Raw genomic sequence first — 114,680 nt, 5'->3', positions numbered from 1 at the left:
GATCACCGGGCTGGGGGCCGTCCGCCGGGCCGCTCGGGTGCAGATGGGACAGACCGTCGCCGTGATCGGTTGCGGTGGTGTCGGATTGAACGTCATACAGGGAGCGAGGCTGGCGGGGGCGTCGCGAATCGTCGCGATCGACAGACTCCCGCAGAAGCTGGAGTTCGCGAAGGCATTCGGTGCCACCGACGTCGTCGACGCATCCGCCGTAGACCCCGTCGAGGCGGTGCGCGAACTCACCGGGGGCGGTGTCGATCACGCGATCGAAGTGGTCGGCATCGCCGCGACCGTCGAGCAGGCCTTCGCGATGCTCGACACCAAGGGGGTTGCCACCGTCGTCGGGGTGGCCCGGCCCGATACGCAGGTGCGGATCCGGGCCACCGACTTGCTGCTCGAGAAGCGGCTGCAGGGGACGAAGATGGGATCGACTCGCTTCCGCCTCGACATCCCGCTGTACTGTCGGCTCTACCTCGACGGGCGAATCGAATTGGATTCCCTGCTCAGCGATCTCATTGAACTCGACGCTGTCAACGATGCGTTGGACGGGCTGAGCAACTCGGTCGGTGCGCGTTCGGTGATCACGTTCCGTTAGTGGTCGCAGTCCAGCGCGGACAGGGTTGACAATAGACGAATGATTATCATTAATTAGAGAATCAGACGCACAGCGGTGGCGGCGCGCCATCCGACGGAGAGGCGAACATCATGACCATCCAAGACGAACGTTCGGCAGCCACGGGATCCGGTGGTGCGGAGGCCGAAAAGCAGTCCGGCTGCCCCTTCAATCACACCGACTACACGGCCGACGGGCCGATGCTGAGTCACTACGCAGTACTCGACGCAGACCGGGAAGCATCGCGGTTCCAGTTCAACGACACCACCGAGCGTGGATTCTGGATGCTCACTCGCTACAACGACGTTCTCGAGGCCTTTCAGCGCGCCGAAGAGTACACCACCAATGTCACCAGCGCCCTGAACCCGAGCCGGACCGTGGACCTGCTGCCGCAGCACCTGCACGGGGCTCCGCACGTGGCGCTGCGCAAGGTGATCAACCCCTTCTTCGCGCCCGCTGCGGTGCGCCGCCTCGAGCAGGCGGCCACCGACCGGTGCATCGAGCTGATCGAGGAACTGAAGCCGGCGGGGAAGTGCAACTTCGTTCAGCAGTTCGCGATCGAGTACCCCACGGACATGTTCCTGCACCTGCTCGGACTGCCCGTCAGCGACGGAAAGTTCTTCCTGCCCTGGGTGGATCAGGTCTTCGACGGATTCTTCGGCGGGCCGAAGGACGTCGCGCAGGCAGCCGGGCGTGAGATCATGGACTACTTCGACGTTGCGGTCGACGATCGGCGGAAAAATCCGAAGGATCCGAAGGAGGATCTCGTCAGCCGCCTGATCGAGGCGCGGATCGACGACGAGCCGATCTCCCACGAGGACATACTGACCATCTGCATGACGCTGATGCTCGCAGGCCTGGACACCACGCGCAGCGCGCTCGGGTATATGTTCGCGCACCTCGCTCGGTACGACGAGCACCGCCGTGAGCTCGTCGAGGATCTCTCGCTCGTCCCGGCGGCGGTCGAGGAATTTGTTCGACTCTACCCGCTGGTGTTCCAGGCGGGCCGAGAAACGTCACACGACAACGACTTCAACGGTCTATCGATGTCAGAAAAGGACGTGGTGTGGCTCGGTATCGGCTCGGCGAACCGGGATCCGCGCAAATTTCCGAACCCGGACGAGTACATCCTCGGACGCCAGGGCGTCAACCAGCACCTCGGGTTCGGCGCTGGTGCGCACCGGTGCCTCGGCATGCACCTGGCGCGTCTCGAGCTTCGGATCGTGCTGCGGGAGTGGCACGCGCGCATTCCGAACTACCACATTAGGCCCGGTGCGGAACTAGTCGAGCGGGGTGGTCAACTGTCGCTGATCGAACTCCCGCTCGAGTGGGATGTGTGACGACCGAACCGTAACGAGAAGCCCCGTGTGCGGCGCGACAGCGTCGCACACGGGGCTTCGTCGTCCGGTGACGTGTGTGTTACCCACGGACGGTTCCGTCCACGAGAAGAGGGGTGCAGGCCCGTGCAGGAACCTGCACCCCTCCGGAGATCGGATCAGCGACGCTGGTCGAAACTCCGGCCGAGTAGTTCGGAGACAATGCGGGTGCGCTGCATCGTGGGTGTTCCACCCGCCAGCGCCCAGCCGTGCGCATCACGGTGCAGGCGCTCGAGGCCGTACTCTTCGGTGTAGCCGTTGCCGCCGTGCAACTGCATCGCAAGATCGGTCACCCGCTTGGCCATTTCGTTGGCCGTGCACTTTGCGAGCGAGACGTCGAGGGTGTTCGGCAGCGTGCCCGGGAGGAAGTCCGCCGCCCGCTCCTGCAGTCTGCGCGCCGCCTCGACCTGGAGCACCATGTCCGCCAACGTCATCTGCACCGCCTGGAACTCGATCAGAGGCTTGCCGAACTGGGTACGCTGCTGCACGTACTCGACGGTGCGATCCAGCGCGGCCTGCCCGATCGCCAGGCTCATCGTGGTATTGCCCAGGCGTTCGATCGAGAACGCCGAGAACAGCGTGCGGAAGCCGCCGGGGCCGACGACCAGGTTCTCCTCGGGCACCTCGACATCATCGAAAATAACGTCGGCCGAGGGGATTCCGCGGAAGCCCATCAGCTTCTCCCGCGCACCGAAGCTGACGCCGGGCCGGTCTGCCTCCACGAGGATCGCGCCGAGGCCCTTGGCGCCTGGAGCGTCGCTCAGTCTGCAGTAGACCAGGTAGGTGTCGGCCTCACTGCCATTGGAGATCCATCGCTTGTTGCCCGTGATCCGGTACCCGCCGGGTACCTCGACGGCCTTGGTCGTCATGTCGGTGGCCGCGGATCCGGCGTCGGGCTCGGATATCGCCACGGCCATCGTGGCATCACCGGTCACGATGCTCGGCAGGAATCGTCGTTTCTGTTCCTCGGTCCCGTAGAGGGAGATGACGTGGGCGGGGCCGGTGTTGGATTCGAATACCTGGAAAGCCGCTGGACGGCAGTGCTTTGCGAGTTCCTCGATGACGACGAGGGCGTCGCGCAGGGGAGCGTTGGAGCCGCCGTACTCCTCGGGAAGGGCGATTCCCAATAGGCCGAGGGATCCGAGGCGGCGCCGCTCCTCGTGGGGGAAGGCCGTACGGTTCGCGTCCCATTCCGCAGCCAGCGGGGCGTAACGCTCACGGCCGAGGGTGGCGGCGAGCGCGCGTACTGCGTTGTGCTCGTCGGTGTCGGTGGTGGTATCGGCAGTCGTCGGAGTGGTCATCGGAGCATATCCCTTCATTAATGATATTGGTGAGCATAGATTAATGAGAGCGGCTGCGACTAGAGGGAATTCCCGGAAGGCTCTCGCCACCGCGGCATCGCCGCGGTATCGTATTCATGACAATGAATAGGAGAAATTATGGCTGAAGTCGTCATCGTCGACGCGGTTCGGTCGATCATGGGTAGAGGCAAGGCCGGCGGCGCGTTGTCCGTTCTTCATCCATCCGACCTTCTTGCTGGAGTATTCACCGGACTTGTCGACCGAACCGGAGTCGACCCCGCCCTGTTCGACGATGTGATCGTGGGATGCGTGAACCAAAGTGGTGAGCAGTCCGCGACCCCGGGACGTCAGGCCTGGCTCGCGGCAGGCTACCCCGACCACGTCCCCGGCGTCACCGTGGAACGCAAGTGCGGATCGGGCCAGCAAGCAGTCGATTTCGCCGCTTGGGGTATCGCGGCGGGTGCCTACGACATGGTGGTCGCCGGCGGTGTCGAATCGATGAGCCGCGTCCCCATGGGATCGGCCGCGATGGGGAAGGACCCCCACGGGCCCGGTGTCCGCGACCGGTACCCGGGCCTCGTGTCCCAGGGCGTCGCAGCAGAACTCGTCGCCGACCGGTGGAAGCTGTCCCGCGCCCGGCTCGACGAGTATGCGGCCTGCTCCCACCAGCGAGCCGCGGCGGTCGCCGACACCGGCGGCTTCGACGACGAGATCGTCCCCATCACAGTGGACTGGGTCGTCCAGGACTCGGACCAGAGCATCCGACGCGGAACCACGACGGCCAAGCTCGCATCGCTGGACGCCGTTTTCGACACCGATGAGAACCGCGCCCGCTTCCCCCACCTCGAGTGGAAGGTGACGGCAGGCAACTCCTCCCAGATCACGGACGGTGCGAGCGCACTGCTGCTGACGTCGGCGGAGCAGGCGCGCCGCCTCGGCCTGAGACCGCGAGCGCGAATCGTCGCGTCCGCCGTCGTCGGCTCCGATCCCGAACTGATGCTCACCGGACCGATCGCCGCAACACGGAAGGTGCTCACGAAGGCGGGTCTCGGCGTCGGCGACATCGACGTGTTCGAGGTCAACGAGGCCTTCGCATCGGTTCCGTTGATGTGGCAAAGCGAGTTCGGCGTCGACGTGGGCAAGCTCAATCCCGCGGGCGGAGCCATCGCCCTCGGTCATCCCCTCGGTGCCTCCGGCTGCCGGCTGATGACCACGATGATCAACCAACTCGAACAGCGGGGCGGCCGGTACGGGCTGCAAACCATGTGCGAAGCAGGCGGAATGGCGAACGCCACCGTCATCGAACTGATCCAGTGAACGACACCACGATCGACCGAAAGGTATCGGTGCACCGATGAAACTCGACAACTCTTCCGCCGTGGTCACGGGCGGTGCCTCCGGACTCGGACTCGCCACCGCGCGACGCTTCGTCGACCGGGGCGTCCCGGTGGTGCTGCTGGACCTGCCTCAGTCGCAGGGCAAGGCGGTCGCCGAGGAACTCGGCCCGCTCGCAACATTCGGGGCGGCCGACGTCACGGACCCGGAGGCCGTCGACGCGGCGCTCGATCTCGCGGCGGAGCGGGCGCCGATCCGGGCGCTCGTACACTGCGCAGGACGGGGCGGCACCGTGCGTCTCGTGAACCGGGACGGCACGTCCGGCGACCTGGAGCTCTACCGGACGTTGATCGACATCAATCTCGTCGGCACCTTCAATGTGCTGCGATTGGCCGCGACCAGGATGGCGGCGAACGAACCGGTCGACGGTGAACGCGGAGTCTGCGTGCTCACCGCGTCCGTCGCGGCCTGGGAAGGGCAGATCGGCCAGATCCCCTACGCCTCGGCGAAGGCCGGCGTCGTCGGCATGACCCTCGTCGCCGCTCGCGACCTCGCGACCAAGCTGATCCGGGTGTGCTCGATCGCGCCGGGCGTCTTCGACACCCCCATCCTCAGCCGGTTCTCCGACGAGATCAAGAACGGACTCGCGGCGCAGATCCCGCATCCGTCACGCCTCGGCGAACCCGACGAGTTCGCTTCCCTGGCACTGCAGATCGTCGACAACGCGATGCTCAACGGCGAGACGATCCGGATCGACGGCGCCATTCGCATGGCGCCGCGCTGACCCGTCACGAGAGGAAAATTCCATGACCGCAACCCAATTCGATTCCGACACCGCTGACGTCTCGGACGTGCCCGTCCTCGTCGAACAGATCGACGGCGTCCAGGTCGTCACCCTCAACCGTCCGCAGGCGCGGAACGCGATCAACCTGGCGACGGCGCAGGCCGTCGCGGCCGCCCTCGAGAAACTCGACTCCCGCGACGATCTCGTCGCCGGCGTCATCACCGGTGCAGGCGGCACCTTCTGCTCGGGCATGGACCTCAAGGGTTTCCTCGCAGGCGAGCGACCGTCACTACCCGACCGCGGGTTCGCGGGCATCGCCGAGCAGCCTCCGGCCAAGCCGATGATCGCGGCAGTCGAGGGATACGCACTCGCCGGTGGCTTCGAAATCGTGTTGGCGTGCGACCTGATCGTCGCCGCCGACAACGCGAAGTTCGGTCTGCCGGAGGTGAAGCGCGGTCTGGTCGCGGGAGCCGGTGGCCTGATGCGGCTGCCGCGACGCGCGCCGTACCACCTGGCGATGCAGTGGGCGCTGACCGGTGGATTCATCACCGCCGAGGACGCCTACCGTGCCGCGTTGGTCAACGTCGTGACCGAACCGGGTCGTGCGCTCGCGGAGGCACTGTCGATCGCGAAGGAGATCGCGTCGAACGGCCCGCTGGCGGTCGAGGCCACCAAACAGATCATCGTCGAGTCGGTGGACTGGCCGCTCGAGGAGCAGTTCGTGCGACAGCGTGAGATCAGTGAGCCCGTCCGGGCTTCCGCGGACGCGAAGGAAGGTGCGCGTGCCTTCACGGAGAAGCGCGCACCACGCTGGCAGGGAAGGTAGGGCGCTCCGCGCCTCGTGCGTGAATTCGGTAACTTCGACTACCGAATTCGCGCACGGGGCAGAAGTGGGCGGACAGCCCGCAGTCCACTCGCGCCGGTCACGGCTTCCCGGCGTGCGGGACGGTGACGCGCACGGCGAGCAGGCTCGCATCACGGGTGTGAGTGCGCTTGTGCTCCGACGACGACGGTGCCGCGCAGGCATAGAGGGTACGCCCGTCCGCCCCGCCGAGCATGCAGGCGAACACGCCGGTGTCGAAATGGATCTCGTCGACGATACCGATGTTCTCCCGGACCCGGACAAGACGTCGGTTCAGGGCATCTGCAACCCAGATGGCGCCGTCGGCGTCGAGGCAGATTCCGTCCGGGGCGACAGCGGATGCCGACATCGCGTCCCGCACGGATGTCGTCGGGACGTCATCCCCGAACGCCGCCCACGTGCGGCGGTTCACCAACTCGCCATCGGCGGCGAGACCGAAGGCGGTGAGCCGGTTACCCATGCTCTCGGCGATCACCAAGGTGCCCTCCGGGGTGACGACCGCGCCGTTCGGGAAGCGCAGACCCGTCGCGGCGACCGTGATGGTGCCGTCGGGGTCGACACGGATCAGATCTGCGGGTTCAACGGCCGAGGTGCTGCGGAACTCGAATCCGAAACTGCCCACCCATGCCCGGCCGGCATCGTCGACGACCATGTCGTTGATCTTGGTCGGGGACAGGACGGACAGGTCCGCGTGTTCGACGATCTCACCGGAATGTTCGCGGCGCAGGATCCTCCGGTCCAGCATCGAGGCGACGAGTAGGCGGCCGTCGGGTAGCCAGCCGAGACCGGAGGGCTGCCCGTCGAGTTCGATTTCGATTCGGACGTCACCATCCTCGCCGATGGACAGGACCTCGTGGGCGTAGAGGTCGGACACCCACAGTCGGCCGTCGTGCCATCGGGGGCATTCGAGGAACGCCCGGTCGGCGATGATCGCGCGGATGTCGGCGGGATCGAGGATCTGGGTCATGACTGCGTCCTTGTCATTACGGTCGGGTGATCGGGAGTGCCGTGGCCCTGGCGGTTCGGGGTGTTCACTGCGGATCGGGGAATCGTGGAGACCGCCTCTCGATGAAGGCGTTTGCGCCCTCGAGCATGTCGTCGCTGCCGATGGCCTGCACGAGCATGCCCAGTCCGGCCGAGAACGAGTCACGGGCGCTGTTCCACCACACGTTGGAGCTGATCTTGGTGATCTCGAGGTAGCGCGGACTCAGCGCGGCGATCTCCTCCGTCCAGCCGACGACGGTCTCCTCAAGGAGGTCGTCGTCGACGACCTCGTTGATCAGGCCCAACGTGAGCGCCTGATCGGCGGTGTAGCGGCGGCAGAGCATGGCCATCTCCTTACCGCGCTTCTCGCCGATCTGGACGCCGAGAACATTGGTCGCGCCCGTGACGGGTGAGCTCCCGACTCGGGGGCCGGTCTGGCCGAATGTCGCGGAGCGGGCGGCTACGGCGAGATCACACGCGACCACGAGTTCGTTCCCGCCGCCCGCGGCGGGGCCGTTCACGGCGGCGATCACCGGGCGGGGGCAGTTGCGGATCGCATCGAACAGTCGGAGGGATGCGCGGTACAGTCCGCGCATCTCGGTGACCGTCGGCGTGGCGAGCGCGCCGAGAGATCCGCCAGCGCAGAAGCTGCCCGGTACACCGGTGACGACCACCGAGCGGTAGCCGGACGCCGACTCGAGCGCGTCGGAGATCGACGCGGCCATCGCGCCGTCGTATGCGTTGCGCCGTTCGGGCCTGTTCAGTGTGATCCAGAGTGCGGAACCGCGTTCGGTGGTCTCGATGTCGCCCATGAGCTCCTCGTTCTCGTCGTTCGATGTGCTGCGATTCGGGATGAATAAATATTAATGGTGCATATGAATTAGATCACCGTCAAGGAGGTGGGCGCGGCTGGGGTGGTCGCTCCGTGCGACTCGGGTCTTACGGGATGGGCGCGAAGAAAATGATGCTATTGATGCGCATTGAATGTATGGTGAGCGTGGCGCGCATCACGTTCCGTCTGAAAGGGTACGAAATGTCTCACACCTCGGTCTCGTCGGCTGCGCGAGTTCACCCGGACCAACCCGACTGGGATGTCGTGGTGGTCGGAGCGGGATTCGCCGGTCTCTACGCACTGCACAGGCTGCGCGGTCAGGGACTGTCGGTGCGGGTGCTCGAGGCCGGTGACGGTGTCGGCGGGACATGGCACTGGAACCGCTATCCGGGTGCCCGTTGCGACGTGCAGTCGATGGAATACTCCTACTCGTTCGATCCTCAGATCGAGCAGGAATGGAACTGGACCGAGCGGTTCGCGACTCAACCCGAGATCCTGCGGTACATCGACCACGTTGCGGATCGGCTGGATCTACGCCGCGACATCGAGTTCGGGGTTCGCGTCATCAGCGCCCACTTCGACGAGACCCGATCGCGGTGGACGGTACGCACCGACGACGGTGTTACCCGCACAGCACGTTTCGTGATCATGGCCACCGGATGTCTTTCGTCCGCCCGGATTCCCGGCTTCGCTGGGCTCGATTCCTTCGATGGTGAGTGGTACCACTCCGGGGACTGGCCGCACGAGGGCGTCGACCTCACGGGCAAGCGGGTCGCGGTGATCGGCACCGGATCCTCCGGTGTCCAGTTGATTCCGCTTGTTGCCGCCCAGGCCGAACACACTACCGTGTTCCAGCGGACGCCGAACTTCGTGCTGCCGGCCCGGAACGCGCCCCTCGCCGACCGGTACGTGGCGGACTTCAAGTCCAACTATCGGATGCTGCGGGATCGGGCGCGCTACGCGCCCGGTGGCCTGCTCCGTGAGCTCAACGACATGTCGGCGCTCGACGAGACGCCCGAACAGCGCCGGAATCGGTACGAGAAGCACTGGAAGACAGGCGGATCCGACATCGCAGGTGCGTACGGAGACCTGCTGCGCAACCAGGAATCCAATGACACCCTTGCCGACTTCGTTCGCGGGAAGATCGCCGAGATCGTCCGCGACCCGGACGTCGCCGCGAAACTGAGCCCGCACTACGCAATCGGCGCGAAGCGGATCGCGCTGGGCACCGACTACTATGAAACCTACAACCGCGACGACGTCACCCTCGTCGACGTGTCGTCGGCGCCGATCGAGTCGATCACCCTGGCGGGTGTCCGGACCACCGAGGCGGAGTACGACTTCGACGTCATCATCTTCGCAACCGGGTTCGACGCGATGACCGGGGCACTGCTGAGCATGGACATTCGCGGCGAGAACGGCACGAGCCTCCAAGAGAAGTGGCATGCGGGACCGCGCACCCTGCTCGGTGTCGCCACCGCCGGATTCCCCAACCTGTTCACCGTCACCGGTCCCGGCAGTCCGTCGGTGATCAGCAACGTGCTGATGTCCGTCGAGCAGCACGTCGAGTGGATCACCGACTACATCGAGCGCCTCACGGAACTCGGTCACACCTACGCCGCCGCAACCGTCGAGGACGAGGAGGACTGGGGCCAGCAGGTGCAGGACGCAGCCGCGGGCACCCTCTACCTCACCGCGAACTCCTGGTACCTCGGCGCGAACGTACCCGGCAAGCCGCGCGTCTTCATGCCCTATGTGGGCGGCGTCGGCAACTTCCGGCGGCATTGCGAGAAGGTTGCCGCCAACGACTACGAGGGCTTCATCTCCCGCTGACAGCCAGACGCATCGACCACTACCGGATTCGTAACGAGGTGCTACGCAACATGACCAGGGTGTACGAGGATCTCGAACCCACCTTCACCGACCCGCACGACTGGGCGCTGCCCACGGTGCTGCGCCATCATGCGGCGCGCACCCCGGACGCCACCTTCCTCGTCGCTCCGGAGGAGTCGGCGCACTGGACGTACGCAGAGATGCTGCGCGAGAGCGAGATTGTCGCCGGGACGCTGCACCGGGGCGGCGCCGTCGCGGGGGATCGCGTCCTCATCATGGCAGGAAACTCGTCTCGCTTCGTGCGGACGTGGTTCGGCTCCGCTTTCGCGGGACTGGTCGAGGTGCCCATCAACACCGCGTACGAGGGTGAGTTCCTCCGGCACCAGATGGACACCACCGCACCGGAATGGGCGGTGATCGACGACGCGTTCGCCGAGCGTTTCGTCGCCGTCGCATCCAGTTCGGCTCGTGTGCAGCGATTCTGGGTGATCGACACGGGGACCGGTGCGCTCGGGTCCGCGCTCCGGGTGCTGCGCGAGCAGGGCTGGACCGCGGATCCGTGGGAGGCGCTGCTGGACGGCGAACCCGCCGTACTGCCGGCGCCCCGGCCCCAGGACATCGCGTCGATCCTGTTCACCTCCGGCACCACCGGCCCGTCGAAGGGGGTCGCGATGCCGCACGCGCAGATGTACTTCTTTGCCGAGGAGGTGGTGGCACTGACGCGGCTCACCGCGGCCGACACCTATCTGACGATGACGCCGCTGTTCCACGGCAATGCCCAGTTCATGGCCGTGTACCCGGCCCTGATCGCGGGCGCCCGACTGGTGGTCCGGCCCAAGTTCAGTGCCAGTCGATGGGTGGACTTCGTTCGGGAGAACCGGGTGACGGTGACCAACTTCCTCGGCGTGATGATGGACTTCGCATGGAAGCAGCCACGACGGCCCGACGACGCGGACAACTCCCTGCGCTGCATCTTCGCCGCTCCGACCGCGTCGATGGTCGACGAGTTCGCGGAGCGATTCGGGGTGGAGGCGTTCGTGGAGGTGTTCGGGCTCACCGAGACCTGCGCACCCATCCTCTCCCCGTACGGCGAGAAGCGCCCCGCGGGCGCCGCGGGGCTGGCGGTGTCGGAGTGGTTCGACGTTCGACTCGTCGACCCGGACACCGACGAGGAGGTACCCGTCGGCGAGGTCGGCGAACTGGTGGTGCGCCCGAAGCTGCCGTGGACGTGCAGCCAGGGGTACTACGCGATGCCCGACAAGACCGTCGAGGCGTGGCGGAACCTGTGGTTCCACACCGGAGACGCACTGCGCCGCGACGGAGACGGGTGGTACTACTTCGTCGACCGCTACAAGGACGCACTGCGCCGGCGCGGGGAGAACATCAGCTCCTACGAGGTGGAGCAGGCGATCCTGTCGATCGACGAGATCGTCGAGTGCGCAGTCATCGGGGTGCGGGCCGACGTGGACGGCGGCGAGGACGAGGTGCTCGCCGTCATCGTTACCCGGGAACCGATTGCCGCCGAGGAGATCTGGGCTCGGTGCGAGGGCCGGATCCCGGCGTTCGCGGTGCCTCGTTATGTCCGTTTCGTCGACGTTCTGCCGAAGACGCCGTCGGAGAAGGTGCGTAAGGCCGTGCTGCGTGACGAGGGCGTCACCGCAGACACTGCCGACCGCACGCTCGTCCCTGCTGGGTGAATGGAAATGTCGATGAAGCCGTACCGCACCCTGCTGTTCGTGCCGGGGCACAAGCCGGACTGGGCGTTCAAGGCACTGGGTTCCGGCGCCGACGCGATCGTGCTCGACCTCGAGGACTCCGTCCCGACCGCGGAGAAGGAGTCCGCGCGTAAGACCGTCGCAGAGACGGTGATCGCGATCCGGGAAGAGGACCCGCGCGTCGGACTGTTCGTCCGGCCGAACGGGCTCGGCACCCGACTCACCGGCGCGGACCTCGAGGCCGCGGTGGTGCCGGGCCTCACCGGGATCTTCGCGCCGAAGATCGAGACGGTGCACGACGTCGTCGCCTACGACGCGCTGCTCGACCATTTCGAACTGCGCGGTGGCGTTCAACGCCTTCGGCTGATCGTGCCGGTCGAAACGGTGCGGGCCATTCACAACTGTCGGGAGATCGCCCTTGCCTCGACACGCATCGGGGCGATGATCGGCCCGACCGCCGAACATGCGGACATAGCCCGTGAGGTCGGGTTCGAGTGGAGTCCCGAGGGTACCGAGACGCTGTACCTGCGCAGCCGGATCCTGTTGGCCTGTCGCGAAGCCCGCATTCACGCTCTCACCGGCCTGTGGGAGGAACTGAACGATCTGGACGGCCTCGCGACATTCGCGGACGACGGCCGCCGCCTCGGATTCCGTGGAATGGTCGTCATCCATCCCTCACACGTGCCGGTCGTCAACGCGGCCTTCACCCCGTCGGCCGCCGACGTCGACTTCTACCGAGGGTTGGCGAGCGCCTACGAGGACGGGGAACGCGCCGGGCACGGCGCCGTCCGCTATCGCGGGCTGCACATCGACCGAGCGCACTACGACAAGGCACTCGAGTGGCTCGCGGATGCCGCCGAGCTGACGGAAGGAGACACCGCATGACCGACTCGTCGACCGCACCCCTCCATGGCATCACCGTCCTGGAACTGGGCACGATGTACGCCGCCCCCACCGTCGGCCGGATGCTCCGCGACTTCGGCGCGCGGGTGATCAAGGTGGAAGATCCGCAGACCGGTGATTTTGCCCGGCACTGGACTCCGCAGAAGGACGGGCTGTCGCTGGGATTCACCCGGCTGAACGCGGGCAAGAGCTCGATCGGCGTCGACCTGCGCACCGATGCGGGTCGCGACCTGGTCCGTCGGCTCGCCGCCGAGGTCGACGTCGTCGTCGAGTCGTTCCGTCCGGGCCGCCTCGAGAAGTGGGGGCTCGGCTACGACGAACTCAGTGCGGCCAATCCTGGGCTGGTGCTGGTGCGGGTGTCCGGATTCGGTCAGACCGGACCCTATTCGGATCGCCCGGGATTCGGCACCGTCGCCGAGACGGCCAGCGGCTTCGCGCACGTCAACGGCTGGGCCGACAAGCCGCCCACGTCCCCGCCGTTCGGATTCGCGGATTCGATCGCGGGCATCTCCGCGGCGATGGGCGCGGCGATGGCGCTGTTGCGGCGGGAACGCACCGGCGTGGGGGAGGAGGTGGATGTCGCACTGTACGAGCCGCTGATGTTCATCCTCGGTGACATGGTCCTCAAGTACACCGCCACCGGGGAGATCCAGGACCGCGTGGGGAACGGCACGGGATCGGCATCCCCGCGCGGGATCTACCAGGCGTCGGACGGCAAGTGGCTGTCCATCGCGGCATCCAACCAGGGGATCGCCAAACGACTCTTCCACGCGATGGGTCAACCGGAGCTGCTCGACGATCCCCGCTTCGCGACGAACCCGGCGCGGATGGAGAATAACGACGCCATCCAGCAGAAGGTGATCGACTGGGTTGCAGGTAATCCACGGGAGACGGTACTTCACATCCTCGACAAGTGCGAGGTGGTGTGCGCTCCGGTCAACGATTCCAGCGACATCGTGGTCGACCCGCACTTCCTCGAACGCACCCTCGTCGAGGTCAAGGGTGTCGAGGTGTTGCAGTCGGTGCTGATGCCCGGCCCGATCCTGCACATGAGGGACAGCCCGCAACCGGAATACGACGGCGTGCCGCGGATCGGTCAGCACACCGATGCGCTGATCACGGAGTTGCTCGGGGAGCCGGTGGAATCACTTGCCGCGCTGCGAAGCAGCGGCGTCATCGGAGGGGCCGCTTGACGAGATCCGCGCGTCACGCCGCGGGCACGGTACCGGATCGGTGCCGGGCCCGCGGCGTCGATGTCATATCGCTCAGGGGTGTCCGCCGTCGACCGGGATGATCGCGCCCGTGGTGAAACTGGACATTTCGCTCGCGAGATACAGTGCGGTGCCGACGACCTCCTCGGGCCGGCCGCCGCGTTTCAGAGCGAAGCCCTGGGCCCGCCTGCCGAACGCCTCCATGTCCCACGACTTGCTGACGTCGGTGAGGAAGGTGCCGGCCATGATCGCGTTGCAGCGCACCGTCGGCCCGAGAGTGTGCGCCATCCCGACCGTCATCGCGTTCAGAGCAGCCTTGGCGGCGGCGTAGGGGACGACGCCAGCGCGAGGGTGGACTGCGCTGGCACTGCTGATGTTGATGATCGAGCCGCCGCCTGCCGCGGCCATCCGGCTGCCGATGTTCGCGGACAGTCGGAACGGTCCCTTGAAGTTCACCCCGACCACCTTGTCGAACAACTCCTCGGTGACCTCGTCGATCGAGTCGTAGAGCGGCGACATTCCGGCATTGTTCACCAGGACGTCGACCCTGCCGAACTCGTCGTAGGCGCGGTCGGCGAGGGCGTCGATGGCGGCCCAGCGGCCCACGTGCGCGCCGACGCCGAGTGCCCGGTGGCCCGTGCGCTCGGCGATCTCTGCCGCGTACTTCTCGCAGGCCTCGCCGTCCCGGCTCGCGATCACGACGTTGGCCCCCGCCGCGGCGAACCCGGCGACCATCGCGCGGCCGAGCCCGCGGCTGCCACCGGTGACCAGGGCGACCTTGCCGGTGAGGTTCGGGGTTGTCAGCGGATCGGTGTGTTCGGTGGGCATCGGCTTCCTTTCGAGGGGACGAATTCGGGCCCGGCCGGGCCGTGACATGAATCTCTTGATACGTATTGACGAGAGTTAGATCATAGATAATGATGATAAGAGATTTGGAGTCGGGCCGCCAGGCCCCGCCATCGACGAATTGAGCGCTGCACCCGTGTGAGCGCGAAACCAGGAGAAGGGACGCCATGTCCGTGGATCAGGACCCGCAGCCGTTCGAGCTTCCGGAGCGCTACCTCGAACTGCGTCACGAGGCGAGAGACCTTGCGCGGCGCGTCGCCCCCATCGCCGGCCGCGCCGACGAGTCCGAGGTCGTTGACGAGGAGGTGCGGGCACTGCTCACCGCGAGCGGTCTGACCCGCATCGTGGTTCCTGCCGCGTACGGCGGGCGCGACGAGAAGGTGGACTCGCTTGCCGTCACCGTCGTGCGAGAGGCGCTGGCGTACGAGTGCGCCCACCTCGACTCGCTGTTTGCTATGCAGGGCATCGGCAGCTTCGGTCTCTCCACCTCGGACAACGAGGACCTCAAGCAGCAGTGGCTGCCCCGGGTCGCGCGTCTCGAGTCCATCGCCGCGCTCGCGCTGACCGAGCCGCACGTCGGCTCCGACCTCAAGGCGCTGAGCACCACGGTCAAAACCGAGGGCGACACCATCGTCGTCAACGGTCACAAGTCCTTCATCACCAACGGCGGTGCGGCCGACTTCTATTCGGTGCTCGCCAAGGAGGACGACGGCTACTCGCTGGTCCTCGTACCAGCCGATGCGCCCGGGCTGTCGATTCGGACGCCGCATCAGGTCATCGCCCCTCATATCCTCGGCGACATCGTCTTCGACAGTGTCCGGGTGCCGGTGGCAAACCGGATCAGTGCTCCCGGTGAGGGTTTCGCGCGAGTGCTCGAAACTCTCGCGACCTTCCGGGTGTCCGTGGCCGGTGCCGCCGTCGGCCTCGCCCAAGCCGCACTGGACGAGGCGATCGCCCACACCGGCTCGCGGGAACAATTCGGGGTGCCACTCTCGCGGCTCGGCCCCATCCCGAACCAGCTCGCCGAGTCGTGGGTGGACGTCGAGTTCTCCCGCACCTTCGCCTACCGCGCCGCCGCGGCAGCCGCTCGTGACCCCAAGGCCAACCTGCACCTGTCGTCCCTCGCCAAGGCCGGTGCCACCGAGGCCGCGGGGCGCGTGGTCGACCGGTCCGTGCAGATGATGGGTCGATTCGGCCTCGTCCGCGGCAGCAAGATCGAGCGGCTGTACCGCGAGGCGCGGCCGATGCGGATCTACGAGGGTTCCACCGAAGTCATCAACGACTCCCTGGCAAAGAAGCTCGTCAAGGGCGGTCTGCAGTGACCACCGCGACCCGCGCCGACACCGCACCCACTCACGGCGGGCGCCTCTTCGTCGGCGGGCGCTGGACCGACTCCCGCGACGGCGGAACCGTCGACGTCCGCAATCCGACGGACGGAACCATGCTCGCCACGGTGCAACTCGCATCCACCGCGGACGTGGACGCCTCGGTGGACGCGGCCCGGACCACGTTCGACGCCCGCACGTGGGTCGAGGCTCCTGCCGACGAGCGGGCCGCGGTGCTCGAGCGTGCCGCCGACCACCTCGAGGCGGAACTCGGCCGCGCCGTGGACGTCCTCACCAGCGAGCTCGGGTGCCCGCGCAGCTTCAGCGAGCGCGCGCACGTACCGAATCCCATCCGCATGCTGCGCTACTACGCAGACCTGATCCGGCGCTACCCGTTCGACGAGATCCGCGGGGACGGTGACGGTTCGAACGACACGCTGCGCAGCCTTGTCACCCAGACCCCGGTCGGCGTCGTCGGCGCGATCACCCCCTGGAACGGCCCGCTGAGCAGCCCCGTCCTCAAGGTCGCTCCCGCACTCGCCGCCGGGTGCTCGGTCGTCCTCAAACCCGCACCCGAGACGCCGCTGTCCGCGCTGCTGCTGGCCGAGGCGTTCGACGCCGCCGGACTCCCCGAGGGTGTCCTCAGTGTGCTGCCCGCCGGTCGCGACGTCGGTGAGCACCTCGTTCGCCACCCCGAGGTCGACAAGGTCGCGTTCACCGGCAGCAGTGCCGCGGGTAAACGGATCATGGCCCTGTGCGCGGATCGGGTGGCCCGCGTGACGCTCGAGCTCGGCGGCAAGTCCGCGGCCATCGTCCTGGACGACGCCGACCTGGACGTTCTCGCTGCCCGGGTGGTGCCGATGGCGATGCTCGTGAACGGTCAGTTGTGCATCTCGCAGAGTCGAATCCTCGCCCCCCGAAAGCGATACGACGAGATCGTCGACCGGTTGGCGGATGCCGTGACGGGACTGCGGGTCGGCGACCCGTTCGGCCCCGAGACCGACATCGGGCCGCTGGTCAGCGCCGCCCAGCGCGATCGTGTCGAGGGCTACCTCGAGGTCGGGGCCCGAGAAGGGGCGACCGTCATCGGCGGTGGCCGCCCCGCGGACCTCGACGCCGGACACTTCGTGAACCCCGCCCTGCTCATCGGTGTCGACAACGGGATGCGGGTGGCGCGCGAGGAGATATTCGGGCCCGTCGTCGTGGTGATTCCCTACGAAGACGAGGCCGACGCGGTCCGCATCGCCAACGACTCCCCGTACGGGCTGTCGGGCTCGGTGTGGTCCTCCGACACCGAGCACGCCGTCACGGTGGCGCGCCGGATCCGAACCGGCATGGTCAGCATCAACGGCAACCCGCAGGCGCCAGGGACGCCGTTCGGCGGGTTCAAGCAGTCGGGAATCGGCCGAGAGATGGGGCCCGAGGGACTTGCTGCCTATCTCGAGAAGCAGTCGATCGCGATCGGCGGCGCCTGACGTCCTGTGCGCGGGGGTGGCAGCGGGCGCTACCACACCCACGCACAGCAGCAGAGAGGGAAAACGATGAAGTTCGGCTTGGCTATCATGAACGACTTCCCGCCCGGCACGCTGAACGCGACCCGGCTCGCGGAACTACACGAGCAGGTCGCACTCGCCCGCCGATCCGGATTCCGGTCCGTCTGGGCACTTCAGCACTACCTCGGCAACATGCCTACGCTGCAACCGGTTCCGTTGCTCGCTTCCATTGCCGGGCTGGCCGGGGGCATGGACGTCGGCACCAACATGTTCATCCTTCCGCTGCGCCATCCGGTAGCGGTGGCGGAGGAGTTTGCCACTCTCGACCATCTGACGGGCGGTCACGTGGTCGCGGGTTTCGGAATGGGATACCGGGACAACGAGTTCGAGTCGTTCGGCATCCCGCTCGACGAACGGGTGGCGCGATTCGAAGAAAGCGTGGAGATCATCCGAGAGCTGTGGAGTGGCCGCACCGTCACACACCGCGGCAACCACTTTCGTATCGAAGAGCAGCGGATCAGCCTCGAGCCCGTTCTGTCCGGCGGACCGCAGATCTGGATCGGCGCAGGCGCGCATCGGACCGGTGCCCGTCGCGCGGCCCGCCTCGGCGACGCCTGGATCGTGCCGCCCCACGTGACACCGGATCGTCTCGACGTCGTGTTGGGCCACTACCGCGCGGAACGGGACCGGCTGGGCAAGGATTCGGCCGCCGAGCTCGTCGTCCGCCGCGAGCTGGTGCTCCGCGAGGATCCGGCTCTTGCTCGCGAGATCGGTCTCCGGGCCCGTGGTGCGCTCACCGCTAAGTACTCGGCGTTCAACGCGCCGGACGCCTCCGGTGTGTACCGGCACCTCGATGGTGCTGGCGTCGCCGAGACGGTTGCGGACGAGTCGTACCTCTTCACCGATCCCGACACCGCGATCGAGAAGCTCAAGGCGCTTGAGAAACAGGGCATCACCTACGTGATCTTGCGGATGCAGTGGTATGACCTGCCGCAGGACCAGCTGCTCGAGACGATGGAGCTCTTCCGGGACCGGGTGATTCCCGAGTTCGATCAGGATACGGAGCCAATGAGATGAGCGGGATGCCGACGCCGCTGGACCGGCGGCTGCGTGAACTGCTCGACCGCGGGCAGGCCGCGGGCAACACGCCGATCCACCTCGGTACCGTCGAGGCCGCCCGGCAACGCGTCCGCGTCGGCAACGCCCTGTGCGCCGCGGGGCCGGCCGTCTCGCGGGTTGTGGAGTCCCGGCTCGGGACAACCGGATTGTTGTCGCGTCGCTACTTACCCGTCCGTCCGGATCCGCTTGGGGTGCTTGTGTACTTCCACGGCGGCGGCTGGGTCACCGGTGATCTAGACTACTCCGACAACGTGTGCCGCTACCTCGCAGCGCATGCCGGGGTAGAAGTGGTTAGCGTCGATTACCGGCTCGCACCGGAGGCCCGGTTCCCGATCCCGGTCGACGACGCCGTTGCTGCGGTGAAAACGGTGGCCGCGCTTGTGGGCCGAACGCCGGTCGGAGTCGGCGGGGACAGCGCGGGCGGCAACCTCGCCGCGGCCGCCGCTGCGGTCCTGCGATATGCTGTGGACCTCGCGGCGCAAGTGCTGATCTATCCGGTGCTCGACCACGACACGGAACGGGCATCCTATCGGCGATCGTCCAGCGCGGACGGAATCGGTACCGACGAGATGCGGTGGTTCATGGGCCACTACTGTCCGGATGTCCGGTCCCGCCGAGACCGCCGCTTCACCGCACTGTCCGATGACTTGTCGGATCTGCCGCCGACCGTGCTGCTGGTGGCCGGTCACGACCCGCTGCGCGACGAGGCCGTCGATCACGCCGGCCGTCTGCGGGCGGCAGGCGTCCCTGTCGAATTGATCGACCATCCGAGCATGAACCACGGCTTCTTCCGTTTCGAGGCCGTCCTCGGAGATTATGTCGCCACTGCCGCGTCTGAGCTGGCCTCCGCCGTCGCCACGACTTTCGAACCGCGTCTCTCCGGCGCCCGCTGAGAAAGAGCTGCCATGGATCTGCTGACCGCGATCAAGACCCGGCCGATGCGCCGGTACCAGTACGTATCGATGATCGCCTGTCTACTCGTGGTGACCGTCGACGGATTCGACGTCTTCGTCATGGGTTACGTATTGCCTCATCTCCCGGAGGGATTCTTCGCGAGCTCCGCGCAGAAGGGATATCTACTCAGCGCCGGGCTGGTGGGTATGGCCGCCGGATCGATCCTGCTGGCACCAGTCGCCGATCGAATCGGCCGCCGCACGCTCGTTCAGATCTGTCTTACGATCAGCCTCGTCGGCATGATCGCGAGCACCGTCTCTCCGAATGTCGAAACTCTCCTCGTGGCGCGTCTGGTCACCGGAATCGGAATCGGAGGCATGGCTGCCAGCCTCGTCGTCCTCGTGCAGGAGTACTGCTCCGATCGCCGCCGCAATCTGATCCTCGGTATCTACTCGATCGGGTTCCCCGTCGGGAGCCTCGTCGGCGGCGGCATCGGTGCGCTGCTGGTCGGAGCGCTCGGCGGTTCATGGCACGTGATGTTCGGCTTCGGTGTGGTCGTGACCCTGCTCGCCCTCATCATCGCGTCGCTGTTCATGCCTGAGTCGATCGACTTCCTGATCACCCGGGACACCCCGGAGGCGCAGGCGCAGCTCGACCGCATCGCGGAGAAGCTCGGCGACGCGGACATCGACCCGTTGGCCCGTCCCGCAGTGGTTGCCACGCAGATCGAGGTCGAGGAGGGTAATGTCCGCACACTGTTCCGCGGCGGGCTGACCGAGCGCACCCTGCTGAGCTGGCTCGCCTACTCCTGCCTGATGTGTGCGTTCTACTTCGCGAATACGTGGACGCCGGAGCTGGTGAAGATGGCCAGCGGGGACGCCTCCCTCGGGACGGCGGCGGGCCTGATCCTCAGCCTCGGTGGTCTGTTCGGTGCGCTGGCCTTCTCCGTGTGGACGCTCAAGACCTCCGCACCAAAGGTCCTGTGGATCTCGATGCTGAGCGCCGCGGTGTCGATCGTCGTCTTCGCTGCGTTCTTCAACCATGCCGTGGTCGCCATCACCATCACCATCGCGGTCGGTCTGTTCACCTATGTCGCGATCACCGCTAGCGCCGGCGTCGTCCCGCAGCTGTACCCGGCGCAGGCGCGAGCCACCGCGATGGGATGGATGCTCGGCGTCGGCCGGCTCGCGTCGATCTCGGCCCCAATCCTGGTGGGGTACGCGCTAGCTGTGGTGGCCCCGCAGACGATGTACTATTTCATGGCCATTCCGATGCTGGTCGGCGGCTGGGCCACCTACCGGTTATACCGGATCGGTCGCACCGATCGGACCGCCCGGCTGATGGCATCCCAGGTCGACGTCACAGCGTGACGTCCGTCGGGTCAGAGCGCCGACTCCCACGTCACCGGCTGCGCGAGGATGTCGGATGCACCCTTGCGCAGGTGGGAGGCCATCTCCTCCATATGGGTGCGCATAAGCGACTCGGCGCGGTCCGCGTCGTGTTCGCCGACCGCGTCCGCGACCTCGGTGTGCGCGAGCAGATCCTTCTTCCGGTGCGCCACCGAGTATGCAGTGAACTGGGGACCGCGAAATATCCCGTTGATCGCGTCGATCAGGTAGCCGAAAAGGGCGTTACCCGAGGCCCACGCCAGGATGTCGTGGAACTCCTTACTGGTCTCGTGGAAGACCTCGAGGTCCTTGATGTCTTCGCCCATCCTGGTCACGGTTCCGTATAGCGCGTCGAGCTGCTCGGCGGAGATGCGTTCGGCCGCCAGCCGGGCGTTCATCGGCTCGAGGCCGACTCGCGCCTCGAGGATCGCGTCGAGTGGTGCCTTCTCGAACTGCAGCAGCAACGCGATGCTGTCCATGAGATGCGAGGCGTCCGGCTTCTCGATGGTGGGCCCGCCCCCCGGACCTGGCTTGAGGGAGAGCGCACCCGACAGCTCCAGATAGCGCAATGACTCCCGCAAGGTGCCGCGGCCGACCTCATACTCGTCGAGCATGACCCGCTCGGAGGGAAGCCGGTCGCCGGGCTGCAAACCCCTTCTTGCGACCTCGGATACGATCCGGCGCGCCACGATCATAGCGGTTTTCTCAGGCCGATCGGCTCTGCCCGGCACAACGTCCTCCCGGTCGGATCAATGGGAAGCCAATCGTACAAGTCCAGCCGTACGAATGCGCGTTCGCCCCGCCGCGGCGCGCACGCGAGAGTAAACCCGGCAAAAGGGCCGCGCAACCAAGTGCGCCTGGTCGCCGACGTTGTTCCGGTGCTCGATGCGAGCCCCGCCACCGTGTTTCCACGCCGCGACCTGACTGAGCGCCCATACGTGCGGGACTTAGTCGGCGGACTCGTTTCACCGGATTGCCTTGGTGCACTGTACCTTCGATCGATCGAGCCACTCGGCGGCGGGTGTCGATCCGATGCCGAGGATTATGACGTCGGTCGCGACTTTTCGCGCATTTCGTCAGCAGGGTGTCAAGGTCCGGGCGCACGCGGACGACGTCGTCCGCGTGCGCAGCACGTGGATCCCAGCACTGGGGGATTGGCTGGTCGCATTCCGGTCGCGATGAGCAACTTCTCATAGGGTACCCGCGAGCCGTCGGCGAACACGAGAACGCGGGCTCCGGTATCGAGTGCGACAGCCGCGAATCCGAGGCGCAGCTGTCCGTGCCGCGTGGCCGCCACCGACCGCGACAGCATGTGGTCGACCTCGACAGGCACGATGGCCTATCAGACGAGTTCGTCTGCGGGGTTCGACGCGCGGAGCATGTCGTTACGTTCGACGACCTTCACGCGCTCACGCCCCTCGGCCTCACCCAGGCTGCGTTCGTGTGCGTCGAGCCGGTACCAGCCCTGCCACGTGGTGTAGGGGAGTTGCTTGTCTTCGAGGAACTTGACGATCTCGTCTTCGCCGGGGGCCTCCGGGGTGTTGAGGCGACCTGCGGAGCGGTCTTCGAGGAGGTTGGCGACGGTCTCGTTGGCGTCGCCCTTGGTGTGGCCGATCAGGCCGACCGGGCCACGCTTGATCCAGCCGGTGACGTAGGTGTGCGGCATGAACCGGTCGTGGCCGTCGACGGTCTCGTCGGCGAGCACGCGTCCGGCTTCGTTGGGGACGGTGCCGGCCTGGTCGTCGAACGGCAGGTTCGCGATGTTCTGCGACAGGTAACCGACCGCGCGGTACACGGCTTGCACATCCCAGTCGCGGGTCTTGCCGGTGCCTCGGACGTTGCCGGTGCCGTCGAGTTCGGTGCGCTCGGTGCGCAGGCCGACGACCGTGCCGTCCTCGCCGAGGATCTCGGTGGGTGATTCGAAGAAGTGCAGGAACAGCTTGTGCGGGCGGTCGCCGGCGTCGCGGATGGCCCAATCCTGCAGGGTGTTGGCGACCATGTCGACCTGCTTGGAGTTGCGCCGGGCGGCCTCGGAGCCTGCGTCGTAGTCGATGTCCTCGGGGTCGACGATGACCTCGATGGTCGGGGAGTGGTCGAGTTCGCGCAGTTCGAGGGGGGTGAACTTGGCCTGTGCCGGCCCGCGGCGCCCGAAGACGTGGACCTCGACGGCCTTGTTGTTCTTCAGGCCGTCGTAGACGTTCGGTGGGATTTCGGTGGGCAGCAGTTCGTCGCCGGTCTTGGCGAGTACGCGCGCGATGTCGAGTGCGACGTTGCCGACGCCGAGGACGGCGACCTTCTCGGCGTCGAGTGGCCAGGTGCGGGGAACATCGGGGTGGCCGTCGTACCAGGACACGAAGTCGGCGGCGCCGTAGCTGCCGTCGAGGTCGATGCCGGGGATGGTCAGTTCACGGTCGGCGTTGGCGCCGGTCGAGAAGATCACCGCGTCGTAGAAGCGGTACAGGTCGTCGAGTGTGATGTCGACGCCGTAGTCGAGGTTGCCGAGCAGGCGCACGTTGGGTTTGTCGAGCACCTTGTGCAGCGCGGTGATGATGCCTTTGATGCGGGGGTGGTCGGGGGCGACGCCGTAGCGGATGAGGCCGAACGGGGCCGGCATGCGTTCGAACAGGTCGATGCTCACCCCGGGATCCTGCGCAGTGTCGGACTTCATGAGTGCGTCGGCGGCGTAGATACCGGCGGGGCCTGCACCGACGATGGCCACGCGGAGTAGGCGATTCTTGTCAGTCATTTCGAAACCTCGCTTCGATGGAAACTCATTTGATAATGATATGAATCATAAGCATGAATATAAGGCGAGGCAACGGCAATCCAGACCCGCAGTGCTGTGCCCATCCGACGCCCTGTGTCGGTATCTTGGAAAGGGCTATGACAAATCCGAACGATCCGCGTACGCCGCAGGAACGTGCCTATCCGCACGACGAGCCGGGCGACGACGAGACGCGCGTACTGCACACCGACGACCCGACGGAGGCATACGGGCAGCCGGTGACGAACCCCACGCTGGCGTACCCGCGGTACGATCCGCGCTTCGATTCGGCAGCGCCACCCCCGAACCCCACCCAGCAGCTCGGCGAACCGCTGGGGCAATACCCGCAGACCCAATACCAGCAGGGGCAGTACCCCCCGGCCGGCTACCCGGGCGGGGGGTATCAACCGCCCGGCGCACCCCCACCCGGATACGGACAGCCCGGATACGGACAGCCCGCCGAACCCGAGAAGAAGCCGCGCGGTACCCGCTGGGGTGTTCTCGCTCTCGCGGTGGTCGTGCTCATCGCTCTCGGCGGGATCATCGGCTATCTCCTGAGTGGAAGCGGCGACGAGCCCGACACCACCGCGACAGGGCCGACCACCACGCAGGCGCAGCCACCGGCACCCACGACGACACCGTCGCCGGTTCCCGCACCCGGCGCAGCGCCGGATCTTCCGCTCGACGACCTTCCCGGCGGGCTCGGTGAGGCCCTCGGCCAGACCGGTGCCGTCGTGGGGTCGATCACGGCCAACGACGGCACCAGCATCACCCTCAGTGGTATCGGTGGGTCGCTCACCACGGTGCTGTTCACACCGGAAACCCAGATCATCACGTTGCGGGGATCCTCCCCGGAGGCACTCGAGATCGGTGCGACCGTCGTCGCGACCGGCAGCCCGGTCGAGAACGGACAGATGACGGCCGAAACCGTCATCAGCGCGTCGCTCCCGTCGTTCGGCAGCCCGGGCAACTGAAGACGCTAGGCTGATCGCGATGACATTCATGTGGTTCGGTCTGGCGGCGATCGCGCTTCTCGGCGCGCTCGCTCTGCTGTACGTCGACCGCACGCGGAGGGAACAGTCCGGCCGTGTGCGGGAGATCTGGGCGCGGGCCCAGGGATACAAATACACCGATTCCGACGAGCGGCTGCCCTCCAACTGGCATCGCGCGGCGTTGGCCAAACAGGAATACCTGGGCGCGATCGACGTCGTGCGCGGGGTGCGGCGGGGCGAGGAATTCATCCTGTTCGACATCGAGGAAACCGCCACGATCGTCGCAGTGCGCCGCAAGGTCGGGTCCGACGTCGACATCGATCTACGCCTCAAGTCGACACCCCCGCCCAAGGATTCCGACATGAATCTGCTCGGGTCGATTGGCCCGCGCATCGTGTTCTCCACCGATCTCGAGATCGCCCGCCGCGTGTGCGACCAGCGGATGGTCTCGTTCACCCAGTCGATCCCGGAGCATGTCCAGATGCTGTGGAGCGAGGGTCCGTGGACGCTCGGTTCGATCCCGGTGGGGAGCAACGGGCGTGAATGGGATGCGGCGATCGAAGCGGTTGCGCGCCTGTCGGGCATTCTGCACGTCCTCCCGCCCGTGGTCGATCCCGACAACGTCGATCGCAGCTTCCATGATCCGGGACGCCCGTCTGCGCATCGCTGAGCCGCGCCGGTCAGGTCACGGTACGGACACACCCGGGCTGACACGCCGGATCCGTCGTCGTGCGAACCGATCGGAGTCTGTACATTTCTCGCCGTGACACCTGTGGCTCTGGTGATAGTTGTGGCAGTCGTGGCCGTTGCGTTGCTCTGGATACGGTTGGGGATGTACCGGTTGCGGACGCTTCGCGCCCGACGTAGAGACAGCCTGCATCTACTGTTGAACGAACTCGATGATCGCTACGATCTGATTCCCGCGCTCATCGCGGCATCGGCGGGTGCCGGTGTCGAGCGCAGCCGCATCAGCCCCGTCGTGGGAGCACGCTCGCTCGCCATCGCGATGCGCGACCAGCGCCTCGACCTCCCCGAACGTGCTGCCACCGAGAACGCGTTGTCGGCCGCGTTGCACGAGCTCATCGGGGTTCTCGACGGAGTCAACCACTGGCCGTTCATCCGTGTCGCCCGCGAACTGCACACCCGCGAGCAGCGCATCGCCGGTGCGGTTCGCGTCCACAACGACCTCGCGGACAAGCTCAACTCCCAGGTGTCGAGCTTCCCGACGTCGATGTTCGCGATGCTGGCAGGGGTGCGGGCCGTTACCGTATTCGCGGTTCCGGCGGCGCCGGCGGCAGATACCGAGTCCGAGGCTCCGGCGACGGCCGAGCAGACCGAAGGGCAGGCGCCCGCCTCCGGCAAGAGCGACGAGAAGGACTCGGGGACCGTCGCCGCCTGAGGTGCACCGGGCAGCGACTACGCTCGATTTCGTGCCGGTTCCGCCACCGGCGGTGAACGAGACGACGGTGAAGGATTGTGCGATGAGCGATCGCGACGAATTGGCTGCGCTGGTACGTGAGCTGGCAGTAGTGCACGGCAAGGTGACGTTGTCGTCGGGCAAGGAAGCCGACTACTACGTCGATCTGCGCCGCGCAACCCTGCATCACCGCGCAGCCCCGCTCATCGGCTCGCTTCTACGCGACCTTGTCTCGGATTGGGACTTCGATGCGGTCGGCGGGCTCACCATGGGCGCCGACCCGGTCGCCATGGCCGTCATGCACACACCGGGACGCCCGATCGACGCGTTCGTCGTCCGCAAGACCGCCAAGGCGCACGGCATGCAGCGGCAGATCGAAGGCCCCGACGTCGTCGGCAAGCGAGTGCTCGTCGTCGAAGACACGACCACCACCGGGAACTCGCCGCTCACCGCCGTCAAGGCCCTGCGCGACGTGGGAGCGATCGTCGTAGGTGTCGCAACGGTCGTCGACCGCGCCACCGGAGCCGACGAGGTCATCACCGCGGAGGGCGTCGAATACCGATCATTGCTCGGCCTCTCCGACCTGGGCCTCGACAACTCCTGATCCCGTGGTCCCACGGATGCGGCAGACCGTCACACAACTTGCGGACGGTCGCGAACTGATCTTCTTCGACGACACCGAACCGTACGCCGAGGGAGCAGTCACCCGTGCCGCACACGACCGTCGGGAGCTTCCGGCGGTCGTGGCGGCGTCGGAGGTCCGCATCGACCCGCTCACCGGGGATCCGGTGACATTTGCCGCGCACCGCATGGACCGTACGTTCCTGCCGTCGGTCGCGGACTGCCCGCTCTGCCCGACCCGGCCCGGCGCCTCCACCGAAATCCCTGCGGACGACTACGACGTCGTGGTTTTCGAGAACCGTTTCCCGGCGCTCTCGGCGGGTGACGGCTCGGCGGGTGGCCGTTGCGAAGTGATCGCCTTCACCGCAGAACACGACGCGCGGTTCGCCGACCTCCCCGCGGCCCGTGCCCGTACCGTCGTCGACGTGCTCGCGTCCCGCACAGCGGTGCTGTCGTCGCTTCCGGGTGTGCAGCAGGTCTTCTGTTTCGAGAATCGCGGGCTCGAAATCGGTGTGACACTGGAACATCCACACGGCCAGATCTACGCTTACCCATTCCTGCCGCCGCGGACGCGGACGCTGCTCGATCGCGCCCGCGACCATCACGAACGGACGGGCCGGTCGCTCCAGCGCGACATCCTCGACGCCGAACGCCGCAGCGGAACCCGCGTCGTGTGGTCGGGCGAATGGTGGACCGCGTACGTGCCCGCGGCGGCGCGGTGGCCGATCGAGGTGCACCTCGCACCGCATCGCGACGTCCCCGATCTCACCGCGCTCGTCGACGCCGAACGCGACGAACTCGCCCTCGCCTATCGCGACCTGCTCGGACGCATCGATGGGTTCTTCGACGGACTCGACCGCGTCCCGTACATCGCTGCATGGCACCAGGCCCCCGTCGGGGACGGACGCGAGCACGGCCGGTTGTTCTGCCAGATCTTCTCGCTGCGCCGTGCCTCCGACAAGCTCAAATACCTGGCGGGCTCCGAATCGGCGATGGGCGCCTGGATCAGCGACACGACACCCGAGCGCATCGCCGGGCGGCTACGCGAGCTCGCACCGTGATGGTTCCCGACGGCGCGGTGTGCGACGACGCGTCGCGCGCGTTCACCACGGTGTTCGGTGGCGACGCCGACGGCATCTGGTGCGCGCCCGGTCGCGTCAACCTGATCGGTGAGCACGTCGACTACGCAGGCGGGTTGTGCCTGCCGATGGCGATCCCCCAGTCCACGGCGGCCGCGGTGCGTCTTCGTGCGGATCGGCGGCTCCGCATGCACAGCACCGGATTCGCTCCCGTGGACGTCGAGTTGGGTCGGCGCGTCGACGGCTGGGGCGCGTACGTTGCCGGTGTGGTGTGGGCGCTCGACCCACCCGGTTTCCGCGGAGCGGACATCGCGATCGAGTCGACGGTTCCGGTTGGTGGGGGTCTGTCGTCGTCCGCTGCGCTCGAGGCGTCGGTGGCGCTCGCGCTCGCCGACCTGTGCGGGCTTCCCGTCGACGACAACGGACGCGATGTCCTCGCCCGTGCGTGTGTGCGTGCGGAGAACGACTACGTGGGGGCGCCCACCGGGGGTATGGATCAGCGAATCGCTCTGCGTGGCCGCGCCGGCCACGCGTTGCTTCTCGACTGCGCCGACGGGTACGTCGAACACATCCCGGTCGACACCGCAGCGGCCGGCCTCACGGTCCTGGTCGTCGACACCGGAACAGGACACCGCCTCGTCGACGGCCGGTACGGTTCGCGTCGTGCCGCTGTCGAGGAAGCGGCACGACGGCTAGGTGAGCCACTACGCTCGGTGGAATCCGTTTCCCCACTGGAAGACCCGATGCTGCAGCGTCGCGCGCGACACGTGGTCACCGAGATTCGGCGGGTCCGCGCTGCCGCCGACGCCCTGCGCGCCGGTCGTGTGCGCGACCTCGGTCCGCTGCTCGACGCGTCGCATCGGTCTCTGCGCGACGATTTCGAGGTCAGCTGCGCCGAACTCGACTGCGCCGTCGATGCTGCGACTGCGGCGGGTGCACTCGGCGCACGCATGGTCGGGGGAGGTTTCGGTGGATCGGCAATTGCCTTGTGCGAGAACGATGATGTGCCGAGGGTCGAATCGTGTGTGACTACAGCGGCCGCGACTCGCGGGTTTCCGTCCCCGGTGTTCCTGCGCGCTGTTGCGTCCCCTGGTGCGCGCCGCTGTTGATGGCAGGCCCGGTACTGTGCGCTCATGGGTTGGTTCACTCGGAGCAAGTGGGGTATCGAGCACGCTGTGTTCGCGGCTGCGAGCGCGGCGACGGTGGTCGGCGGGATACTGGGGAACGAGTCGGTGCAGAAGGTCGCGAAGCCGCTGATCGCGCCTTCGCTCGCCGTCCGGGTGCTGCGCCGCTCCCGCGACCTCGACCGCGCCGACGCCGCGCTGCTCCTTGCCGGTCTGACCGCCGCGACCGCGGGTGACGTGTTCATGATCGATCCCGACGACGACCGGAGGATCCTTCGCGGTGCACGTTCTTTCGCAGTGATGCAAATATCGTATTCGACCTTGCTCGCGCGGCGCGGCGCGCGCCCGACCCGAGCCGCGGTGCTGCAGCGTGTGCCCGCGATCCTGGGTGCCGCCGGACTGCTCGGGCGGCGAAGCCGCTCGGTGGCGGTTCCGCTCACCACGTACGGCACCCTGCTGGCGACCACCGCGGCACTTGCCTCCGACCCTTCCCTTGCGCCCGGAGCGAAGTCCTCCGGAGGTCTCGTGCTTCCGACTGCAGACCGGCGCAGTTGGCTCGGTCTCGGCGGGCTCGTGTTCACGATGTCCGACGGCACCATCGTTGTGCGCCGGACACTGCTGAAACACACGAGCGCGCGGGCGGCGGCGGAAGGGTTCGTACTCGCTACGTACGCGGCTGCGCAATTGCTTCTGGTCGAGGGGATGCTCGCGCGGGTGCGGCGCACGTGATCAGTCGGCGCGCATGATCGATCAAGGATAGATCAGGATCCGGGTGCGGTCGTCGGGGTCGACGAGCACCGACACCACATGCCCGGCCACCAGCCGCGGCAGGTCACTGCGATCGGCTTCGAACACCACCTTTCCGCTGTACGGCTCGGATCCGGGCACCATCAGATCCAGATCCAGCTCGGTTCGCTGCACGTCGCCGATCACAGCGCCGAGCGGGGTGGCCGCACGGATCGTCGCCCAGCCCTCGAGTCCGTCGCGCTCGATCTTGCGGTCTTCTCTGCTGGTGCGATCGGCGATCAGCATGCCCACACCGAGCACCGCGCCGTACAGGCAGACCAGGAACATCACCTGGAATTCCGCGGTGCCCTCGGCGGAGATCGGATAGAAGAGGTTCAGCCAGAGTGACAACAGAATCAGGTATCCGGTCGTGATGAACGCGACCGCGCGCAGGATGCGCTTGTGCTTCATGGCTCCTCCGTCTCCCAGACTAGCGCGTGTGTGTGCTTCGACCGCCGGTCGATAGAGTGGCACTTTCTGAGCTCGTCGGAGGGAGCGGTGTGAAGGTGCGTGTGTCGTCGGCAGCGGTTGTGTTGGGAGCTGTGCTGGTTCTGAGTGGATGCGGGGGATCCGGCGGCGAACCGGATGATGCGGCCCAGCAGGCCGCTACTGCGACTTCCACCACGGCCGCTGCACCGACCACGACGGAAGCCGCCACGGGGGAAATGACGGACACACCGACGTCCGAGCTCCCGCCTGCAGAAACGACGACCGAGCTTGCTCCCGAGGTGCCGCCGACCTTGGAGGCCGTCGCGTTCGAGCAGGGCGAATCGTACTACTTCACCACACCCGACGGCGCGTTCGCGTGCGGCATCGTGCAACTCCCGGGCCGCACCGAAGCGGGTTGCGAGGGCGCCACAGATCCGGTGCCGCCACAGCCGGAGAGTTGCGTCGTCAACTGGGGGCACGGAATGCGCGTCGTGGACAGCGGTCCCGGTGAGTTCCTGTGTTCGGGCGGCCCCGTCTACCTGCCCGTCGAGGGGTCTGCAGAGGTGCTGCCCGCGGGGTCGACGCTCTCGCAACTCGGGTACACGTGCGGAACCACCGAAGTCGACGTGACCTGCACCAACGACAGTACCGGGCACGGATTCACCGTCGCATCCGGCTCGAACGAGACGTTCTGACCGTGACGGACCGGGGAATCGTGCTCGGCCGAGAACCACGGCAGGAGCCGGGGCCGGACCCGCTCGCCGGACCCACCGAATGGGGCGAGCATCCACACGGCATGGCGTCGTGGACCGACGAGTTCGGGACACCTCCACCGACCGACCCGAGGTACGACCCCGAGTTGCTCGAACACGGCGACCGGCGCAACGTTGTCGATGCCTATCGGTATTGGACGCGCGACGCGATCGTCGCCGACATCGACACCCGCCGGCACCCGCTGCACATAGCGATCGAAAACTTCGCGCACGACGCCAACATCGGCACCGTCGTACGCACCGCCAATGCGTTCGCGGCAGCTGCCGTCCACATCGTGGGCCGACGGCGCTGGAACCGCCGTGGGGCCATGGTCACCGATCGCTACCAGCATCTGCATCATCACCCCGATATCGATGCCCTCATCGACTGGGCTGCCGAGCACGATCTGACCATTGTCGCCGTCGACAACACCCCGGGCTCCGTGCCGCTCGAGACGGTGGAGTTGCCCCGCAACTGCCTGCTGTTGTTCGGCCAGGAAGGACCGGGGGTGACCGAGCGGGCACGCGAGGTGGCGACGAAGACGGTGTCGATCGCACAGTTCGGTTCGACCCGCTCCATCAACGCCGGCGTCGCGGCGGGAATCGCCATGCACGCCTGGATCCGCCAACACGCCGACCTCGGCGACGCCTGGTAGATGATTACTGCATGCCAGAAATGTGGGCGGGCCGGGCGGACGCAGCCGAAGCCGCCGTCGTTGCCAGACACCTGCGTCGATTGTGGGGTCTGCCCGGCACCGAACTCGGGGTCGTCGGCTGGCCGGCGACCAGGCGCGAGCGCCTCTTCGGTTCGTGGCACTACTGGTGGCAGGCACACCTGATCGACCTCGTCGTCGACGCGGCAGAGCGGCAGGTGAAGGCCGGCGACGACACCGACCGCCAGGTCGGTAATCGACTCCGCGCGCACAGTCGACGGCGCGTCGTGCAACTCACCCGTAGTCACCGCATCCGCAACATCACCGGCTGGACCAACAACTACTTCGACGACATGGCCTGGCTCGGGCTCGCCCTCGATCGCGCTCGACGGCACCTGCGCGTCGATCATGGTGGCGCAATCGCGACCCTCGTCAGTGAACTTCACGATGCGTGGCAACCCGAGCGCGGTGGGGGAATCCCGTGGCGTCGTGGAGACGCCTTCTTCAACGCTCCCGCCAACGGTCCGGCAGCGCTGCTGCTTGCGAGATCGGGCAAGGTCGAGCGGGCGCGCGCGATGGCCGAATGGATCCACGAGCACCTCGTCGATCCCCGGACCGGGCTCGTCTTCGACGGCATCCGCCACGGTGTACTCGAGCGTGCCGTCTACTCGTACTGCCAAGGTGTGGTGCTCGGAGTCGAGACCGAACTCGCGACCCGATGCGACGACCCACGTCACCGCGCTCGGGTCCACACACTCGTCGACGCTGTCGACAACCAACTCACCGACCGCAGCATCATCACCGGCGGTGGGGGCGGCGACGGCGGCCTCTTCAACGGCATCCTCGCGCGCTATCTCGCGATGGTCGCAACCACCCTGCCGGTGCAGGACTCCGACGACGTGCGGGCGCGCGCTGCGGCCCGGCGTATCGTGCTCACCTCAGCGGAGGGGGTGTGGGAGAACCGGCTGCAGATCGAGGGGCTTCCGCTGTTCGGAAGTGATTGGTCCACACCCGCGACGCTACCCGGCTCGCCGGGCGGTGCCACCCTACCCGGCTCGCCGGGCGGTGCCACACAGTTCGTCGCCGGTAGCGTGCGGCCGTCGTCGATCGCCGAACGTGATCTGTCGGTGCAGCTCGGCGGATGGATGCTCATGGAAGCTGCGTACGCGGTGGCTGTACCTGCCTGACGGGATGCCTGCCTGATCGGTGCCGCGGTTGCGTCTGTCGGCGAGGGACCGACCCTACGGCCGGCTCTTCGGGTCCGTCTCGACCGCCCGGATCGGCGCCGTCTGCGCGGAAGTCTGTGCAGTCGGGATGGGTGTCGTGGGTGCGTGCTCCGCTGCCGGCGACACAGCAGCAGGCCCGTCCTGCTCCGACGCCGTCCCGTCCGATTCGGTGCCCTGCGCTCTGGCATTCTTACGCGAGGCCAGGAAGTGCTTGCCGACCTCGTTGATGATCGGGAGCACCGACACGAACACGATCAGCAGGAAGATGACATCGACGTTGTCGGCGATGAACGTGATCTGACCGAGAAGGTAGCCCAGCAGCGTCACGCCGGCGCCCCACACGATGCCGCCGAGCACGTTGTATGTGATGAACACCCGGTACGGCATCTTCGCGGCGCCCGCCACCAGGGGGGCGTAGGTACGGACGATCGGCACGAAACGGGCGAGGAAGATCATCGCGGGGCCGTGGCGCAGGAAGAAGCGGTGCGACTCGTCGAGGTACTTCTTCTTGAACAACTTCGCGTCGTCGTTCTTGAACAGCTTTGCGCCGCCCTTGGTGCCGATGAAGTACCCGACCTGATCGCCGAGAACTGCCGCGATCGGAATGGTCACCATCAGGACCCACAGCGGCGCGAACGGGTCGACCTCCGCCGACTTCGACGCAGCGATGAGCCCGGCGGTGAACAGCAGCGAGTCGCCGGGGAGCAGCGGGAACAACAGACCCGACTCGATGAACACGACGACCAGCAGGCCGACGAGCATCCAGGTCCCGAACGAATTGAGAAGATTGACCGGATCGAGGAAGCCGGGCAGCAGCGCCAAGTAGGTCGGGGTGTCGAGAAGAGAATCGGTCACGACGGTCCAGACTACCGCGACACCGCCGATGTGTAGAAGTTCCGGCGGCCCCGGACGGGCGGGCCGGCGTCAGTCGGACGCGGTAGCCGACGCGCGCGCATCGGCGATGTACGCCTTACGCTGCACGAACGCAACCACACCGACGATCGCCGCTCCGACAACGAACAAGCCGAGGGCGAGCGGCCAATCATCACCGACACCGAGCACTGCCCCCCTGTCCGTCTGCCACGGCCACAGGGCACGCAGTGAGCCGAGCAGCAAGCCTCCGGCGGCGACCATGGCAACAGTGTGGTGGTGTTCCAACAGCCACTCGAGCACTCGAACGAAGCTCACCAGGCCGACGATTGCTCCGAGCGCGAACACCGCCAGGTACGACAGGTTCCAGTTGTCGATGGCGGCCATGGTGGGCGCGTAGAGGCCGACCACGAGTAGAAAGAACGACCCCGAGACCCCCGGCAGCACGAGCGCGCATATCGCTATGGCGGCGGCACCGAAGACGATCGGCAACGGAGGGTCGTCGAACTCGCTGCGCGGTAGTGATGTCAGCGCGAACGCAGCGGCGGCCATCACTATGAACAGGACGACCGCACGGCCCTTCGCTTTCGCTGAGCCGAGCGCGCCTGATTCGATTTCGAGGAACGGTACGATCACCGACATTGCGATCATGCCCATGAACAAGGCCTTGGAGCTGACCGGATGGTCGCTGACGAACGACTCCATCACACCGGCGATCGAGACGACGATGACCGCCATCCCGAGCGCTACCGGTAGCAGTAGCCACCAGTCGACGCGCCGGAGACACGATTTCCAGTCCGACCGGGTGACCAGCGCGCGAGGTACGTCGGTGAGGTGTTTGGCGGACGCGATCAGTCGCCCGTAGATCCCCGTCACCAGGGCGACCGTCCCGCCGGATACGCCCGGTATGGTCTCGGCTGCGCCGATCAGGCCGCCGCGGAGCACATTCCCGAGCAAGGCGGTCGGTGTCGGTCGAGGACTTGATGGGTCCGTCTCGGTTGTCGCCGTCGCGCGGGATTCTGTCGTCACGGGTGCCATGCTAACTGCAATCGGACATCGGCCCTCCGGCCCGCTCCTGGACGCACTCGCCCCGTCGGCGCCCGGAGTTGCCATACTGCTAGGACAACACACAACCGCTCGGACAACACACAGCCGGCCCTATCGGCCGAGCGCGCCGACACGTCGACATGGAGGTCACCTGCCGTGCCTATCGCAACTCCCGAGGTCTACGCCGAGATGATTGCCCGCGCCAAGGAGCACTCCTTCGCGTTCCCGGCCATCAACTGCACTTCGTCCGAAACCATCAACGCCGCTATCAAGGGCTTCGCGGACGCCGGTAGCGACGGCATCATCCAGTTCTCGACCGGTGGCGCGGAGTTCGGCTCGGGCCTCGGCGTCAAGGACATGGTGACCGGAGCCGTCGCGCTCGCCGAATTCGCGCACGTCATCGCCGAGCGGTACGACGTCACGATCGCCCTGCACACCGACCATTGCCCCAAGGACAAGCTCGACGGCTTCGTCCGCCCGCTCATCGCGATCTCCAAGGAGCGTGTCGACGCAGGCAGGAACCCCCTGTTCCAGTCGCACATGTGGGACGGCTCGGCCATCCCCCTCGACGAGAACCTCGAGATCGCTCAGCAACTCCTCGCCGATGCCGCGGCTGCGAAGATCATCCTCGAGATCGAGATCGGTGTCGTCGGCGGTGAAGAGGACGGCGTCGAGAACGCCATCAACGACAAGCTCTACACCACCGTCGAGGACTTCGAGAAGACCGTCGACGCGCTCGGCGCGGGCGACAAGGGCCAGTACCTCCTGGCCGCGACCTTCGGCAACGTACACGGTGTCTACAAGCCGGGCAACGTGAAACTCAAGCCGAGCATCCTCGATGACGGCCAGAAGGCTGCGTCGAAGAAGCTGGGTCTCGGGGACGGTTCGAAGCCGTTCGACCTCGTTTTCCATGGCGGCTCGGGCTCGCTGAAGTCCGAGATCGACGAGGCGCTGAGCTACGGAGTCGTGAAGATGAACGTCGACACCGACACTCAGTACGCGTTCACTCGCCCGATCGCGGCGCACATGTTCAGCAACTACGACGGTGTGCTCAAGGTCGATGGCGAGGTCGGAAACAAGAAGGTCTACGACCCGCGCAGCTACCTGAAGAAGGCAGAGGCGTCGATGACCGCTCGCGTGATCGAGGCGTGCACCGACCTGAAGTCGGCCGGTCGCTCGGTATCGGCCAAGTAGCCGGTAGTGCGGAGAAGGGCGCCGGCGCGGGCCGGCGCCCTTTCGTCGTCTGCGGACTGCCTGGTGTGCGGAACTGCACAGCTATTCGCTGCACACCTTCCAGTCCTCACCCTGGAGCGCAAGATCGAACGTGCGCGCTGTGACATCGGACGGATCGCCCGTCGGGTGAGCCGTGACCTCGGCGATTGCGGTGTTGTCGGTGATCTGCACCTTGTCGATACTCGACACGACCGGCACCGATCCCTGCTCCTCGGCCAGCGCATGAATGCTGTCGAATTCCTCGGGGTCGACCGTCGCGTAGAACTCTGCGAGCCCACCGCACGTCGAATTCTGCAGCGTCGCGAGGTCGCCTGAGCTCAATGCCTGCACGAATTCGTCGATGCTGGCGCGGATGTGGGACTCGGGCGAGTTGCTTCCCCGGTACTGCACGAACGCTAGGACAGCGACGACGGCGATCACTACTGCGGCGGCGACACCGGCGAAGGCCATCCATCCTCCGCGCTTCTTTCGAGGGGACGGAGGAATCCGGGTCGGAGCCGGTGTGGGCTGGAAGGGTGCAGGCTCCGAACGCGGCGGCTCGGGTACGCGCGGCACGATGCGCTGCGGCTCCGCCTTCGGGGTGTGGCTCCGGACAGGGATCTGCGTCGTGGGTGCCTCGGACGGCTCCGGTGCGGGTGGCTCGGGTCGCTGGGGCTCGTCCGGCTGGCCGGCTCGCTCGACGGTCGGCATGGCAACCGTCTTTTCCTCGGCGGGATCAGTGGCACTGTCGTCCGATGCAGTCTCGGACAAGGCCTTCTCGACGGTCGGCATGGCAACCGTCTTTGCATCGGCAGGATCCGATTCGGCGGCCTCATCGTCCTTCGCCGAGGCGGCGGGTTCGCCGTCCTCGGGCTGGGCATCGTCCGGTTCGTCACCGTCCGGTTCGTCACCGTCCGGTTCGTCACCGTCGGGTTCGTCGCCGTCGGGTTCGTCGCCGTCGGGTTCGTCGCCGTCGGGTTCGTCGCCGTCGGGTTCGTCGCCGTCGGACTCGTCACCATCGGACTCGGCATCGTCCGAGTCGTCCTTCGCTGAGGGGTCGGCATCTTCCGACGTGTCGACGTCGTGTGGTGTGTCGGCCGATCCGGTCTCCGCAACCTCGCCTGCTGACGATTCCGTCGAGTCGTCGGTCGGGTCTTCGTTCTTCGGGTCCGGCACTCGTTGCACCTCGTTCGGATGATGGGTGATTATGTGGGGAGCTTATCGGGGGTCGGCGGTCGAAGGGCAGAATGGGCGCCATGACCTCATTCGGTGATCTGCTCGGACCCCAGCCCACTCTCCTCCCCGGTGACGACGACGCGGAATCGGAGTTGCTCGATCACAAGGAGCCGGCGAAGGTCGCGGCCGAGCATCCGACCGCGTCGATTGCATGGGCATACCTCGCGGAAGCAGCGCTCGACTCCGGCGAGACGATCGCTGCCTACGCGTACGCACGCACCGGCTACCACCGGGGTCTCGACCAGCTGCGCCGTAACGGGTGGAAGGGCTTCGGCCCCGTACCCTACGATCACGAGCCCAACCGGGGCTTCTTGCGCTGTGTCGCCGTGCTGGCCAAGGCAGCGAAGGCGATCGGCGAAGCGGACGAGCACGCTCGGTGCCTCGATCTGCTCGAGGATTGCGATCCCCGTGCGGCCGCGGCACTTGGCGTCGAGTAGGTCGTTTCCCACCCGCGACGACTTCCGCACGAAACTGCGGAAGTCGTCGCTGCGACTCCGGTCGTCTGCGCTGCCGATCGTGCAATGCGCACTCGCTGCGGGTTTCGCCTGGTGGGTTGCGACGGTATTGATCGGACACGCTCAGCCGTTCTTCGCGCCGATCGCCGCAGTGGTGTCGCTGGGCCTGTCCCTGGGCTCCCGATTTCGGCGCTCTGTCGAACTCGTGTGCGGCGTGACGGTCGGAATCGGCGTCGGCGACCTGCTGGTGTCGCAGATCGGCAGCGGTCCATGGCAGATCGCGTTGGTTGTGGCGATCGCCATGGCGTCGGCGGTGATGATCAACAGCGGGCCGATCTTCTCGATGCAGGCGGGAAACTCCGCGGTCCTGGTGGCAACGCTGATTCCTCCCGGCGGTACCGGAGGCATCGACCGGATGGTCGACGCGCTCGTCGGGGGCCTCGTAGGCATTGCCGTTGTCGCGCTGATACCCACGCACCCCGTGCGTCGGGCGAGGAAGAACGCGGCAGACATCATCGCGACCGCGGCCGAGGTACTGCGGAACGTGGAGTCCGGCCTCGTCGAGAACAATCCGGCACCGATCGAGAAGGCCCTCGACCAGGCACGCGCCACCCAATCGGCGATCGATGCCATGCGGAGCAATCTGCAGGGTGGCCGCGAGATCAGCCGAATCTCGCCACTGTATTGGAACAGTCGGCCACGCCTCGAACGCATGACGGCTGCGGCCGACCCCATAGACAATGCGATGCGCAACATTCGTGTACTGGCGCGACGGTCGTTGAGTCTGGTCCGCGACGACGAGATCCTCGATCCCCGGCTCGTCGTCCTCATCGGAGAGCTCGCCGACGCGGTCGATGTGCTCAGCGAGATGATCCTTGCCGAGCCAGGTGAACAACCGGATCAGGCCGAGGCCGCGCGGGTATTGCGTAGCGTTGCCAAGAAGCTGCACCCCGATCTCGTCGAGGGTTCGGGAGTGTCCGCAACGGTGGTGTTCGCTCAGATCCGCTCGCTGCTCGTCGACCTGCTGCAATCCGCTGGACTCAAGCGCATCTCGTCCATCGCGATCTTGCCTCCCACCGTCGAGAAGCCTGCGTACAAACCGGAGGACTGAGGGGTGTGCGCGTGATCCAGCACGCTGTAATTCTTGACACTATTTCGCATTTCGTCTAGTTTTTCCTGGCGGTGAACAGGCAGGACGTGCCGATTCGTGTCCCAACACGCCGCACGCCCCCGATCAAGGAGAACCGAGTGTCTGTCAGCGCATATCCTCGCCGGAAGCTCGGGCAGGTCGGGAAAGGGCGGCGCCCTGGCGTCGCTGCACGGATCCGGCGCGCCACCGCCGTCGCCACCGTTGTGTGCGCCGGCGCGGCAACCGCCGCCGGACTGACCGCCTCACCGGCCGCGGCGGCGCCGGTCGACGACTTCTATCTTCCGCCTGCCCAGTTTGCGGAGGCCCCGGGGTCGGTGATCAAGTCCGAACCGTTGGATGTGCTCGCCCTGCCGCCGACGGACGACGGCGCGTGGCCGGTGCACGCCGAACGGGTCATGTACACCTCCCGCACTCAGGGCGGTGACCCGGTCGCGGTCACCGGAACGTACGTCGACACGTCGGCCCCGTGGAACGGACCGGGCGAACGCCCGACGGTGATCGTCGCGCCGGGCACGGTTGGTCAAGGAGATCAGTGCGCACCGTCGGTGGCATTCGCGAACGGGCTGCACGCCCAGGTCGACCCCTCGATGTCGTTCTCGGTCAACCAAGAAGCCCTGTCCACAACGCAATGGACTGCGCGGGGAGCCCGGGTGTTCGTCACCGACTACATCGGCCTCGGGACACCCGGCATCCACACGTACGTGAACCGGCGCGAGAGCGCCCATGCCGTTCTCGATGCCGCACGGGCGGCGAACGCGCTGTCCGGCACCGGAGCCGAGACGCCTCTCCTGTTCTGGGGCTACTCGCAGGGTGGCGGTGCCACTGCGGCGGCGGCGGAGCTGCAACCGAGCTACGCGCCGGAACTCGACCTGCGTGGCGTGTGGGCAGGCGGGCCGACCGCGGACCTCGCGGCGGTGCTCGGGCAGGTCGACGGCACCCTCATCGGTGGCGCCATCGGGTTCACCCTGAACGGACTCGTCGCGCGCTATCCCGAACTCGGCCCCCGAATCGACGAGGTAGCCACCCCCGAGGGCAAAGCGATATTGCAGGAACTGAGCACGGCATGCATCGGTGACGTCATCTTGACCCGGCCGTTCATGCAGACGAGCAGTCTGACCGTGGACGGGCGCAGCCTGCGAGACTGGCTGCCGGACATCCCGGAGGCGATGGCTGCCCTCGACGATCAGCGCATCGGCCGCCTCACCCCGACCGCACCGATCGTGATCACCAGTGGACTCAACGACGACAGCGTCCCGTACGGGCAGGCCCGGCAACTCGCCGAAGACTGGTGTGGCAACGGCGCCTCGGTGAGGTTCATCACCAACCCCTTGCCGCCGATCGCGCCCGGCACAACGCTGCCGAATCACTTCGGCCCGCAGATCATCGACGGGTACGTCTTCGATACCGTAGCCGTGCATCTCATCGATCAACTCGGCGACCGGCCCGCGACGGGATGCTCGTTCGACTGATCGCAAGGCGAGGGGAGGCTACCGGGCGGCTTGGTCGACACGCGTGCGTAGTCGCGCGTGTCGTTCGGCAGGTGTGTGACGGGGACAGCTCATGCACTTGTTCTCCCCGGTCGCGACGTAGATCAGGCAGCACGAACCACGCTTGACGAAACGCTCGGACCGAAGCCCGCTCGCGACGTCCACGTATCTCGGCGTCAGCATCGGTGCAACGGCCAGGGCGTCGGCGAGCGCACACGCCTCGTCGACCCTGCCGAGTTCCCGGCCGGCTGTGAGCGCACGGCCGGCGACGGAGTCCGTCGCGATGGCCCACAGCGCACGGGGTGACGCTCCCGATACCGCTGCGAGCACGGTGATCACAGAGTCGTGTGCGGCCGCGATCGCCGTCGCGTAGTCGTCGACGCCACGCACGAGCCGTGACGACCGCACCGCCGCGAGATATCCGTTGTCGCGCAGTGCGCACCGCAACCGCGACGGATCCGGGTGGGGTGCGACGCCGTCGGTGAGCAACATCGCCACGGCCCCGGCGACGAGGGTGGAACTGGCCGAATACCACCACAGGGTGCCGTTGACGCGCGCATCATCGCAGTCCCACCGCACGCCCGTGTCGGCGACACGGGCGGCGAGCCAGTCGGGGTCGGTCAGCAACGCGCCGGGAAACTCGTCGTGACCCGCGAGATCCACGGTGTGCGCGAAATCGCCGAGCGCGACCCGAATCCGGCCGTACAGATCCGTGACATTCGCAGCGGTATCACTCATCGACGAGCCCCAACAGATCGAGAACGCGCCGGCCTTCGACGGTGCGCATGGCACCCCGCACACCGAAGACGTCGCCGAGCAGGTCGGGGGTGAGCACGTCCTCGGGTGTCCCGACATCGACCACGTTCCCCTCACGCAGCACGGCCATGCGGTCGCTATATTCGGCCGCGAGGCGCATGTCGTGCAGCGTCACCAGCACTGCGAGCCCGTCTGCGGCGAGTTCGCGCAGCATTTCCAGCACACCGAGTTGGTGGCGGAGGTCGAGGTGATTGGTCGGTTCGTCGAGCAGGAGCACCTTGGGTTCCTGCGCGAGCGCCCGCGCGATCGACACCCGTTGGCGTTCACCGCCGGACAACGCCGATACGTCCCGGTCGGCGTGTGCGGTGAGTGAGACTCGGGCCAGCATGGACTCGACCACGGCGTCGTCCTCGGATCGGAACGGCTCGAACCATCCGCGCTGCGCGGACCTGCCGAGGCGGACGGATTCGCGCACCGTGACTCCGCCGAACGCCGTGGGTTCCTGGGAGCTGACGCCGATGGTGCGTGCCACGTCTCGTCGTCGCATCGAGCCGATGTTGTGGTCGTCGAGCAGGATCGCGCCGCCGGTCACCGACAGCGCGCGGTAACACGTGCGCAGCAGCGTCGTCTTGCCGCTGCCGTTGGGTCCGACGAGTGCGAGTACTTCACCGGGAGCGATGTCGAGGTTCACGCCGTGCAGAACCTGGCGATCACCGAGTACGGCCTCGACAGCGGACGCGTGCAGCCGGGTCACGAGGCGGCCCGCCCGTATCGGCGCCACAGCATAGCGATGAAGATGGGTCCACCGACGAGGCCGGTGATCACCCCGATGGGGAGTTCGGCGGTGCTGCTCACCGAGCGGGCGAGGATGTCGGCAACGACGAGAGCGAGCGCGCCGAGCAGCGCAGCGGTGGGGATCAGCCGTGCCGCGTTGCGGCCCACCAGGTATCCGGCGACGTGCGGGACGAGCAGGCCGATGAACCCGATGGTGCCGGACACCGCGACGGCCGCGGCGGTGAGCAGCGACACGGCCAGCAAGATCAGGATGCGGAAGCGTGGCACGTTCATGCCGAGCGCGGTGGCGCCGTCGTCACCGGTGAGCAACAGGTTGAGCTGGCGGCTGCACAGGAGCACGGCCGCACCCACGACGAGCAGGACGACGGTCGGGGCGATCAGCGTGATCCAGGTGGCGTCACCGAACCCGCCCGCGAGCCACCTCATCACGGTGCCGAGATCGTGGGCGTCGCCGAGCACGAGCAGCACGAAGGTGATCGACGATGAGAACACCATGGACAGCGCGACACCGACCAGCACGATCGCCGTCACCGAATGCGCGCGGAGGGTCACCACGATGGTGGCGGCCAGCGGTATGAGGGCACCGACGAAGGCTGCGAGCGGCAATGTGAAGACCCCGACGATTCCGGCACCGAAGCCCAGGACAGTCATGGTGGCGACACCGAAACCCGCTCCCGACGACACGCCCAGCAGGTAGGGGTCGGCGAGCGGATTGCGGGTCGCCGCCTGCGCCACCGCGCCCGCGATGGCGAGCGCTGCCCCGACCACGGCGGCGGTCAGCGCGCGGGGGAGGCGTGAGTCGAAGACGATGGCGTCGCGCGCCGCACTCCACCAGGGGTCGCCCACCAGTGCCCCGAACGGCGTGGGGGCGAGCCGGTGGCCGACGATTGCCCACACGTCGCCGATCGGGATGGTGACGGTGCCCAGCGACACGGCGACCACGATGGCGAAGGCGAGCCCCACCGCGAGCGTCACAAGTACCGACCACAGCGAGCGTCTGCCCGGAGTTCCCTTACCCGAAGCCCCGGTGTCCGGGGTCGCCGCTGCCGGTGCCGGCGCGGTAGGTGCCGGGGTGTCGGCCACCGTGCTCATGCGCCGAAGGCGCCGGGATGCAGCGCGCGTGCGATGGTGTCGACGGACGTGACCATCCGATAACTCTCGAAGAAGTCGTCGAGTGGGACCACGATGAATCGGTTGTTCTGCACCGCGGGGGTTGTCGTCATGATGGGGTGGTTCTTCAGGAGTTCGATCTTGTCTTCGGCACTGGTGGAACCGTAATCGAGGACCACGATCGCCTCGGGTTGCCGTTCGCCGATCACTTCCCAGCTGGTGTAGAAGTAGGGCTTGTCGCCTTCGGACGTGATGTTCTCGGCGGCGGTGTAGTCGCTGATCAGCTGGCCGATTCCGACCCCGCCTACGGTCATCGGCTCGGCGTCACCTGAGTCGTAGAAGAACGTGCGGACCGGTTGCGCACCGGCCGCGTCGAGGTGTTCGCGGACGGCGTCGAGTTCGGAGATGACGCGCTCGGTCAGCGCGGCGGCGCTCTCCTCCACGCCGAGAATCGAGCCGAGTTGCGCGAAATCGTTCTCGAGCAGGCCGATGTCGGGGAAGCCGTCACCGCAGTACTCGGAGAACAGGAAGGTGCCGATACCTGCGGCTTCGAGGCTGTCGCGTGCGAAGCCGGTCTTCTCGTCGAACGCGCTGCTCATCCCGCCGACGATCAGATCGGGTTCGAGGTCGAGCACCTGCTCGGATGTCGGGTACTTTGCGGCGAGCGAGGGGATCTCGGCGAACTGTGCAGCGGTCTCCGGTAGCGGTTCGGGCTGCTCGCCGTAACCCATACCGACGATCCGGTCGCCCACACCCATCTGGATGAGCGTCTCGGTGACGTGGTCGTTCATGGTGACGATGCGCTGCGGCGGCGCGTCGAAGGTGGCGGTGCGGTCGCAGTTCGTGATGGTCACCGGTTCCGCGAACGCGATGGTGTCGGCGGCGTCAGGGGCAACTGTGCCGCGGGAACATCCGGCCAGCAGCACGGCTGCGGCGGTGAGAGCGGTGAACGCAAAGATACGGCGTGCTGGACGGACATGGGGGAGCATAGGGCCTCGTGCTCTGCTCGGGTGGGCCGGAGCCGACGTCCGGCACGGCAGCGGCCACACCGTATCCGGGTGCGCGAACTGCCCTGCTGGACTCCGTCTCGCAGACCACGGCGAATGTCGGAGTCGCAGACACCCACGCAGGTTTTCGGGCTCACTGCCGGATTCGGCAGTCCACCGTTGCGGGTCAGCGCCGGATTTCGACCGGACTTCCCCTGCTGCGAGTGTCAGCAACGCTGGCGTCATTATGCACAGGCGGGCCGGGGGTGCCGGAAGCCGGGACGTAGCCGTTGAATACATGCGCATTTATGCATACGATGGCCCGGATCTGGAAGGAGTCTCATGAGTTCGGGTCACGGACATTCGCACGGCATCGGCCAAGGCCAGGGGCGCGAGTCGGGACCGACGAATCGCACCATCCGCAGGATGGGTATCTCTCTGGCGATTCTCGGCGTGTTCCTCCTCCTCGAAGCGGGCGTCGGATTGTGGATCGGGTCGCTGGCGCTGCTCGCCGACGCCGGCCACATGCTCACCGATGTCGTGGGTGTGTCGATGGGCATGGTCGCGTTGATACTGGCACGTCGCGGCAGTGCCGCCGCTGCCCGCACGTTCGGCTGGCACCGCGCCGAGGTGCTCACCGCGATGGCCAACGCGGTTCTGTTGCTCGGTGTCGCGGCGTGGGTCATGTACGAGGCGATCAACCGGATCGGCGACACACCCGACATTCCCGGCGTCCCCCTGATTCTCACCGCGATAGCCGGCCTCGCAGCAAATGTCGTCGTGATGCTGCTGTTGCGTGCCGACGCCAAGGGGAGTCTCGCGGTGCGCGGCGCGTACATGGAGGTCCTTGCCGATGCACTCGGCTCCGTCGGAGTCCTCGTCGCGGGTGCGCTGGTCCTCGCGTTCGGATGGAGCTTTGCCGACGTCATCGTGGGTGTGCTGATCTCGTTGTGGGTAGTGCCGCGCGCACTGCGCCTCGCCGCCGAATCGCTCCGCATCCTCACCCAGGCGTCGCCGAGGCACCTCGACGTCGACGCTGTCCGAGCCGATCTCGTTGCATTGCCCGGTGTGTCCGGCGTCCACGACCTGCACGTGTGGACCCTGACCACGGGCATGGACGTGGCGACCGTGCACCTCGTCAGCGACCACGACGCGAACTGGGTGCTCGATTCCGCCCGGACCACGTTGTCGTCACACGGCCTCGACCACGCCACCGTGCAGGTGGAACGAACGATCGACGGGCGCAAATGCGAGGAAGACGTGACGTGGTGAACCTCAGCCCAGCCGCAGGGTCCAGCGCCTGCCCCGTCCGCTGAACCGCGTCACACTCAGCGGACGGACGTCGACCCGCCAGAACGCCGCAGCGGGAGCCCCGAGCGCACATACCGTCGCGGCCTTGACCACCGCCGGATGCGCGACCACCCCGACACGCTCGGAAGAGTCGCCGACGGTGTCCATCCACGCTCCGACACGCGCAATCATGTCGACGACCGATTCACCGCCGTGCGGTGCGGCCTCGGGATCGGCCAGCCACGCTGCGAGTTCATGCTCCGGGACGTCGTCCATCGGCATGCCCGACCAGTTTCCGCAGTCGAGGTCGCGCAGGGCCGGTTCGATCGCCGTCGACCAGCCCAGCGCTGCCGCCGTGTCGCGCGCGCGTGCCTCTGGCGCTGCGAGCGCGCGGTCGATCACCGGTGGCGCGGCGCGGGTCAGTTCGCGTCGTCCGCGTCGGGAGATCGGATCGTCGGCGGGAAACCGCACGTCGCGCTGAGCGTCGGTGGAGGCATGGGAGATCAGGAACAGGCGGGTCACAGACACAAGTGTCCCTGCTTGACACGGTAGACCTGCGGTGCCAAAGTTCGTCGGTACGCATGTGCCGAGGTGCAGGGAATCCGGTGAGAGTCCGGAACGGTCGCGCCACTGTGGACCGGGGATCGCAGATCTTCCGGAAGTCAGAACACTCCCACGGCACATGGCCTTTCGGATGGGACGCGTAATCCCAGGAGGTTGTCATGGCCGTAGTCCACATACCCGGCGACTCACTCGGCTCTGCGGCGCTCGCCGTAGCGGTGGTCGCGACGGTGATTCTCGCTTTCCTCGTGCTCTATCTGGTCGGATTCGATCAGGGCGCGATCTCCCGCACCGGCATGTTCATGCACGAACTGATGCACGACGGCCGGCACCTACTGGGTCTTCCGTGTCACTGAGCGAGACCCGGCCGACATCGCCGGGCGCACAAGCACCCCTGTCCGGAAGTTTCGTCCAGTTGTTGCTGCGCGGCCTCGTTGCGGGATTGCTCGCCGGTCTGCTGGCCGGTGCGGTGGCGTTCGTCGTCGGGGAACCCCATATCGACTCCGCCATTGCGCTCGAGGAAGCGGCAGGTGAAGCGCACTCCCACAGCCACGATGCGGCGGGCCAGGACGAAGGCGGCCACAGCCACAGTCACGGCGACGACGCCGAGGTGAGCCGTACCGGCCAGAAGGCCGGGCTCTTTCTCGCGACCGGTCTTGCGGGCCTGGCACTCGGCGCGCTCTACGCATCGGTACTGCACTTCGCGCGTCGCCACACCGACCTGCCCGGCTGGAAACTGGCATTGACCGGTGCGGGCGCCGCGTGGCTGGCGATCGAAGCGGTTCCGTTCGTCAAGTACCCCGCGAACCCGCCCGCGGTGGGCGATCCCGACACCATCAACGAGCGAACGCTGTGGTGGCTTGCTGCGGTCGTGCTCGGCGTGGTGGCCGTCGCGGTGGCGGTTGCGGTGGCCAGGGCACTCGCGAAGGTCGACCTGCACACTGTCCGCATCGCCGGTCCGGTGGTCGCGTTCCTCGTCGTGGTGGGTCTGGGATATCTCGTGATGCCGACTATCGACGAAGTGGGTGAGGATTTCCCGGCGAGCCTGCTGTGGCAGTTCCGGGTCGCCTCGTTCACCGTGCAGGTCACGTTGTGGGCGGCACTCGGCTTCCTCTTCGCCCTGCTGACCGAACGCGCAGCCCGCGCCGTAGCCTGACACCGTGGGTAAAGGCATTCTCGTAGCCGGGACGACCTCGGACGCAGGTAAGTCCGTGGTCGTCACCGGAATCTGCCGGGCGCTGTCGAGGCGCGGTCTGGCAGTTGCGCCGTTCAAGGCGCAAAATATGTCCAACAACTCGATGGTTGCGCTCGACGCTGCGACCGGCGACGGGGTGGAAATCGGGCGCGCCCAGTGGATCCAGTCCGTCGCCGCACGTGCCGTACCGGAATCCGCGATGAATCCGGTGTTGCTCAAGCCCGGCAGCGACCGGCGCAGTCACGTCGTCGTGTACGGTCGCCCCGCGGGAACTCTCGAGGCCGGAGAGTTCGCGGGTGGACGGAAGCACCTCGCCGACGCGGCCTTCGCCGCATTCGACGATCTGCGCAGCCGCTTCGACGTGGTGGTGTGTGAGGGCGCGGGGAGCGCTGCCGAGATCAACCTGCGCGCACACGATTACGTGAACATGGGGCTCGCGCAGCATGGCGGGCTACAGACCATCCTCGTGGGCGACATCGACCGCGGTGGCGTCTTCGCGTCGATGTACGGGACGGTGGCGCTGCTCGATGCCGTAGATCAGCAGCTGATCCGCGGGTTCGTGATCAACAAGTTCCGCGGAGACGCCGGATTGCTGAAACCCGGCCTGGACTCGTTGCATGAACTCACCGGTCGTCCCGTTCTGGGAGTGTTGCCCTGGCAGCGCGACCTGTGGCTCGATTCCGAGGACTCTCTCGCCCTGACGTCACGTCCGGCGCACGACGGCGACGGCGCCCTGACGATCGCGGTGGTGATGCTTCCGCGCGTCAGCAACTTCACCGACGTCGACGCGCTCTGCATCGAACCCGATGTGCGGGTGCGTTTCGTCGACGATCCGCGGGCCCTCGCCGGCGCCGATGTCGTGATCGTACCCGGCACACGTGCCACCCTCGCCGATCTGGAGTGGGTGCGGTCGCGCGGACTCGATACCGCGATCGTCGACCACGCACGTGCGGGCGGCGCTGTCCTGGGGATATGCGGGGGCTTTCAGATGCTCGGCCGCGAGATCGGCGACCCGCACGGCGTCGAGGGGCACCCCGGTGCATCAGCGCAGGGGCTCGGACTGCTCGATGTCCGAACAGAATTCGAGCCGGACAAAGTGTTACGGCTGCCGTCGGGCACTGCGCTGGGTGCGCCCGCATCCGGCTACGAGATTCATCACGGACGTGTGAAGGTCGGCGACGCCGACGGGTTTCTCGGCGGCGCGCGCAGTGGCAACGTGTTCGGGACGATGTGGCACGGAAGCCTCGAAGGAGACGAACTGCGTGTCGCGTGGCTGCGTGAGGTCGCAGCATCGGCGGGTCGTGAGATCCGCACGGGAGCGGTGAGTTTCGCGGAGGCGCGTGACGAACGGATCGAGCTTCTCGCCGACATGATCGACGAGCATCTCGATGTCGATGCCCTGCTGTCGATGCTGACGGATGCGCCGGTGTTGCCGACCCTGTCGGGAATCCTGCAATGACCGTGCTCATTCTCGGTGGCACCGGGGAAGCACGAGCGCTCGCGGGTGCCCTCCGCGACGGCGGAGCCGACTTCGTGTCGTCGCTCGCCGGCCGTGTCCAGAATCCGCGTCTCCCGGTGGGAGCGGTGCGAGTCGGTGGCTTCGGAGGCATCGATGGACTCGCGAACTATCTGCGCGACAACAAGATCGATTCCGTCGTGGACGCGACGCACCCGTTCGCGGCGGGGATCAGCGCAAATGCGGCAGCAGCCTGTGCATATACGAACGTCCCACTCCTGCGGTTGCAGCGGCCCGGGTGGACGGGCGACGACTCCTGGGTCTGGGTCGACGGCCACGACGCCGCTGCCGCGGCAGCCGCGACCGGCGAGGCAATCTTTCTCAGTACCGGACGTCAGACGCTGGGAAGTTTCGTCGGTCCGCTCGGTGGGCATCGGGTGACGGTGCGGGTGGTCGAGCCGCTCGACCACGAAGTTCCGGCGTCCTGGACGGTGCTGGAGGCCCGCGGCCCCTACACCGTCGACGGCGAACGGAAATTGATGCAGGACAATGCTATCGATACCCTCGTCACGAAAGACTCGGGCGGGGACCTCACCCGCGCGAAGCTCGTTGCTGCCGGTGAACTCGGGGTGCGAGTCATCGTGGTGCACCGCCCCGCAGCACCGGCCGGGGTCGCGACGGTGGCGTCGGTCGACGATGCCCTCGCCTGGGTGCTCAGATCTGTGGCCCCTCCGATCTGAGATCGTCCACCTTCTTCATCGCCTCGCGGAGTTCGGTGAGCCACTCGTCGGTGTGTTGCCCGGCGAGTCGCACCGTCCACTTGAGTGCGTCGGAGCGTGATCGGGCCACTCCGGCATCGACGAGTGTGTCGAGGACCTTGCGCTCGGGTTGACGCAGCCGCGTCATGACGGGCACCGAGAGATGAGTGAACAGGACGTGGTGGTGGCCGAGCGTGACACCCCACGCGACCTTGCGACCGTAGCGGGCCTCGGCTTCGTCGGCGATGCGCATCCGTTCTGGGCGGGTGCTTTCCCGGAACCGGGAGATGCGCCCTTCGACGGCTGCGTCGGAGGTGTCGTCGGGAGCGGGAAGTTCGCCGGTCACGATGATTTCTTCGCGGTCGACCTCCACCGTGGCGGGGCCGGTGAACCAGTCGTCGGGTAGGCGTCCGGAAAACCAATCGTCGACGTCGCCGGCATCGGGCACGTCCGCCTGTTGCCAGCCGCCGGGGCGGCCGAAGCCATGTGAGTGTATGCGTGGATTTCGCATGATCGTCCTCCTTGGACGGATCGACGTGCGCTTTTGCACTGATTACAGTGTTGCACCCTAATGGGGTCGGCGCCACGTTGTTGGTCGAGCGTGCAGTTCTCAACCTCGAGACCTGGGCTTTCTCCGAAATCGCGAGCAGAACTGCACGCTCGAGTTTCGCGCGGACGTTCCCAGGGAATTGCCAGGTCCATCGCAAGGTTCCTCGAGCGCCACTTGTTGTACTCGCTCTGTTCACGGAAGTGCAGCGGCGACGAAGGGTGTTCCATGAGTGTGCTGGACCGGTTCCGGAGGGGCTCCCCTCGCGACGACGGGGCTGCTGAGGACGTTCCCACTCGCCCCACCGGTTACCAACAGACCGCGAGCAAGTTGCATTCGTTCAACCGCTACGAGATCAAATACCTCGTCGACGAACTGCGTGTTCCACAGCTGCGTGCAGAACTGGCCGCGCGTATGGAAGACGACCCGTTCTCCCCGCGCGGCGGCTATCCGGTGACGTCGGTCTACTACGACACCCCGAGCTTGCGGTTCTACTGGGAAAAGATCGAGGGGTTGAAGTTCCGCCGCAAGCTGCGGATGCGGCTCTACGGTTCGCCGCACGAGTGCACCGACGAATCGTCGGTGCAGATCGAGATCAAGCAACGCGTCAACCGGGTGACCCAGAAGCGCCGGATCGCCCTGCCCTACGGCGCTGCGCGGAGCTGGCTCGACGACCGGCGGGACGTCGAATGCGATCCCTCGCAGCGTCCCTTCGTCAACGAAGTGACCACACTGATCGGCAACCTCGACTTACGGCCGATCGTGACCACCGGGTATCTTCGGGAAGCGTTCGTCGGCGCGGATGCCGATCTGGGGTTGCGCGTGACGATCGACCACAGGATCCACGGCCGCGATCGCGACTTCCACTTCGCCTCGCCGGCAGAGAACCGTTTCACGATCCCGCCGAAGCTCGCGATCGTCGAGATCAAGGCGAATGAACGTGTTCCCTACTGGGTCACGGACATGACGGCACGGCTGGACATGTCGGTGAACCGGATTTCCAAGTACTGCCAATCCGTCGAAGCATTCGGGCTTGCACCTCGATCCCGGATGGGTGCACCCGAACTGGTGATGCCCGAGGGAATCGACGCGTACGCACCCACCGACGTCTTCCGCGCTGTTGCGGCGCGCTGACCCCGATACACAGGACCACTACATGAATTTCGATCTACAGGATCTCAGCGGGACGTTCACGACGCTCGACATCGTCGTGTCGCTGACGCTGTCGTTCGTTCTCTCGGCCATCATCGGCTGGGTCTACCGCTATACCCACAAGAACGTCTCCTACAGCCAGTCCTACGTTCAGACCCTCGTCATGGTGGGCATGGTCGTGGCGCTGATCATGCTCGTCGTGGGCTCGAACATCGCTCGGGCGTTCGCGCTCGTCGGCGCACTGTCGGTAGTGCGGTTCCGCAACGCCATCAAGGAGACTCGCGATGTCGGGTTCATCTTCCTCGTGATGGCGATCGGTATGACGACCGGTACCCGCTTCTACGTGCTGGCGATCGCCGCGACCATCGCGATATGCCTGGTGCTCGTGCTGATGAACAAGTTCAGCTGGTTCAAGCTCGACGTACAGCGGCAGGTGGTGAAGGTCCAGGTGCCGCCGGAGTCCGGGTACACCGACATGGTCTCCGATGTACTGATCCAGTACTGCTCCGAGTTCGAACTGGTATCCACCGAGTCCGTCCGCGGCGGCGCCCTGACCGAGCTGTATTACACGGCAACTCTGAAGAAGGGCAAGCAATCCAGTGATCTGATCACCGCATTGAATGAGGTCAACACCGGTCAACGAGTCACCGTCCTCACCGGATACGACCAGACGGACATCTGATGGACGAGCACACGAGTGCGGAGTCGCGAAAACAGTTGCGGCACCGGATTCCGACATCGCTTCGACAACACTGGAAGATCGCCGCAGCGCTGGTCGCTTTCGTCGCGATCGTCGGGTCGGTGTTCGGCAACAGTCGCATCCGCCCCTACATCACCGGTGACCCCACCGTCATCGCATCCGAGATTACCGAGAACATCGCGGGCACCGTCGACCTGTTCGACACGTCCGTCGACCATGAGGTGTCGATCGACATCAGCGATGTCGAGTACAACGACATGATCGACTCGTACGTCGACGACGGTGAGAAGGAGTGGGTCACCGCCGACATCACCATCGACGGCACATTGATCACCGACGTCGGCGTCCGGCTCAAGGGCAACTCGACACTCTCGGCGTTGCGAGGTGGAATGGGAGGCGGCCCCGGCGGCGATGACGGCGGGTTCCGGCCGCCGGAAGGAATGGAACCACCGGAGGGATTCGAAACCCCCGAGGATTTCGACCCCGCAGCGATGTTCGGCGAAGGTGGCGGTATGCCTGGGATGGGCGGCACCAGTATTTCGGTGGACGATCCGACGTCGCTGCCTCTGCTCATCGACTTCTCCAAGAATGTCGACGGCCGCGCGTACCAAGGTATGACCCAGCTGTCGGTGCGACCGGGAAGCCCGGTCCTCAACGAGGCGATGGCGTTGTCGCTCACGGCCGCAACCGACCAGGCGACGCAGCGTTACGCCTACTCGGTGTATTCGGTCAACGACAGTGCGACCGCGACGCGTCTACTGCTGGAGCACCCGGACGAGTCGTACGCGAATACCCTGTTCGACTCCGACGGGTATCTGTACAAGGCCGATGCGTCGTCGAGTTTCACGTACGTCGGTGACGACCAGGCCGACTACACCGACCAATTCACGCAGCTCAATGCCGAGGGCACGGGCGACGTCCAGCCGATCATCAGCTTCCTGAAGTGGATGGACTCGGCGAGCGACGAGGAGTTCGACGCGCACCTCGCAGACCGGGTCGACGTCGACTCGTTCGCGCGGTACGTCGCCACGCAGAATCTTCTGGTCAACGGCGACGACATGTCGGGGCCCGGCCAGAACTACTACCTCTGGTACGACCTCGATACGAAGAAGATCTCGGTCGTGTCGTGGGATCTCAACATGGCCATGCAGGGCGGCACGACGGCAGGGCCGAACGACACCGTGAGCATGGGCGGAGGTATGGGTGGGCCGGGCGGCATGCGCGGACAGGGCGGTCCTCCCGACGCTGCAGCGGCAGGCACGGCGCCGGCCGAGGGAATGGGGGCGCCACCGAACGGAGACGGTGGGGGCGGCCGCTCGATGGGTGGGAACACTCTGAAGACCAGGTTCCTCGACTCCGACGCGTTCACCGATGTCTACGAGGCGGCGTACTGGGACCTGTACGAGCAGATGTACGGAAGCGGCCTGGCCCTCTCGACCCTCGACGATCTTGCATCCACTGTTCCGGCCAGTGATGGATTGACCGCGGAAGGACTGCAGTCGAGTGTCGAGTCGATGCGGACCTGGATTCAGCAGCGCACCGACGCGCTCGCAGCGATATAGAAGCAACGCGCGCAGACAGCCGCAACCGTGCCGAACGGTTGTGGCTGTCTGTTGCTGCTGAACATTCGAATCAACGAGTGGCGCAGGCGATGAGCGTGGCCACTGCCAGCGCACCCAGCCCGACCCGGGACGCGAGCCGTGCGGTGGGGTCGATGTCGTCAGGTGTGGGTGTCGGCCCGTCGCCGAGCGTGCCGCGGTTCTCGGCGCCACCGTCGTAGATGTTGACGCCACCGAGCTGCACACCGAGTGCTCCCGCGAACGACGCCTCCACTGGACCGGCATTCGGGCTCGGATGCTGGGGCGCATCCCGTCGCCACGCACGCATCGCAGCCCGCGGCCGGGGGCCCAGGCCGGCGGCGAGCAGCGCCGACAACCGTGCGGGTGCGAGGTTGAGCAGATCGTCGAACCGCGCCGACGCCCACCCGAACTTCTCGAGGCGCGGGGTGCGATGACCGACGCGGGCGTCGAGGGTGTTCGCCGCGCGGTAGCCCAGCAATCCGGCCGGGCCGAGCAGTGCGCCCCAGAACAGTGGTGCAACAACGGCATCGGAGGTGTTCTCGGCGACCGACTCGATGGTGGCGCGGGCGATACCGTTCTCGTCGAGTCGCGACGGGTCGCGCCCGACCAGGTGGGTCACCTGTACCCGAGCCGCAGCAAGATCGCCGTCACGCAACTGTGCATCGAGGGTGCGGGCTTCGCGACCGAGGGAGCAGCCACCGAGGACGATCCACGTTGCGGTGGCGGTCACCACGACCCCGAGCCAGGGCCGCGACCGGGTGGCGCGGTCGGCGACAACGCCGAGCGCGGCCGCCGAACCGACGAGTACCGACGTGAACGCCACACCCGCGACACGGTTGTCGGCGTAGAGGACCTTCTCCGTGGCGCGCGCGAGCCTGCCGAAACCGCTCACCGGATGCCAGCGACGGGGATCGCCGAACACCTGATCGGCCGCGTACCCGAGCACTAGGCCCGCGGCTCTCGACGGGCCGCTCACAGGATCGATCGCCACGCATCCGTCAAGGCGTCGGTCACCCCGCGGTCGCGGACGGCGATCCGCACCCAGTCGTCGCCGAGCCCGGGGAAGGTGTCGCCGCGGCGTAGCGCAAAACCCTGTGCACGCAGCTTCTCCCGGGTTCCCGATGCCACGCGGACGAGTACGAACGGTGCAGCCGGAGAGCCGGCGACTTCGAGTCCGATGCCGGTCAATGCCTCAACCAGTGCCGCCCGGTCGGCGGCGATCTCACCGGCGATCAGGGTCGCTTCGTCCGTTGCGCGGGGAGCGGCGCACGCGATCATCGCCGCGGCCGCGGGTGTCGACACCGACCACGGAGGTTGCTGCGCCGCGAGATCGGCAAGGACCGCCGGATCGCCGACGACGTATCCCGCGCGCACCCCGGGGATCGCCCAGGTCTTCGTCAACGACCGCACCGTGATCAGTCCGGAGATGCTCTCGTTCGACAGCGATTCCGTTTCTCCGGGTATCGCATCCATGAACGCCTCGTCGATCACCACGACCCGCCCCGGGCGCACCAGTGACCGCAGCGTCGACGCCGGGTGCAGCACCGAGGTGGGATTGGTGGGGTTGCCGACGACCACGAGATCCGCGTCGTCGGGCACCGCGCCGGCATCCAGCCGGAACCCGTCGTCGGCGTGCAGGAGCACGCGCCGCACCTCGTGGCCGGCAGCGAGGAGCGCGGCTTCGGGTTCGGTGAACTGCGGGTGCACCACCACCGGCATCCGCCACGGCCGCGCACGCGCGATCAACGTGAACGCTTCGGCGCCCCCCGCGGTGGGTAGCACGTCGTCGATGCGGCGCCGATGCCGCCCGGCGAGCGCGGCGCGGGCCGCGCTCGGATCGGGATAGCGGTCGAGCACCTCGAGCGACGAGCACAGCGCATCGTCGAGCCACCGTGGGCGTGGCCGCCGGGACACGTTCACGGCGAGGTCGACGAGACCGTCGGTGGCGTCGCGGTCGCCGTGATGATTCAGGTCCGGACCCGCGACACGCGGCTTTCGAGGGGGCGCCGCCACCGGCGCCGCTACCCGGGCAGCAGCGACGAAGCGCTCCGCGAGCTGCGGATGCCCCGCCCAATGTGTGTGCAGGTACGACGCGTGCAGCGTCGCGGTTGCGAAGCCATCGGGACGTCCGTCCAGCAGCCACGCGGGGGAGGAGCCGGGTTCGACGGTCGTGCGGTGGAATTCGTGACCCGTCACCCGGGTTCCGGCAGGTCCGAGCAGGCCGTCGGCGGGTGCGATCGCCGTGCGGTAGCCGAGGGTGAGCCGCGGTGTCATGCAGGCGGACGCCTCCAGCGCACCGACCATGTCGGCGCCGTCGACGTCCCGGCACAGATACAGCAGACCGGCGCATTCGGCGACGGTGGGCACTCCGCCTGCGATGGCAGCGCGAAGATGTTCGCGCAACGGAGCATTGGACGAGATATCCGCCGCGTGGACCTCGGGGAAGCCTCCGCCGAGGTAGATGCCGGCGGTGTCGTCGGGCAGGGTCTCGTCGCGCAACGGGTCGAAGGTGACCGTCCGGCATCCGGCCGCGCGCAGGATCTCCTCGGTTTCGGTGTAGCGGAACGTGAACGCGCGTCCGCCCGCCACCGCGATCACCGGACCATCGGTGCCGGAGACTGGAGGAGCCCACGGGGAATCAGTCAGGTCGGGTGCGGACCGTGCGATACGCACGACCTCGTCGAGGTCGATGTGTTCGGCGATCTGCGACGCGAGCCGGTCGAGTTGGCCTGCGGCCTCGGCGCGTTCCTGAGCCGGAACGAGACCCAGATGTCGTGACGGCGCAGAGATCCCGTCGTCGCGCTGCAGTACACCGAGCACGGGTATGCCGGTGGATTCGAGTGCGGCGATCACCTCGTCCGAATGTCGCGGCGACCCGGCCTTGTTCAGGATGACACCGGCGATGCGGACACCCCGGTCGTACGACGCCATGCCGTGGACGACCGCGGCGACGGATCGCGACGCGTGCGAGATGTCGACGACGAGAATCACCGGTGCGCCCAGCAGTCCCGCGACGTGGGCGGTGGACGCGTACCCGTCGGTGCCGAGCATCCCGTCGTAGAGGCCCATGACGCCCTCGACGACCGCCATGTCGGCGCCGGTCGCGCCGTGCAGGAACAGGGGCGCAACCAGGTCGTCGCCGACGAGATGCGGATCGAGGTTGCGTCCGGGCCGACCGGTCGCGAGGGCGTGGTAACCGGGGTCGATGTAGTCGGGGCCGATCTTGTGCCCCGACACCGTGTGGCCGCCGCGGCGCAAAGCGGCCATGAGACCTGTTGCAACGGTGGTCTTCCCGTGCCCGGATGCCGGTGCAGCAACGACGAAGCGCGGAATCGCTACCATGCTGAAATCACTACCACGCTGCCCCCGCTACCATTCGATGCCCTTCTGGCCTTTCTGCCCCGCATCCATCGGGTGCTTGATCTTCGTCATCTCGGTGACCAGGTCGGCGACCTCGATCAGCTTGGGGTCGGCGCGGCGCCCGGTGATCATCACGTGTTGATGTCCGGTCCGCGACGTCAGCGTGTCGACGACCTCGTCGACGTCGATCCAACCCCAGTTGATCGGATACGTGAATTCGTCGAGCACGTACAGGCCGTGTTGCTGGGCGGCGAGGCGTCGCTGAATCTCGCGCCACCCGGCGAGGGCATCGGCGGCGTGGTCTTCGTCGCTGCCTTCCTTGCGCGACCACGACCAGCCCGAGCCCATCTTGTGCCACTCGATCGCGCCACCGGTGCCGCGCTCGTCGTGCAGCTCACCGAGGGTTTCGAATGCGGTCTGCTCACCGAGCCGCCATTTCGCCGACTTGACGAACTGGAACACCGCGACCGACCAGCCCTGATTCCATCCACGCAAGGCCAACCCGAATGCGGCGGTGGATTTGCCCTTGCCGTCTCCCGTGTTGACCATCAGCAACGGGCGGTTACGGCGCTGGCGGGTGGTGAGCCCGTCGTTCGGTACGACCTCGGGTTGTCCCTTCGGCATCAGGCTGCTCTCCCACGCACGATCGAGGTGAGGGCGTCGGCGTGAACCTCGCCCACATGTACATATTCGGCGCCGAGCCGGTCGGCGAGTTGCGCCGCGAGCCCCATCCGGAAGCGGCCGGTTTCGGAGTCGACGACGACCGCTGCTACACCCTGGGCTGCGAGGACGTCGGCGGCCTCGAGCGACCGTGCGACCGCGTCGGTACCCGAGGTTGCGCGTCCGTCGGTGACGACGACGAGCAGCGCCCGGCGGTCCGGGTCGCGCAGCCGGTGCCTGCGGATGGTCTCGGCGGCCTCGGCAAGTCCTTCGGCGAGAGGGGTGCGGCCCCCGGCCGGAAGTTCCCGCAGACGCGCGGCCGCGACATCCACCGAGTTCGTCGGGGGCAGCGCCACGGTTGCACTGCTGCCGCGGAACGTCACGAGGCCGACCGTGTCGCGGCGGCGGTACGCGTCGAGCAGCAGCGACAGGATTGCAGTCTTGACCTGCGTCATCCGCTTCTGTGCGGCCATCGACCCGGATGCGTCGACGCACAGCAAGACGAGGTTGGCCTCCCGGCCCTCGACGACCTTGCGTCGCACCTGCCAGCCGCGTGAGGTCAGCGCGCTGGCGCGGATCGTCGCGGGTAGATGGACTGCGCCCGTGTCGCCGGCGCGGTCGCCCACGGTGCGGCCGATCGTGGTCGCCGCTTTCGATCGTCGGCCCGCGACACCGTGCCCGGTGCGATCGACGGAGAACAGACGCGCGCGATACGGATCGGCGGGGGAATCCACCGAGGTCGAAGCGCTGCCGTTCGTCCCGGAGGTGGAGGTTGCAGGGTCGGGTGCGCCGCCACCGTCGGGGTCGTCGTCGGGGTCGTCGTCGGGTTCCGGTTGCGCATCGGGCCGGTTCAGCAAGTCGTCGAGCAGATCATCGCCGGTGTCGGGATTGTCGAACGGGTTGCGGCGTCGCCGATGCGGCAGCGCGAGTTTCGCGGCGACCGCCACGTCCTCGCGGGTCACGTCGTCGCGACCGGCCCATGCCGCGTGCGCGACCGCGGTCTTGGCGGTGACGAGATCGGCCCGCATACCGTCGACGCCGAACGCCGCGCAGATCTCGGCGATCGACACCAGAGCGTCGTCGCCCAGGCGCACCGTCGCCACCCGCTCGCGGGCCGCGGCGATCCGTCGCGACAACTCCTGCTCGGCCTCGGCCCACTGCGCGACGAACGAGTCGGGGTCCGCGTCGAACGCCAGGCGGCGGCGCACGATCTCGACGCGCAACTGCGGGTCGCGGGGGGCTGCGACGTCGACGGCGAGCCCGAACCGGTCGAGGAGCTGCGGCCGGAGCTCACCCTCCTCGGGGTTCATGGTTCCCACCAGCACGAACGAGGCGGCGTGACTCACGGACACCCCATCGCGCTCGACTGTCGATCGCCCCATGGCGGCGGCGTCGAGCAGCAGGTCGACGAGGTGGTCGTGGAGCAGGTTCACCTCGTCGACGTACAACACACCGCGGTGTGCGAGCGCGAGCAGGCCCGGCTCGTACTCAGCGGTACGGGCCGCCAGCGCTTTGCCCAGGTGCAGAGATCCGGTGACGCGGTCTTCGCTCGCGCCGACGGGGAACTCCACGAGCCGTGCGGGCCGGATGTGCGACGGCGTGCCGGCCGGATGCGGACCGTCGGGGCAGCGCGGATCGGGGGAGGACGGGTCGCAGGCGAACCGGCAGCCCTCGACCTCCGCGACCTGCGGCAACAGCCCTGCTTGCGCACGCACCATGGTCGATTTGGCGGTGCCCTTCTCTCCGCGCACCAGCACTCCGCCGATCGACGGGGACACGGCACACAACGTCAGGGCCAGCGCCAGGTCGTCGGACCCGACGACAGCGCTGAACGGATACACGAGCACTCCAACCTCCACAGGCTCCCGCTGGGATGTCCACTTCGGCAACCGATCGAAGGCCGGTCTTCGGACTTCCCGGTCGAGCGTCGTGCGATCGCCTTCCCGGACTGCTCCGGTGGCTGCGCTCACGCGCATGATCGACGACTCCCGGGTCACCGCAGCGGGCCTGTGCCGGATTCTCACCGGCTTCCCGATTATCCCTGCGAAGGGCACCTTCGATGTGTCTTGCCGCGGCCGAGTCTATCCACACCCGCCCACCTCCAGGGCCACGGGTTAGTGTTCACGGCCATGGGTTCACGGATCACCGTCGTCGGAATCGGTGCCGACGGCTGGAGCAGCGTGCCGGCGACCGGCCGCGAGCACGTGCTCGCCGCCGACGTACTGCTCGGCGGCGAGCGGCACCTCGCGATGATCCCGCCGACCGACGCAGTCCGCGAGCCGTGGCCGTCCCCGCTGCTCAGCGGTCTCGACGACCTGCTGGCCCGGCACCCCGGCAGGGTCGTGGCGCTTGCGTCCGGCGACCCCTTGGTATCGGGCATCGGATCTACCCTCCTCCGTCGTCTGGGCAGCGACGCAGTCGAGGTGATCCCCGCGGTGTCCTCGGTGGCGCTCGCCCGGGCACGCATGGGGTGGGCAGCCGAGGAATGCGACACCGTGACCCTCGTCGGCCGCGACGTCGACGCCCTGCGCCGCTACCTGACGTGCGGGCGACGCCTGATCGTGCTGACGTCGAACTCGTCGAGTCTTGCGGAGATCGCGCGGTTGCTCGTGGGGGAGGGGTTCGCCGAGGCGGCGGTGACAGTGCTCGGCAACCTGGGCGGTGACGAAGACAGAATCGACGGCACCGCGGGCGATCTCGTGGACGCGACCGCGCCGCAGCTCAGTCTGCTGTGCATCGAGTGCGGCGGCGCCGACGGGTCGGCCACGACACCGGGACTCCCGGACGACTGCTTCGAGAACGACGGTCAGCTCAGCAAGCGGCCGATCCGGGCTGCCGCGGTATGCGCACTGGCACCGCGCCCCGGAGAGTTGTTGTGGGACGTGGGAGCCGGTGCCGGGTCGGTCGGTATCGAGTGGGCTCGCACCGATCCGCGTTGCCGCACCATCGCGATCGAGAAGGACCCGGCACGCGCCGATGCGATCGAGCGCAACGCCGCCAGGCTCGGCGTGCCGTCCTTGCTCGTCGTGAGAGGTGGTGCACCAGAGGCGCTGTCCGGGTTGGAGGTACCCGACGCGATCTTCGTCGGAGGCGGAGGTAGCCAGGACGGAATAATCGAGACATGCTGGCAGGCAGTGCGGCCGGGTGGCCGCCTGGTGGTGCATGCGGTGACCCTCGAGACCGAGGCCGTGCTCGTGCCGTGGTGGAAGAAGTGCGGAGGCGAGCTGTCGCGGTTGTCCGTCGAACAGGCCTCATCGATCGGAACGTTCACCGGGTGGCAATCACTGCGCCCTGTCGTTCAGTGGAGTGTAACGAAAGGTAACCAATGACCGTGCATTTCGTGGGCTCCGGCCCCGGCGCCGCCGACTTGTTGACGCTGCGGGCCGTCAATCTGCTCCGCACAGCTCCGGTCGTGCTGTACGCGGGTACCTATCTCGACGCCGAGATTCTCGCGCACTGCAAAGGCGACGCCGAACTGATCGACACCCAGCATCTCGACCTCGAGCAGATCACCGCGCACCTCGTCGATGCCGACCGCCGCGGACTCGATGCTGTGCGGCTGTGCTCCGGCGACCCGTCGCTGTACTCGGCGCTCACCGAGCAGACCCGGCGTCTCGACGCCGAAGGTGTTGGGTGGGACGTCACCCCGGGTGTCCCGGCCTACGCGGCTGCCGCGGCGACGCTCGGCACGGAACTGACCGTGCCGGAACTCGTTCAGACCGTCGTGCTCACCCGTACGCAGGCGCGGTCGACGTCGATGCCCGACACCGAAGCGCTCGCGCGGGTCGCCGGTCTCGAGGCGAGTTTGGTGCTGCACCTGGCCATCACCCGGATACGCGCGCTCGCCGCCGAACTCTCCGAGACCTACGGTCCGGACTGTCCGGCGGCGGTGGTGGCGTTCGCGTCGCGCCCGAATCAGATCGTGCTGCGCGGTACGCTCACCGACATTGCAGAGAAGGTCGAGGTTGCGGGGTTGAAGCACACCGCAGTGATCCTCGTCGGGCGCGCCCTCGGTGTCCGGGACACACCCGACGTGGCGTGTTCACATCTCTACGATCCGGCGCGCGACCGGTCTATTTGAGCATCGCGCCGGCGTCGACCGGCAGGGTGACGCCGGTGATGAACCGCGACTCCTCGGACGCGAGGAACAGCACCGCGTTGCTGATGTCGATCGCGTCCACCCACGGGGTCGGCAGCACATGCATCATCTGCGACAGTGGAGCGAAATCGTCCTTCGTGGGGTGCTCGAGATCGGGGCGGAACATCTTGAATGTCGACTCGTTGAGAAGCATCGGGGTGCTCACCTGCGTCGGGCAGATGGCGTTGACGCGGATGCTCTCCTCGCCGAGCTCCATGGCGAGGGTGCGCATGATGCCGATCATTCCGTGCTTGGCGGAGACGTAGTGCCCGACACTCGGCAGAGCCCGGATGCCGCCGACGGAGCTGGTGAGGATGATCGAGCCACCGTTGCCTGCTTCGCGCATGTGCGGCACCGAGACGCGCGTGGTCGCCCATACTCCGGTCAGGTTGACGTCGATCATGTCGCGCCAGCCCTTTTCGTCGAGAGCATCGAGACGATCACCCGAGCTCGCGAGACCCGCATTGGCGCAGATGATGTCGAGACGCCCGAACTGTGCGACACCGTCGTCGACGATGCCCTGCATCGCGGCCATGTCGCGGACGTCGGCCTGTGCGGCGTGGATCTTGCCGCCCGCCTTCTCGACCAGCGAAACGGTCTCTTCGAGATCCTCGGGGGTCGACATCGGGATCGGCACACCGTCGAGCTGCTTACAGACGTCGACCGCGATGATGTTGGCGCCTTCTTCTGCCAATCTCACCGCGTGACTACGGCCTTGACCCCGTGCTGCGCCCGTGATGAACGCGACTTTGCCTTCGACCCGTCCGGTCATTGTTGCTCCCCTGTATTCGTTGTGGTGGCCGCGGCAGCTTTCACTGCCGCGATGATTCCCTGATATCCAGTGCATCGGCAGATGTTCCCGGACAGTGCTTCCCGGATCTCACCGTCGGTCGGCGACGGGTTCTCCTCCAGGAACGCCGTGGCCGATACGATGAACCCCGGTGTGCAGAAACCGCATTGGAGACCGTGGTGATCTCGGAACGCGGCCTGGACCGGCGACAGTGTGCCGTCGTCGGACGCCATGGCTTCGATGGTGGTGACCTCGGCGCCGTCGGCCTGCACCGCGAAGACGAGGCACGCGCGTACGGCCTCGCCGTCGAGCAGGACCGTGCACGCACCGCACACACCGTGTTCACAGCCGAGATGTGTTCCGGTGAGGCCGCAGTCGACGCGTAGGTAGTCGGCGAGGGTCAGTCGCGGCGGCACCGAGTGGCGGCGCGAACGTCCGTTGACATGAACCTCGATGTCTACATTGGTCATGCGAACCCCTCCCGAGCTGTTGCCTCGTCCACCGCGCGACGCCATGCACGTGCTGTGATCGTCGCCCCCACCCGCCGGCGGTAGGCGGCGGGGCCGTGCAGGTCGTCGGAGACCGTGTCGAGCGAACCGAGTGCGCTTCGTCCGACCTCGTCGGCATCGATGTCGCTGATGCTCCGGCCGAGAAGTTCCGACTCCACGGCGGTGACGCGGACGGGCGTGGGTGCTACACCGAACAGCGTGATCGCGCATCGATCGAGGGCCGATGCGGGATCGAGGCGGATCGCGATTGCTGCGCCGGCGAGTGCGAAGTCGCCGGCGCGTCGAGCGAATTCCTCGATCGCGAATCCGGAGCGCCCGCTCCACGTCGGGAAGTTCACTCCGGTGAGCAACTCGTCGGCGTCGAGATCGGTGGTCCACATCCCCGTGAAGAATTCCGAGGCCGGGATGGTGCGGCGACCTCGTGGAGACAAAGCCTCGATCTCGGCGTCCAGCGCCAATGCGACCGCGGGGTATTCGGCTGCGCCGTCGCCGTGCGCGATGGACCCTCCGAGGGTGCCGCGGTTGCGGATCTGGAAGTGGCCGATCAACGGTGTCGCGCGGGACAGCAGCGGGACCGCGGCCTCGAGTTCGGCGGACCGGCCGACTGTCGCGTGCGTGGTGCCCGCGCCGATCCACACCGCGTCGCTGCGCTGTTCGATGCCGCGCAGTTCCGCGAGTTTGCGCAGGTCCACGAGGTGATCGAACACAGCCAGCCGCAGGTTGAGCATCGGCATCAGGCTCTGTCCACCCGCGATGAACTTCGCTTCGTCGCCCAGTTCGGCGATGAGCTCGACCGCGTCGGTAGCGGTACCGGGTGCGTGATAGTCGAACGGCGAGGGCTTCATGCCTTCACCGCCCGGACCTCGTCGAGCATCGCGATGATGGTGGCGGGGGACAGGGGCAAGCGGGTCACTTCCACTCCGAAGGGGGCCAACGCATCGGCGACCGCGTTGACCACGGCCGGGGACGCTCCGATCGCGCCGCCCTCACCGACACCCTTGTAGCCGCCGGGTCCGGCGCTGGGCGATTCGACGTGCCCGATCTCGATGTCGGGGACGGTGTCGGTGGTGGGAAGCAGATAGTCCATGAACGTGGTGGTCACGGGGTTGCCGTCGTCGTCGTACGCCAGATGCTCGTAGAGGGCGCCGCCGATTCCCTGGACGGTGCCACCGTAGATCTGGCCTTCGACGATGTCGGGGTTGATCATCGGACCGCAGTCTTCGCCGACGATGAACCGGAGGATCTTCACCGCTCCCGTCTCGATGTCGACCTCGCATGTGCAGACGTGGGTGGCGTTGGCCCACAACATCATGGACGGCGAGTGGTAGCGACCGCTGGATTCGAGTCCCGGAGGTACACCGGGCGGCAGGGTCTCGGCCTGGAAGTAGGAGATCTCGGCGATCTCCTTCAATGTGATCCCGACGTTCGGGACGCCACGCACCGTCGCGCGGCTGCCGACGAACTCGATGTCGTCGGCCGCGGCTTCGAGTTTGTGTGCGGCGATGGCAAGAATCCGGTCGCGCAGCACCGATGCGGTTTCCCGCACTGCTCCCGCGATCATCGAGCCGGAGCGGCTGCCACCGGTTCCGGCGCCGAACGGGGTGATCGCCGTGTCGCCCTGGATGGTGTGGACGTCGGCGATGTCGACTCCGAGCGCATCGGCTGTGAGCTGCACGGCGGCGGTCTCGAGACTGTTACCCGACGACCCGCCGGCAACGTAGACGTTCACCTTGCCCGAGGGTTCGATGCGAATCGTCGCACCTTCGGTGGCGTGGAACGGCGTTGCACCCGTGGTGGGTTCGATGTAGGTGCAGGTGCCGACCCCGATGTAGCGACCCTCGGTGCGTGCGCGTTCCTGCTCCCGCCGGAATGCGTCGTAGTCGAGGATCGACAGGGCGTGCTCGAACGTTTCGAGCGGCGTCGAGTCGTTGTACGGCATGCCCAGCGGGTTGGCGAGCGGTAGGTCTGCGGCGCTGAGCATGTTGCGTCGCCGGAGTTCGACGGGGTCGATATCCATCTGACGTGCCGCGACGTCGAGCAGCATCTCGCGCGCCATGGATTCGAACTGCCACGGCCCGCGGTACGCGACCCGGCCGACGGTGTTCGTGTATGTCAGCTTCATCGAGAATGCGGCGGCGGGCACACGGTAGGGTCCGGGGAACAGCATCCCGACGACCGCCCCGGACGTCACCGGCGACGGAATCGGGTAGGCGCCCACATTCTGGATGTGGTCGATCGAGGCGCCGAGCAGCGTGCCGTCGGCGTCGAACGCGAAACGCGCATCGCCGCATTCCTGGCGGGCCACGCCGGCCGACATCATGTGTTCCTGCCGATCCTCGATCCATTTCAGCGCGGCCGGAAGCTTCCTGGCAGCGAGCAGTACGGCGACGTCCTCGCGCTGCGGAACGACCTTCTGGCCGAAGCCTCCACCGGTGTCGCGCATGATCACTCGGACGCTGTGCTCATCGAGTCCGAGGAGGCGGGCGGTGAAACCACGGACTTCGTGCGGGGATTGGGTGGAGGCCCAGACGGTCATCTCCCCGGCCGACCACTCGGCGATGAGGCCGCGGGTCTCCATGGGGACCGCGATGTAGGCCTGCTGGTGGATGGTTCGGGTGACCACGTGGGCTGCCTCGTCGAACGTCGTCGCGAGTTCCTCGGGGGGTGGGCCCCCCATGGCCGCGGCGATATTCGCGGGGTGCGCGGCGTGGACCAGTTCGTCGGCCCGATCGGCGGTGGTGTAGTCGACGACCGGTGTCAGCGCCTCGTAGTCGACTGCGACGAGTTCCACGGCGTCCTCCGCGATGTATCGATCGCGGGCCACGACCAGTGCGACGGGATCGCCGACGAAACGCACTTCGTCTTCGGCGAGCGGCGGCCAGTTCAGGGCCGGCATGTACGGACCGTCGAGCGCGTAGGTCTGCTCGTGGATTCCGGGTGCGAGGTCGGCGGCGAGGTACACCGCGTGGACGCCGTCGAGTGCGAGAGCCTCGGAGACGTCGATGTCGACGATCCGGGCGCGTGCGAATGGGCTGCGCACAAAGCATGCGTGGAGCATGCCGGGACGTGTCACGTCGTCGACGAACCTGCCGGCGCCGGTCAAGAGTCGGGGGTCTTCGACTCGCTTGATGCGGGTCCCGACGTACGCGGAAATGCTGGGTCTCGTCACGGAAATTCTCACCTCGACCTTCGGTGGATGCTGAGCAAGTGTCTAGCACCCTTCGGAGTGAGGTGTCAATCACATTCTCTTCAAGAGAGCATGTGCTTCTCGCTGGTGTGAGGTCCGGATGGGCCGTGTGACGTCGCGGAAATGGACGTGTCTCGGGGTCGGGCGGTACACGACTCCTTCGGCGGGGCAACCAAGAAAGGTTCCTCCGCCCGCAAGGGTTTCCGTTGGCTCAGAACCAACGGAAACCCTGGTCATAGGCGGAAAGTCTCGAACACGTGGTGTCAGTCGACTTCCACGGACCGTTTGGTCCACACTGCGCCTGACGGTGCGCTCGACGTCCCCGTCGCGCCGATGATGAGCAGGCACTTCATGTCGATGCTCGCGGGATCCAGCTTCTCCAGGGTGGTGACCTCGAGCGACTCACCCGGCCTGCCCACGTCCCGCCCGATCACGACGACGGTGTCGCCCGGCCGATACTGCAGGAACAGCGAACGCGCGTCGGCGACCTGCGTCGTCCGCGACCGAGACGCGGGATTGTAGATCCCCAGTACGAGATCGGCTCCTGCGATCGCGGCGAGTCGCTTCTCGATCACACTCCACGGCTTGATCCGATCCGACAGGCTCACGACCGCGAAATCCCCGCCGATGGGTGCGCCCGCGCGGGCTGCGACGGCCTGCACCGCCGACACACCCGGCAGCACACGGATCGGCACAGAGGAGTACTTCTGATCCTGCGCGGCTTCGAACACCGCCGACGCCATCCCGAACACCCCCGCGTCGCCGCCCGACACCACGGCCACCTTCTCACCGGACAATGCCAACTCGAGCGCGAACCTGGCGCGGTCGACCTCGACGGTGTTCCCACTCGAATGCCGTTGCAGACCGGGACGTACCGGTACCCGATCGACATACGGCCCGTACCCGACGATGTGATCGACCGACGCGAGCGCCGCCGATGCCTCGGGGGTGAGCCATCTCTCGTCGGCGGGGCCGAGTCCGATCACCAGCAATTCGTGTGTCTCGACCGAGGCTTCGGCCGCGGGCGTGACGGGGCGGGATCGGTCGATCATCCCGCGGTTGCGGGGAGCCTTGTCGCCGGCAGCGAGGATCACCGAAAAGTACGGCACCGTATCGGGATCCACGTCTGCGGCCGGGTCGATGCGTTGCCCGTCCATCGTTGCGCGCTCGACGTACACGGCGTCGTCGAGTCGCCCGGACTGTTCCAGGGCGCTTCGCACTGATTCGAAGGTGCGGCCCAGTTTCATGATGACCGCGCCGTCGGTATCGGCCAGTCGCCGTGCCAATTCGGGCTCGGGAAGGGTTCCCGGGAGGATGGTGAGTACATCGGTGCGGCGCACAAGCGGTTCCGCGGCTGCGGCCGCCGCGGCCGAGAACGATGTGACACCGGGAACAACCTCGGCTGCATAACTTTTCGACAACCGATCGTGAAGGTACATGTACGATCCGTAGAACAGCGGATCTCCCTCGCACAACACGACGACGGTGCGGTCGGCGTCGAGATGGACGGCAAGACGCGCAGCGCACTCGTCGTAGAAATCGGCGATCGCCCCGTCGTACCCGCCCGGATGATCCGTGGTGCCGACGGTGACGGGATACACCAGCTTTTCCTCGACCACGTCGTGCGGAATCAACTCGGCAGCGATACCGCGCGCGATCGAGCGGCCGTGCGTGCCCGAATGATAGGCGATCACGTCGGCCTCGGCGATCAAGCGCGCGGCCTTACGAGTGATGAGTTCCGGGTCGCCGGGACCGAGCCCGACTCCGTAGATCCTGCCGGTCATTCCTGCTCCTGAGCCAATGCGTTGAGCGCCGACGACGCCATGGCCGATCCACCCCGTCGTCCCCGCACCACGAGATGCGGGATCTGCAGGTCGTGTGCGATCAAGGCGTCCTTGGATTCGGCGGCGCCGATGAACCCGACGGGTACACCGACGATCGCCGCGGGACGCGGTGCGCCGGCATCGAGCAGCTCCAGTAGGTGGAACAGCGCGGTGGGTGCGTTGCCGATCGCGACGACCGCGCCCTCGAGCCGGTCGGCCCACAGCGACACGGCTGCGGCCGAGCGGGTGGTGTTCCACCGGTGCGCGAGTTCCGGCACCCGAGGATCGCCGAGGAGGCACAGCACGTCGTTGTCCGCCGGTAGCCGGGTACGGGTGACCCCGGCGGCGACCATATTCGCATCGGCCAAGATCGGTGCCCCTGCGTTCAGGGCCGTACGGGCCGCAGATACCAGATCGGGATGGATCACCAGGTCCTTCGCCAGGTCGGTCTGGCCGCTCGCGTGGATCATCCGCACCGCGACCTTCTCGGCGTCGCCCGGGATCGCCGCGAGGTCGGATTCGGCGCGGATCGTTGCGAACGAACGGACATAGATGTGCGCGCCGTCCGTCTCGTACTCGTAGCGGCGTGGTGGTGGCTGAAGGGTCACGTAGAGCTCCTGTGTGACGTCGAGCGGTTGGCGAAAACGAGGGTGTGCGGGGAATTCGGTGCACCGCAGGCGCGTTCGCAGCCGACGATATGTAGACGGTCTGCTGCGGTGCCGGAAGTGACGGTGCGACGGGCAAGTGCCCGGGTGTCACCTCGGGCGAGGCTACACCCGGGAGATCCGGTGCATGCGGTGACCCGGGGCCACGGGGAGTCATCCGACAACACGAATCCGGCGCCGGACAACGCGGCCGGATCGGTGTCGGAAGGAAGCACGAGGCCGCGCCACGGGGTGACGATCACGTCGTCGTCGGGTAGTGCCGTCGCCATCGACGGCGACAGGATTCCCAGCGGGACCAGCGCCGAGACGGCACCGACGAGTGCTCCGTAGGGCATCGCATACAACGGGAACGCGGGAGCCCGGCCGGAGCCCCCGAGTTCGGCGCCGCGCCCCGGTAGCTGCCGCACGTGCCAGCGCGTCCCGCGTGCCCGCGCGAACTCCAACGCCAAACCGATCAGGGTATCGACGACCTGCGACGTCGGTACGGTCGGGCCGTTCAGCTCGCCGATCACGATTCGTATCGCCGCGGAGTCCGTCGCGATGGCCGCGAGATCGCAGCGGAGTGCGGCAACATCACCGCGACCGTCGTCGATGCCGAACAGGAACCGGCCCGGTAGGTCGGCGAGCGCCGGCTGCGCGCACAGTGCCTTATCGAGAGCACCGATCAGTGGCCTGATATCGGCGACCCCGCCGAGGAGCCCCGACAACGGCGATGCGACCACGTTGCGCACTCGCTCGTGCGTCGGCGACGGCAGGAAACCGGCGGCCACGATTTCGTCGGTGAGCCCCGAGGGCACGTTGCCGCTCTCATCGAGAGCGACACCTCTGACCTGCAGATTTCCTCGCGAGGTGAGGTGCACGTCGCCGTCGGCGAATTCCTGCGACGCAGCCGAGAGCCGCCCGAGCCCGCCGGACGGAACACGGCCCCCGGCGGCGCGCACACGCACCAGCGCCCCGTCGGCTGCGACATGCGGTCGCAGCAGCCCGGGGCAGCGGTCGGGGGGAAGATCGGGCGAGACGTGCTCCACGGGACCATATGGTTGCACATCCTCAGAAAATGGTGCGCTACGCTGGCGACGCCGTGGTTACGGGAAGCCGGTGAGAAACCGGCGCGGCCCTCGCCACTGTGAGCGGGTAGTTGCTCGCCCTCGTCCGTACCGGCCTGCCGGAACGGAGACCACTGGACGACAGTCCGGGAAGGTCGGCGCAGTAGCGATGATCCGCCAGCCAGGAGACCGGCCACGGCATGAGTACGTCCACGAGGGTTTTGGAGACTGAACATGGCCGTGTGCCTCGAGTTTCGGGTTGCGTCGTGACGCGCCTCGCTTTGCTGTCGACATCGGACACCGACCTGCTGTCGGCCCGCTCGAGCGGCGCCGACTGGGCGGTGGGGAACCCGTCGCGCCTCGACGTCGACGCAGACCTGAGCGGACTCCTCGACGGCGCCGACCTGGTCATCGTGCGGATTCTCGGCTCTGCCAGGTCCTGGCAGAACGGGCTCGACGCCGTCCTCGCACGGGGAGTTCCGATCGTCGTCCTGGGTGGTGAACAGACACCGGACGCCGAGCTCATGAGCTACTCGACGGTGCCGATCGGGACCGCTGCCGAGGCGCATCGCTATCTCGCCCACGGCGGCCCCGCCAACCTTGCGCAGCTCCACGCGTTCCTGTCGGACACCGTGCTGCTCGGCGGTGAAGGCTTCGAGCCGCCCGCCGAACTACCTGAATGGGGTGTACTCGACCGGCCCACGCCCGGCGACGAGTCGCTGCCGCGGGTGGGGGTGCTGTTCTACCGCGCCCACCACACCAGCGGAAACGTGCAGTTCGCGCACGATCTGGCCGACGCGATCGACGCGACAGGTAGGGCACAGGGCGTGGTCGTGCACTGCGCCTCGCTTCGTGGTGCTTCCGACGACCTGCTCGCCGAACTCGGCAGCCTCGATGCGCTCGTCGTGACCGTCCTTGCCGCCGGCGGCACCAAGCCCGCCACGGTGAGTGCCGGCGGTGAGGACGAGGCGTGGGATGTGGGAGCCCTTGCTGCGCTCGATATTCCGATTCTGCAGGCCTTGTGCCTGACGTGGAGCCGCGACAGCTGGGCGGACTCCGACGACGGTGTGTCCCCGCTCGACTCCGCGACCCAGATCGCGGTTCCCGAATTCGACGGCCGCATCATCACGGTGCCGTTCTCGTTCAAGGAACTCGACTCCGACGGCCTGCCTCGCTACGTCACCGACCCGGAACGCTGCCGCCGCGTGGCAGGCATTGCCGTCGCGCACGCCCGGCTGCGGCATGTCCCGCCGGCGGACCGGCGGATCGCGATCATGCTGTCGGCGTATCCCACCAAACATTCCCGCGTCGGCAATGCCGTCGGTCTCGATACCCCGGTGTCGGCGATCAAGCTGCTGCGCGCACTGCGCGACATCGGTTACGACCTCGGCGCCGGTTTCCCCGGCATGAACTTCGACGACGACCCCGAACTCGACGACACTGCAGCTGGAAATGCCCTGATCCATGCGCTGATCGACGCAGGTGGGCAGGACGAGGAATGGCTCACCGCCGACCAGCTCGCCGGTAACCCGGTGCGGGTCACCACATCCGACTACGTGGAATGGACGAAGGACCTACCCGCCGAGCTCACCGATGCGATGACCGAGGCGTGGGGGCCCGCGCCCGGTTCGTTGTTCGTCGACGGGGACGCGATCGTCCTGGCCACGTTGCAGGCCGGCAATGTCGTCCTCATGATCCAGCCGCCGCGCGGATTCGGTGAGAACCCGGTTGCGATCTACCACGATCCCGACATGGCACCGTCGCACCATTACCTCGCCGCATACCGTTGGGTCGAGCAGGGGTTCGGTGCCGACGCGGTCGTCCACCTCGGTAAGCACGGCTCGATGGAGTGGCTGCCCGGAAAGAATGCGGGGATGTCCGCATCATGCGCGACCGACGCCGCCATCGGGAACCTGCCGCTGATCTACCCGTTCCTGGTCAACGACCCCGGCGAGGGCGCGCAGGCCAAACGTCGCGCACACGCCACGATCGTCGATCACCTGATCCCGCCGATGGCCCGCGCGGAATCCTACGGAGACATCGCACGGCTCGAGCAACTGCTCGACGAATACTCCAACATCGCGGCGATGGACCCCGCAAAACTGCCCGCGATCCGCGCGCAGATCTGGACACTCATCCAAGCCGCGAAACTCGACCACGACCTCGGCCTCGCCGACCGGCCGCACGACGCCGAGTTCGACGATTTCCTGCTGCACGTCGACGGCTGGCTGTGCGAGGTCAAGGACGCTCAGATCCGCGACGGACTGCACGTGCTCGGCGCGGCCCCCGAGGGCGAAGCACGCGTCAACCTGGTGCTCTCGATCCTGCGCGCCGCACAGGTGTGGGGTGGCAAGAGCCACGCCGTGCCCGGCCTGCGGACCGCACTCGGACTGAAGACCGACGCACCGCTGACCGAGGTCGATGCGATCGAAACGCGGGCTCGTGCGCTCGTGCAGGCGATGGAAGACGGCGGCTGGAATGTCGATACCGCCTCGGCCACAGTCGAATCGGTTCTCGGCCACACCGACGACGAGGTGTCGCGCGTGCTGACCTTCGCCGCCGAACAGGTGGTTCCGCGCCTCGCGCAGACCACCGACGAACTCGATGCCGTCCTGCACGCCCTCGACGGCGGATATGTTCCCGCCGGGCCGTCGGGCTCCCCGTTGCGCGGCCTGGTCAACGTGCTGCCCACCGGCCGCAACTTCTACACCGTCGACCCCAAGGCTGTGCCGAGCCGCCTCGCCTACGACACGGGTGTTGCGCTCGCGAACGCACTGATCGAGCGGTATCTCGCCGATACCGGTGAGTACCCGCAGTCGGTGGGACTGTCGGTATGGGGCACCTCCGCGATGCGCACCGCCGGCGACGACATCGCCGAGGTGCTTGCGCTCATCGGTGTGCGCCCCGAATGGGACCCCGAATCCCGTCGCGTCCGCGAACTCACCGTCGTGCCGCTCGAGGAACTCGGCCGACCGCGCATCGACGTCACCGTGCGCATCTCCGGGTTCTTCCGCGACGCGTTCCCGCACGTGATCGGCATGCTCGACGACGCGATCCGCATGGTCGCCGCCCTCGACGAACCCGAGGATCTGAACTATGTGCGCGCCCACGCCACACGCGACGAGGCCGAGCACGGCGACGCCGACCGCGCGGTGCGCCGCATCTTCGGATCCAAGCCCGGCTCGTACGGTGCCGGAATCCTGCAACTCATCGATTCCGGAAACTGGCGCACCGATGCCGACCTCGCCGAGGTGTACACCGCATGGGGCGGATTCGCGTACGGACGCAACCTGCACGGCGTCGCCGCTGCCGACGACATGCGTGCCAACTACCGCCGGATCACCGTGGCCGCCAAGAACACCGATACGCGCGAACACGACATCGCGGACTCCGACGACTACTTTCAGTATCACGGTGGCATGGTCGCTACCGTGCGTGCGCTCACGGGCAACGACCCCAAGGCGTACATCGGAGACTCGACGATCCCCGACACCGTGCGCACCCGGTCGCTCAGCGAAGAGACCGCGCGCGTGTTCCGCGCGCGCGTCGTCAACCCCCGGTGGATCTCCGCGATGCGCCGGCACGGCTACAAGGGTGCGTTCGAACTCGCCGCGACCGTCGACTACCTGTTCGGGTACGACGCAACCGCCGGGGTTGTCGAGGACTGGATGTACGAGTCGCTGGCGCAGAACTACGCACTCGACCAGGAGAATCAGCAGTTTTTGCGCGAGGCCAACCCGTGGGCGCTGCGCGGCATCGTCGAACGACTCACCGAGGCCGCCGACCGCGGATTGTGGGCCGAACCCGACCCGGAAACGCTGAAGGCTCTGCAGCAGGCCTATCTCGACGTCGAAGGTGATCTCGAGGATCGCGGATGAGGTTGCGGCTGATCGGGATCGGACCGGGTGGTCCGGACGATCTCACAGTCGCGGCCATCAAAGCGCTCGAGAGCGTCGACGTGTTCCTCGTCGCCGACAAGCAGCGCGGTGTGGACGATCTCGTGACAGTGCGCGAACAGATTCTCGGTCGCCACGCCACCGGGCGGTATCGCACCATCGTGGTGCCCGACCCGCCGCGTGACCGCGCACCCGAGCAGTACGGGGCAGAGGTGCGCGACTGGCACGCGGCCCGGGCGCACGCGTACGAGGCGGTGCTGCGCGCGGAGGTCCGCGACGACGAGACGGTCGGATTCCTGGTGTGGGGCGATCCGAGCCTGTACGACAGCACCATCCGAGTCGTCGAACGTATCCGCGATCGCGGTGTGCTGGACATCGACTACGACGTTGTGCCCGGCGTGAGCAGCATCCAACTTCTGGCTGCCCGACATCGGCTGGTGTTCAACAGGATCGGCGGACCGATCACGATCACCACCGGCCGGCGCCTCGGCGCGGAAGTTGCGTCGGGCGCCGACAATATCGTTGTCATGCTGGACGGTCAGCTCGCCTGCCGCGACCTTGCCGGCGATTGGGACATCTGGTGGGGAGCGAATCTGGGGACGAGCGACGAGGAGACTGTCGCGGGACGCTTGGGTGACGTGCTCGATGCCATCGACTCTGCGCGGGCTCGGGCCAAGGCCGCGCGCGGCTGGGTGATGGACACCTACCTGCTGCGCTGGACAGAATGAGCTGCACAGCAGCTGGGCAGAATGAGCTGCACAGCAGCTGTGCAGAATCAGCCGCGCAGAATGATCGGGGTCAGTGAGACCGGATCAGCGTGGGCCGCGGACGCGTGTCGGTGGGGGACTGGCTGAGGACGATCGGTAGCCACTGCGAGGTCATCGCGATCATGACGAGCCAGTTCAAGACCATGCCGATGCCCGGTGCGTGCGGCCCGTCGGCGATCATCCCCGCCTGCGACCAGTAGCCCAGCAGGCCGAACAGCGACGCGAGCCCGGAGCCGAGCATCGCCGCCGACGCCAGCCGCCAGCGGCGCAGACACAGCGCGGCAGAAGAGACCAGCACACCGAACACCACGGTCAACGTCATGAAGACCCGCATCAGCATCGATACCGCGGCACTGTCGCCGAACCAGCCCGCGAGAACTGTCCACGACCAGGCCGACGACGTCTGTGGAAGCAGAAGCCCGACGATCAGCAGCGCGATGCACCCGGCGAGCACCCAGCGTCGTCGCCCTGGGTCGAACTCCCCGGCGATCCGCTTCTCGATCCGCGCGAAGTCTCTCCGGTAGGCCGACAGGTTGTCACTCACGCGATGCCTCCTCGTTCGACCACACGAGAAGCCATTATGGCCGCCCCTGCTCGACCCGGTGGAAGGTGTCGATAACCAGGGTAAACCCCGGGTCGGTAGCGGCGTCGGTCCTTGTCGGAATCAGGTGCAGGATCGGCGTCCGTTGCAGGGCACGGCAGGGTCGCGCCGACCTCGTCCGTCCAGCCGGGGGAACCGTTCACGAAACGAGTAATTCTGTTCCGTGCTCCCCATTCTTGCGAATATGGCCTGGTCTTGTACTGTTCGAACCGACGTAGGGAACACCGGTGTGAATCCGGGACTGTCCCGCAACTGTGACCGAGGAGCAAACCCCCGATCTCATGGCCACGACCCGTATGGGTTGGAAGGCCGGGGGAGAGCGTTGATCCGGGAGTCAGGACACCTGCGTCGGCCGGAGCTCGACCACGAGGATGGACATGATCAATTCGATTCTTGCTGCCCGAAAGAGGCGGCGAAGGGTGCTGCGTGCAGGCGTAGCACTTGTCGCGGCTGCGATGACGCTGACCGGTTGCTCGTCGAGCGACCCCGACCCGGATGCCGCCGATCAGCAGGAGGCCGGCGCCGCGCCAGAGTCGACGAACTACCCGTTGACCATCCAGAATTGTGGCCGTGAGCTCACAGTCGACGCCCCACCGCAGCGGGCCGTGTCGCTCAACCAGGGATCGACGGAGATCCTGCTGTCGCTCGGCCTGGCCGAACGCATGGTGGGTACCGCCACCTGGACCGACCCGGTGCGCGACAACCTCGCTGCCGAGAACGAGAAGGTGCCGCGCCTGGCCGACAACAATCCGTCGTTCGAAGTGGTGCTCGATACTGAACCGGACTTCGTGTCGGCGTCGTTCGGCGGCACCCTCGGCGAGGGTGGGGTCGCGGCGGCGGAACAGTTCGAACAGCTCGGTGTTCCGTCCTACCTGTCGCCCACCGACTGCGAGGGTAAGGACGACAACAGTGTCAACTCCGATGGCAACCGCACTGAGCCGCTGACCATGGACGCGGTGTACAAGGAGATCCGGGAACTCGCCGCGATCTTCGATGTCACCGAGCGTGGTGAAGAGTTCGTCGCCGAGCTCGAGCAGCGGTACGAGACCGCCGCGGGTGAGGTCGACGGCTCCGGGGTGACGCTCGCATACTGGTTCGCCGACACCGCCACCCCGTATGTCGCGGGTTGCTGCGGTTCGTCGGGCATCATCACCAACTCCGTCGGTGCAACGAACGTCTTCGACGACACCACGAACGAGTGGCCGCAGGTGAGCTGGGAGTCGATTCTCGACCGTGACCCCACTGCTCTGGTTCTCGGAGACCTGAGCCGGCGCAGCATCGCGGGTGACGCGCTGGACAGCAAGATCGAATTCCTCGAATCGAATCCGGTCACCCAGCGTCTGACTGCCGTGCAGAACCAGCGGTACATCGTCGTCAACGGCGCCGACATGAACCCCTCGATCCGTACGATCGACGGAATCGAGAAGGTCGCCGACGCGCTGCGCGAGTGGAATCTCGCGGGCTGATGAGGCCGGCGACGACGTATCGGTCGCCTGTCAAGCGGGTCCCGGTCGCGGCGGTTGTCGTCGCGGTGGGGCTGGTGGTACTGGCGTTGTCGATCGCAGTGACCGTCACGATCGGCCCGGCCGAACTCTCTGTGCCGGACGTGTATGCGGTCATCTTCGACCGGTTGGGGTTCGCCGACAGTTCGGTCAGCGCGATCCGTGAGGGAATCGTCTGGGAGTTGAGACTGCCGCGGACTCTGCTGGCTGCGGTGTGCGGCGCCGGTCTTGCGGTGTGCGGCGTGATCATGCAGTCGCTGCTGCGCAACCCACTGGCGGATCCGTTCGTCTTGGGGATTTCGTCGGGTGCATCAACGGGTGCCGTGATGGTCGCGGTGCTCGGCATCGGCGGCGGTGCCGTGTCGTTGTCGGGCGGTGCTTTCCTCGGCGCGCTCGTGTCGTTCGCGCTCGTGCTGTTGCTCGCCACCGGCGCGGGCGGAGGTACCTCGCGCGTTGTCCTCGCGGGCGTCGCAGGAACTCAGCTGTTCTCGGCGTTGACGTCGTTCATCGTCATCTCGTCTGCTGACGCGGAACGGACACGGGGGGTGCTGTTCTGGTTGCTGGGGTCGCTGTCCGGCGCCACGTGGAGCGATGTGGCGCTCTGCGGTTCGGTGTGTGCGCTGGGCATTGTCGTATGTCTGGTCAGGGCATCGTCTCTGGACGCATTCACATTCGGTTCGTCGACCGCCGCGACGCTCGGTATCTCGGTGGGCCGGACGCGGTTGATGTTCCTGGTCGTGACTGCGTTGATCACCGCCGTGCTGGTGAGTGCCGCGGGTGCGATCGGATTCGTCGGGCTCGTCCTGCCGCACGCGGCACGATTCCTGGTCGGTCCCCGGCACAGCCATTTGGTGCCGGTCACCGCTGTGGTGGGTGCGGTGTTCATGGTGTGGGTGGATGCGGTGGCCCGTACCGTGTTCGCGCCGCAGGAGGTACCGGTGGGTGTGGTGACCGCACTGATCGGGGTTCCGGCCTTCGCGCTGATCCTGTTCCGTACGAGGAGTGCGCCGTGACACTCTCAGCGAAGTCGCTGCGGTGGAGCCGCGGTGGGAATCTCGTGATCGACAACGTGACGATCCACCCTGCGCCCGGGGAGACGATCGGGTTGCTGGGGCCGAATGGGTCGGGTAAATCGTCGTTGCTGCGCTTGCTCGCAGGAATCGATCGTCCCGATGGCGGGTCCGTGACTCTCGACGGAGCAGACATCGGGAGCCTCGGTCGCCGCGCTCTGGCACGCCGAGTCGCGATGGTCGGACAACACGCGCACACCGAGGTCGATATCAGGGTACGGGATGTGGTGCGCCTCGGCAGGATTCCGCGTACCGACGTGTTCGGACGCGATGACGGCGGCGCGCACGCCATCGACCGTGCCCTCGCCGTGACGGGGATGACCGAGTTCGCCGACCGGTTGTGGCGCTCGATGTCGGGTGGGGAACGTCAGAGAGCGCAGATCGCCCGCGCTCTCGCGCAGGAACCCGAAGAACTGCTACTGGACGAGCCGACGAACCACCTCGACATCCAGCACCAGCTCGACATTCTCGAACGGGTCGCGGCCCTTCCGGTAACCAGTTACGTGGCATTGCACGATCTCAATCTCGCAGCGATGTTCTGCGATCGGGTCGTGGTGCTCTCGAAAGGAAGAATTGTTGCGCACGGCACACCGTACGACGCGCTGACCACCGCTCTCATCGAGCAGGTGTACGGGGTGCGCGCCACGGTGACAGTCGACGAGGGCGTCCCCGCGATTCGCTACCACAGGTTGGGCAGCTCCGCTGCCCGTGCGTGATTCTGGTAGTCCTGGCTGCCGAAATCACGCACGGGTGAGTGCTCTTCTTTCCCGTGCCGAAGTGCCACCCCAGATCCCGAACTGTTCGCCGGTGTCGACCGCGTATCGAAGGCATTCGTCGACAACCGGGCATCCCGCGCAGATTCGCTTGGCGTGGTTCTCGCGCCGGAGTCGCTCGGTGGGGGTTTCGGTATCCGGTCCGAAGAACGGCGACGGGCCGAAGAACCGGCAATCGGCCTGCGCCCACCAGTGAGTCTCGTGATCGAGGTATCGTTCGTCGCGCATCTCACCGGCTCTCCGAAGCGGAGTACGGCACGAGTCCCGCGTTGTTCTCGTCGATCGAGATTGAGCGACCCAAATGCGGAAACGCGCGCTGGGTGCACGACGGACGATCGCACACCTTGCAGCCTGCACCGATGGGCACGGTTGTGTCGGGATCGTCGAGACGCAACCCTCGAGAGTAGACGAGTTTGCCGGCGTAGCCGAGATCACATCCGAGACCGATCGCGAAATCCCGTTTGGCTCCGAGGTATCCGGGTGCGCTCTCGTGGGTGGTGCGGGCGATCCACAAGTAGGTGCGACCGTCCGGCATCTGAGACACCTGTGTCAGGATACGACCGGGCGAGGTGAACGCGTCGTGCACCACCCACAATGGGCAACTGCCGCCCACGCGGGAGAAGTGGAAAGCTGTGGCGGACTGTCGCTTCGAGATGTTGCCCGCGCGGTCGGTACGAACGAAGAAGAACGGCACTCCGCGTCGACCGGGGCGTTGCAGTGTCGACAGCCGATGGCACACGGTCTCGAATCCCACCTCGAACTTCGCGCAGAGAAGGTCGACGTCGTAGCTCAGGGCCTCGGCAGCGCGAAGGAACTGGGTGTACGGCAGGATCAGTGCGCCGGCGAAGTAGTTGGCCAGCCCGACACGGGCAAGGGCACGTGAGCGTTCGGGCAACGCCGCCGCCCCAGCGACGATCGCGTCGACAGTGCCGGTATACGCGATGAATGCGAGTTGCGTCGCAAGCTGGAATGCGCGTTGGCCCGGGGTCAGGCGTCGTGCGAGGGTCAGAACCTTCGTGACCGGGTCGTAGACGCGCTTCGGTCCGATCCGGTCGGGTTCGTCGGTGCGGATGATGACGGTGACGCCGTGTTCCTCCTGCAGCAGGCCGCTGAGTTGCAGATCGAGTCCGCCGACAGTCAGCCCCCGAGTAGTGAACAGTTCCTCTGCAGCATCGTCGAGTTCGGCGATGTGGTTGCGCCGGTCGTAGAAGAAGTCGCGAACTTCCTCGTAGGGTGTCGTGGTCGATTGGTCGGCAACAACTTCCGGATCATTCGGGGCGATCTGCTCGAGTTGTTCGGTTGCGCCGCGCAACCGGCGGTGCAGTGATACCAGTGCGCGCGCCGCGAACGGGGTGCGCGACAACAGTTCGTCGATCTCGGCAGCGGAGACGGCAGTGGTATCGGGGTTCTCCGCGAGTACCTCCTGGAGGTCTGCGAGCAGCCGAGCGTCGGTGTCGGCAGCGAAGAACGCTATGTCGAGGTCGAACATCGAGTTCAATCGCAAGAGCACCGGCACGGTGAGGGGGCGGTGGTCGTTCTCGAGTTGATTGACGTAGCTGGTGGACAACCCGAGGGTGGTCGCGAGCGCGGTCTGGGTCATTCCACGTTCCTCCCGCAGCCGACGCAGACGTGCCCCGGCGTACATCTTCTGCATGGCAGCGAATCTTAACATCAGGCGCTTTCGCAACATTCGCAATTTTGCTCGATGGGTTTCGCAAAAATAGTCAATTGCAGGGCATTTCCAACCTCGCTAAGCCTGCGTAGCGTGCAAATCGAAGCACCGACATTCGGAGGATTCCAGTGAAGACGCAACTCGTACGCACCCATCGGTCCGCGGAAGAATTCCCGAAGGAAGAGCATCTCGCGTGGAGGATCGCGGAGGTTGCGACCGACCCGGTCGAGGTTCCGGAGGACACCGCAGACATGATCGTGTGCCGGATCATCGACAACGCCTCGGTCGCCGCCGCGTCGCTGACCCGACGCCCGGTATCGAACGCCCGGGCACAGGCGCAGGCACACCCCTACACTCCCGGTTCGGCAGTGTTCGGCGTCGACGGCACATTCTCGCCGGAGTGGGCGGCGTGGGCGAACGGGGTCGCGGTGCGCGAACTCGACTTCCACGACACGTTTCTCGCTGCCGAGTACTCTCATCCGGGCGACAACATCCCGCCGATCCTGGCTGCCGCCCAGCACACCGGTCGTAGCGGCCTCGATCTGATCCGCGGCATAGCCACCGGCTACGAGATCCAGGTGAATCTCGTGCGCGCGATCTGCCTGCACGAGCACAAGATCGACCACGTCGCGCACCTCGGACCGTCCGCCGCAGCCGGTATCGGCACCCTGCTCGGCCTCGACGTCGAGACCGTGTACCAGGCCATCGGGCAAGCCCTGCACACCACGACCGCCACACGGCAGTCCCGCAAGGGCGAGATTTCCAGCTGGAAGGCCTACGCTCCCGCCTTCGCAGGCAAGATGGCCGTGGAGGCCGTCGATCGTGCCCTTCGTGGCGAGGGCGCCCCGTCTCCCATTTGGGAAGGTGAGGACGGCGTGATCGCGTGGCTGCTCGGCGGCCCGAACGCCGAGTACACCGTGCCGTTGCCGGCGCCCGGAGAGGTCAAGCGCGCGATCCTCGACACGTACACCAAGGAACACTCGGCCGAGTACCAGAGCCAGGCTCCGATCGACCTCGCCCGCCGCATGCGCGAGCGAATCCGCGACCTCGACTTGATCGAATCGATCGTCCTGCACACCAGCCACCACACCCATGTCGTGATCGGTACCGGCTCGAACGATCCGCAGAAGTTCGATCCCCACGCGTCTCGCGAAACCCTCGACCACTCCGTGATGTACATCTTCGCGGTCGCCCTGCAGGACGGTGTGTGGCACCACGAGCGCTCCTACGCACCCGAGCGTGCGCAGCGGCCCGACACCATCGAGCTGTGGAACAAGATCTCCACCGCAGAAGATCCGGAGTGGACGCGCCGCTACCACTCCACCGACCCGGCGGAGAAGGCGTTCGGTGCCCGCGCGGAGGTCACGCTGAAGAACGGCGACGTGATCGTCGACGAGCTTGCGATCGCTGACGCCCATCCGCTCGGCGCCCGACCGTTCGCCCGCGACCAGTACATCGAGAAGTTCCGCATCTTGGCGGACGATGTCGTGGCTCCGGCAGAGCAGGAACGCTTCCTGGACGCCGCGCAACGCACTCCCGAACTGAAGGCCGGCGAGCTTGATCAGCTCACTTTCACCGTGTCCGACGACGTGCTCGCACGGGCACCGAAGCTGCCGGAGGGCCTGTTCTAATGTCGGGTCTGATCGCCGCCTCCACCCCGCCGGCAGACAAGCGCAGTGCCTTCCGGAAGGGCCTCGAATCGGGCACCATCACGCGTCTGCCCGGCGCGATCAATCCGCTGACGGCCAAGCTCGTTCAGGAGATCGGGTTCGAGGGAGTCTACGTCTCCGGCGGAGCGTTCTCCGCGGGGTTGGCGCTGCCGGACATCGGGCTGACCACATTGACCGAGGTTGCGGAGCACAGTGCTCAGATCGCGCGGGTCACCGATCTACCGGTGCTCGTCGATGCCGACACCGGCTTCGGCGAACCGATGAGTGCCGCACGGACGGTGACCGTACTCGAGGATGCCGGCGTTGCGGGTCTGCACCTCGAAGACCAGATCAACCCGAAACGCTGCGGGCACCTCGACGGCAAGGCCATCGTCGGAATCGACGAGATGGTGCGCCGCCTGCGGGCGGCCGTGTCGGCTCGCCGCGACCCGAACTTCGTGATCTGCGCCCGCACGGACGCGGCCGGAATCGAGGGCATCGACGCCGCGATCGACCGTGCGAAAGCGTACGCGGAAACCGGCGCCGATCTGATCTTCACCGAGGCGCTCCGCACCACGGCGGAGTTCGAGAGGTTCCGCGCCGCAGTGGGTGTGCCGTTGCTCGCGAACATGACCGAATTCGGTAAGTCGCAGCTGATCCCGGCGCAGGTGCTGGAGAAGATCGGATACAACGCGGTGATCTACCCCGTGACCACTCTGCGGCTGGCCATGGGCGCCATCGAGAAGGGACTGCGGATCATCCACGAGGAGGGAACGCAGGAGAGCCTGCTCGACGAGATGCAGACCCGTTCGCGGCTGTACGAGGTGCTCGACTACGAGCACTACAACGAATTCGATTCCGGAATATTCGATTTCACCCTCGACAGGAGTCAGTGATGACCGATACCGCTGTTCCGACGATCTACAAGGGTCTTGCCGGAGTCGTCGTCGACACCACCGCGATCTCCAAGGTGGTGCCGGAGACCAACTCCCTGACGTACCGCGGCTATGCAGTGCAGGATCTGGCTGCGCACTGCACTTTCGAGCAGGTCGCCTACCTGCTGTGGAATGCAGAGTTGCCCAGCGACGCCGAGTTGGGGCTGTTCATGCAGCGTGAACGCGCCGAGCGGCGGGCCGATCGCTCGCTGCTCGGGCTCGTCGCGAAGCTGCCGGAGAGCTGCCACCCGATGGACGTGGTCCGCACCGCGATCAGCTATCTCGGTGCGGAGGACTCCACCGAGGGCGACGCGTCGCCGTCCGCGAATCGTGCGAAGGCGCTGCGCATGATGGCGGTGCTCCCGACTATCGTCGCGGCCGATCACCGGCGTCGCCGTGGCCTCGACCCGATCGCACCGAACCATTCGCTCGGGTTCGCCGAGAACTTCCTGACCATGTGCTTCGGGTCGGTTCCCGCGCCTGAGATCGTGAAGGCGTTCGAGGCATCGCTGATCCTGTACGCGGAGCACAGTTTCAATGCGTCGACGTTTGCTGCGCGGGTGGTGACCTCGACAATGTCGGACATCTACAGCGCCGTCACCGCGGCGATCGGTGCGCTCAAGGGCCCTCTGCACGGCGGCGCCAACGAAGCCGTCATGCACGACATGCTCGAGATCGGCGAACCGGAGCGTGCCGAGGAGTGGATGCGAGGCAAGCTCGCCCGCAAGGAGAAGGTGATGGGCTTCGGCCACCGTGTCTACAAGAACGGGGATTCGCGCGTTCCGACGATGCGGCAGGCATTCCGCGACGTCGCTGCCCACACCGGCGGTGAGAAGTGGGTGCGCATGTACGACATCCTCGAAGCGACGATGGGTGATGCGACCGGGATCGAGCCGAATCTCGACTTCCCCACGGGGCCTGCCTATTACCTGATGGGATTCGACATCGAAGTGTTCACCCCGATCTTCGTGATGAGCCGCATCACGGGATGGACGGCCCACATCATCGAGCAGGGCGAATCGAACGCGTTGATCCGCCCGCTCAGCGAATACACGGGTGTTCCGCAACGGTCCGTCGTGTCCTGATTTCCCCGGCGCCCACCTGAATAGGCCCGCACCGTCGAAATGCGGTGCGGGCCAACCGTCGTTCGGGAAGTTCACGCCGGCGGCTGCCACACCGACGTCCGTGTCATGCCCGCGGCGCGGCCTTTGCCGGAGATCACCAGCGCCATCTTGCGGGACGCCTCGTCGATCATCTCGTCGCCGAGCATCGCCGCACCGCGCGACCCGCCCGCTTCGGAGGTGCACCACTCGTACGCGTCCAGGATGTTCTCGGCGTGATCGTAATCGTCCTGGCCGGGGCTAAAGGTCTCGTTGATCACGTCGACCTGGGAGGGGTGCAGCACCCACTTGCCGTCGAAGCCGAGCGCGGCGGCGCGACCGGCGACGCGACCGAGGCCGTCGAGATCCTTGATCGCGAGGTAGGGGCCATCGATGGCCTGCTTGCCGTGGGCGCGGGCGGCCATGAGAATCGACATGAGGATGTGGTGGTAGGCGTCGCCGACGTCGTATCCGGGGGGTTGTTCACCCACGACGAGCGACTTCATCTGGATCGACGCCATGAAGTCGGCCGGCCCGAAGATCAGCGTTTCGATTCGCGGGCTGGCTTGGGCGATGGCATCCAGGGCGATGAGCCCCGACGCGGTTTCGATCTGGACTTCGATGCCGATCCGGCCGACTTCGAGCCCGACCGACTTCTCGATCTGCGTCAGGAGCATGTCGAGCGCACGGACCTGCGCGGCGTCCTGAACCTTCGGGAGCATGATGCAGTCGAGGTGCGCGCCGGCACCTTCGACGACGTCGACGACGTCGCGGTACGTCCACGGAGTGGTCCAGTCGTTGACGCGGACCGTGCGGATCTTCGAGTCGAATCCACCGTCGCGAAGGGACTCGACGATGATCTTGCGGCCCTCGGCCTTGGCATTGGGTGCGCACGCGTCCTCGAGGTCGAGGAACACCGCGTCGACCGCGAGACCGCGGGCCTTGTCGATCATCTTCGGATTGGATCCGGGTACTGCGAGGGTGCTGCGCCGCGGGCGTATGGTTCGGATGCTCATGGTGGACCTTTCGTATATCGACACTGTATTGATGTATCTAACCTTGATTAATATATGCTTGTTGGCATTGCCTGGACGCCGGGGCGACGCTGGCCTGAACTGCAGGTTCAGTGCTGTGCGGCGGCGGTGTTGCGGGCTGCCTGTGCGATGTAGGTGCTCAGCATCTGTGATGCACCCGCGAAGTGCTGCTCGGTGATGCGCCGGGCCTCGGCGCCGTCACCGCGCGCGAGTGCACTGATCAAGGCGTCGTGTTCGTCGAGGCTGCACGGCACCCGTTCGGGGAACAGTTCGAAGTAGCGCTGAGGGATCATGCGGCCCGCGTCGCCGAGCATGGACTGCAACCGTGTGGAACCGCACGACTTGTTGATCTCGCGGTGAAACAGCCAGTTCAGTGTGGCGATATCGTCGCCTGAAGCCGCAGCGACCCGTATCTCACGGTGCAGTTCGCGCACTCGCAGCAGTTGCCTGTCGGTGATCTTGCCGGCTGCCCACTGCGCAGCGACACCCGACAGTGCGGCCATGAGCGCGAAGTTCTCGATGATCGTGTCGGGGGAGACGCCGATGACGGTGATGCCGCTTCGCTGTGCGACACGGACCAGGCCTTCCTGCGCGAGCGCCAGGCACGCCTCCCGCACCGGCGTGCGGCTCGTTCCGAACTCGTCGGCGACGGCGTCGAGGTCGATGCGATCACCCGGGGAGAGGTCGCCCGACAGGATCCGATGGCGGAGCACTTCGCGCACGCGTTCGCGACCGGTCTTCTTCTTCTTTTCGGTGGTGTCGTCCGGCGTCTCGCCGACGATCCACGGTCCGCTTTCGACGTCCGTCATTGCACCCCTTCCGGTTCGATAGACCTTGAGACTTGACAATCTATCACTGGAAAATAAATATATCAGTAGACATCAGATACGCTTTTGAACGAGGGGATTCCCATGGAACGCAGAACCGATCAGATGACGCTCGTCGCTTTCATGCAGGCGGGCAACGTGTCGGTGTACTCGGGGTCGTGGCGCTATCCGCACTCCGCACAGGACTACCTGGATCTCGCCTACTACCAGCGCATCGCGCGCGTACTCGAAGAGGGCACATTCGACCTGATGTTCTTCGACGACCGTCTCGCGATGCCCGGCATCTACGGCAACTCGGTCGACGATGCCGTCCGCTACGGCGCCCGGCCCATCAAACTGGACCTCACCGCCATCCTCGGTGCCGCGGCCGCCGCAACCCAGCACCTCGGGCTCGGCGCCACCTATTCGACGACGTACTACCAGCCCTTCCACGTCGCACGCACCTTCGCGTCGCTCGACCATCTCAGTGGTGGACGCGCCGCCTGGAACATCGTCACCTCCGTCAACGACGCCGAGGCCCGGAACTTCGGTGTCGACCAACACTCCGAACACGACAAGCGCTACGACCGTGCCGAAGAGTTCGTGGAAGTTGTTGCCAAATTGTGGGATTCGTGGGAGGACGGTGCCATCGTCGCCGACCGGGAATCGGGCATCTTCGCCGACCCCGCCAAGGTTCACCAACTCGACCACCACGGAGAATTCTTCGACGTGCAAGGTCCGCTCACCGTGCCCCGCACCCCGCAAGGACGACCAGTACTGATTCAGGCCGGGTCGTCCGGCCGCGGTCGGCAGTTCGCCGCCAAGTGGGCCGACCTCATCTTCACCGGCGACCCGAGTCAGGCCGTCGCCGCCGAGCACTATGCCGATCAGAAGGCGATCATCTCCGAACACGGCCGCGACGCCGACTCGGTACGCGTGTTGCCGATGGTGTACGTCATCCCCGGAGAGACCGAGCAGATCGCGCGGGAGAAGGAGAACATCTTCCTGCATGATCTCGTCCACCCGCAGGCCTCACTCACCCTCCTGTCGGAGGTTACCAACTACGACTTCTCCGGTCACAGCCTCGACGACGTCGTCACCGACGAGCTCATCGACCAGGTCTCCGGCATTCGCGGCCTCGTGCAGGGCGTCAAACGGCACATCGGAGACCAGGAACTGACCCTGCGAGTACTCGCCAACCATCGGGCGACCCTGCTTCAGGGGCCGCGCTTCGTGGGGACTGCGGAGCAGATCGCCGAGCAGATGGAGCAGTGGTTCCAGTCGCGCTCGTGCGACGGATTCGTCATCGCCGCCACACATTTCCCCGGTGCTTTCGAAGATTTCGTCCGGCTCGTCGTTCCGCAACTGCGCGCACGCGGGCTCGTGCGGGAGGACTACACCGGGGCGACGCTGCGCGAGAACCTCGGCCTCGAGCGACCTGCGAATGTCTTCGCCGCCGGTCAGGACTCTGCCGCGCTGCCCTCGGCGGGCGAGCGGGTGGCCCAGAATGCCTGAGGGCGTGTCCGGTAGCGGCGCGATGCTGCGCGGAATCCGCGTGCTCGACATGGCGACACTGGCCGCCGGTCCGCTCGCGGCGACGTACCTCGGCGAATTCGGCGCCGATGTGATCAAGATCGAACAGCCGCAGGGTGGCGACCCGATCCGGGGATGGGGTGTGCAGAAGGACGGGATCGGACTCGTCTGGAAGAGCATCGGACGCAACAAGCGTTCCGTCACGATCGATCTCCGCACCGACGACGGTCAAGAGCTCGTACGACGTCTCGCGGCGGAATGCGACGTCGTCGTCGCGAACACCCGGCCGCATACTCTCACCCGGTGGGGCCTCGACTACGACGCACTCCGCAGGATCAACCCCAAGATCGTGATGCTGCATGTCACGGGATTCGGCCTCGCCGGCCCGAAATCGTCGCGCCCCGGCTTCGGTACTCTCGGCGAGGCGATGAGCGGATTCGCGCACACCACCGGCGAATCGGATGGCCCGCCCACACTGCCGTCCTTCATGCTCGCCGATGGTGTGGCGTCGCTGAACGCGGCGTACTCGATCATGATGGCGCTGTATCACCGCGACGTCCACGGTGCAGACGGTCAGCTGATCGACGTGAATCTGGTCGACCCGTTGGCGCGGCTGCTCGAGCAGTCGTTGCTCGCCTACGACCAGACCGGTGCGATCGCGCATCGGAGTGGAAACCGGTGGGGTATCTCGGCCCCTCGCAACACTTACCGGACGAAGGACGACGCATGGCTCGCGATGTCGGCCAGCTCTCCGAGTATCGCGTTGCGGGTGTTCAAGGCGATCGGTCGCCATGACCTCGTCGACGATCCCGATTTCTCGGATGCGCAGCGGCGCCTGAAGCGGTTGGACGAGGTCGACGGGATCGTCGCCGAGTGGGTCTCGCAGCACACCCTCGACGAGGCGATGGCCGTGTTCGAAGCGGGTGAGATTGCCGCGGCGCCCGTCTACGACATCTCCCAACTCGTCCACGACGAGCAGATGCAGGCCCGCGAGGTCTTCGTCCGGATCGACGATCCGGATCTCGAGAGCATGCTCGTTCAGGCCCCCGTACCGCGGTTCTCGGGGAATGCCGGAATCGTCGACAGCCTGGGGCCCTCCTTGGGGGCCCATACCGCGGAAGTCCTCACCGAGGTGCTCGCTCTCACCGACGCGCAGATCGCCGATCTGTGCGACCGACACATCATCACGTCCGGAAGGAACGCCTCATGACCTCGATACCACCTCCGATCCGGCGGTCGGAACTCGCGACACCCGCGTCGAACGAGCGGATGTTCGCGAAGGCCGCCGCTTCCGACGCCGACCTCGTGTTCCTCGACCTCGAGGACGCCTGCGCCCCCGCTGAGCGGGAAGAAGCTCGCGGCAAGGCCGTTCGCGCACTCAACGAGTGCGACTGGGGGCGCACGGCCCGGGCGATCCGTATGAACGGCATCGATACCCGCTGGGCGTACGGGGACGTCGTCGAAGTTCTCACCGGCGCCCGCGAGAACCTCGATGTGATCATCGTGCCGAAAGTGACGGCAGCACGGGATGTCTGGTGGGTCGACACCCTGCTCACGCAGGTGGAGGACACCCTCGGGATGACCAAGCGCGTCCGGCTCGAGGTGCTCATCGAAGATGTGGCGGGGGTGGCGAACGCAGAAGAGATCGCCACGTCCAGCGGTCGTCTCGACGCACTCATCTTCGGTGCCGGCGATCTGTCGGTGTCGCAAGGCGCACGGGTCGACACGAACTTCCGGCCCCGCGACGACTACCCCGGCGACTTCTGGCATTACGCGCGGATGAAGGTGCTCACTGCTGCCCGGATCGGAGATCTGCGCGCGATCGACGCGCCCTACCCGGATTTCAAGGACGAAGCAGGATACGAGCAGGATGCACGGCATGCCGCATCGCTGGGATTCGACGGAAAATGGGCGATCCATCCGTCGCAGATCGCGATCGCGAACACCGTGTTCTCGCCGACCGAGGAGGAGATCACGCGGGCGAAGCGCAATCTCGAAGCCTATCGAGAAGCCGAAGCGCGCGGGCTGGGCGCCACCAGCGTCGATGGCCGGCTGGTGGATGCCGCACATGTGAAACTCGCCGAGGCGATCCTCGCGCAGGCAGGGATGTGACTCACGATCCAGGGCCATCAGCCTTCGAGAAGGTTTCCTCCCGTGGCCCGGGTTTCCGCTGGTGGTGAACCAACGGAAACCCGGGCAAGTGGAGGAACTTCTAGTCGCTCGTACGGGCAGGTTATCCGTCGAGCTCGGACCGAACTGCTGCCGCCGCGGCGACGAGGTTCGTCAACGACGCCGCGACCTCGTCGGTGCCGCGGGTCTTGAGTCCGCAGTCCGGGTTGACCCACAGGCGCTCGGCCGGAACAGCACGTAGCGCTTCGCGAAGAGACTCGGCGATCTCGTCCTCGCCCGGAACTCGCGGGGAATGGATGTCATAGACACCGGGGCCCACGCCGAGATCGAAGCCGACCGCGTTGAGGTCGTCGAGAACCTCCATGTGCGAACGGGCGGCCTCGAGGGAGGTGACGTCGGCGTCGAGTTCGGCGATCGCCTCGATGACCTCGCCGAATTCCGAGTAGCACAGATGGGTGTGGATCTGGGTCGAATCCGCCACGCCCGACGTCGCGAGCCGGAAGGCCCCCACGGCCCACTGCAGATACTCGGCTTGCTCGGAGGTGCGGAGCGGCAACAGTTCTCGCAGTGCGGGCTCGTCGACCTGGATGATGCGAACCCCCGCAGCCTGAAGGTCTACCGTCTCGTTGCGGATGGCCAGGGCGATCTGATCAGCGGTGTCGGCGAGGGGTTGGTCGTCGCGGACGAACGACCACGCAAGGATAGTCACCGGGCCGGTGAGCATGCCCTTGACCGGCTTCCCGGTGAGCGACTGCGCGTAGGTGATCCACTCGACGGTCATGGCGTCCGGGCGCGCGACATCGCCGTACAGGATGGGCGGTCGCACGCAGCGGCTGCCGTACGACTGGACCCAGCCGTTCTCGGTTGCGAAGAACCCGTCCAGTTGCTCGGCGAAATACTGCACCATGTCGTTTCTCTCCGGCTCGCCGTGCACGAGGACGTCGATGCCCAGCTTCTCCTGCAGGGCGACCACCTCGGTGATCTCGTCACGCATCCGCTGCAGGTACTCGGCCTGCTCGATCTCACCCTTGCGCAGTGCAGCTCGGGCGACGCGGATCCGGGTGGTCTGTGGGTACGACCCGATCGTGGTGGTCGGGAGCAAGGGCAGGTCGAGGTGCCGTCGCTGGATCTCGCGGCGCTGATCGGCCGACGTGCGAGTGCGGTGCCCCGTGATCGAGTCGAGCATGCCGCGCACCTGGTCGTTACGCAGACGAGGATCGGACGCGCGTACCTCGGCGGCGGCACGAGCCGCATCGAGCTCGGACGCCACGGCGTCGCGGCCCTTGCGCAGTGCGTTCGACAGCGTGGCAATCTCGGCGACCTTCTCCGCGCCGAATGCCAGCCACGTGCGCAGCGATTCGTCGAGGCCCGATTCTGCCTCGATCGTGTACGGAACGTGCAGCAATGAGCACGACGACGACACCGCCACCGAGCCTGTGGAGCCGAGCAGTGTCGCGAGCGTCGCCAGGGCCCTCTCCAGATCGGTGCGCCACACATTACGGCCGTCCACCACGCCCGCCACGATCATCTTGTCCGCCAGGGCGGGGAGTGCGGCGATGTCGGACGAGTCACCGGCGACCAGATCGACCGCGACACCCTCGACAGCGGTGCGGGCGAGTGCACCGAGTGCCGGCCCGAGGTTGCCGAAGTAGGAGGCGACGAGAATTGCGGGGCGGTCTTGTACCTGCGACAGCCTGCCGTACACCTGGTCGACCGCCGTGACGGTCGCATCGTCGAGGTCGCGGACGAGCGCGGGCTCGTCGAGCTGTACCCACTCGACCCCGGCGGCGGCGAGTTGCGACAAGAGGTCTTGATAGAGCGGAACGAGCTCGCCGACACGGTCGAGCAGCGGGCCCTGTCCGTCGACGGGCTTCGACAGCAGCAAGAACGTCAGCGGGCCGACGACGACCGGTCGGGCCGGGACACCGAGCGCGCGGGCTTCGGCGACCTCGCCGAGAACCTTCGACGCGTCGAGTGTGAAGACGGTGCCCGGGCCGATCTCGGGGACGAGGTAGTGGTAGTTGGTGTCGAACCACTTCGTCATCTCGAGTGGTGCGATGTCGTCATTGCCTCGCGCGGCCGCGAAATAGCGGTCGAGGTCGTCGGCGATACCGGACACACGGGGCGGCAGTGCGCCGAGCATGGCGGCTGTATCGAGGACGTGGTCGTAGAACGAGAACGTGTTGACGGGAATCGAGTCGAGCCCGGCGTCGCGCTGCGCAGCCCACGTGCCGGTGCGCAGATCGACAGCGACCTTCTCCAGTTCGTCGCGGCCGATCTTTCCGGCCCAATAGGATTCGACGGCTCTCTTGAGCTCGCGGTTCGGTCCGATCCGTGCGGATCCGAGAACGGTGGCGTGGAAGGCAGGTGCAGACATTGGTGGTACTCCGGTGGTCGGTCGCGGATGGCCCACCGCCCGTAGAGTGCGCGGATCCGACCGAGCCCCGGTGTCTCCGACTTGTGTCGGAGCGACAGCACAGCGGGTCCGCGCGCCCAATCCTCGAGGCGGCACACCGCCGGGCACGGCGTGCCCGACGCAGATGGCAGGTATTCGGACTTGCAAGCGCCCGAGCCGGTGGGCCCGTACCTACTGACCGTCGCTTCCCGGGATGGTGCCCAGTGCTGATGACGGCGGTCGTTCCTGCATACCGCTGCGGGACAGTCCCGGATTCTCACCGGGTTCCCTCTCCGCATCCCGATCGAGGGATGCGTCGACGCCGCCACAGTCTTCGGGGCTCCTCACGACCGGCACGGCGAACCAACTACATCCCGGAGTATAGCCACGTCCTCGTTCGAACGGGCAAGGCAGGAAGGACAATCTACAACGCGATCAGACAGATACAACCGTTCCGAAGTGTTGTATCTGTCTGCGCGGGTTGTTTTTCCGTCGGTGCGGACCGGTCAGGAGTGGCGAAAACCTGTGCCGGTTCGGTCGCGGGGATCCGGCTCCAAACCGAGGAGCTCCGACCGAACACGGTCCCATGCCTCGAGGTGTGCCCATACCGGTTCGTCCGTCAGCTGCTGCATATTGGTGAGGAACGGGGTGGGCAACATGACGGTGAGCATCTGTTCGTCGCGGCCGTTGAACAGGCGAACACCCCACGACGTCGGTGCGCCGTCCTTGCCGATCCTGCGGTACAGCTCAGCCCGGCTGCAGCGGCGGATGCGGCCGAGTTCCGGTCCGCTCGCGGTGTGCTCGCCGATGCACAGGTGAAAATGCCAGCGGCCGAAGTCGACGGTCGCATACCCGTCGTACATCGAGATCTTCTCGGGTGCATTGGGTGCCGCGACTTCGAGCGCCGAACCTTCGATGAGCACGCCGAACCACATCTCGTTCCAGTACTCGTCGAACAGCAGACGGATCAGACGTAGCAGTGAGTCCTCATCGGTGGGAAGTGCCCAGCACTGTTCGCGACCACCGCTCTCGGTGTCGACGATCTCGGGGTCGAATACGACTGTCACAGAATCTCCTTCGTCGGTGTTCTCGGTGAGGTGGGGAAGACGCAGTCGCCGCACACGCCGCCGCCCGGGACGCGGTAGTACAGGCAGCAACTGCGACGCCGGCCAGTGGATCGGACTATCGTGCGGGCCAGCCGGGGATCGTCCAAGAGCGTGTCGATGTGCGCCTGGGCTGCACTACCGATCATGCGCGCCGCCCCGATCAAGGCGGATGCGGAGTTTCCCCGCATCAACCCTGCAGCAACGATGTCGCTCCACGCGATTAGGAGCGGTTCGAGTTGGTCGTCGAGGATCGCACCGGTGCCGGAGCCGAATTCGGGATCGACGATGTGCAGCTGCAGACCCCCGTCATTGCGCCACAGCAATGTATCCGGATCGAGCCGCACACATCGGCCGGAATGGACGACCGATCCCAGCGCAACCGACCACATCCGGGCGGCGTAGCCGAAGAACAGCGTCGACGCGGCCACTCGCGTTTCCTCGGTTCCCATCCGCTGCGCTGTTTCCGAGATAAGCGGGTCGCGAATCATGCTGTTGCGCAGAGCAGACGTGGGCTGCCACCGACCCTCCGGTAGGGGGCCGGTGCTCACCGCGAAGTAGGGGCTCAGCGCGGCGATGTGCCTCAGTACTGCAGCAGCGTCAGACACGGTTGTCCTCCGGATCGAGATCGAACACCAGTGTGCGCGGATCGAACCGCATCCGTCCACGATCGAATGCTGCCCCGATGCGACCGGACTCGGCCAGAGCCGCGGGGGAGGCGCAGGTCAGCGTGCGGTCGGCGTCCAGTAACCACATCCGGTCCGCCACCCGTAGCGCGAGCTCGAGTTCGTGGGTGGACATGATCACGGCGAGGTTCTGTTCGGCGGCAAGGCGCCGCAGCACGTCGACGAGTTCGACCCGGGACGGCACATCCAGAAACGATGTCGGCTCGTCCAGCACCAGCAACGCCGGGTCTTGTGCGAGGGCGCGAGCGGTGAGGGTGCGTTGACGCTGTCCATCGGACAGTTCACTGAACTGTCGGGACGCCAGTGCGGTCGCGCCTACGGCGTCGAGTGCCCAGTCGATCGCTGCGGTGTCCTCCCGTGAGAGTCGTGCGCTGGCCGGGAGGTGCGGCGTCCTTCCGAGGGCGACGAGTTCGCGCACCGTCAGCAGACCGGGATCGAGGCGTTCGGTGAGGACCACCGCGATGCGGGTCGCGAGGTCTGCGGGGCGAATCGACGACACGTCGTCGCCGTCGATCAGTACCTGTCCGAGCAGCGCCGGTTGCAGGCCGCACAGGGTGCGGAGCAATGTCGATTTGCCGGCCCCATTGGGGCCGACCAGGGCCGTGAGCTCACCGCGGTGAGCGACAGCGTCGAGACCGGTCGCGATCTCGGTGATGCCGTTTTTCCGTAAGCCGCGGCGACGTGTGTAGCCGACGGTCACATCGCGCAGTTCTACACCGTTCACAGGGCAGCTCCCAGTGCGCCACGCCGGCTGCGGACGAGGACGACGATGACGACCGGCGCACCGACGAGCGCGGTCACCGCGTTGAGCGGAAACACCGTGTCAGTGCCCGGCATCTGGCTCGCCACCCCGCATACCAGCGCCACCACGGCACCGAACAGTGCGACACCGGGCAGCAACACACGGTGGTCGGACGTGCCGAACGCCATCCGCGCCAGATGCGGAACAATGAGACCGAGAAAGCCGATCGGGCCGCAGAACGCGGTCGTGACCCCGGCGAGCAACGCCGCCGACACGACGGTCGTCAATCGCACCGTGCGGATGTCGATGCCCATCGACCGCGCGTAAGCTTCGCCGAGCAACAGGGCGTTGAGCGCGCGAACGGTCAGCAGCGCAATCACGATCCCGGCAAGTACGACGGGCACCAGCATTTTCAGGTCGGACCATGTGGTCGCGGTGAAACTGCCCAGGCCCCACACGAGGAACTGTTGAGCGCGCTGTGGGTCGGCGTAGACCAGGAGCACGGAGACAACCGCGGTGGTCGCCGAGCCGAGCATCACGCCGATCAGCAGCAATGTCACCGCCGAGCGCACCCACCGCGACAACGTCACGATCAGGAGGAGTACCGCCGCAGCGCCCAGCGCGGCGGCGATGACCACCCCCGCGCGTCCGAGGCCCGCGAGATTCGCAGTGAATCCGCTCGCGCCGCCCCCACCGACCACGACCACCAGCGCGACACCGAGGCTTGCTCCCGAACTCGCACCGAGGATGTACGGGTCGGCGAGCGCGTTGCGGAACAGAGTTTGCATCTGCAGACCCGCGATTCCGAGGGCCGCGCCCACGGCAATCGCAGTGATCGTGCGCGGCAGGCGCAGGTCGCGCACGACCATGCCCCACCGCGGATCCGATGCCTCCTGCCCGAACAGCACCCGCAGGCTCTCGCCCAGCGGCACCGTGACCGACCCGACAGTCACGGAGATGACGGTCGCGACGGCGAGCGCCGCGACCAGTGCGACGAACACCACCGTGACGCGCGCGGCTCGCGGCGGGCCGACCGCTTCGGGCTGCCGCGCCGACGGCGGTGCCGTGAGTACGGACGTCATGCCGGCAGTTGCTGGTAGAACGTGAATTCGTGATCGGGGAGGAGTTCGGGGTGCAGGATGGCGACGAGGTCGGACAGCACCAGATCGGGGCGCAGCACGCCGCGTTCGTAGTAGTCGTTACCGCCGCCCGGTCCGAGCGCCTTGTTCGCGTTCCACACCTGACCGGTGCCGACCGCCGCGAGCTCACCGTAGCGTTCGTCGTCGGCCAGCGCGTTGCCGATCGAGGTCCAGCTGTTGACGACCAGCCAGGTCGGTGCGTCGGAGCCCTGCGCAACGACCGCTTCGAAGTCGAGGGGCAGCGACCCGGTGCTGGTGACGTCCTGCCACGGCCACCGTGCGCCCGCGTCGGTGAGCAGCCGGCCCGCGTAGCTGCCGCCCGACGACATGTACCACGTGCCCTGAGACATGGCGCCTGGCAGTACCGCCGCGCTGTCGATGCCCGACGCCCGCGCTGCGACGTCGAGGTAGTCGGTGCGGATCTCGTCGTACACCTCGGCGGCCCGGGCTTCCGTGCCGGTCAGTGCCGCCATCACCTTGATCCACTCGGCGCGACCCAGCGGCGACGCTTCGAGCCACTCGGCGTTCGCGACCACGCCGATCCCCGCCGCACGCAGCTGCGCGTATGCCGGGTCGTCCATGCCGCCGGTCATCACCACATCGGGGGCGGCAACGACGACGGCCTCCGTATCGATGGTCCTGCCGGGTGCGTACTCGGCGATGTCGCCGGAATCGATCCGACCGATGACGGCGGTGTCGCTGACTGTGGATCCGTTGGAAACTCCGGTGAGCACCTCGAGTACGTCGAGTTCGGTGACGAGGGGCAGATGCGTGGTCGAACCGGAGTACAGGCTGGTGATCGGGACCGTGATCTGCTGGGCGCCGGCCAGATCTGCCGAGAGATCGGGGGCGGGCGCACCGCACCTGACCAATACGTACGACTCCGGGTCGGCTCCCGGATACGGCTCGTCGACGGTGAGTACCTGGTAACTGTTCTCGTAGGTGATCGAGAAGTTCTCGGCGTCGACGACGTCGGACTTGTCGGGGAAGTAGTCGACCGTTGCGTCGAAATCCGTGATGCACCCCTCCGCGGATGCGGTGGCGCCGGGCTCGACTGTCGACGTCGAGCAGCCGGCAAGTGCCAGACCCGCGACTGTGACGGCGCTGAGAATGCTGAGTGGTACGGCGCGAACGCGCATGGCGAAGACGCCCTTTCTCGGGGAGATCCGCCCCGTCCAGGTGAGTACGACGACGTGAGTATCTGGCTCCCGGGGAGTGTCGCTCTCCGGTCACAGTGGCGGGACCGCGCCGGAATCACACCGGCTTCCTCATGTGTCGTCGCATACGACGTCGGGAACTTAACACACGGACCAAGGGGGCAATACGGACCGGATGCTTGTGGCTATCGTGGAGGAACCACAACGATCGAAAGGACCGGTATGGGTGTCAGCTTGGCCAAGGGTGGAAACGTCTCGCTCTCGAAGGAGGCGCCGAATCTCACGGCGGTGACGATCGGACTGGGCTGGGACGTCCGGGCCACAACGGGAACCGACTTCGATCTCGACGCCAGTGCACTGGTCGCGGGAGCGAGCGGCAAGGTGCTCTCCGACCAGCACTTCGTGTTCTACAACAATCTTCGTTCACCGGACGGCGCGGTCGAACACACCGGAGACAACCTCACCGGTGAGGGCGACGGCGACGACGAGTCGATCAACATCGACCTCGTTGCGCTGTCCGCCGACGTGCAGTCGGTGGTCTTCCCGGTGTCGATTCACGACGCGGACGCGCGCGGCCAGTCGTTCGGGCAGGTGCGCAACGCGTTCATCCGCGTTGTCGACCGTTCCAACGACCGCGAACTGGCCCGCTACGACCTGACGGAGGATGCCTCCACCGAGACCGCGATGGTGTTCGGTGAGTTGTATCGGCATGGCACCGAGTGGAAGTTCCGCGCCATCGGCCAGGGCTACGCATCCGGGCTCGCGGGCATCGCGCGCGACTACGGCGTCAGCATCGGGTGAATCCGAAGTAAGCAGCACCGACAAAGACCTCGCAGCTCCGGCGGCAGACCGCAGGGGCTGCGAGGTCTTTGTTCACGCTGCGTGCTTCACCCCTGAAAGGTGGCTCAGCGCACCAGCTTCCACTTCGTCTCGTGACGGTAGAAGGTCGACCGCGTGAGTGGACGCGGATGGGGGACGCCGTCGCGGGTGAGGAGCGCGGCCGGTGAACCGAGCTGCACGGCCCTGCCGGTGAGCCACTTGTAGCCGCCGAACCACCGGGCCCGGTCGACGGCCGCTCGGAGACCCGGCATCTGCGGCGTCGGCTCGATCCGGATGCCGGGCACCGTGCCGGAGAACAAGCGGGTGTCGTCGACGTAGGCCTCACCCACGAGTGAGTTCTCCTCGCCGCGGACCAGCGCGCGTCCGACGAGGGCCACACCGGCGTCGTCGCGGATGAGCGGGATCGACTTCGCTTCACCCTGGAGCGCGATGGACGCGGCCTTCGAGCCGGTGCGTAGCCCGTAGGCCTCGGTCGCGGGGGTACGCGACTCAGGGACATAGGCAACCTCGACCGCGAGTCGGTCGGTGCGCATCAGCCGGGTCAGTGCCGCCGCGAACGCGGCATCGTCACCCACGATGATCAGTCGCGGATCGTCCACTGCCTCGGCGTGAGCCAACGCATCTTCGAAATCGTCCTTGTCGGGAACCGTAGGAGCCGACAGCGCGGTCACGGAGGTGAGTGCCAAAGGGAGTGGCACATCGCCGCATCTGAGCACTACCGGGGTCAACTGATCTCCTCGCTGGTCACGATCGGGCGGCCGTCGGTCAGGCGTCCACTGTAGTAGGAACCGTCGCCGGTCGCGGAGACCCCGGGCGGTAGCAGACCCGACACGGTATTCCGACACCGCAACCGGGTCTTCGTCGCAAGTGGACTACACTGTGGTCCCGGCTGCTGCCCGGATTCGGGCAGGACCCTGCAGGCGAGACCGCCCGCACGAACAACCCTGTCTGAGGAGCGCGAAATGCCGGCAATCGTCCTGATCGGAGCCCAGTGGGGCGATGAGGGCAAGGGCAAAGCAACCGATCTGTTCGGTGGACGTCTCCAGTGGGTCGTGCGTTACCAGGGCGGCAACAACGCAGGTCACACCGTCGTGCTGCCGAACGGAGAGAAGTTTGCGCTGCATCTGATCCCGTCGGGCATCCTCACGCCGGACGTCACGAACGTCATCGGAAACGGTGTCGTCGTCGATCCGGGTGTGTTGCTCGAAGAGCTCGCGGGCCTGGAAGAACGCGACGTCGACACCTCGCGTCTCCTGCTCTCGGCCGATGCGCACCTGATCATGCCGTACCACGTGGCCATCGACAAGGTCACCGAACGTTTCCTCGGTGCGAAGAAGATCGGTACCACCGGCCGCGGAATCGGCCCGTGCTACCAGGACAAGATCGCGCGTGTCGGAGTCCGCGTGGCCGATGTCCTGGACGAGAAGATCTTCACCCAGAAGGTCGAGGCGGCCCTCGAGTTCAAGAATCAGGTACTCGTCAAGATCTACAACCGCAAGGCCCTGGATCCTCAGCAGGTCGTCGACGAGGTGCTCGGCCAGGCCGAAGGATTCAGGCACCGCATCGCCGACACGCGTCTGCAGCTGGGCAAGGCACTCGAGCGTGGCGACACTGTGCTGCTCGAAGGCTCCCAGGGCACCCTGCTCGACGTCGACCACGGCACCTACCCGTACGTGACATCGTCGAACCCGACTGCCGGCGGCGCTGCCGTGGGCTCCGGTATCGGACCCACACAGATCACCACGGTCCTCGGCATCCTCAAGGCCTACACCACGCGCGTCGGCTCCGGCCCGTTCCCGACCGAACTGTTCGACAACCACGGTGAATACCTGGCCAAACAGGGCGGCGAGGTCGGTGTGACCACCGGCCGCGCCCGCCGGACCGGTTGGTTCGACGCGGTCATCGCCCGCTACGCCACACGCGTCAACGGCATCACCGACTACTTCCTCACCAAGCTCGATGTGCTGTCCGGCCTCGATACGGTGCCGATCTGCGTCGGATACGAAGTCGACGGCGTGCGAGTCGACGACATGCCGATGACACAGACCGACATCCACCACGCCAAGCCCATCTACGAGGAGATGCCCGGCTGGTGGGAGGACATCTCTCACGCCCGCACCTTCGAGGAGCTCCCCAAGAACGCGCAGAATTACGTGCTGCGCCTCGAGGAACTCTCCGGTGCGTTCATCTCGTGCATCGGTGTGGGGCCCGGCCGCGACGAAACGATTGTCCGACGCGACATCCTCGCCTGATCGGGGTATTTGCCCGGAAACGCTGGATGCTGGACGCGCCCCGAGCGGACGCGCGACAGTGGAGTGCATGGTTCGTACAGCAGAGGTGAAAGCAGCGGGGGCGCGCTCGAGAGCTCTCATGGTCGCCGTCACCGCCGCGGGACTGATCGCGGCGGGGCAGGGCACTGCGCACGCTCAACCGGAATCGACGCAGCTGGCGCCTGCCTACACGATCGGCCACGGATCCCTCGGTTCGATCGCGGTATGCATCGGCCGGCTCGACGTCGCGGTGTACCCGTCCGAGGACGGCCCCCAGCCGTACGTGGTCCGGCTCGAGAGCAACTTCGTCGGTGTCACTCCCGTGTGCATGGTCGACGGCACGTTCACGTGGCGCAACATGGACAGCGGGCTCTCCGGGTCGGACGACTGGGCACTGTCCGGTTGGGACGGTCCGGAAGCGGGTACCGTGCGGTACTTCGATCCCGGGCCGGGACGCGTCGAGGTCACCATCTCCCCATCGACACCCCACTTGCCGGGCGGCGGCGAGTTCGCGGCGTCCTGAGCGCGAGTCATCCAGGGATGCGAGGAGTTACGGGATCAGTTCCCGGCCCGATCCTGTTTCTCGACGAAATCCAGCAAGCGAGGGATCACCTGCTCGATCGAACGGTGCAGCGTTCCCGATATCGATCCTGACGGATCACGTCGTGTTCACCGCGTGTTGGCATCGACGGGGGAGCGTCGCCCTCGTCTTGTTGTAGTGCCTTCGAGGAGAAAACACGTGTACTTGTCCCGACGCACCCTGCTCCGCGGCACGGCCATCGGCCTGCTGGCGGTTCCTGCGGTGGCCTGTTCGTCCGCTGGTTCCGGGTCGGTGGCGGCCTCGTCGCCGACCCTGGTCAGGCAGCGTCCGACGATCACCCACGGCGTAGCCGCCGGGGATGTCCGGGCAGATGGTGCTCTGATCTGGGCGCGCGCCGACGGTCCGGCCACGCTCGTCGTGGAAACCGCGAGCAGCGAGTCGTTCACGAATCCCACCCGGCACGTCGGCGGGTTGCTCACCCCGGATACCGACGGAACCGGTCGACTGCGGCTCACCGGCCTGCCCTCCGGCGAAGAAATCCACTATCGGGTCACTGTCGAAGCGGAAGACGGCGCTACGTCGGAGCCCGTCACCGGAATGTTCCGTACCGCACCCAGCGCACCCGGTGACATCCGACTGCATTGGTCGGGTGACACCGCCGGTCAAGGCTTCGGGATCAACCCGGACCTCGGCGGAATGACGATCTTCGACACTATGGCACAGCGCGATCCGCACCTGTTTCTGCACTCCGGCGACGTCGTGTACGCCGACGGCCCGCTGGAGGAAACGGTCCAACTGCCTGATGGGCGCATCTGGCGCAATGTTGTCACCGAAGCGAAGAGCGCCGTCGCTCAGACCCTCGACGAGTACCGAGGCCAGTACGCCTACAACCTCATGGACGAGAACTATCTCCGGTTCAATTCATCCGTTGCCCAGATCGTGCAGTGGGACGACCACGAGACCGTCAACAACTGGTATCCGGGCGAGATCCTCGACCTCGAGGAATACAGCGAGAAGAATGTGGACGTTCTGGCCGCGCGGGGGTTCCAGGCGTTCCACGAATGGAATCCGCTCGATCCCGCGGAAGCCGTCGACGGGCGTATCCACCGCACCATTCCGTATGGTCCGTTGCTGGATGTGTTCGTGCTCGATATGCGCACCTACAAGGACGCGAACGGCGCGAACGTCGGCGCATCGGGGCAGGTGCTCGGTGCCGAACAAACCCGTTGGCTGATCGACGAACTGAGCCGATCCACCGCGACCTGGAAGATCATTGCCGCGGACCTTCCGATCGGCCTCGTCGTGCCGGACGGCGACACCGCATTCGAGGGAGTGGCCAACGGCGATTCCGGGATGCCCTCGGGACGTGAATCCGAGATCGCCCAGGTGCTGTCAGCGATCAAGGCGCGCGGCATCACCGGAACGGTGTGGCTGACCGCCGATGTGCACTACACCGCGGCGCACCACTACTCGCCCGAGCGTGCTGCGTTCACCGACTTCGACGAGTTCTGGGAGTTCGTCTCGGGGCCGCTCAACGCGGGCGGCTTCGGCCCCAACGACCTCGACGGCACATTCGGTCCCGAAGCGGTGTTCGTGCACGCGCCGCCGGAGGCCAACGCGTCGCCGATGGAGGGATTCCAACATTTCGGGGAGGTCTTCATCGATGGCGACACTCGAGAACTGAGAGTGGACCTGATGGATGCCACAGGGACCGTGCTGTTCACGCAGGTGCTCGCACCGCCCTCCTGACCGAAGCACCGGCTGGCCTCCTCCGACCAGTCCACTGTGCGCGATACTGGACCCGTGATCACACGCGCGATTGGGGCCGGTTCCCTGGCTCGGGACCTCGGCAACTGGCAGGACACCGGCGACGTGCGCCCGGCGTACCGGGCGCTCGCCGACGGCATCCGTCTCCTCGTGCACGACGGCAGAGTTCCGCAAGGAGTGGCATTGCCGAGTGAACGCGCACTCGCATCGGTGTTGACGCTGAGTCGCACCACCGTCACCTCGGCGTACTCGACACTCCGCGACGAAGGGTATCTGCGCAGCCGGCAGGGTGCCCGGAGCACCGTCGCCCTGCCGACCGGGTCGCGTTCCCGCGGTGCTGACAAGACGGCGGCGACACCCGGCAACGATGCGATCGACATGAGCAACGCGTCGCTTCCGGCGCCCGCCGCCGCAATCGAGGCGGCGTACGGACTGGCATTGCGGTCGATGTCGACGTACTTGGCCTCGCACGGGATGGAACCGATCGGTGTGATGGCGTTGCGTGAGGTGATCGCACGCCGATACCGCGACCGCGGGTTGCCCACCTCACCCGAACAGATCATGGTCACCAGCGGCGCGCAGCACGCGATGCGATTACTGCTCGGTGTGCTCACCGATCCCGGTGACCGCGTGATCGTCGATCATCCAACCTACCCGAACGCGCTCGAGGCCATCCGGCGGCACGGCGCGCGCCCGATCCCGGTGCCGGTGCGACCGGAGGCCGGGCCGTCGGGCGGGTGGGACCTCGGAGCGCTCTCCGGTGCCGCCCGTCAAACTGCCGCGCGCACAGCGTTTCTCGTTCCAGATTTCCACAACCCCACGGGCCTGTGTCTGGACACGGAGGGTCGCGCCGAACTCGCGCGCATCATGTACGACGCCCGCATGACCCTGGTGGTGGACGAGACCATGGTGGACCTGTGGCTCGATGCGCCGCCACCGGCGCCGGTCGCGTCGTTCCCGGCCGGTTCCTCGGTGGTGACGGTCGGGTCGACCGGTAAGTCGCTGTGGGGTGGCCTGCGTGTGGGGTGGATTCGCGCCGACCGCGAGCTGATCGTACGGCTGGCCGGGGCGCGATCGGGCGTGGACCTCGGCACGCCCGTCATGGAACAGTTTGCCGCGGCACACCTGCTGTCGGATGTCGACGACCTTCTCGAGCAGCGGCGCGCGCAGCTCCGCGAACAGAGACAGGCTTTGTGTGAGGCTCTCGACGACCGGTTGCCCGACTGGCAGTACACACCGGGCCAAGGCGGGATGTCACTGTGGGTGCGGATGCCGGAGCCGGTGTCGACAGCACTCGCTGCGATTGCGCCCAGCCACGGTGTACTACTCGCGGCCGGGCCACGTTTCGGTGTGCAGGGTGCATATGAACGGTTCGTGCGGCTGCCGTACACCCAGCGCGCAAACCTTCTGCGCGACGCCGTGACGGCGGTGGCCGGCGCGTACGCGCAGGTGGCTCAAGGCGGCGATCTCGGAGCGTCGAGGCTCGTCGTCTGACCGAGACGCGGTACCCGTATCGCGGTGCCCGTATCAAGGAGTGCGGTGCCCGTATCACCCGGACAACCTGATCTTTCTCGGCCGACCTGCCGTGGGGTGTCGGCGGTCGGCGATATTGTGGACACAAGACTCGAGACCGGGTCTGTGCTCGACGAAGTGAGGTCGATCGTGGCCGCGCAGGATCCGCTGCAGACGCAGCGCGACGCCGGACCCGACGTCGCTACGGAGCTGGCTGCGGCCGGATTCGCCGACGCCAAGGAAATCGGCCGCGGAGGGTTCGGAATCGTCTACCGCTGCCGGGAGACCGCGCTCGACCGGATCGTGGCGGTCAAGGTTCTCACCGCCGATCTCGACATCGACAACCTCGAACGCTTCCTGCGCGAACAGCGCGCGATGGGGCAGCTCTCAGGGCACCCGAACATCGTCAACGTGCTGCAGATCGGCACCACCGGATCCGGGCGGCCCTACCTGGTGATGCAGTATCACCCCCGCGATTCACTCGACGCGCTGATCCGCCGGTCCGGCCCGCTGCACTGGCACGACGCGCTCCACATCGGCATCAAACTGGCCGGTGCCCTGGAGACCGCGCACCGCCTCGGCATCGCGCACCGCGACGTCAAACCCGCCAATATCCTGCTCACCGAATACGGCGAACCGCAGCTCACGGATTTCGGGATAGCCCGGATACGAGGGGGATTCGAGACCGCGACCGGCGAGGTCACCGGGTCGCCGGCGTTCACGGCCCCGGAGGTGCTCTCCGGACGTGCCCCGACCCCGGCCTCCGATATCTACAGCCTTGCGGCGACGCTCTTCTGCGCGCTCACCGGCCACGCCGCGTTCGAGCGTCGCAGTGGCGAACGCGTCGTGGCGCAATTCGTGCGCCTGACCACACAGCCGATTCCCGACCTGCGGGCCGACGGAGTACCCGACGAGTTGTGCGTCGCGATCGAACAGGCCATGTCGGTGGACCCCGAGTCCCGCCCCGATACTGCCGCCGAGTTCGGCGAGATCCTGCGCGCAGTGCAGGCCGAACACGGGTTGCACGTCGACGACCTCGCAGTCGCCGGCGCTGAGAACGGCCCCGACACGGCTGTGACCCACCCCGCAACGACCGCTACCGCGAGCGGACGTGCGAGTACACGGCGCACGGGCGGTAGGGCCACCACTCCGCCGGCGCCGGCGACGAGGTTCCGCCCACCCGTACCGTCGAAGCGACTTGTCGCGCGGTGGTCGCTGCTGAACCTGCTCAGTGAGTCGCATCGCCGCAGGCTCATCGTCGTCCATGCGCCACCGGGCTTCGGGAAGACGATGTTCGCCCTCGAATGGCGCTATCAGCTCGACGAGCAAGGGGTCGCGGTGGCGTGGCTCAACGTCGATCACGACGACAACAACGTGGTGTGGTTCCTCGCGCACCTCGTCGAAGCGATCCGTCAGGTCCGTGCCTCGCTCGCGCACGAGCTGGGTCAGGTCCTCGACGAACACGGCGACGACGCCGAGCGATACGTTCTGACCTCGCTGATCGACGAGATCCACGCGGCCGGCGAACGACTGGTGGTGATCGTCGACGACTGGCATCACATCACCGATCCCGCAACGACCGCGGCCATGGCGTTTCTGATCGACAACGGGTGTCACCACCTCCAGATCATGGTGGTCGGGCGCACCCGTGCCGGGCTGCCGGTCAGCCGCATGAGAGTGCTCGACGAACTCGTCGAGATCGACCACCGGATGCTCACCTTCGATGCGGAGGAAGCGAAGAAGTTCCTCGAACGGCATACCGAAGTGGACCTCGACGACGAGATCGTCGCCGACCTCGTCGCCGTCACGGACGGGTGGCCTGCGGCGTTGCAACTGGTGTCCATGTCGATGCGTGGTCACGATGATCCCGCCCATTTCGTGGCGAACCTGTCGGGACGGCACCGCGGCATCGGACAGTTCCTCACCGAGAACGTCCTTGCGTCGCTCGACGACGAACTCCTCGACTTCTTGCTCACCGCTGCCGTCACCGCGCAGACGTGTGGGAGTCTGGCGTCGGCGCTGAGCGGGCACGCGCGCGGGCAGGCGATGCTCGAAGACATCGAGGACCGCGATCTGTTTCTGCATCGCGTCGATGAGGACGGGCGGTGGTTCCGCTTCCAATCGTTGTTCGCTGAGTTTCTGCGGCAACGCCTCGAACGCGATTTCCCGGAACGGCTTCCCGGGCTCCACCGCACCGCCGCGCACTGGTTCGACCAGCATTCGATGCCGGGGGAAGCTCTCGATCATGCCTTGGCGGCTGCCGACGACGACTATGCCGTCGACATCATCGAACGCGACGCGCGGACCATGCTCGTCAACGGCCGTGCCACCACGCTACTCGGTCAAGTCGCGAAACTGCCGCGCGACAACGTCGCGAAGCGACCGCGGCTACAGCTGGCCGTGGCCTGGGCCAACATCGTCATCAACGACGCCGACCGCGGCCTCCGTGCCCTCGACATGGTCGAGCGCAGCCTCGAGACCGGCGCGTTCACCGGTGACGATGCCGTCGACATCGCGGTCGAGGCAGAAGTGGTACGACGAATCCTCCACATCCGTGCCGATCGCGCCGGACCGGCCGACGGGTTTACCGATCGTCTCATGGCCAGGGCAGGCAGGCTTGCCCCGATCGTTGTCTCGGCGGGCCTCAATGTCGAGACATTCGATGCGGTCTATCGTGGCGACTTCGACGAGGCGCGCCGGTTGCAGGACATCGCAGCGCCCTACCACGATCTCAACGACGGGCCGAACAACATCATGCACGGCCATACCCTTCTCGGTCTTGCCGCGCTCGAACAACTCGACACCGAGCGGGCCGGTGAGCATTTCCGGGAAGCATGGAAGGTGGCTCGTCTCGGGAGCGGTGTGCACTCGTCACCGGCGTTGCTTGCGGGCTCGGTGCTGGGGGAGTTCCTCTACGAGCAGGGAGACCTCGACGAGGCGGAAAGCCTGCTCGACGACGGCTACGGGCTGGGCGCAGACGGCGGCATCGTCGACTTCAAGATCGCCCGCTACGTCGTCGGTGCGCGCGTCAAGGCAATCCGGGGAGACGTCGAGACCGCGGTGAGCCGGCTTGCCGACGGTGCGCGGATCGCCGCCGAGCTCGGACTCGAACGGCTGGCGGCGGCCGTAGAGAACGAGCACGTCCGGCTCGGTATTCCGATCGCGCATCCGCGTCCGGTTGCCGAATACGACGGTCGGTATCCCGAGCCGGGGATTGCCTTGCATACCGCGCAGATCGAGGACGATACCGCGATTCGGTTGCTGCTCACCGACCCCACACCCGAGCATGTCGTCCTCGCTCACCGCTGGGCGAGTGAGTGGTTCGTGCTCCTGCAGGCGCACGGATTCCTTCATCGTGCGCATCGTGCCCTCGAACTCGTCACAGAATGCGAAAAGCTCGGTGCCGCCCCGGATCGGGGCTGACCCTGGGCGGCACCGCGACGTTACAGGTGGCTGATCAGACCCACAGGGTTGTGATGTCCGTGGCCTCACCCGCCGGCGCCGCCGGTGTGCCTGCCCGGGTGCGGGAGAACCGTGGGGCCGGCGCGTGCTGAGTGACGCCCTCGAGTTCGATGAGCGATCCGCGCGCGGCGATGTGCTCGTTTGCCGGTGCCTCCGCGAACGTGAGTACGGGGGAGACGCACGCGTCGGTGCCCAGGAAGATTGCCGACCACTCGTCGCGGGTCTTCGACAGGAACTTCTCGGTGAACAGCTTCTTCATCTCCGGCCACGATGCCGGATCGTTCTGGGCGGGCAGTTCGGCCGCGTCGAGATCGAGGCCTTTCAGCAGCAGTGCATAGAACTGCGGCTCGATGGAGCCGACGGCCATGTACTTGCCGTCCTTGGTCTCGTACACGTCGTAGTACGGGGCGCCGGTGTCGAGCATGTTCACGCCGCGTTCGTCCGACCACACGCCGAGACCGCGGAACGCCCACATCATGTGCGACAGCGCAAGCGCGCCGTCGACCATCGCGGCGTCGACGACCTGCCCCTTCCCGGACACACCACGCTCGACGAGCGCGGAGAGAATGCCGAAGATCAGAAACATCGAGCCGCCGCCGAAATCGCCGACCATGTTCAGCGGCGGCACCGGACGTTCCCCCTTGCGGCCGATCGCGTGCAGCACCCCCGTGAGGGAGATGTAGTTGATGTCGTGGCCGGCGACGTTTGCCAGTGGACCTTCCTGACCCCAGCCCGTCATGCGGCCGTAGACGATGCGCGGATTGCGTTCGAGTACCACGTCGGGGCCCAGGCCCATGCGCTCGGTCACTCCGGGACGGAAGCCTTCGATGAGTACGTCGGCGCGCTCGAGCAGTGAGAGCACCTTCTCGATGTCGTCGGGGTTCTTGAGGTCGGCCTCGACGATGCGGCGGTTCCGCTGGATCGGATCGCGTGCACCCTCCGGTGGGATCCCACCGGGGCGTTGGACCGTGACGACGTCGGCGCCGAGATCGGCGAGCAGCGTTGCGGCGTGCGGACCGGGGCCGAGTCCCTTGAACTCGACGACGCGGATACTCGCGAGAGGACCCTTTTTCTCAACTGCTTCAGCGGACACTCGTCGAACCTCACTCCGATGCGTAGGGACTGTTGCAACGGAGAGTACCTTAGCGATCGTTCAGCACACGGGGTGTCACGGCTCGTGCAGGCTCACTGCTCGTACAGATCGGCCTCACCGAGCCCGGTCGCATCGAACGCGTCCTGGAGGTTCTTGTGGCGCACCACCGTGACGACCTGGTCCTCGACGACACGGAACGCGATGGCCTCCTCGGCAGGGGTTCCGGGGTCGGAAGCCCAGGTGGAGGTCTCTTCGACGACGACGATGCCGTGGTGCACGAACATGCGCCCGATCTCTAGCGTGACACCCGACAAGGTTGCCCACTCGCGTAGTTCGTCGAGCCCCTGATCGGGGTCATCGTCATCGGTGGGCAGGACGATGTCGTCGCTGGACAACTCCACGAGGGTGTCGATGTCGTTGCTGTTGACGGCATCGTGCCAGGCCAGAACGGTCGCAATCTCCGAAGTGCTCATGTGTCCAAGAGTAGGTCAACGTGGTCGGCGTCAACGCGATTGTGATCTGATCTGTTGCCGAGTGGGGCGCGTACGGAGCAGAGTGGGTGCCATGACGATCAGCGGCCAACTCGTGAGCTTCGTGCCCAGCACCGATCTCGATGTCTCGGAGATGTTCTATGTCGACACCCTCGGCTTCCGGAAGATCGACCGCGACAACTTCACGTTGGTGATCGACGGTGGCGAAGGAGCCCCCGTCCGGGTCACCCTCGTGCAGTCGCGCGGCGAAACCGGTTACACCGCCCTGGGCTGGCGGGTTCTCGACCTCGACGAGACCGTCGAACGACTCCGCGCCAAAGGCGTCGACTTCATTCGGTACACCGGCATGGAGCAAGACGACCACGACGCGTGGACCGCGCCCGACGGACTGCGGGTCGCGTGGTTCCGCGATCCGCACAGCAACGTACTCTCGCTCATCGAGAACCACGTCTGATACAGGGCCTACGTCAGGAAGCTGCCCTTGACGAACCCGGAGAGCAGCACCGTGAACCCGCCGATCTCGCCGACGATGAGCGCGACCATCGCAACACCCATCCCCCGAGTGGGATGTGCGAACTGGTTGGTGGTGTCGCGCAGCGCGCCGTGGATGATGTAGCTCGCGATCGCGCCGACGAAGAACATCACGACCACGGTGGCAGCCGCTAGATTCACCCATGTCGGCCACGCGCTGAGCTCCACGAACACAGCGACGAGCAGCGTCGCAAACGCGTACATCAATGCCGAGCGGTGCGCGACGTCCACATACGGGTGTGCCAGATGCGTCTCCGACATTGCCATCTGCCGGTATTTCCACACGCCCAATACCAGTGCCAGCAGAAATATCGCTCCTGCCGCGAGTACGGTCAGTTCTGTATCGGCCCCCAAGTTCATTCGGCCAGTATGCGATACCCGCACTGATCAGCTGCAGCCACTCGTGTTTCCGCACGACGGGCAGGCGTGACACGATCCCGACCGCTGCATCTGCACGCCGCACTGCATGCAGTACGGCGCGTCCGAGCCAGAGCCCGACACCGACGGGCCCGACATCGTATGCCCCTGGCGGGTGTCGGTGGTGACGTGTGCATCCTCCGGGTTCGGCAGATCGGGGGCGAGTCCGTCGTGCGCGGCTCGTTCACCCCCGGTACGCACACCGAGTTCCATCCGCTCGTCCGTGTCGAGATAGTCCACCGCGAGCCTGCGGAAGATGTAGTCGAGGATCGACGAAGCGATCCGCAGATCGGCATCGTCGGTGATGCCCGCCGGTTCGAACCGCGTGCTGGTGAATGCGCGCACGAACGTGCGCAACGGAACCCCGTATTGCAGACCGTAACTGACCGCCATCGAGAACGCATCCATGATGCCGGCGAGGGTGGAACCCTGCTTCGACACACGCAGGAACATTTCGCCGGGGCGCCCGTCGTCGTATTCGCCGACCGTGACGAAACCCTTGCAGTCGGCCACCCGGAACTCGAACGTGCGCGAATTGCGGGTGCGTGGCAGACGCTCCCGACGCGCGGTAGCCACCGGTGTGAGCGCAGTCTCCGATACCTGCGGCGCCGAGGTGGACAGTGGTTGCCCGAGTTTGCAGTTGTCGCGGTAGACGGCAAGTGATTTGAGGCCCAGCCGCCACGCATCGACGTACAGATCGACGATGTCGGCGACCGTCGCGGACTCCGGCAGATTCACCGTCTTCGAGATCGCACCCGACAGGAACGGCTGCACCGCCGCCATCATCGTCACATGCCCGCGCGGCGCAATGGCGTTGCTGCCCATGGATGTTGCGAACACCGGGTGATGGTCGACGCGCATATGCGGAGCGCCCGCAAGGGTGTGCTTCCGGTCCAAGTGAGCGACGATATCGGCGACCTCGGCCGGATCGTATCCGAGCCGTGACAACGCGCGCGGCACACTGCGGTTGACGATCGACAGACTGCCGCCGCCCACGAGTTTCTTCGTCTTCACCAGCGCCAGATCGGGTTCGATGCCGGTGGTGTCGCAGTCCATCGCCAGGCCGATCGTGCCAGTCGGAGCGAGCACTGTCACCTGACTGTTCCGTACGCCGTGCTCGGTGCCGTGGGCGATCGCGCGATCCCACGCTTCACGGGCCGCGACCAGAACGGCCGGTGGAGCGAGCTCGGCATCGATGGCGTCGACAGCCCCGCGGTGCCGTGCGAGGACCCCGAGCATCGATTCGCGGTTCTCGGCGTATCCGTCGAACGGGCCCAGCCGCTCCGCGAGGCGCGCCGACACCTCGTAGGCGTGCCCCGTCATCAACGCGGTGATCGCGGCTGCGTAGGCCCGACCGGCGTCGCTGTCGTAGGGCAGACCCGACGCCATCAACAGCGCGCCGAGATTCGCGTATCCGAGGCCGAGTTGCCGGAACCGGCGGGATGTCTCACCGATCTTCTCGGTGGGGTAGTCGGCGCGGCCGACCAGGATCTCCTGCGCGGTGAGCATCACCGCGACGGCACGCTGGAACCCGCCGACGTCGAACACACCGTCTTCTCGTAGGAATGTCAGCAGGTTCAGACTCGACAGGTTGCATGCGGAATCGTCGAGGTGCATGTACTCCGAGCACGGGTTGGACCCGTTGATCCGACCGGCCGCGGTCGCGGTGTGCCATCGGTTGATCGTCGTGTCGTACTGCATGCCCGGATCCGCGCACTCCCATGTCGCCGTAGCGATACGCTGCATCAGAGCTTGTACCGAGACCGTGCGAACGACCTCCCCGGTAGTGACTGCGCGCAGTGGCCACTGCGCGTCGTCGACGACGGCCTGCATGAACGCATCGGTGACCCGCACCGAGTTGTTCGCATTCTGATACTGCACCGAATGGATGTCGGAGCCAGCCAGGCCCATGTCGAATCCGGCGACCGCAAGTGCGCGCGCCTTGCGTTCTTCGATCGCTTTGCAGTCGACGAACTCCTCGATGTCGGGATGGGAGACGTCGAGGATCACCATCTTGGCGGCCCGGCGGGTCTTCCCACCTGACTTGATGGTCCCTGCCGAGGCGTCGGCGCCGCGCATGAAGCTGACCGGGCCCGATGCGGTGCCGCCGCCTCCGAGATGCTCGACGGACGATCGGATGTGTGAGAGGTTCACGCCGGCCCCGGAACCGCCCTTGAAGATCACCGCCTCCTGCCGGTACCACTCGAGGATCGAATCGATGCTGTCGTCGACCGACAGGATGAAACATGCGCTGGCCTGCTGCGGAGTGTCGGGCACACCGATGTTGAACCACACCGGGCTGTTGAACGACGCCTGCTGATGCAGGAGCAGATGCGTCAGTTCCGCGGCGAACGCGGCCGGGTCGTCGAGGTGCCCGTCGGTGGTGCCCCACGCCGTGATGGTGTCGACGATGCGGGCGACCACATCGCGCAGCGAATGCTCGCGGCCTTCGGTGCCGAGCTGCCCACGGAAGTACTTCTGCGTCACGATGTCGGTGGCATTCTGCGACCAGAATTCCGGGAACTCGACGCCGATCTGCTCGAAGACGACCTCACCCGTGCCGTGGTGGACGATGCGGGCGTCGCGGCGCTGCCACGTCACCTCGTCGGCGGGATCGACCCCCGGTGTCGTGAACCAGTGAACGTCGGCACGAGTGTGGTCGTGGCGCGCGGCCATGGCGCGCTGCCCCGTCTGTGGTGCACTGCTCATCGCTTTCCTCCCAGGACGGCGACGGTTGCCACATATAGTCCCACCATGGTCTCACCGCGTCCCGGCGCCTCTCCACGTCTCTGCACTTCTCCACGCTTGGGCACTCCGCTGTCTCCCTCCGCCACACGTGTCCTGTTGTTGGGCGCGGGCGAGCTCGGCAAGGAGGTGGCGATCGCGTTGCAGCGACTCGGCGTCGAGGTGATCGCGGTCGACCGGTATGCCGACGCCCCCGGTCATCAGGTCGCGCACCGAGCCCACGTCGTGGACATGGGCAACCCGGAAGCCGTGCTCGCGGTCATCGAGGCCGAACGCCCCCACCTGGTGGTTCCCGAGATCGAAGCCATCGCCACCGATGCCCTCGCGGCTGTGGAGCAGCGTGGCCTCGCCGAGGTGATCCCCACCGCGCGGGCCACACAACTGACGATGAACCGTGAGGGCATCCGTCGTCTCGCCGCGGAGGAACTCGGACTACCGACGTCGCCGTACCGGTTTGCGACGTCGCTCGAGGAGGTCGCTGCCGCCACCGAGGCGATCGGCTTCCCGTGTGTGATCAAGCCGGTCATGTCGTCGTCCGGAAAAGGCCAGTCGACGGTGCGGTCGGCGGACGGTTTGAACGAAGCGTGGGAATACGCACTCGCCGGGGGGCGCATCAACCACGGGACCGTCATCGTCGAAGGGTTCGTCGACTTCGACTACGAGATCACCCAGCTCACCGTGCGAGCCTTCGGCGAATCAGGGGAGGTCGAGACCTACTTCTGTGCACCGATCGGTCACCTGCAACGGGACGGCGACTACGTCGAATCGTGGCAGCCGCAGCGGATGAGCGACGCGGCGCTGGCTCGGTCGCGGGAGGTCGCGGCGGCCGTGACCGGAGCGCTCGGAGGCCGGGGAGTGTTCGGCGTCGAACTGTTCGTCAAGGGCGACGACGTCTACTTCTCCGAGGTCAGCCCCCGCCCGCACGACACCGGGCTCGTGACCATGGGAAGCCAGCGGTACTCGGAATTCGAACTGCACGCCCGCGCGATCCTCGGGCTGCCGGTGGACGTGGAGCAGGTGCGTCCGGGCGCGTCGGCGGTGATCTACGGGGGACTCGACGCGACCGGTATCGCATTCGACGGTGTCGCCGAGGCCCTGCGCACACCGGAGACGGATGTGCGCCTGTTCGGCAAGCCGGAATCGTTCCTGCATCGCCGCATGGGTGTGGCCGTCTCGACCGGCCCCGACGTGGACACCGCCCGCGACCGCGCGGCGCGGGCCGCGTCCCTGGTTCGCCCCGTCAAGCCGTGAGTGCGGGCGCAGAACTCCTCGTCGGGTTCGCGATCCTCGTCGGGCTCGTCGGCATCGTCGTGCCGATCCTGCCGGGTGTCCTGCTGATCTTCGCAGCGATCGCGGTGTGGGCCTTCATGACCGGCGGCACCGTCGCATGGACGGTGTTCGCGGTGGCGACGGCTGCGATGGTGATCACCGGCGTCGTCAAGTACACCTGGCCGGGGAAACGGCTACAGCGGTCGGGAGTGCCCAACCGTTCGCTGCTCATCGGCGGCCTGCTCGGCATCATCGGATTCTTCGTGATCCCGGTGCTCGGCTTGTTCCTCGGGTTCTTGCTCGGCATGTACGTGTCGGAGGCGCAGCGGCATCGGACCCACACGGATGCATGGCGCTCGACGGTGGAGGCGACGAAGGCAGTGGGCCTGTCGATGCTCGTCGAACTGCTCGGTGGGCTCATCGCCGCCGGAGCGTGGTTCGGTGCCGTGCTGTTCGCCTGACGTGACACGGCCGGACGCCACCGTCCGAAGAGGTGGCGTCCGGCCAGGAACCGCAGGTGGTGTCGTCTACTTGTGGGGCTCCGACGCGCGGAACATGTCGTTACGTTCGACGACCTTCACGCGCTCACGCCCCTCGGCCTCACCCAGGCTGCGTTCGTGTGCGTCGAGCCGGTACCAGCCCTGCCACGTGGTGTAGGGGAGTTGCTTGTCTTCGAGGAACTTGACGATCTCGTCTTCGCCGGGGGCCTCCGGGGTGTTGAGGCGACCTGCGGAGCGGTCTTCGAGGAGGTTGGCGACGGTCTCGTTGGCGTCGCCCTTGGTGTGGCCGATCAGGCCGACCGGGCCACGCTTGATCCAGCCGGTGACGTAGGTGTGCGGCATGAACCGGTCGTGGCCGTCGACGGTCTCGTCGGCGAGCACGCGTCCGGCTTCGTTGGGGACGGTGCCGGCCTGGTCGTCGAACGGCAGGTTCGCGATGTTCTGCGACAGGTAACCGACCGCGCGGTACACGGCTTGCACATCCCAGTCGCGGGTCTTGCCGGTGCCTCGGACGTTGCCGGTGCCGTCGAGTTCGGTGCGCTCGGTGCGCAGGCCGACGACCGTGCCGTCCTCGCCGAGGATCTCGGTGGGTGATTCGAAGAAGTGCAGGAACAGCTTGTGCGGGCGGTCGCCGGCGTCGCGGATGGCCCAATCCTGCAGGGTGTTGGCGACCATGTCGACCTGCTTGGAGTTGCGCCGGGCGGCCTCGGAGCCTGCGTCGTAGTCGATGTCCTCGGGGTCGACGATGACCTCGATGGTCGGGGAGTGGTCGAGTTCGCGCAGTTCGAGGGGGGTGAACTTGGCCTGTGCCGGCCCGCGGCGCCCGAAGACGTGGACCTCGACGGCCTTGTTGTTCTTCAGGCCGTCGTAGACGTTCGGTGGGATTTCGGTGGGCAGCAGTTCGTCGCCGGTCTTGGCGAGTACGCGCGCGATGTCGAGTGCGACGTTGCCGACGCCGAGGACGGCGACCTTCTCGGCGTCGAGTGGCCAGGTGCGGGGAACATCGGGGTGGCCGTCGTACCAGGACACGAAGTCGGCGGCGCCGTAGCTGCCGTCGAGGTCGATGCCGGGGATGGTCAGTTCACGGTCGGCGTTGGCGCCGGTCGAGAAGATCACCGCGTCGTAGAAGCGGTACAGGTCGTCGAGTGTGATGTCGACGCCGTAGTCGAGGTTGCCGAGCAGGCGCACGTTGGGTTTGTCGAGCACCTTGTGCAGCGCGGTGATGATGCCTTTGATGCGGGGGTGGTCGGGGGCGACGCCGTAGCGGATGAGGCCGAACGGGGCCGGCATGCGTTCGAACAGGTCGATGCTCACCCCGGGATCCTGCGCAGTGTCGGACTTCATGAGTGCGTCGGCGGCGTAGATACCGGCGGGGCC

General features: G+C 66.6%; 103 protein-coding genes and 7 riboswitches (1 of these 110 running past the window's edge). Of the genes, 58 read left to right on the top strand and 45 right to left on the bottom strand.

Features of this window, described 5'->3' with window-relative positions; translation table 11 throughout:
• Positions 1–592, top strand: partial view of a Zn-dependent alcohol dehydrogenase gene (locus tag ACZI8W_RS18025; RefSeq protein WP_463369873.1) — the 3' portion only. It extends 491 nt beyond the left edge of the window; the window shows 592 of its 1,083 coding nt (coding positions 492–1,083); its start codon lies beyond the left edge, outside the window; the stop codon is at positions 590–592.
• A gap of 110 nt (positions 593–702) precedes the next feature.
• Positions 703–1,950, top strand: coding sequence for a cytochrome P450 (locus ACZI8W_RS18020; protein WP_463369872.1), 1,248 nt, complete (start codon positions 703–705; stop codon positions 1,948–1,950).
• A 155-nt stretch (positions 1,951–2,105) separates the two neighbouring features.
• Here the strand turns inward: ACZI8W_RS18020 and ACZI8W_RS18015 are convergent, their stop codons facing one another.
• Positions 2,106–3,287 carry an acyl-CoA dehydrogenase family protein gene (locus tag ACZI8W_RS18015; RefSeq protein ID WP_463369871.1) on the bottom strand — a complete coding sequence of 394 codons (1,182 nt, stop codon included), beginning with the start codon at positions 3,285–3,287 and terminating at the stop codon, positions 2,106–2,108.
• A gap of 138 nt (positions 3,288–3,425) precedes the next feature.
• On the opposite strand from ACZI8W_RS18015, the gene ACZI8W_RS18010 reads away from it, so the two are divergent.
• From ACZI8W_RS18010 to ACZI8W_RS18000, 3 genes are read left to right on the top strand one after another with little or no spacing between them, the layout of a single operon-like run.
• Positions 3,426–4,604 carry a thiolase family protein gene (locus ACZI8W_RS18010; protein WP_463369870.1) on the top strand — a complete coding sequence of 393 codons (1,179 nt, stop codon included), beginning with the start codon at positions 3,426–3,428 and terminating at the stop codon, positions 4,602–4,604.
• 37 nt (positions 4,605–4,641) lie between these two features.
• Positions 4,642–5,406 carry an SDR family NAD(P)-dependent oxidoreductase gene (locus ACZI8W_RS18005; protein WP_463369869.1) on the top strand — a complete coding sequence of 255 codons (765 nt, stop codon included), beginning with the start codon at positions 4,642–4,644 and terminating at the stop codon, positions 5,404–5,406.
• Positions 5,407–5,428: 22 nt separating this feature from the next.
• The gene (locus ACZI8W_RS18000; protein WP_463369868.1) at positions 5,429–6,232 is read left to right on the top strand and encodes a crotonase/enoyl-CoA hydratase family protein; all 804 of its coding nucleotides are present in this window, start codon (positions 5,429–5,431) and stop codon (positions 6,230–6,232) included.
• 97 nt (positions 6,233–6,329) lie between these two features.
• Here ACZI8W_RS18000 and ACZI8W_RS17995 read toward each other — a convergent pair whose 3' ends face one another.
• On the bottom strand, positions 6,330–7,235 hold the full coding sequence (locus ACZI8W_RS17995; RefSeq protein WP_463369867.1) for an SMP-30/gluconolactonase/LRE family protein: 906 nt from the start codon (positions 7,233–7,235) through the stop codon (positions 6,330–6,332).
• Between the two features lie 64 nt (positions 7,236–7,299).
• On the bottom strand, positions 7,300–8,064 hold the full coding sequence (locus ACZI8W_RS17990; RefSeq protein WP_463369866.1) for an enoyl-CoA hydratase/isomerase family protein: 765 nt from the start codon (positions 8,062–8,064) through the stop codon (positions 7,300–7,302).
• Positions 8,065–8,285: 221 nt separating this feature from the next.
• On the opposite strand from ACZI8W_RS17990, the gene ACZI8W_RS17985 reads away from it, so the two are divergent.
• From ACZI8W_RS17985 to ACZI8W_RS17970, 4 genes are read left to right on the top strand one after another with little or no spacing between them, the layout of a single operon-like run.
• Positions 8,286–9,917 carry a flavin-containing monooxygenase gene (locus ACZI8W_RS17985; protein WP_463369865.1) on the top strand — a complete coding sequence of 544 codons (1,632 nt, stop codon included), beginning with the start codon at positions 8,286–8,288 and terminating at the stop codon, positions 9,915–9,917.
• A gap of 50 nt (positions 9,918–9,967) precedes the next feature.
• Positions 9,968–11,614 carry an AMP-binding protein gene (locus tag ACZI8W_RS17980; protein ID WP_463369864.1) on the top strand — a complete coding sequence of 549 codons (1,647 nt, stop codon included), beginning with the start codon at positions 9,968–9,970 and terminating at the stop codon, positions 11,612–11,614.
• A 12-nt stretch (positions 11,615–11,626) separates the two neighbouring features.
• Entirely contained in the window at positions 11,627–12,517 is an 891-nt protein-coding gene (locus ACZI8W_RS17975) for an HpcH/HpaI aldolase/citrate lyase family protein (RefSeq protein ID WP_463369863.1), read from the top strand.
• Positions 12,514–13,728, top strand: coding sequence for a CaiB/BaiF CoA transferase family protein (locus ACZI8W_RS17970; protein ID WP_463369862.1), 1,215 nt, complete (start codon positions 12,514–12,516; stop codon positions 13,726–13,728). The genes ACZI8W_RS17975 and ACZI8W_RS17970 overlap by 4 nt, the downstream gene beginning before the upstream one ends.
• Before the next feature lie 72 nt (positions 13,729–13,800).
• On the opposite strand, the gene ACZI8W_RS17965 is transcribed toward ACZI8W_RS17970, so the two are convergent.
• Complete coding sequence (locus ACZI8W_RS17965; RefSeq protein ID WP_463369861.1) at positions 13,801–14,574, bottom strand: SDR family NAD(P)-dependent oxidoreductase; 774 nt, start codon at positions 14,572–14,574, stop codon at positions 13,801–13,803.
• A gap of 185 nt (positions 14,575–14,759) precedes the next feature.
• On the opposite strand from ACZI8W_RS17965, the gene ACZI8W_RS17960 reads away from it, so the two are divergent.
• The 5 genes from ACZI8W_RS17960 (at position 14,760) to ACZI8W_RS17940 (ending at position 20,793) form a co-directional block, all read left to right on the top strand.
• Complete coding sequence (locus ACZI8W_RS17960) at positions 14,760–15,914, top strand: acyl-CoA dehydrogenase family protein (RefSeq protein ID WP_463369860.1); 1,155 nt, start codon at positions 14,760–14,762, stop codon at positions 15,912–15,914.
• Complete coding sequence (locus ACZI8W_RS17955) at positions 15,911–17,392, top strand: aldehyde dehydrogenase (protein ID WP_463369859.1); 1,482 nt, start codon at positions 15,911–15,913, stop codon at positions 17,390–17,392. The genes ACZI8W_RS17960 and ACZI8W_RS17955 overlap by 4 nt, the downstream gene beginning before the upstream one ends.
• 78 nt (positions 17,393–17,470) lie before the next feature.
• Positions 17,471–18,487 (top strand): LLM class flavin-dependent oxidoreductase, encoded by a 1,017-nt coding sequence (locus ACZI8W_RS17950; RefSeq protein WP_463369858.1) that lies wholly within the window; start codon positions 17,471–17,473, stop codon positions 18,485–18,487.
• Positions 18,484–19,422 (top strand): alpha/beta hydrolase, encoded by a 939-nt coding sequence (locus tag ACZI8W_RS17945; protein WP_463369857.1) that lies wholly within the window; start codon positions 18,484–18,486, stop codon positions 19,420–19,422. Before ACZI8W_RS17950 ends, ACZI8W_RS17945 begins: the two co-directional genes overlap by 4 nt.
• A gap of 12 nt (positions 19,423–19,434) precedes the next feature.
• Positions 19,435–20,793 carry an MFS transporter gene (locus ACZI8W_RS17940; RefSeq protein ID WP_463369856.1) on the top strand — a complete coding sequence of 453 codons (1,359 nt, stop codon included), beginning with the start codon at positions 19,435–19,437 and terminating at the stop codon, positions 20,791–20,793.
• A gap of 11 nt (positions 20,794–20,804) precedes the next feature.
• Here ACZI8W_RS17940 and ACZI8W_RS17935 read toward each other — a convergent pair whose 3' ends face one another.
• The 3 genes from ACZI8W_RS17935 to ACZI8W_RS17925 form a co-directional block, all read right to left on the bottom strand.
• Positions 20,805–21,506 carry a FadR/GntR family transcriptional regulator gene (locus ACZI8W_RS17935; RefSeq protein ID WP_463369855.1) on the bottom strand — a complete coding sequence of 234 codons (702 nt, stop codon included), beginning with the start codon at positions 21,504–21,506 and terminating at the stop codon, positions 20,805–20,807.
• A gap of 392 nt (positions 21,507–21,898) precedes the next feature.
• Positions 21,899–22,144, bottom strand: a complete 246-nt coding sequence (locus ACZI8W_RS17930) for a hypothetical protein (protein ID WP_463369854.1) — start codon at positions 22,142–22,144, stop codon at positions 21,899–21,901.
• 9 nt (positions 22,145–22,153) lie between these two features.
• The gene (locus tag ACZI8W_RS17925) at positions 22,154–23,557 is read right to left on the bottom strand and encodes an FAD-dependent oxidoreductase (protein WP_463369853.1); all 1,404 of its coding nucleotides are present in this window, start codon (positions 23,555–23,557) and stop codon (positions 22,154–22,156) included.
• Between the two features lie 137 nt (positions 23,558–23,694).
• On the opposite strand from ACZI8W_RS17925, the gene ACZI8W_RS17920 reads away from it, so the two are divergent.
• The 7 genes from ACZI8W_RS17920 (at position 23,695) to ACZI8W_RS17890 (ending at position 29,537) form a co-directional block, all read left to right on the top strand.
• On the top strand, positions 23,695–24,549 hold the full coding sequence (locus ACZI8W_RS17920) for a hypothetical protein (RefSeq protein ID WP_463369852.1): 855 nt from the start codon (positions 23,695–23,697) through the stop codon (positions 24,547–24,549).
• Between the two features lie 28 nt (positions 24,550–24,577).
• Positions 24,578–25,237 (top strand): type III secretion system chaperone family protein, encoded by a 660-nt coding sequence (locus ACZI8W_RS17915; RefSeq protein ID WP_463369942.1) that lies wholly within the window; start codon positions 24,578–24,580, stop codon positions 25,235–25,237.
• Positions 25,238–25,330: 93 nt separating this feature from the next.
• Positions 25,331–25,966 (top strand): LemA family protein, encoded by a 636-nt coding sequence (locus tag ACZI8W_RS17910; protein WP_463369851.1) that lies wholly within the window; start codon positions 25,331–25,333, stop codon positions 25,964–25,966.
• Between the two features lie 82 nt (positions 25,967–26,048).
• On the top strand, positions 26,049–26,588 hold the full coding sequence (gene pyrE, locus ACZI8W_RS17905) for an orotate phosphoribosyltransferase (protein WP_463369850.1): 540 nt from the start codon (positions 26,049–26,051) through the stop codon (positions 26,586–26,588).
• Positions 26,589–26,604: 16 nt separating this feature from the next.
• Positions 26,605–27,666, top strand: coding sequence for a galactose-1-phosphate uridylyltransferase (gene galT / locus ACZI8W_RS17900; RefSeq protein WP_463369849.1), 1,062 nt, complete (start codon positions 26,605–26,607; stop codon positions 27,664–27,666).
• Positions 27,666–28,793 (top strand): galactokinase, encoded by a 1,128-nt coding sequence (gene galK, locus ACZI8W_RS17895; protein WP_463369941.1) that lies wholly within the window; start codon positions 27,666–27,668, stop codon positions 28,791–28,793. Before galT ends, galK begins: the two co-directional genes overlap by 1 nt.
• A 24-nt stretch (positions 28,794–28,817) precedes the next feature.
• Entirely contained in the window at positions 28,818–29,537 is a 720-nt protein-coding gene (locus ACZI8W_RS17890; RefSeq protein WP_463369848.1) for a lysoplasmalogenase family protein, read from the top strand.
• 21 nt (positions 29,538–29,558) lie between these two features.
• On the opposite strand, the gene ACZI8W_RS17885 is transcribed toward ACZI8W_RS17890, so the two are convergent.
• Positions 29,559–30,005 carry a hypothetical protein gene (locus tag ACZI8W_RS17885; protein WP_463369847.1) on the bottom strand — a complete coding sequence of 149 codons (447 nt, stop codon included), beginning with the start codon at positions 30,003–30,005 and terminating at the stop codon, positions 29,559–29,561.
• A gap of 56 nt (positions 30,006–30,061) precedes the next feature.
• Between ACZI8W_RS17885 and ACZI8W_RS17880 the strand changes: the two genes are divergently transcribed.
• The 3 genes from ACZI8W_RS17880 (at position 30,062) to ACZI8W_RS17870 (ending at position 32,615) form a co-directional block, all read left to right on the top strand.
• Positions 30,062–30,718, top strand: a complete 657-nt coding sequence (locus ACZI8W_RS17880; protein WP_463369846.1) for a hypothetical protein — start codon at positions 30,062–30,064, stop codon at positions 30,716–30,718.
• Between the two features lie 101 nt (positions 30,719–30,819).
• A complete protein-coding gene (locus tag ACZI8W_RS17875; RefSeq protein ID WP_463369940.1) occupies positions 30,820–31,431 on the top strand; it encodes a TrmH family RNA methyltransferase in 612 nt (203 codons plus the stop codon).
• An 11-nt stretch (positions 31,432–31,442) separates the two neighbouring features.
• Positions 31,443–32,615: a glycoside hydrolase family 76 protein gene (locus ACZI8W_RS17870; RefSeq protein WP_463369845.1), complete on the top strand. Its 1,173-nt coding sequence runs from the start codon at positions 31,443–31,445 to the stop codon at positions 32,613–32,615.
• A gap of 54 nt (positions 32,616–32,669) precedes the next feature.
• Here ACZI8W_RS17870 and ACZI8W_RS17865 read toward each other — a convergent pair whose 3' ends face one another.
• Positions 32,670–33,539, bottom strand: coding sequence for a VTT domain-containing protein (locus tag ACZI8W_RS17865; protein WP_463369939.1), 870 nt, complete (start codon positions 33,537–33,539; stop codon positions 32,670–32,672).
• Between the two features lie 39 nt (positions 33,540–33,578).
• Positions 33,579–34,562, bottom strand: coding sequence for a DUF368 domain-containing protein (locus tag ACZI8W_RS17860; protein ID WP_463369844.1), 984 nt, complete (start codon positions 34,560–34,562; stop codon positions 33,579–33,581).
• A gap of 165 nt (positions 34,563–34,727) precedes the next feature.
• Here ACZI8W_RS17860 and fbaA point away from each other — a divergent pair, with 165 nt between their 5' ends.
• Positions 34,728–35,765 (top strand): class II fructose-bisphosphate aldolase, encoded by a 1,038-nt coding sequence (fbaA, locus tag ACZI8W_RS17855; RefSeq protein ID WP_463369843.1) that lies wholly within the window; start codon positions 34,728–34,730, stop codon positions 35,763–35,765.
• A gap of 81 nt (positions 35,766–35,846) precedes the next feature.
• On the opposite strand, the gene ACZI8W_RS17850 is transcribed toward fbaA, so the two are convergent.
• The gene (locus tag ACZI8W_RS17850; protein ID WP_463369842.1) at positions 35,847–36,959 is read right to left on the bottom strand and encodes an Rv0361 family membrane protein; all 1,113 of its coding nucleotides are present in this window, start codon (positions 36,957–36,959) and stop codon (positions 35,847–35,849) included.
• A gap of 80 nt (positions 36,960–37,039) precedes the next feature.
• Between ACZI8W_RS17850 and ACZI8W_RS17845 the strand changes: the two genes are divergently transcribed.
• From ACZI8W_RS17845 to ACZI8W_RS17835, 3 genes are all read left to right on the top strand, one after another.
• Positions 37,040–37,456 carry a DUF3151 domain-containing protein gene (locus ACZI8W_RS17845; protein WP_463369841.1) on the top strand — a complete coding sequence of 139 codons (417 nt, stop codon included), beginning with the start codon at positions 37,040–37,042 and terminating at the stop codon, positions 37,454–37,456.
• Positions 37,443–38,585, top strand: a complete 1,143-nt coding sequence (locus ACZI8W_RS17840) for an FUSC family protein (protein ID WP_463369938.1) — start codon at positions 37,443–37,445, stop codon at positions 38,583–38,585. Before ACZI8W_RS17845 ends, ACZI8W_RS17840 begins: the two co-directional genes overlap by 14 nt.
• Before the next feature lie 212 nt (positions 38,586–38,797).
• Entirely contained in the window at positions 38,798–40,093 is a 1,296-nt protein-coding gene (locus ACZI8W_RS17835) for a lipase family protein (RefSeq protein WP_463369937.1), read from the top strand.
• An 18-nt stretch (positions 40,094–40,111) separates the two neighbouring features.
• Here the strand turns inward: ACZI8W_RS17835 and ACZI8W_RS17830 are convergent, their stop codons facing one another.
• The 4 genes from ACZI8W_RS17830 to ACZI8W_RS17815 are packed head-to-tail and all read right to left on the bottom strand — an operon-like array spanning position 40,112 to position 43,761.
• Complete coding sequence (locus tag ACZI8W_RS17830) at positions 40,112–40,849, bottom strand: hypothetical protein (RefSeq protein WP_463369840.1); 738 nt, start codon at positions 40,847–40,849, stop codon at positions 40,112–40,114.
• Positions 40,842–41,621 carry an ABC transporter ATP-binding protein gene (locus ACZI8W_RS17825; protein ID WP_463369839.1) on the bottom strand — a complete coding sequence of 260 codons (780 nt, stop codon included), beginning with the start codon at positions 41,619–41,621 and terminating at the stop codon, positions 40,842–40,844. Before ACZI8W_RS17825 ends, ACZI8W_RS17830 begins: the two co-directional genes overlap by 8 nt.
• On the bottom strand, positions 41,618–42,754 hold the full coding sequence (locus ACZI8W_RS17820; protein ID WP_463369838.1) for a FecCD family ABC transporter permease: 1,137 nt from the start codon (positions 42,752–42,754) through the stop codon (positions 41,618–41,620). Before ACZI8W_RS17820 ends, ACZI8W_RS17825 begins: the two co-directional genes overlap by 4 nt.
• Entirely contained in the window at positions 42,751–43,761 is a 1,011-nt protein-coding gene (locus ACZI8W_RS17815; protein WP_463369837.1) for an ABC transporter substrate-binding protein, read from the bottom strand. Before ACZI8W_RS17815 ends, ACZI8W_RS17820 begins: the two co-directional genes overlap by 4 nt.
• Before the next feature lie 119 nt (positions 43,762–43,880).
• Positions 43,881–44,012, bottom strand: a riboswitch (cobalamin riboswitch).
• A gap of 88 nt (positions 44,013–44,100) precedes the next feature.
• On the opposite strand from ACZI8W_RS17815, the gene ACZI8W_RS17810 reads away from it, so the two are divergent.
• Positions 44,101–45,030: a cation diffusion facilitator family transporter gene (locus tag ACZI8W_RS17810; RefSeq protein WP_463369836.1), complete on the top strand. Its 930-nt coding sequence runs from the start codon at positions 44,101–44,103 to the stop codon at positions 45,028–45,030.
• Between the two features lie 3 nt (positions 45,031–45,033).
• Here the strand turns inward: ACZI8W_RS17810 and ACZI8W_RS17805 are convergent, their stop codons facing one another.
• Positions 45,034–45,570: a histidine phosphatase family protein gene (locus tag ACZI8W_RS17805; protein ID WP_463369835.1), complete on the bottom strand. Its 537-nt coding sequence runs from the start codon at positions 45,568–45,570 to the stop codon at positions 45,034–45,036.
• A gap of 50 nt (positions 45,571–45,620) precedes the next feature.
• Positions 45,621–45,740: riboswitch (cobalamin riboswitch) on the top strand.
• 30 nt (positions 45,741–45,770) lie between these two features.
• On the opposite strand from ACZI8W_RS17805, the gene ACZI8W_RS17800 reads away from it, so the two are divergent.
• The 4 genes from ACZI8W_RS17800 to ACZI8W_RS17785 are packed head-to-tail and all read left to right on the top strand — an operon-like array spanning position 45,771 to position 49,000.
• Positions 45,771–45,965: a CbtB domain-containing protein gene (locus ACZI8W_RS17800; protein ID WP_463369834.1), complete on the top strand. Its 195-nt coding sequence runs from the start codon at positions 45,771–45,773 to the stop codon at positions 45,963–45,965.
• Positions 45,966–46,003: 38 nt separating this feature from the next.
• Positions 46,004–46,765 (top strand): CbtA family protein, encoded by a 762-nt coding sequence (locus tag ACZI8W_RS17795; protein WP_463369936.1) that lies wholly within the window; start codon positions 46,004–46,006, stop codon positions 46,763–46,765.
• Between the two features lie 4 nt (positions 46,766–46,769).
• Positions 46,770–48,263, top strand: a complete 1,494-nt coding sequence (locus ACZI8W_RS17790; RefSeq protein WP_463369833.1) for a cobyric acid synthase — start codon at positions 46,770–46,772, stop codon at positions 48,261–48,263.
• A complete protein-coding gene (locus tag ACZI8W_RS17785; protein ID WP_463369832.1) occupies positions 48,260–49,000 on the top strand; it encodes a cobalt-precorrin-6A reductase in 741 nt (246 codons plus the stop codon). The genes ACZI8W_RS17790 and ACZI8W_RS17785 overlap by 4 nt, the downstream gene beginning before the upstream one ends.
• Here ACZI8W_RS17785 and ACZI8W_RS17780 read toward each other — a convergent pair.
• The gene (locus ACZI8W_RS17780; protein ID WP_463369831.1) at positions 48,975–49,529 is read right to left on the bottom strand and encodes a hypothetical protein; all 555 of its coding nucleotides are present in this window, start codon (positions 49,527–49,529) and stop codon (positions 48,975–48,977) included. The genes ACZI8W_RS17785 and ACZI8W_RS17780 overlap by 26 nt on opposite strands.
• A 264-nt stretch (positions 49,530–49,793) precedes the next feature.
• On the opposite strand from ACZI8W_RS17780, the gene ACZI8W_RS17775 reads away from it, so the two are divergent.
• From ACZI8W_RS17775 to ACZI8W_RS17765, 3 genes are read left to right on the top strand one after another with little or no spacing between them, the layout of a single operon-like run.
• Positions 49,794–50,699 (top strand): polyphosphate polymerase domain-containing protein, encoded by a 906-nt coding sequence (locus ACZI8W_RS17775; protein ID WP_463369830.1) that lies wholly within the window; start codon positions 49,794–49,796, stop codon positions 50,697–50,699.
• Positions 50,700–50,721: 22 nt separating this feature from the next.
• On the top strand, positions 50,722–51,399 hold the full coding sequence (locus ACZI8W_RS17770) for a DUF4956 domain-containing protein (RefSeq protein ID WP_463369829.1): 678 nt from the start codon (positions 50,722–50,724) through the stop codon (positions 51,397–51,399).
• A complete protein-coding gene (locus tag ACZI8W_RS17765) occupies positions 51,399–52,979 on the top strand; it encodes a CotH kinase family protein (RefSeq protein WP_463369828.1) in 1,581 nt (526 codons plus the stop codon). Before ACZI8W_RS17770 ends, ACZI8W_RS17765 begins: the two co-directional genes overlap by 1 nt.
• A gap of 70 nt (positions 52,980–53,049) precedes the next feature.
• On the opposite strand, the gene ACZI8W_RS17760 is transcribed toward ACZI8W_RS17765, so the two are convergent.
• Genes ACZI8W_RS17760 through ACZI8W_RS17745 form a run of 4 tightly spaced genes read right to left on the bottom strand, consistent with a single transcriptional unit; the run spans position 53,050 to position 58,864 of the window.
• Positions 53,050–53,988, bottom strand: a complete 939-nt coding sequence (locus tag ACZI8W_RS17760) for a cobalamin biosynthesis protein (RefSeq protein ID WP_463369827.1) — start codon at positions 53,986–53,988, stop codon at positions 53,050–53,052.
• Entirely contained in the window at positions 53,970–56,339 is a 2,370-nt protein-coding gene (locus tag ACZI8W_RS17755) for a bifunctional hydrogenobyrinic acid a,c-diamide synthase/histidinol phosphate aminotransferase CobBC (RefSeq protein ID WP_463369826.1), read from the bottom strand. Before ACZI8W_RS17755 ends, ACZI8W_RS17760 begins: the two co-directional genes overlap by 19 nt.
• A 27-nt stretch (positions 56,340–56,366) precedes the next feature.
• A complete protein-coding gene (gene cobO, locus ACZI8W_RS17750) occupies positions 56,367–56,981 on the bottom strand; it encodes a cob(I)yrinic acid a,c-diamide adenosyltransferase (RefSeq protein ID WP_463369825.1) in 615 nt (204 codons plus the stop codon).
• Positions 56,981–58,864 carry a VWA domain-containing protein gene (locus tag ACZI8W_RS17745; protein WP_463369824.1) on the bottom strand — a complete coding sequence of 628 codons (1,884 nt, stop codon included), beginning with the start codon at positions 58,862–58,864 and terminating at the stop codon, positions 56,981–56,983. Before ACZI8W_RS17745 ends, cobO begins: the two co-directional genes overlap by 1 nt.
• 34 nt (positions 58,865–58,898) lie before the next feature.
• A riboswitch (cobalamin riboswitch) is annotated at positions 58,899–59,090 on the bottom strand.
• A gap of 56 nt (positions 59,091–59,146) precedes the next feature.
• Here ACZI8W_RS17745 and cbiE point away from each other — a divergent pair.
• Together cbiE and ACZI8W_RS17735 are read left to right on the top strand one after the other, a co-directional pair.
• A complete protein-coding gene (gene cbiE / locus ACZI8W_RS17740; RefSeq protein WP_463369823.1) occupies positions 59,147–60,346 on the top strand; it encodes a precorrin-6y C5,15-methyltransferase (decarboxylating) subunit CbiE in 1,200 nt (399 codons plus the stop codon).
• Complete coding sequence (locus tag ACZI8W_RS17735) at positions 60,343–61,098, top strand: cobalt-precorrin-4/precorrin-4 C(11)-methyltransferase (protein ID WP_463369822.1); 756 nt, start codon at positions 60,343–60,345, stop codon at positions 61,096–61,098. The genes cbiE and ACZI8W_RS17735 overlap by 4 nt, the downstream gene beginning before the upstream one ends.
• On the opposite strand, the gene ACZI8W_RS17730 is transcribed toward ACZI8W_RS17735, so the two are convergent.
• From ACZI8W_RS17730 to ACZI8W_RS17700, 7 genes are all read right to left on the bottom strand, one after another.
• Positions 61,091–61,927, bottom strand: a complete 837-nt coding sequence (locus ACZI8W_RS17730) for a mycofactocin-coupled SDR family oxidoreductase (RefSeq protein ID WP_463369821.1) — start codon at positions 61,925–61,927, stop codon at positions 61,091–61,093. The genes ACZI8W_RS17735 and ACZI8W_RS17730 overlap by 8 nt on opposite strands.
• Positions 61,924–62,415, bottom strand: coding sequence for a (2Fe-2S)-binding protein (locus tag ACZI8W_RS17725; RefSeq protein ID WP_463369820.1), 492 nt, complete (start codon positions 62,413–62,415; stop codon positions 61,924–61,926). The genes ACZI8W_RS17730 and ACZI8W_RS17725 overlap by 4 nt, the downstream gene beginning before the upstream one ends.
• A complete protein-coding gene (locus ACZI8W_RS17720; protein ID WP_463369819.1) occupies positions 62,412–63,299 on the bottom strand; it encodes an FAD binding domain-containing protein in 888 nt (295 codons plus the stop codon). Before ACZI8W_RS17720 ends, ACZI8W_RS17725 begins: the two co-directional genes overlap by 4 nt.
• Positions 63,296–65,623: a xanthine dehydrogenase family protein molybdopterin-binding subunit gene (locus ACZI8W_RS17715; RefSeq protein ID WP_463369818.1), complete on the bottom strand. Its 2,328-nt coding sequence runs from the start codon at positions 65,621–65,623 to the stop codon at positions 63,296–63,298. The genes ACZI8W_RS17720 and ACZI8W_RS17715 overlap by 4 nt, the downstream gene beginning before the upstream one ends.
• 281 nt (positions 65,624–65,904) lie before the next feature.
• A complete protein-coding gene (locus ACZI8W_RS17710; RefSeq protein ID WP_463369817.1) occupies positions 65,905–67,425 on the bottom strand; it encodes a precorrin-2 C(20)-methyltransferase in 1,521 nt (506 codons plus the stop codon).
• A complete protein-coding gene (locus ACZI8W_RS17705; RefSeq protein ID WP_463369816.1) occupies positions 67,422–68,072 on the bottom strand; it encodes a precorrin-8X methylmutase in 651 nt (216 codons plus the stop codon). Before ACZI8W_RS17705 ends, ACZI8W_RS17710 begins: the two co-directional genes overlap by 4 nt.
• Positions 68,069–69,157, bottom strand: a complete 1,089-nt coding sequence (locus ACZI8W_RS17700) for a cobalamin biosynthesis protein CobG (RefSeq protein WP_463369815.1) — start codon at positions 69,155–69,157, stop codon at positions 68,069–68,071. The genes ACZI8W_RS17705 and ACZI8W_RS17700 overlap by 4 nt, the downstream gene beginning before the upstream one ends.
• 13 nt (positions 69,158–69,170) lie before the next feature.
• Positions 69,171–69,387: riboswitch (cobalamin riboswitch) on the top strand.
• A 54-nt stretch (positions 69,388–69,441) separates the two neighbouring features.
• On the opposite strand from ACZI8W_RS17700, the gene cobN reads away from it, so the two are divergent.
• On the top strand, positions 69,442–73,053 hold the full coding sequence (cobN, locus tag ACZI8W_RS17695) for a cobaltochelatase subunit CobN (RefSeq protein ID WP_463369814.1): 3,612 nt from the start codon (positions 69,442–69,444) through the stop codon (positions 73,051–73,053).
• Entirely contained in the window at positions 73,050–73,799 is a 750-nt protein-coding gene (gene cobF / locus ACZI8W_RS17690; protein ID WP_463369813.1) for a precorrin-6A synthase (deacetylating), read from the top strand. The genes cobN and cobF overlap by 4 nt, the downstream gene beginning before the upstream one ends.
• Positions 73,800–73,869: 70 nt before the next feature.
• Here the strand turns inward: cobF and ACZI8W_RS17685 are convergent, their stop codons facing one another.
• Complete coding sequence (locus ACZI8W_RS17685; protein WP_463369812.1) at positions 73,870–74,382, bottom strand: Rv2732c family membrane protein; 513 nt, start codon at positions 74,380–74,382, stop codon at positions 73,870–73,872.
• A 235-nt stretch (positions 74,383–74,617) separates the two neighbouring features.
• A riboswitch (cobalamin riboswitch) is annotated at positions 74,618–74,804 on the top strand.
• Positions 74,805–74,894: 90 nt separating this feature from the next.
• On the opposite strand from ACZI8W_RS17685, the gene ACZI8W_RS17680 reads away from it, so the two are divergent.
• Genes ACZI8W_RS17680 through ACZI8W_RS17670 form a run of 3 tightly spaced genes read left to right on the top strand, consistent with a single transcriptional unit; the run spans position 74,895 to position 77,727 of the window.
• Entirely contained in the window at positions 74,895–75,905 is a 1,011-nt protein-coding gene (locus tag ACZI8W_RS17680; RefSeq protein WP_463369935.1) for an ABC transporter substrate-binding protein, read from the top strand.
• Positions 75,905–76,954: a FecCD family ABC transporter permease gene (locus tag ACZI8W_RS17675; protein ID WP_463369811.1), complete on the top strand. Its 1,050-nt coding sequence runs from the start codon at positions 75,905–75,907 to the stop codon at positions 76,952–76,954. Before ACZI8W_RS17680 ends, ACZI8W_RS17675 begins: the two co-directional genes overlap by 1 nt.
• The gene (locus tag ACZI8W_RS17670; RefSeq protein WP_463369810.1) at positions 76,951–77,727 is read left to right on the top strand and encodes an ABC transporter ATP-binding protein; all 777 of its coding nucleotides are present in this window, start codon (positions 76,951–76,953) and stop codon (positions 77,725–77,727) included. The genes ACZI8W_RS17675 and ACZI8W_RS17670 overlap by 4 nt, the downstream gene beginning before the upstream one ends.
• Before the next feature lie 24 nt (positions 77,728–77,751).
• On the opposite strand, the gene ACZI8W_RS17665 is transcribed toward ACZI8W_RS17670, so the two are convergent.
• Both ACZI8W_RS17665 and ACZI8W_RS17660 read right to left on the bottom strand, forming a co-directional pair.
• Positions 77,752–78,012, bottom strand: a complete 261-nt coding sequence (locus ACZI8W_RS17665) for a WhiB family transcriptional regulator (protein WP_463369809.1) — start codon at positions 78,010–78,012, stop codon at positions 77,752–77,754.
• Between the two features lies 1 nt (position 78,013).
• Positions 78,014–79,438 (bottom strand): short-chain fatty acyl-CoA regulator family protein, encoded by a 1,425-nt coding sequence (locus tag ACZI8W_RS17660; RefSeq protein WP_463369808.1) that lies wholly within the window; start codon positions 79,436–79,438, stop codon positions 78,014–78,016.
• A 146-nt stretch (positions 79,439–79,584) separates the two neighbouring features.
• On the opposite strand from ACZI8W_RS17660, the gene prpD reads away from it, so the two are divergent.
• From prpD to ACZI8W_RS17645, 3 genes are read left to right on the top strand one after another with little or no spacing between them, the layout of a single operon-like run.
• Complete coding sequence (gene prpD / locus ACZI8W_RS17655; RefSeq protein ID WP_463369807.1) at positions 79,585–81,087, top strand: 2-methylcitrate dehydratase PrpD; 1,503 nt, start codon at positions 79,585–79,587, stop codon at positions 81,085–81,087.
• Positions 81,087–82,001, top strand: a complete 915-nt coding sequence (prpB, locus tag ACZI8W_RS17650; RefSeq protein WP_463369806.1) for a methylisocitrate lyase — start codon at positions 81,087–81,089, stop codon at positions 81,999–82,001. Before prpD ends, prpB begins: the two co-directional genes overlap by 1 nt.
• Positions 82,001–83,125, top strand: coding sequence for a bifunctional 2-methylcitrate synthase/citrate synthase (locus tag ACZI8W_RS17645; RefSeq protein ID WP_463369805.1), 1,125 nt, complete (start codon positions 82,001–82,003; stop codon positions 83,123–83,125). Before prpB ends, ACZI8W_RS17645 begins: the two co-directional genes overlap by 1 nt.
• Before the next feature lie 71 nt (positions 83,126–83,196).
• Here ACZI8W_RS17645 and ACZI8W_RS17640 read toward each other — a convergent pair whose 3' ends face one another.
• Both ACZI8W_RS17640 and ACZI8W_RS17635 read right to left on the bottom strand, forming a co-directional pair.
• On the bottom strand, positions 83,197–84,156 hold the full coding sequence (locus ACZI8W_RS17640; protein WP_463369804.1) for an HpcH/HpaI aldolase/citrate lyase family protein: 960 nt from the start codon (positions 84,154–84,156) through the stop codon (positions 83,197–83,199).
• A 107-nt stretch (positions 84,157–84,263) separates the two neighbouring features.
• Positions 84,264–84,983, bottom strand: a complete 720-nt coding sequence (locus ACZI8W_RS17635) for a GntR family transcriptional regulator (RefSeq protein ID WP_463369803.1) — start codon at positions 84,981–84,983, stop codon at positions 84,264–84,266.
• Positions 84,984–85,085: 102 nt separating this feature from the next.
• On the opposite strand from ACZI8W_RS17635, the gene ACZI8W_RS17630 reads away from it, so the two are divergent.
• Genes ACZI8W_RS17630 through ACZI8W_RS17620 form a run of 3 tightly spaced genes read left to right on the top strand, consistent with a single transcriptional unit; the run spans position 85,086 to position 88,625 of the window.
• Positions 85,086–86,495 (top strand): LLM class flavin-dependent oxidoreductase, encoded by a 1,410-nt coding sequence (locus tag ACZI8W_RS17630; protein ID WP_463369802.1) that lies wholly within the window; start codon positions 85,086–85,088, stop codon positions 86,493–86,495.
• A 22-nt stretch (positions 86,496–86,517) separates the two neighbouring features.
• Positions 86,518–87,723 carry a CaiB/BaiF CoA transferase family protein gene (locus tag ACZI8W_RS17625; RefSeq protein ID WP_463369934.1) on the top strand — a complete coding sequence of 402 codons (1,206 nt, stop codon included), beginning with the start codon at positions 86,518–86,520 and terminating at the stop codon, positions 87,721–87,723.
• Positions 87,720–88,625, top strand: coding sequence for an HpcH/HpaI aldolase/citrate lyase family protein (locus ACZI8W_RS17620; protein WP_463369801.1), 906 nt, complete (start codon positions 87,720–87,722; stop codon positions 88,623–88,625). Before ACZI8W_RS17625 ends, ACZI8W_RS17620 begins: the two co-directional genes overlap by 4 nt.
• Positions 88,626–88,746: 121 nt before the next feature.
• Here the strand turns inward: ACZI8W_RS17620 and metE are convergent, their stop codons facing one another.
• The 6 genes from metE to ACZI8W_RS17590 all read right to left on the bottom strand — a co-directional run bounded on the left by metE (position 88,747) and on the right by ACZI8W_RS17590 (position 95,847).
• On the bottom strand, positions 88,747–91,020 hold the full coding sequence (metE, locus tag ACZI8W_RS17615) for a 5-methyltetrahydropteroyltriglutamate--homocysteine S-methyltransferase (protein ID WP_463369800.1): 2,274 nt from the start codon (positions 91,018–91,020) through the stop codon (positions 88,747–88,749).
• Between the two features lie 148 nt (positions 91,021–91,168).
• Positions 91,169–91,374, bottom strand: a riboswitch (cobalamin riboswitch).
• A gap of 170 nt (positions 91,375–91,544) precedes the next feature.
• Positions 91,545–92,105, bottom strand: coding sequence for a DUF7676 family protein (locus ACZI8W_RS17610; protein WP_463369799.1), 561 nt, complete (start codon positions 92,103–92,105; stop codon positions 91,545–91,547).
• The gene (locus tag ACZI8W_RS17605) at positions 92,102–92,749 is read right to left on the bottom strand and encodes a (2Fe-2S)-binding protein (RefSeq protein WP_463369798.1); all 648 of its coding nucleotides are present in this window, start codon (positions 92,747–92,749) and stop codon (positions 92,102–92,104) included. The genes ACZI8W_RS17610 and ACZI8W_RS17605 overlap by 4 nt, the downstream gene beginning before the upstream one ends.
• Positions 92,742–93,551: an ABC transporter ATP-binding protein gene (locus ACZI8W_RS17600; RefSeq protein WP_463369797.1), complete on the bottom strand. Its 810-nt coding sequence runs from the start codon at positions 93,549–93,551 to the stop codon at positions 92,742–92,744. The genes ACZI8W_RS17605 and ACZI8W_RS17600 overlap by 8 nt, the downstream gene beginning before the upstream one ends.
• On the bottom strand, positions 93,548–94,651 hold the full coding sequence (locus ACZI8W_RS17595; RefSeq protein WP_463369796.1) for a FecCD family ABC transporter permease: 1,104 nt from the start codon (positions 94,649–94,651) through the stop codon (positions 93,548–93,550). The genes ACZI8W_RS17600 and ACZI8W_RS17595 overlap by 4 nt, the downstream gene beginning before the upstream one ends.
• Complete coding sequence (locus ACZI8W_RS17590) at positions 94,648–95,847, bottom strand: ABC transporter substrate-binding protein (protein ID WP_463369795.1); 1,200 nt, start codon at positions 95,845–95,847, stop codon at positions 94,648–94,650. The genes ACZI8W_RS17595 and ACZI8W_RS17590 overlap by 4 nt, the downstream gene beginning before the upstream one ends.
• Before the next feature lie 37 nt (positions 95,848–95,884).
• Positions 95,885–96,014, bottom strand: a riboswitch (cobalamin riboswitch).
• A gap of 73 nt (positions 96,015–96,087) precedes the next feature.
• On the opposite strand from ACZI8W_RS17590, the gene ACZI8W_RS17585 reads away from it, so the two are divergent.
• Complete coding sequence (locus ACZI8W_RS17585) at positions 96,088–96,666, top strand: TerD family protein (protein ID WP_463369794.1); 579 nt, start codon at positions 96,088–96,090, stop codon at positions 96,664–96,666.
• 104 nt (positions 96,667–96,770) lie between these two features.
• Here the strand turns inward: ACZI8W_RS17585 and ACZI8W_RS17580 are convergent, their stop codons facing one another.
• Positions 96,771–97,421 carry a hypothetical protein gene (locus ACZI8W_RS17580; RefSeq protein ID WP_463369933.1) on the bottom strand — a complete coding sequence of 217 codons (651 nt, stop codon included), beginning with the start codon at positions 97,419–97,421 and terminating at the stop codon, positions 96,771–96,773.
• 246 nt (positions 97,422–97,667) lie between these two features.
• Here ACZI8W_RS17580 and ACZI8W_RS17575 point away from each other — a divergent pair, with 246 nt between their 5' ends.
• From ACZI8W_RS17575 to ACZI8W_RS17555, 5 genes are all read left to right on the top strand, one after another.
• A complete protein-coding gene (locus ACZI8W_RS17575; RefSeq protein ID WP_463369793.1) occupies positions 97,668–98,957 on the top strand; it encodes an adenylosuccinate synthase in 1,290 nt (429 codons plus the stop codon).
• Between the two features lie 67 nt (positions 98,958–99,024).
• Entirely contained in the window at positions 99,025–99,498 is a 474-nt protein-coding gene (locus ACZI8W_RS17570) for a hypothetical protein (protein ID WP_463369792.1), read from the top strand.
• A gap of 216 nt (positions 99,499–99,714) precedes the next feature.
• Positions 99,715–101,265 carry an alkaline phosphatase D family protein gene (locus ACZI8W_RS17565; protein ID WP_463369791.1) on the top strand — a complete coding sequence of 517 codons (1,551 nt, stop codon included), beginning with the start codon at positions 99,715–99,717 and terminating at the stop codon, positions 101,263–101,265.
• A gap of 54 nt (positions 101,266–101,319) precedes the next feature.
• Complete coding sequence (gene yczR, locus ACZI8W_RS17560; RefSeq protein WP_463369790.1) at positions 101,320–102,777, top strand: MocR-like transcription factor YczR; 1,458 nt, start codon at positions 101,320–101,322, stop codon at positions 102,775–102,777.
• A 156-nt stretch (positions 102,778–102,933) separates the two neighbouring features.
• Positions 102,934–106,218: a protein kinase domain-containing protein gene (locus ACZI8W_RS17555; RefSeq protein ID WP_463369789.1), complete on the top strand. Its 3,285-nt coding sequence runs from the start codon at positions 102,934–102,936 to the stop codon at positions 106,216–106,218.
• A gap of 34 nt (positions 106,219–106,252) precedes the next feature.
• Here the strand turns inward: ACZI8W_RS17555 and ACZI8W_RS17550 are convergent, their stop codons facing one another.
• Positions 106,253–107,350 (bottom strand): CaiB/BaiF CoA transferase family protein, encoded by a 1,098-nt coding sequence (locus tag ACZI8W_RS17550; protein WP_463369788.1) that lies wholly within the window; start codon positions 107,348–107,350, stop codon positions 106,253–106,255.
• A gap of 92 nt (positions 107,351–107,442) precedes the next feature.
• Complete coding sequence (locus tag ACZI8W_RS17545) at positions 107,443–107,823, bottom strand: nuclear transport factor 2 family protein (protein WP_463369787.1); 381 nt, start codon at positions 107,821–107,823, stop codon at positions 107,443–107,445.
• 91 nt (positions 107,824–107,914) lie between these two features.
• On the opposite strand from ACZI8W_RS17545, the gene ACZI8W_RS17540 reads away from it, so the two are divergent.
• Positions 107,915–108,295: a VOC family protein gene (locus ACZI8W_RS17540; protein WP_463369786.1), complete on the top strand. Its 381-nt coding sequence runs from the start codon at positions 107,915–107,917 to the stop codon at positions 108,293–108,295.
• An 8-nt stretch (positions 108,296–108,303) separates the two neighbouring features.
• Here the strand turns inward: ACZI8W_RS17540 and ACZI8W_RS17535 are convergent, their stop codons facing one another.
• Together ACZI8W_RS17535 and ACZI8W_RS17530 are read right to left on the bottom strand one after the other, a co-directional pair.
• The gene (locus tag ACZI8W_RS17535) at positions 108,304–108,732 is read right to left on the bottom strand and encodes a hypothetical protein (RefSeq protein WP_463369785.1); all 429 of its coding nucleotides are present in this window, start codon (positions 108,730–108,732) and stop codon (positions 108,304–108,306) included.
• Between the two features lie 27 nt (positions 108,733–108,759).
• The gene (locus ACZI8W_RS17530) at positions 108,760–111,465 is read right to left on the bottom strand and encodes a vitamin B12-dependent ribonucleotide reductase (protein WP_463369932.1); all 2,706 of its coding nucleotides are present in this window, start codon (positions 111,463–111,465) and stop codon (positions 108,760–108,762) included.
• Positions 111,466–111,543: 78 nt separating this feature from the next.
• On the opposite strand from ACZI8W_RS17530, the gene purT reads away from it, so the two are divergent.
• Positions 111,544–112,785, top strand: a complete 1,242-nt coding sequence (gene purT / locus ACZI8W_RS17525; protein WP_463369784.1) for a formate-dependent phosphoribosylglycinamide formyltransferase — start codon at positions 111,544–111,546, stop codon at positions 112,783–112,785.
• Positions 112,782–113,264, top strand: a complete 483-nt coding sequence (locus ACZI8W_RS17520; protein ID WP_463369783.1) for a DUF456 domain-containing protein — start codon at positions 112,782–112,784, stop codon at positions 113,262–113,264. The genes purT and ACZI8W_RS17520 overlap by 4 nt, the downstream gene beginning before the upstream one ends.
• Before the next feature lie 66 nt (positions 113,265–113,330).
• Here the strand turns inward: ACZI8W_RS17520 and ACZI8W_RS17515 are convergent.
• On the bottom strand, positions 113,331–114,680 hold a 1,350-nt coding region (locus ACZI8W_RS17515), incomplete at its 5' end, for a ferredoxin--NADP reductase domain-containing protein (protein ID WP_463369782.1).

Source organism: Rhodococcus ruitaii, assembly GCF_055230935.1.
Note: the sequence above shows the minus strand (reverse complement) of the source record. Positions and strands in the feature narration are given on the sequence as shown.

Bases quoted from the DNA above. Each gene is read 5' to 3' on its own strand.
- ACZI8W_RS17680 (WP_463369935.1), top strand. From the start codon at position 74,895: ATGACGCTGACCGGTTGCTCGTCGAGCGACCCCGACCCGGATGCCGCC.
- ACZI8W_RS17780 (WP_463369831.1), bottom strand. From the start codon at position 49,529: ATGCGAAATCCACGCATACACTCACATGGCTTCGGCCGCCCCGGCGGC.
- ACZI8W_RS17645 (WP_463369805.1), top strand. From the start codon at position 82,001: ATGACCGATACCGCTGTTCCGACGATCTACAAGGGTCTTGCCGGAGTC.
- ACZI8W_RS17940 (WP_463369856.1), top strand. From the start codon at position 19,435: ATGGATCTGCTGACCGCGATCAAGACCCGGCCGATGCGCCGGTACCAG.
- ACZI8W_RS17890 (WP_463369848.1), top strand. From the start codon at position 28,818: ATGGGTTGGTTCACTCGGAGCAAGTGGGGTATCGAGCACGCTGTGTTC.
- ACZI8W_RS17925 (WP_463369853.1), bottom strand. From the start codon at position 23,557: ATGACTGACAAGAATCGCCTACTCCGCGTGGCCATCGTCGGTGCAGGC.
- ACZI8W_RS17860 (WP_463369844.1), bottom strand. From the start codon at position 34,562: ATGGCACCCGTGACGACAGAATCCCGCGCGACGGCGACAACCGAGACG.
- purT (WP_463369784.1), top strand. From the start codon at position 111,544: ATGGTCTCACCGCGTCCCGGCGCCTCTCCACGTCTCTGCACTTCTCCA.
- ACZI8W_RS18010 (WP_463369870.1), top strand. From the start codon at position 3,426: ATGGCTGAAGTCGTCATCGTCGACGCGGTTCGGTCGATCATGGGTAGA.
- ACZI8W_RS17915 (WP_463369942.1), top strand. From the start codon at position 24,578: ATGTGGTTCGGTCTGGCGGCGATCGCGCTTCTCGGCGCGCTCGCTCTG.
- ACZI8W_RS17970 (WP_463369862.1), top strand. From the start codon at position 12,514: ATGACCGACTCGTCGACCGCACCCCTCCATGGCATCACCGTCCTGGAA.
- pyrE (WP_463369850.1), top strand. From the start codon at position 26,049: ATGAGCGATCGCGACGAATTGGCTGCGCTGGTACGTGAGCTGGCAGTA.
- ACZI8W_RS17620 (WP_463369801.1), top strand. From the start codon at position 87,720: ATGACCTCGATACCACCTCCGATCCGGCGGTCGGAACTCGCGACACCC.
- ACZI8W_RS17935 (WP_463369855.1), bottom strand. From the start codon at position 21,506: ATGATCGTGGCGCGCCGGATCGTATCCGAGGTCGCAAGAAGGGGTTTG.
- ACZI8W_RS17570 (WP_463369792.1), top strand. From the start codon at position 99,025: ATGGTTCGTACAGCAGAGGTGAAAGCAGCGGGGGCGCGCTCGAGAGCT.
- ACZI8W_RS17545 (WP_463369787.1), bottom strand. From the start codon at position 107,823: ATGAGCACTTCGGAGATTGCGACCGTTCTGGCCTGGCACGATGCCGTC.
- ACZI8W_RS17965 (WP_463369861.1), bottom strand. From the start codon at position 14,574: ATGCCCACCGAACACACCGATCCGCTGACAACCCCGAACCTCACCGGC.
- ACZI8W_RS17800 (WP_463369834.1), top strand. From the start codon at position 45,771: ATGGCCGTAGTCCACATACCCGGCGACTCACTCGGCTCTGCGGCGCTC.
- ACZI8W_RS17725 (WP_463369820.1), bottom strand. From the start codon at position 62,415: ATGACCAATGTAGACATCGAGGTTCATGTCAACGGACGTTCGCGCCGC.
- ACZI8W_RS17995 (WP_463369867.1), bottom strand. From the start codon at position 7,235: ATGACCCAGATCCTCGATCCCGCCGACATCCGCGCGATCATCGCCGAC.
- ACZI8W_RS17590 (WP_463369795.1), bottom strand. From the start codon at position 95,847: ATGCGCGTTCGCGCCGTACCACTCAGCATTCTCAGCGCCGTCACAGTC.
- ACZI8W_RS17820 (WP_463369838.1), bottom strand. From the start codon at position 42,754: ATGAGCACGGTGGCCGACACCCCGGCACCTACCGCGCCGGCACCGGCA.
- ACZI8W_RS17660 (WP_463369808.1), bottom strand. From the start codon at position 79,438: ATGCAGAAGATGTACGCCGGGGCACGTCTGCGTCGGCTGCGGGAGGAA.
- ACZI8W_RS18015 (WP_463369871.1), bottom strand. From the start codon at position 3,287: ATGACCACTCCGACGACTGCCGATACCACCACCGACACCGACGAGCAC.
- ACZI8W_RS17710 (WP_463369817.1), bottom strand. From the start codon at position 67,425: ATGACCGGCAGGATCTACGGAGTCGGGCTCGGTCCCGGCGACCCGGAA.
- galK (WP_463369941.1), top strand. From the start codon at position 27,666: ATGGTTCCCGACGGCGCGGTGTGCGACGACGCGTCGCGCGCGTTCACC.
- ACZI8W_RS17975 (WP_463369863.1), top strand. From the start codon at position 11,627: ATGAAGCCGTACCGCACCCTGCTGTTCGTGCCGGGGCACAAGCCGGAC.
- ACZI8W_RS17675 (WP_463369811.1), top strand. From the start codon at position 75,905: ATGAGGCCGGCGACGACGTATCGGTCGCCTGTCAAGCGGGTCCCGGTC.
- ACZI8W_RS17535 (WP_463369785.1), bottom strand. From the start codon at position 108,732: ATGAACTTGGGGGCCGATACAGAACTGACCGTACTCGCGGCAGGAGCG.
- ACZI8W_RS17730 (WP_463369821.1), bottom strand. From the start codon at position 61,927: ATGACCGGACGGGTCGAAGGCAAAGTCGCGTTCATCACGGGCGCAGCA.
- ACZI8W_RS17540 (WP_463369786.1), top strand. From the start codon at position 107,915: ATGACGATCAGCGGCCAACTCGTGAGCTTCGTGCCCAGCACCGATCTC.
- cobO (WP_463369825.1), bottom strand. From the start codon at position 56,981: ATGCCGAAGGGACAACCCGAGGTCGTACCGAACGACGGGCTCACCACC.
- ACZI8W_RS17640 (WP_463369804.1), bottom strand. From the start codon at position 84,156: ATGAGCATCCGAACCATACGCCCGCGGCGCAGCACCCTCGCAGTACCC.
- ACZI8W_RS17960 (WP_463369860.1), top strand. From the start codon at position 14,760: ATGTCCGTGGATCAGGACCCGCAGCCGTTCGAGCTTCCGGAGCGCTAC.
- ACZI8W_RS17625 (WP_463369934.1), top strand. From the start codon at position 86,518: ATGCTGCGCGGAATCCGCGTGCTCGACATGGCGACACTGGCCGCCGGT.
- galT (WP_463369849.1), top strand. From the start codon at position 26,605: ATGCGGCAGACCGTCACACAACTTGCGGACGGTCGCGAACTGATCTTC.
- ACZI8W_RS18005 (WP_463369869.1), top strand. From the start codon at position 4,642: ATGAAACTCGACAACTCTTCCGCCGTGGTCACGGGCGGTGCCTCCGGA.
- ACZI8W_RS17980 (WP_463369864.1), top strand. From the start codon at position 9,968: ATGACCAGGGTGTACGAGGATCTCGAACCCACCTTCACCGACCCGCAC.
- ACZI8W_RS17630 (WP_463369802.1), top strand. From the start codon at position 85,086: ATGGAACGCAGAACCGATCAGATGACGCTCGTCGCTTTCATGCAGGCG.
- ACZI8W_RS17815 (WP_463369837.1), bottom strand. From the start codon at position 43,761: ATGCTCCCCCATGTCCGTCCAGCACGCCGTATCTTTGCGTTCACCGCT.
- cobF (WP_463369813.1), top strand. From the start codon at position 73,050: ATGAGGTTGCGGCTGATCGGGATCGGACCGGGTGGTCCGGACGATCTC.
- ACZI8W_RS17830 (WP_463369840.1), bottom strand. From the start codon at position 40,849: ATGAGTGATACCGCTGCGAATGTCACGGATCTGTACGGCCGGATTCGG.
- ACZI8W_RS17985 (WP_463369865.1), top strand. From the start codon at position 8,286: ATGTCTCACACCTCGGTCTCGTCGGCTGCGCGAGTTCACCCGGACCAA.
- ACZI8W_RS17990 (WP_463369866.1), bottom strand. From the start codon at position 8,064: ATGGGCGACATCGAGACCACCGAACGCGGTTCCGCACTCTGGATCACA.
- ACZI8W_RS17870 (WP_463369845.1), top strand. From the start codon at position 31,443: ATGCCAGAAATGTGGGCGGGCCGGGCGGACGCAGCCGAAGCCGCCGTC.
- ACZI8W_RS18020 (WP_463369872.1), top strand. From the start codon at position 703: ATGACCATCCAAGACGAACGTTCGGCAGCCACGGGATCCGGTGGTGCG.
- ACZI8W_RS17755 (WP_463369826.1), bottom strand. From the start codon at position 56,339: ATGGTAGCGATTCCGCGCTTCGTCGTTGCTGCACCGGCATCCGGGCAC.
- ACZI8W_RS17920 (WP_463369852.1), top strand. From the start codon at position 23,695: ATGACAAATCCGAACGATCCGCGTACGCCGCAGGAACGTGCCTATCCG.
- ACZI8W_RS17945 (WP_463369857.1), top strand. From the start codon at position 18,484: ATGAGCGGGATGCCGACGCCGCTGGACCGGCGGCTGCGTGAACTGCTC.
- ACZI8W_RS17845 (WP_463369841.1), top strand. From the start codon at position 37,040: ATGACCTCATTCGGTGATCTGCTCGGACCCCAGCCCACTCTCCTCCCC.
- cbiE (WP_463369823.1), top strand. From the start codon at position 59,147: ATGGGTTCACGGATCACCGTCGTCGGAATCGGTGCCGACGGCTGGAGC.
- ACZI8W_RS17665 (WP_463369809.1), bottom strand. From the start codon at position 78,012: ATGCGCGACGAACGATACCTCGATCACGAGACTCACTGGTGGGCGCAG.
- metE (WP_463369800.1), bottom strand. From the start codon at position 91,020: ATGTCTGCACCTGCCTTCCACGCCACCGTTCTCGGATCCGCACGGATC.
- ACZI8W_RS17810 (WP_463369836.1), top strand. From the start codon at position 44,101: ATGAGTTCGGGTCACGGACATTCGCACGGCATCGGCCAAGGCCAGGGG.
- ACZI8W_RS17575 (WP_463369793.1), top strand. From the start codon at position 97,668: ATGCCGGCAATCGTCCTGATCGGAGCCCAGTGGGGCGATGAGGGCAAG.
- ACZI8W_RS17635 (WP_463369803.1), bottom strand. From the start codon at position 84,983: ATGACGGACGTCGAAAGCGGACCGTGGATCGTCGGCGAGACGCCGGAC.
- ACZI8W_RS17585 (WP_463369794.1), top strand. From the start codon at position 96,088: ATGGGTGTCAGCTTGGCCAAGGGTGGAAACGTCTCGCTCTCGAAGGAG.
- ACZI8W_RS17720 (WP_463369819.1), bottom strand. From the start codon at position 63,299: ATGAAGCCCTCGCCGTTCGACTATCACGCACCCGGTACCGCTACCGAC.
- ACZI8W_RS17530 (WP_463369932.1), bottom strand. From the start codon at position 111,465: ATGGCCGCGCGCCACGACCACACTCGTGCCGACGTTCACTGGTTCACG.
- ACZI8W_RS17595 (WP_463369796.1), bottom strand. From the start codon at position 94,651: ATGACGTCCGTACTCACGGCACCGCCGTCGGCGCGGCAGCCCGAAGCG.
- ACZI8W_RS17785 (WP_463369832.1), top strand. From the start codon at position 48,260: ATGACCGTGCTCATTCTCGGTGGCACCGGGGAAGCACGAGCGCTCGCG.
- ACZI8W_RS18000 (WP_463369868.1), top strand. From the start codon at position 5,429: ATGACCGCAACCCAATTCGATTCCGACACCGCTGACGTCTCGGACGTG.
- ACZI8W_RS17875 (WP_463369940.1), top strand. From the start codon at position 30,820: ATGGCGTCGTGGACCGACGAGTTCGGGACACCTCCACCGACCGACCCG.
- ACZI8W_RS17885 (WP_463369847.1), bottom strand. From the start codon at position 30,005: ATGAAGCACAAGCGCATCCTGCGCGCGGTCGCGTTCATCACGACCGGA.
- ACZI8W_RS17735 (WP_463369822.1), top strand. From the start codon at position 60,343: ATGACCGTGCATTTCGTGGGCTCCGGCCCCGGCGCCGCCGACTTGTTG.
- ACZI8W_RS17770 (WP_463369829.1), top strand. From the start codon at position 50,722: ATGAATTTCGATCTACAGGATCTCAGCGGGACGTTCACGACGCTCGAC.
- ACZI8W_RS17765 (WP_463369828.1), top strand. From the start codon at position 51,399: ATGGACGAGCACACGAGTGCGGAGTCGCGAAAACAGTTGCGGCACCGG.
- prpB (WP_463369806.1), top strand. From the start codon at position 81,087: ATGTCGGGTCTGATCGCCGCCTCCACCCCGCCGGCAGACAAGCGCAGT.
- ACZI8W_RS17775 (WP_463369830.1), top strand. From the start codon at position 49,794: ATGAGTGTGCTGGACCGGTTCCGGAGGGGCTCCCCTCGCGACGACGGG.